113 protein-coding genes, 1 CRISPR repeat array and 1 riboswitch are annotated in these 113,520 nt (G+C 68.1%); of the genes, 41 read left to right on the forward strand and 72 right to left on the reverse strand.

What is annotated here, in order from left to right:
• The 6 genes from BHE97_RS02615 to BHE97_RS02640 all read right to left on the reverse strand — a co-directional run.
• A partial coding sequence (locus BHE97_RS02615) for a choice-of-anchor G family protein (protein WP_236757497.1) occupies positions 1–1,937 on the reverse strand: 1,937 nt, incomplete at its 3' end.
• Positions 1,938–2,377: 440 nt separating this feature from the next.
• Positions 2,378–3,751, reverse strand: coding sequence for a TRAP transporter large permease subunit (locus tag BHE97_RS02620; protein WP_087622470.1), 1,374 nt, complete (start codon positions 3,749–3,751; stop codon positions 2,378–2,380).
• Positions 3,741–4,316 carry a TRAP transporter small permease gene (locus BHE97_RS02625; protein ID WP_087622471.1) on the reverse strand — a complete coding sequence of 192 codons (576 nt, stop codon included), beginning with the start codon at positions 4,314–4,316 and terminating at the stop codon, positions 3,741–3,743. Before BHE97_RS02625 ends, BHE97_RS02620 begins: the two co-directional genes overlap by 11 nt.
• Entirely contained in the window at positions 4,316–5,398 is a 1,083-nt protein-coding gene (locus tag BHE97_RS02630) for a C4-dicarboxylate TRAP transporter substrate-binding protein (RefSeq protein WP_087622472.1), read from the reverse strand. The genes BHE97_RS02625 and BHE97_RS02630 overlap by 1 nt, the downstream gene beginning before the upstream one ends.
• A 4-nt stretch (positions 5,399–5,402) precedes the next feature.
• On the reverse strand, positions 5,403–6,203 hold the full coding sequence (locus tag BHE97_RS02635; protein ID WP_087622473.1) for a carbon-nitrogen hydrolase family protein: 801 nt from the start codon (positions 6,201–6,203) through the stop codon (positions 5,403–5,405).
• Entirely contained in the window at positions 6,200–6,961 is a 762-nt protein-coding gene (locus BHE97_RS02640) for an aldolase/citrate lyase family protein (protein WP_087622474.1), read from the reverse strand. The genes BHE97_RS02635 and BHE97_RS02640 overlap by 4 nt, the downstream gene beginning before the upstream one ends.
• Positions 6,962–7,103: 142 nt before the next feature.
• Between BHE97_RS02640 and BHE97_RS02645 the strand changes: the two genes are divergently transcribed.
• Positions 7,104–7,778 (forward strand): GntR family transcriptional regulator, encoded by a 675-nt coding sequence (locus BHE97_RS02645; RefSeq protein ID WP_087622475.1) that lies wholly within the window; start codon positions 7,104–7,106, stop codon positions 7,776–7,778.
• Between the two features lie 33 nt (positions 7,779–7,811).
• Here BHE97_RS02645 and BHE97_RS02650 read toward each other — a convergent pair whose 3' ends face one another.
• Positions 7,812–9,707 carry an LPXTG cell wall anchor domain-containing protein gene (locus BHE97_RS02650; protein WP_087622476.1) on the reverse strand — a complete coding sequence of 632 codons (1,896 nt, stop codon included), beginning with the start codon at positions 9,705–9,707 and terminating at the stop codon, positions 7,812–7,814.
• Positions 9,708–9,824: 117 nt separating this feature from the next.
• Complete coding sequence (locus BHE97_RS02655; protein WP_236757506.1) at positions 9,825–11,459, reverse strand: alpha/beta-hydrolase family protein; 1,635 nt, start codon at positions 11,457–11,459, stop codon at positions 9,825–9,827.
• 149 nt (positions 11,460–11,608) lie between these two features.
• Between BHE97_RS02655 and gdhA the strand changes: the two genes are divergently transcribed.
• Together gdhA and BHE97_RS02665 are read left to right on the forward strand one after the other, a co-directional pair.
• Positions 11,609–12,961, forward strand: a complete 1,353-nt coding sequence (gene gdhA, locus BHE97_RS02660; protein WP_087622478.1) for an NADP-specific glutamate dehydrogenase — start codon at positions 11,609–11,611, stop codon at positions 12,959–12,961.
• Between the two features lie 273 nt (positions 12,962–13,234).
• Entirely contained in the window at positions 13,235–14,167 is a 933-nt protein-coding gene (locus BHE97_RS02665) for an IPT/TIG domain-containing protein (RefSeq protein WP_170931219.1), read from the forward strand.
• On the opposite strand, the gene rfbA is transcribed toward BHE97_RS02665, so the two are convergent.
• Positions 14,124–14,984: a glucose-1-phosphate thymidylyltransferase RfbA gene (gene rfbA, locus BHE97_RS02670; protein WP_087622479.1), complete on the reverse strand. Its 861-nt coding sequence runs from the start codon at positions 14,982–14,984 to the stop codon at positions 14,124–14,126. The genes BHE97_RS02665 and rfbA overlap by 44 nt on opposite strands.
• A gap of 58 nt (positions 14,985–15,042) precedes the next feature.
• Between rfbA and rfbB the strand changes: the two genes are divergently transcribed.
• The gene (gene rfbB / locus BHE97_RS02675) at positions 15,043–16,041 is read left to right on the forward strand and encodes a dTDP-glucose 4,6-dehydratase (protein WP_087622480.1); all 999 of its coding nucleotides are present in this window, start codon (positions 15,043–15,045) and stop codon (positions 16,039–16,041) included.
• Positions 16,041–17,342, forward strand: a complete 1,302-nt coding sequence (locus BHE97_RS02680) for a bifunctional dTDP-4-dehydrorhamnose 3,5-epimerase family protein/NAD(P)-dependent oxidoreductase (protein ID WP_087622481.1) — start codon at positions 16,041–16,043, stop codon at positions 17,340–17,342. The genes rfbB and BHE97_RS02680 overlap by 1 nt, the downstream gene beginning before the upstream one ends.
• 428 nt (positions 17,343–17,770) lie before the next feature.
• On the opposite strand, the gene glpK is transcribed toward BHE97_RS02680, so the two are convergent.
• Both glpK and BHE97_RS02690 read right to left on the reverse strand, forming a co-directional pair.
• A complete protein-coding gene (gene glpK / locus BHE97_RS02685; RefSeq protein WP_087622482.1) occupies positions 17,771–19,285 on the reverse strand; it encodes a glycerol kinase GlpK in 1,515 nt (504 codons plus the stop codon).
• A 22-nt stretch (positions 19,286–19,307) separates the two neighbouring features.
• Complete coding sequence (locus tag BHE97_RS02690; RefSeq protein WP_201791293.1) at positions 19,308–20,069, reverse strand: MIP/aquaporin family protein; 762 nt, start codon at positions 20,067–20,069, stop codon at positions 19,308–19,310.
• Positions 20,070–20,179: 110 nt separating this feature from the next.
• Between BHE97_RS02690 and BHE97_RS02695 the strand changes: the two genes are divergently transcribed.
• Complete coding sequence (locus BHE97_RS02695) at positions 20,180–20,623, forward strand: MarR family transcriptional regulator (protein WP_087622484.1); 444 nt, start codon at positions 20,180–20,182, stop codon at positions 20,621–20,623.
• Between the two features lie 52 nt (positions 20,624–20,675).
• A CRISPR array of direct repeats spans positions 20,676–21,988; the repeat unit is 28 nt; unit sequence GGATCATCCCCGCTCGTGCGGGGAGCAC.
• A gap of 195 nt (positions 21,989–22,183) precedes the next feature.
• Positions 22,184–23,503 carry an HNH endonuclease signature motif containing protein gene (locus BHE97_RS02700; RefSeq protein ID WP_087622485.1) on the forward strand — a complete coding sequence of 440 codons (1,320 nt, stop codon included), beginning with the start codon at positions 22,184–22,186 and terminating at the stop codon, positions 23,501–23,503.
• On the opposite strand, the gene BHE97_RS02705 is transcribed toward BHE97_RS02700, so the two are convergent.
• From BHE97_RS02705 to BHE97_RS02725, 5 genes are all read right to left on the reverse strand, one after another.
• The gene (locus BHE97_RS02705; RefSeq protein WP_087622486.1) at positions 23,490–23,825 is read right to left on the reverse strand and encodes a hypothetical protein; all 336 of its coding nucleotides are present in this window, start codon (positions 23,823–23,825) and stop codon (positions 23,490–23,492) included. The genes BHE97_RS02700 and BHE97_RS02705 overlap by 14 nt on opposite strands.
• A gap of 24 nt (positions 23,826–23,849) precedes the next feature.
• A complete protein-coding gene (locus BHE97_RS02710; protein ID WP_170931220.1) occupies positions 23,850–24,272 on the reverse strand; it encodes a VanZ family protein in 423 nt (140 codons plus the stop codon).
• 66 nt (positions 24,273–24,338) lie between these two features.
• On the reverse strand, positions 24,339–24,692 hold the full coding sequence (locus BHE97_RS02715; protein WP_087622488.1) for a hypothetical protein: 354 nt from the start codon (positions 24,690–24,692) through the stop codon (positions 24,339–24,341).
• A gap of 504 nt (positions 24,693–25,196) precedes the next feature.
• Positions 25,197–26,339 carry an acyl-CoA dehydrogenase family protein gene (locus BHE97_RS02720; protein WP_087622489.1) on the reverse strand — a complete coding sequence of 381 codons (1,143 nt, stop codon included), beginning with the start codon at positions 26,337–26,339 and terminating at the stop codon, positions 25,197–25,199.
• A 10-nt stretch (positions 26,340–26,349) separates the two neighbouring features.
• Positions 26,350–27,513 (reverse strand): CaiB/BaiF CoA-transferase family protein, encoded by a 1,164-nt coding sequence (locus BHE97_RS02725; RefSeq protein ID WP_236757498.1) that lies wholly within the window; start codon positions 27,511–27,513, stop codon positions 26,350–26,352.
• Positions 27,514–27,708: 195 nt separating this feature from the next.
• Here BHE97_RS02725 and BHE97_RS02730 point away from each other — a divergent pair, with 195 nt between their 5' ends.
• From BHE97_RS02730 to BHE97_RS02745, 4 genes are all read left to right on the forward strand, one after another.
• Entirely contained in the window at positions 27,709–28,536 is an 828-nt protein-coding gene (locus tag BHE97_RS02730; RefSeq protein WP_087622491.1) for an alpha/beta hydrolase, read from the forward strand.
• Positions 28,537–28,793: 257 nt separating this feature from the next.
• Positions 28,794–29,843: an NAD(P)-binding domain-containing protein gene (locus tag BHE97_RS02735; protein WP_087622492.1), complete on the forward strand. Its 1,050-nt coding sequence runs from the start codon at positions 28,794–28,796 to the stop codon at positions 29,841–29,843.
• Positions 29,840–30,598, forward strand: a complete 759-nt coding sequence (locus BHE97_RS02740) for an inositol monophosphatase (RefSeq protein WP_087622493.1) — start codon at positions 29,840–29,842, stop codon at positions 30,596–30,598. The genes BHE97_RS02735 and BHE97_RS02740 overlap by 4 nt, the downstream gene beginning before the upstream one ends.
• A 145-nt stretch (positions 30,599–30,743) precedes the next feature.
• On the forward strand, positions 30,744–31,280 hold the full coding sequence (locus tag BHE97_RS02745) for a PadR family transcriptional regulator (RefSeq protein ID WP_087622494.1): 537 nt from the start codon (positions 30,744–30,746) through the stop codon (positions 31,278–31,280).
• On the opposite strand, the gene BHE97_RS02750 is transcribed toward BHE97_RS02745, so the two are convergent.
• Complete coding sequence (locus BHE97_RS02750) at positions 31,256–31,483, reverse strand: hypothetical protein (protein ID WP_201791278.1); 228 nt, start codon at positions 31,481–31,483, stop codon at positions 31,256–31,258. The two genes, BHE97_RS02745 and BHE97_RS02750, sit on opposite strands and share 25 nt — an antisense overlap.
• Before the next feature lie 59 nt (positions 31,484–31,542).
• Here BHE97_RS02750 and BHE97_RS02755 point away from each other — a divergent pair, with 59 nt between their 5' ends.
• Together BHE97_RS02755 and BHE97_RS02760 are read left to right on the forward strand one after the other, a co-directional pair.
• Positions 31,543–31,953: a nuclear transport factor 2 family protein gene (locus tag BHE97_RS02755; RefSeq protein ID WP_087622496.1), complete on the forward strand. Its 411-nt coding sequence runs from the start codon at positions 31,543–31,545 to the stop codon at positions 31,951–31,953.
• Entirely contained in the window at positions 31,950–33,968 is a 2,019-nt protein-coding gene (locus BHE97_RS02760) for an NADPH-dependent 2,4-dienoyl-CoA reductase (protein ID WP_087622497.1), read from the forward strand. Before BHE97_RS02755 ends, BHE97_RS02760 begins: the two co-directional genes overlap by 4 nt.
• A gap of 9 nt (positions 33,969–33,977) precedes the next feature.
• On the opposite strand, the gene BHE97_RS02765 is transcribed toward BHE97_RS02760, so the two are convergent.
• Together BHE97_RS02765 and BHE97_RS19990 are read right to left on the reverse strand one after the other, a co-directional pair.
• Entirely contained in the window at positions 33,978–35,498 is a 1,521-nt protein-coding gene (locus BHE97_RS02765) for a sigma-70 family RNA polymerase sigma factor (RefSeq protein WP_170931221.1), read from the reverse strand.
• Positions 35,499–35,864: 366 nt separating this feature from the next.
• On the reverse strand, positions 35,865–36,020 hold the full coding sequence (locus BHE97_RS19990; protein WP_087622499.1) for a DUF6131 family protein: 156 nt from the start codon (positions 36,018–36,020) through the stop codon (positions 35,865–35,867).
• Between the two features lie 120 nt (positions 36,021–36,140).
• Between BHE97_RS19990 and BHE97_RS02775 the strand changes: the two genes are divergently transcribed.
• Both BHE97_RS02775 and BHE97_RS02780 read left to right on the forward strand, forming a co-directional pair.
• Complete coding sequence (locus tag BHE97_RS02775; RefSeq protein WP_087622500.1) at positions 36,141–36,671, forward strand: DUF1697 domain-containing protein; 531 nt, start codon at positions 36,141–36,143, stop codon at positions 36,669–36,671.
• Entirely contained in the window at positions 36,668–37,459 is a 792-nt protein-coding gene (locus BHE97_RS02780; protein ID WP_087622501.1) for an NAD-dependent protein deacetylase, read from the forward strand. Before BHE97_RS02775 ends, BHE97_RS02780 begins: the two co-directional genes overlap by 4 nt.
• A 132-nt stretch (positions 37,460–37,591) precedes the next feature.
• Here the strand turns inward: BHE97_RS02780 and serA are convergent, their stop codons facing one another.
• Both serA and BHE97_RS02790 read right to left on the reverse strand, forming a co-directional pair.
• Positions 37,592–38,836 carry a phosphoglycerate dehydrogenase gene (serA, locus tag BHE97_RS02785; RefSeq protein ID WP_170931222.1) on the reverse strand — a complete coding sequence of 415 codons (1,245 nt, stop codon included), beginning with the start codon at positions 38,834–38,836 and terminating at the stop codon, positions 37,592–37,594.
• Between the two features lie 50 nt (positions 38,837–38,886).
• Positions 38,887–38,975: riboswitch (ZMP/ZTP riboswitch) on the reverse strand.
• 128 nt (positions 38,976–39,103) lie between these two features.
• On the reverse strand, positions 39,104–39,529 hold the full coding sequence (locus BHE97_RS02790; protein WP_087622502.1) for a PaaI family thioesterase: 426 nt from the start codon (positions 39,527–39,529) through the stop codon (positions 39,104–39,106).
• Between the two features lie 77 nt (positions 39,530–39,606).
• On the opposite strand from BHE97_RS02790, the gene BHE97_RS02795 reads away from it, so the two are divergent.
• Complete coding sequence (locus BHE97_RS02795; protein ID WP_087622503.1) at positions 39,607–39,924, forward strand: YbaY family lipoprotein; 318 nt, start codon at positions 39,607–39,609, stop codon at positions 39,922–39,924.
• A gap of 21 nt (positions 39,925–39,945) precedes the next feature.
• Complete coding sequence (locus tag BHE97_RS02800; protein WP_087622504.1) at positions 39,946–41,886, forward strand: ABC transporter ATP-binding protein; 1,941 nt, start codon at positions 39,946–39,948, stop codon at positions 41,884–41,886.
• Here BHE97_RS02800 and BHE97_RS02805 read toward each other — a convergent pair.
• Both BHE97_RS02805 and BHE97_RS02810 read right to left on the reverse strand, forming a co-directional pair.
• Positions 41,881–42,378: a GNAT family N-acetyltransferase gene (locus tag BHE97_RS02805; RefSeq protein WP_087622505.1), complete on the reverse strand. Its 498-nt coding sequence runs from the start codon at positions 42,376–42,378 to the stop codon at positions 41,881–41,883. The genes BHE97_RS02800 and BHE97_RS02805 overlap by 6 nt on opposite strands.
• Complete coding sequence (locus tag BHE97_RS02810; protein WP_087622506.1) at positions 42,375–42,863, reverse strand: hypothetical protein; 489 nt, start codon at positions 42,861–42,863, stop codon at positions 42,375–42,377. The genes BHE97_RS02805 and BHE97_RS02810 overlap by 4 nt, the downstream gene beginning before the upstream one ends.
• Positions 42,864–42,970: 107 nt before the next feature.
• On the opposite strand from BHE97_RS02810, the gene BHE97_RS02815 reads away from it, so the two are divergent.
• A complete protein-coding gene (locus BHE97_RS02815) occupies positions 42,971–44,254 on the forward strand; it encodes a hemolysin family protein (protein ID WP_087622507.1) in 1,284 nt (427 codons plus the stop codon).
• A 95-nt stretch (positions 44,255–44,349) separates the two neighbouring features.
• Here BHE97_RS02815 and BHE97_RS02820 read toward each other — a convergent pair whose 3' ends face one another.
• From BHE97_RS02820 to BHE97_RS02830, 3 genes are all read right to left on the reverse strand, one after another.
• Positions 44,350–45,798, reverse strand: coding sequence for an NAD-dependent succinate-semialdehyde dehydrogenase (locus tag BHE97_RS02820; RefSeq protein WP_087622508.1), 1,449 nt, complete (start codon positions 45,796–45,798; stop codon positions 44,350–44,352).
• An 82-nt stretch (positions 45,799–45,880) separates the two neighbouring features.
• Entirely contained in the window at positions 45,881–46,561 is a 681-nt protein-coding gene (locus BHE97_RS02825; RefSeq protein ID WP_236757499.1) for a DedA family protein, read from the reverse strand.
• A gap of 41 nt (positions 46,562–46,602) precedes the next feature.
• The gene (locus BHE97_RS02830) at positions 46,603–47,085 is read right to left on the reverse strand and encodes a tetratricopeptide repeat protein (RefSeq protein ID WP_170931224.1); all 483 of its coding nucleotides are present in this window, start codon (positions 47,083–47,085) and stop codon (positions 46,603–46,605) included.
• A 128-nt stretch (positions 47,086–47,213) separates the two neighbouring features.
• On the opposite strand from BHE97_RS02830, the gene BHE97_RS02835 reads away from it, so the two are divergent.
• Positions 47,214–48,716: a multicopper oxidase domain-containing protein gene (locus tag BHE97_RS02835; RefSeq protein ID WP_170931225.1), complete on the forward strand. Its 1,503-nt coding sequence runs from the start codon at positions 47,214–47,216 to the stop codon at positions 48,714–48,716.
• A 3-nt stretch (positions 48,717–48,719) separates the two neighbouring features.
• On the opposite strand, the gene BHE97_RS19995 is transcribed toward BHE97_RS02835, so the two are convergent.
• From BHE97_RS19995 to BHE97_RS02850, 4 genes are all read right to left on the reverse strand, one after another.
• Entirely contained in the window at positions 48,720–48,893 is a 174-nt protein-coding gene (locus BHE97_RS19995) for a hypothetical protein (RefSeq protein WP_170931226.1), read from the reverse strand.
• A gap of 209 nt (positions 48,894–49,102) precedes the next feature.
• Entirely contained in the window at positions 49,103–49,762 is a 660-nt protein-coding gene (locus BHE97_RS02840) for a VOC family protein (RefSeq protein ID WP_087622509.1), read from the reverse strand.
• 42 nt (positions 49,763–49,804) lie between these two features.
• Positions 49,805–50,347, reverse strand: coding sequence for a GNAT family protein (locus BHE97_RS02845; protein WP_087622510.1), 543 nt, complete (start codon positions 50,345–50,347; stop codon positions 49,805–49,807).
• A gap of 36 nt (positions 50,348–50,383) precedes the next feature.
• A complete protein-coding gene (locus BHE97_RS02850) occupies positions 50,384–51,121 on the reverse strand; it encodes a GTP pyrophosphokinase family protein (RefSeq protein WP_236757500.1) in 738 nt (245 codons plus the stop codon).
• 185 nt (positions 51,122–51,306) lie between these two features.
• On the opposite strand from BHE97_RS02850, the gene BHE97_RS02855 reads away from it, so the two are divergent.
• The gene (locus tag BHE97_RS02855) at positions 51,307–52,122 is read left to right on the forward strand and encodes a hypothetical protein (RefSeq protein ID WP_201791279.1); all 816 of its coding nucleotides are present in this window, start codon (positions 51,307–51,309) and stop codon (positions 52,120–52,122) included.
• On the opposite strand, the gene BHE97_RS02860 is transcribed toward BHE97_RS02855, so the two are convergent.
• From BHE97_RS02860 to BHE97_RS02920, 13 genes are all read right to left on the reverse strand, one after another.
• Positions 52,095–53,303 (reverse strand): Dyp-type peroxidase, encoded by a 1,209-nt coding sequence (locus tag BHE97_RS02860; RefSeq protein ID WP_236757501.1) that lies wholly within the window; start codon positions 53,301–53,303, stop codon positions 52,095–52,097. The genes BHE97_RS02855 and BHE97_RS02860 overlap by 28 nt on opposite strands.
• Positions 53,300–53,818 carry a copper chaperone PCu(A)C gene (locus BHE97_RS02865; RefSeq protein ID WP_087622512.1) on the reverse strand — a complete coding sequence of 173 codons (519 nt, stop codon included), beginning with the start codon at positions 53,816–53,818 and terminating at the stop codon, positions 53,300–53,302. The genes BHE97_RS02860 and BHE97_RS02865 overlap by 4 nt, the downstream gene beginning before the upstream one ends.
• A 17-nt stretch (positions 53,819–53,835) precedes the next feature.
• Positions 53,836–54,897 (reverse strand): copper resistance CopC family protein, encoded by a 1,062-nt coding sequence (locus tag BHE97_RS02870; RefSeq protein ID WP_087622513.1) that lies wholly within the window; start codon positions 54,895–54,897, stop codon positions 53,836–53,838.
• A 2-nt stretch (positions 54,898–54,899) separates the two neighbouring features.
• Positions 54,900–55,487: a DUF1775 domain-containing protein gene (locus BHE97_RS02875; protein ID WP_087622514.1), complete on the reverse strand. Its 588-nt coding sequence runs from the start codon at positions 55,485–55,487 to the stop codon at positions 54,900–54,902.
• Positions 55,484–57,091 carry a copper resistance protein CopC gene (locus tag BHE97_RS02880; RefSeq protein ID WP_087622515.1) on the reverse strand — a complete coding sequence of 536 codons (1,608 nt, stop codon included), beginning with the start codon at positions 57,089–57,091 and terminating at the stop codon, positions 55,484–55,486. The genes BHE97_RS02875 and BHE97_RS02880 overlap by 4 nt, the downstream gene beginning before the upstream one ends.
• Complete coding sequence (locus BHE97_RS02885) at positions 57,088–57,777, reverse strand: YcnI family protein (protein ID WP_087622516.1); 690 nt, start codon at positions 57,775–57,777, stop codon at positions 57,088–57,090. Before BHE97_RS02885 ends, BHE97_RS02880 begins: the two co-directional genes overlap by 4 nt.
• Positions 57,778–57,852: 75 nt before the next feature.
• Entirely contained in the window at positions 57,853–58,362 is a 510-nt protein-coding gene (locus BHE97_RS02890; RefSeq protein WP_140399938.1) for a hypothetical protein, read from the reverse strand.
• A gap of 126 nt (positions 58,363–58,488) precedes the next feature.
• Complete coding sequence (locus tag BHE97_RS02895) at positions 58,489–60,177, reverse strand: FAD-binding dehydrogenase (protein ID WP_087622518.1); 1,689 nt, start codon at positions 60,175–60,177, stop codon at positions 58,489–58,491.
• A 1-nt stretch (position 60,178) separates the two neighbouring features.
• Complete coding sequence (locus BHE97_RS02900; RefSeq protein WP_087622519.1) at positions 60,179–60,763, reverse strand: TetR/AcrR family transcriptional regulator; 585 nt, start codon at positions 60,761–60,763, stop codon at positions 60,179–60,181.
• 24 nt (positions 60,764–60,787) lie between these two features.
• Entirely contained in the window at positions 60,788–60,979 is a 192-nt protein-coding gene (locus BHE97_RS02905) for a hypothetical protein (RefSeq protein WP_087622520.1), read from the reverse strand.
• Between the two features lies 1 nt (position 60,980).
• Positions 60,981–61,328: a tautomerase family protein gene (locus tag BHE97_RS02910; RefSeq protein ID WP_087622521.1), complete on the reverse strand. Its 348-nt coding sequence runs from the start codon at positions 61,326–61,328 to the stop codon at positions 60,981–60,983.
• 279 nt (positions 61,329–61,607) lie between these two features.
• Positions 61,608–62,252, reverse strand: a complete 645-nt coding sequence (locus tag BHE97_RS02915) for a response regulator transcription factor (RefSeq protein ID WP_087622522.1) — start codon at positions 62,250–62,252, stop codon at positions 61,608–61,610.
• Positions 62,249–63,346, reverse strand: coding sequence for a histidine kinase (locus BHE97_RS02920; protein WP_201791280.1), 1,098 nt, complete (start codon positions 63,344–63,346; stop codon positions 62,249–62,251). Before BHE97_RS02920 ends, BHE97_RS02915 begins: the two co-directional genes overlap by 4 nt.
• A gap of 110 nt (positions 63,347–63,456) precedes the next feature.
• Here BHE97_RS02920 and BHE97_RS02925 point away from each other — a divergent pair, with 110 nt between their 5' ends.
• From BHE97_RS02925 to BHE97_RS02945, 5 genes are all read left to right on the forward strand, one after another.
• Positions 63,457–64,200, forward strand: coding sequence for an ABC transporter ATP-binding protein (locus tag BHE97_RS02925; RefSeq protein WP_087622524.1), 744 nt, complete (start codon positions 63,457–63,459; stop codon positions 64,198–64,200).
• Entirely contained in the window at positions 64,197–64,955 is a 759-nt protein-coding gene (locus BHE97_RS02930) for an ABC transporter permease (protein WP_087622525.1), read from the forward strand. The genes BHE97_RS02925 and BHE97_RS02930 overlap by 4 nt, the downstream gene beginning before the upstream one ends.
• On the forward strand, positions 64,952–65,539 hold the full coding sequence (locus tag BHE97_RS02935) for a DUF998 domain-containing protein (protein WP_087622526.1): 588 nt from the start codon (positions 64,952–64,954) through the stop codon (positions 65,537–65,539). The genes BHE97_RS02930 and BHE97_RS02935 overlap by 4 nt, the downstream gene beginning before the upstream one ends.
• A 304-nt stretch (positions 65,540–65,843) precedes the next feature.
• Positions 65,844–66,068, forward strand: a complete 225-nt coding sequence (locus BHE97_RS19660; RefSeq protein WP_140399939.1) for a hypothetical protein — start codon at positions 65,844–65,846, stop codon at positions 66,066–66,068.
• A 99-nt stretch (positions 66,069–66,167) separates the two neighbouring features.
• Positions 66,168–66,596: a methyltransferase domain-containing protein gene (locus BHE97_RS02945; protein ID WP_087622528.1), complete on the forward strand. Its 429-nt coding sequence runs from the start codon at positions 66,168–66,170 to the stop codon at positions 66,594–66,596.
• A 113-nt stretch (positions 66,597–66,709) separates the two neighbouring features.
• Here BHE97_RS02945 and BHE97_RS02950 read toward each other — a convergent pair whose 3' ends face one another.
• The 4 genes from BHE97_RS02950 to BHE97_RS02965 form a co-directional block, all read right to left on the reverse strand.
• A complete protein-coding gene (locus tag BHE97_RS02950; RefSeq protein WP_087622529.1) occupies positions 66,710–67,153 on the reverse strand; it encodes an RbsD/FucU domain-containing protein in 444 nt (147 codons plus the stop codon).
• A 2-nt stretch (positions 67,154–67,155) separates the two neighbouring features.
• Positions 67,156–69,870: a hypothetical protein gene (locus BHE97_RS02955; protein WP_087622530.1), complete on the reverse strand. Its 2,715-nt coding sequence runs from the start codon at positions 69,868–69,870 to the stop codon at positions 67,156–67,158.
• Positions 69,863–71,374: a cytosine permease gene (locus BHE97_RS02960; protein WP_087622531.1), complete on the reverse strand. Its 1,512-nt coding sequence runs from the start codon at positions 71,372–71,374 to the stop codon at positions 69,863–69,865. Before BHE97_RS02960 ends, BHE97_RS02955 begins: the two co-directional genes overlap by 8 nt.
• A 63-nt stretch (positions 71,375–71,437) precedes the next feature.
• A complete protein-coding gene (locus tag BHE97_RS02965) occupies positions 71,438–72,349 on the reverse strand; it encodes a ribokinase (protein WP_087622532.1) in 912 nt (303 codons plus the stop codon).
• Positions 72,350–72,492: 143 nt separating this feature from the next.
• Between BHE97_RS02965 and BHE97_RS02970 the strand changes: the two genes are divergently transcribed.
• Entirely contained in the window at positions 72,493–73,497 is a 1,005-nt protein-coding gene (locus BHE97_RS02970; RefSeq protein ID WP_087622533.1) for a LacI family DNA-binding transcriptional regulator, read from the forward strand.
• Between the two features lie 83 nt (positions 73,498–73,580).
• On the opposite strand, the gene BHE97_RS02975 is transcribed toward BHE97_RS02970, so the two are convergent.
• The gene (locus tag BHE97_RS02975) at positions 73,581–74,966 is read right to left on the reverse strand and encodes a hypothetical protein (protein WP_087622534.1); all 1,386 of its coding nucleotides are present in this window, start codon (positions 74,964–74,966) and stop codon (positions 73,581–73,583) included.
• Positions 74,963–75,592, reverse strand: coding sequence for an ATP-binding cassette domain-containing protein (locus tag BHE97_RS02980; RefSeq protein WP_087622535.1), 630 nt, complete (start codon positions 75,590–75,592; stop codon positions 74,963–74,965). Before BHE97_RS02980 ends, BHE97_RS02975 begins: the two co-directional genes overlap by 4 nt.
• A gap of 111 nt (positions 75,593–75,703) precedes the next feature.
• Between BHE97_RS02980 and BHE97_RS02985 the strand changes: the two genes are divergently transcribed.
• Positions 75,704–76,258 (forward strand): Uma2 family endonuclease, encoded by a 555-nt coding sequence (locus BHE97_RS02985; protein ID WP_087622602.1) that lies wholly within the window; start codon positions 75,704–75,706, stop codon positions 76,256–76,258.
• 7 nt (positions 76,259–76,265) lie between these two features.
• Here BHE97_RS02985 and BHE97_RS02990 read toward each other — a convergent pair whose 3' ends face one another.
• Complete coding sequence (locus BHE97_RS02990) at positions 76,266–78,356, reverse strand: DEAD/DEAH box helicase (RefSeq protein WP_087622536.1); 2,091 nt, start codon at positions 78,354–78,356, stop codon at positions 76,266–76,268.
• A 98-nt stretch (positions 78,357–78,454) separates the two neighbouring features.
• Here BHE97_RS02990 and BHE97_RS02995 point away from each other — a divergent pair, with 98 nt between their 5' ends.
• The gene (locus BHE97_RS02995) at positions 78,455–80,137 is read left to right on the forward strand and encodes a GAF domain-containing SpoIIE family protein phosphatase (protein ID WP_170931227.1); all 1,683 of its coding nucleotides are present in this window, start codon (positions 78,455–78,457) and stop codon (positions 80,135–80,137) included.
• Between the two features lie 91 nt (positions 80,138–80,228).
• Here BHE97_RS02995 and BHE97_RS03000 read toward each other — a convergent pair whose 3' ends face one another.
• Positions 80,229–82,448 carry an MMPL family transporter gene (locus tag BHE97_RS03000; RefSeq protein WP_201791281.1) on the reverse strand — a complete coding sequence of 740 codons (2,220 nt, stop codon included), beginning with the start codon at positions 82,446–82,448 and terminating at the stop codon, positions 80,229–80,231.
• Between the two features lie 210 nt (positions 82,449–82,658).
• Here BHE97_RS03000 and BHE97_RS03005 point away from each other — a divergent pair, with 210 nt between their 5' ends.
• Positions 82,659–83,270, forward strand: a complete 612-nt coding sequence (locus BHE97_RS03005; RefSeq protein ID WP_087622538.1) for a TetR/AcrR family transcriptional regulator — start codon at positions 82,659–82,661, stop codon at positions 83,268–83,270.
• An 84-nt stretch (positions 83,271–83,354) separates the two neighbouring features.
• On the opposite strand, the gene BHE97_RS03010 is transcribed toward BHE97_RS03005, so the two are convergent.
• The gene (locus tag BHE97_RS03010; RefSeq protein ID WP_087622539.1) at positions 83,355–84,311 is read right to left on the reverse strand and encodes a helix-turn-helix domain-containing protein; all 957 of its coding nucleotides are present in this window, start codon (positions 84,309–84,311) and stop codon (positions 83,355–83,357) included.
• Positions 84,312–84,699: 388 nt separating this feature from the next.
• Positions 84,700–85,446: a 23S ribosomal RNA methyltransferase Erm gene (erm, locus tag BHE97_RS03020; protein WP_087622541.1), complete on the reverse strand. Its 747-nt coding sequence runs from the start codon at positions 85,444–85,446 to the stop codon at positions 84,700–84,702.
• Positions 85,447–85,617: 171 nt separating this feature from the next.
• On the opposite strand from erm, the gene BHE97_RS03025 reads away from it, so the two are divergent.
• Positions 85,618–86,064, forward strand: a complete 447-nt coding sequence (locus tag BHE97_RS03025; protein ID WP_201791282.1) for an acetyltransferase — start codon at positions 85,618–85,620, stop codon at positions 86,062–86,064.
• Between the two features lie 134 nt (positions 86,065–86,198).
• Here BHE97_RS03025 and BHE97_RS03030 read toward each other — a convergent pair whose 3' ends face one another.
• Entirely contained in the window at positions 86,199–86,531 is a 333-nt protein-coding gene (locus BHE97_RS03030) for a hypothetical protein (protein WP_087622543.1), read from the reverse strand.
• 140 nt (positions 86,532–86,671) lie between these two features.
• On the opposite strand from BHE97_RS03030, the gene BHE97_RS03035 reads away from it, so the two are divergent.
• Positions 86,672–87,694, forward strand: a complete 1,023-nt coding sequence (locus tag BHE97_RS03035) for a TerC family protein (protein WP_087622603.1) — start codon at positions 86,672–86,674, stop codon at positions 87,692–87,694.
• A gap of 165 nt (positions 87,695–87,859) precedes the next feature.
• On the opposite strand, the gene BHE97_RS03040 is transcribed toward BHE97_RS03035, so the two are convergent.
• From BHE97_RS03040 to nhaA, 3 genes are read right to left on the reverse strand one after another with little or no spacing between them, the layout of a single operon-like run.
• Positions 87,860–88,132, reverse strand: coding sequence for a type II toxin-antitoxin system RelE/ParE family toxin (locus BHE97_RS03040; protein WP_087622544.1), 273 nt, complete (start codon positions 88,130–88,132; stop codon positions 87,860–87,862).
• Positions 88,129–88,395 (reverse strand): type II toxin-antitoxin system Phd/YefM family antitoxin, encoded by a 267-nt coding sequence (locus BHE97_RS03045; protein ID WP_087622545.1) that lies wholly within the window; start codon positions 88,393–88,395, stop codon positions 88,129–88,131. Before BHE97_RS03045 ends, BHE97_RS03040 begins: the two co-directional genes overlap by 4 nt.
• A 43-nt stretch (positions 88,396–88,438) precedes the next feature.
• On the reverse strand, positions 88,439–90,277 hold the full coding sequence (gene nhaA, locus BHE97_RS03050) for a Na+/H+ antiporter NhaA (protein ID WP_087622546.1): 1,839 nt from the start codon (positions 90,275–90,277) through the stop codon (positions 88,439–88,441).
• A gap of 139 nt (positions 90,278–90,416) precedes the next feature.
• On the opposite strand from nhaA, the gene BHE97_RS03055 reads away from it, so the two are divergent.
• The 3 genes from BHE97_RS03055 to BHE97_RS03065 are packed head-to-tail and all read left to right on the forward strand — an operon-like array spanning position 90,417 to position 93,318.
• Positions 90,417–91,235, forward strand: a complete 819-nt coding sequence (locus BHE97_RS03055) for an alpha/beta hydrolase (RefSeq protein ID WP_087622547.1) — start codon at positions 90,417–90,419, stop codon at positions 91,233–91,235.
• Between the two features lie 9 nt (positions 91,236–91,244).
• Positions 91,245–91,922: an MOSC N-terminal beta barrel domain-containing protein gene (locus tag BHE97_RS03060; protein WP_087622548.1), complete on the forward strand. Its 678-nt coding sequence runs from the start codon at positions 91,245–91,247 to the stop codon at positions 91,920–91,922.
• 22 nt (positions 91,923–91,944) lie between these two features.
• Entirely contained in the window at positions 91,945–93,318 is a 1,374-nt protein-coding gene (locus BHE97_RS03065; RefSeq protein ID WP_087622549.1) for an FAD-linked oxidase C-terminal domain-containing protein, read from the forward strand.
• A 62-nt stretch (positions 93,319–93,380) separates the two neighbouring features.
• Here the strand turns inward: BHE97_RS03065 and BHE97_RS03070 are convergent, their stop codons facing one another.
• Positions 93,381–93,959 (reverse strand): TetR family transcriptional regulator C-terminal domain-containing protein, encoded by a 579-nt coding sequence (locus BHE97_RS03070; RefSeq protein ID WP_087622550.1) that lies wholly within the window; start codon positions 93,957–93,959, stop codon positions 93,381–93,383.
• Between the two features lies 1 nt (position 93,960).
• The gene (locus BHE97_RS03075; protein WP_087622551.1) at positions 93,961–95,616 is read right to left on the reverse strand and encodes an ATP-binding cassette domain-containing protein; all 1,656 of its coding nucleotides are present in this window, start codon (positions 95,614–95,616) and stop codon (positions 93,961–93,963) included.
• Between the two features lie 156 nt (positions 95,617–95,772).
• On the opposite strand from BHE97_RS03075, the gene BHE97_RS20950 reads away from it, so the two are divergent.
• The 3 genes from BHE97_RS20950 to BHE97_RS03085 are packed head-to-tail and all read left to right on the forward strand — an operon-like array spanning position 95,773 to position 97,464.
• Positions 95,773–96,441, forward strand: a complete 669-nt coding sequence (locus BHE97_RS20950; protein ID WP_201791285.1) for a solute carrier family 23 protein — start codon at positions 95,773–95,775, stop codon at positions 96,439–96,441.
• Complete coding sequence (locus tag BHE97_RS20955; RefSeq protein ID WP_201791286.1) at positions 96,347–97,141, forward strand: solute carrier family 23 protein; 795 nt, start codon at positions 96,347–96,349, stop codon at positions 97,139–97,141. The genes BHE97_RS20950 and BHE97_RS20955 overlap by 95 nt, the downstream gene beginning before the upstream one ends.
• Positions 97,142–97,146: 5 nt before the next feature.
• Positions 97,147–97,464, forward strand: a complete 318-nt coding sequence (locus tag BHE97_RS03085) for a hypothetical protein (protein WP_087622552.1) — start codon at positions 97,147–97,149, stop codon at positions 97,462–97,464.
• A gap of 6 nt (positions 97,465–97,470) precedes the next feature.
• On the opposite strand, the gene BHE97_RS03090 is transcribed toward BHE97_RS03085, so the two are convergent.
• From BHE97_RS03090 to dnaB, 3 genes are all read right to left on the reverse strand, one after another.
• A complete protein-coding gene (locus tag BHE97_RS03090; protein WP_140399940.1) occupies positions 97,471–98,046 on the reverse strand; it encodes a hypothetical protein in 576 nt (191 codons plus the stop codon).
• 71 nt (positions 98,047–98,117) lie between these two features.
• The gene (locus BHE97_RS19665; protein WP_140399941.1) at positions 98,118–98,297 is read right to left on the reverse strand and encodes a hypothetical protein; all 180 of its coding nucleotides are present in this window, start codon (positions 98,295–98,297) and stop codon (positions 98,118–98,120) included.
• 241 nt (positions 98,298–98,538) lie between these two features.
• Positions 98,539–99,876 carry a replicative DNA helicase gene (gene dnaB / locus BHE97_RS03095; protein ID WP_087622604.1) on the reverse strand — a complete coding sequence of 446 codons (1,338 nt, stop codon included), beginning with the start codon at positions 99,874–99,876 and terminating at the stop codon, positions 98,539–98,541.
• 448 nt (positions 99,877–100,324) lie between these two features.
• On the opposite strand from dnaB, the gene BHE97_RS03100 reads away from it, so the two are divergent.
• Positions 100,325–101,626, forward strand: a complete 1,302-nt coding sequence (locus BHE97_RS03100) for an MATE family efflux transporter (RefSeq protein ID WP_236757502.1) — start codon at positions 100,325–100,327, stop codon at positions 101,624–101,626.
• A 32-nt stretch (positions 101,627–101,658) separates the two neighbouring features.
• Here BHE97_RS03100 and BHE97_RS03105 read toward each other — a convergent pair whose 3' ends face one another.
• On the reverse strand, positions 101,659–103,209 hold the full coding sequence (locus BHE97_RS03105; RefSeq protein WP_087622555.1) for an MFS transporter: 1,551 nt from the start codon (positions 103,207–103,209) through the stop codon (positions 101,659–101,661).
• On the reverse strand, positions 103,206–103,829 hold the full coding sequence (locus BHE97_RS03110; protein ID WP_201791287.1) for an NAD(P)H-dependent oxidoreductase: 624 nt from the start codon (positions 103,827–103,829) through the stop codon (positions 103,206–103,208). The genes BHE97_RS03105 and BHE97_RS03110 overlap by 4 nt, the downstream gene beginning before the upstream one ends.
• Before the next feature lie 114 nt (positions 103,830–103,943).
• Between BHE97_RS03110 and BHE97_RS03115 the strand changes: the two genes are divergently transcribed.
• Positions 103,944–104,624: a TetR/AcrR family transcriptional regulator gene (locus BHE97_RS03115; RefSeq protein ID WP_087622556.1), complete on the forward strand. Its 681-nt coding sequence runs from the start codon at positions 103,944–103,946 to the stop codon at positions 104,622–104,624.
• A 41-nt stretch (positions 104,625–104,665) separates the two neighbouring features.
• Here BHE97_RS03115 and BHE97_RS20570 read toward each other — a convergent pair whose 3' ends face one another.
• The 5 genes from BHE97_RS20570 to BHE97_RS03135 are packed head-to-tail and all read right to left on the reverse strand — an operon-like array spanning position 104,666 to position 109,350.
• Positions 104,666–104,758, reverse strand: coding sequence for a siderophore-interacting protein (locus BHE97_RS20570; RefSeq protein WP_140399942.1), 93 nt, complete (start codon positions 104,756–104,758; stop codon positions 104,666–104,668).
• Positions 104,759–104,814: 56 nt separating this feature from the next.
• Complete coding sequence (locus BHE97_RS03120) at positions 104,815–106,434, reverse strand: thiamine pyrophosphate-binding protein (RefSeq protein WP_087622557.1); 1,620 nt, start codon at positions 106,432–106,434, stop codon at positions 104,815–104,817.
• A 30-nt stretch (positions 106,435–106,464) separates the two neighbouring features.
• Positions 106,465–107,757: a TRAP transporter large permease gene (locus BHE97_RS03125; protein WP_087622558.1), complete on the reverse strand. Its 1,293-nt coding sequence runs from the start codon at positions 107,755–107,757 to the stop codon at positions 106,465–106,467.
• A gap of 37 nt (positions 107,758–107,794) precedes the next feature.
• Positions 107,795–108,313: a TRAP transporter small permease gene (locus BHE97_RS03130; RefSeq protein WP_087622559.1), complete on the reverse strand. Its 519-nt coding sequence runs from the start codon at positions 108,311–108,313 to the stop codon at positions 107,795–107,797.
• Entirely contained in the window at positions 108,310–109,350 is a 1,041-nt protein-coding gene (locus BHE97_RS03135) for a TRAP transporter substrate-binding protein (RefSeq protein ID WP_087622560.1), read from the reverse strand. The genes BHE97_RS03130 and BHE97_RS03135 overlap by 4 nt, the downstream gene beginning before the upstream one ends.
• A 153-nt stretch (positions 109,351–109,503) precedes the next feature.
• Here BHE97_RS03135 and BHE97_RS03140 point away from each other — a divergent pair, with 153 nt between their 5' ends.
• Complete coding sequence (locus tag BHE97_RS03140) at positions 109,504–109,899, forward strand: carboxymuconolactone decarboxylase family protein (RefSeq protein ID WP_087622561.1); 396 nt, start codon at positions 109,504–109,506, stop codon at positions 109,897–109,899.
• Here the strand turns inward: BHE97_RS03140 and BHE97_RS03145 are convergent.
• Positions 109,889–111,040, reverse strand: coding sequence for an FAD-dependent oxidoreductase (locus BHE97_RS03145; protein WP_087622562.1), 1,152 nt, complete (start codon positions 111,038–111,040; stop codon positions 109,889–109,891). The genes BHE97_RS03140 and BHE97_RS03145 overlap by 11 nt on opposite strands.
• A gap of 232 nt (positions 111,041–111,272) precedes the next feature.
• Between BHE97_RS03145 and BHE97_RS03150 the strand changes: the two genes are divergently transcribed.
• Positions 111,273–112,325 carry a LuxR C-terminal-related transcriptional regulator gene (locus tag BHE97_RS03150; RefSeq protein ID WP_170931228.1) on the forward strand — a complete coding sequence of 351 codons (1,053 nt, stop codon included), beginning with the start codon at positions 111,273–111,275 and terminating at the stop codon, positions 112,323–112,325.
• Between the two features lie 5 nt (positions 112,326–112,330).
• On the opposite strand, the gene BHE97_RS20000 is transcribed toward BHE97_RS03150, so the two are convergent.
• Together BHE97_RS20000 and BHE97_RS19675 are read right to left on the reverse strand one after the other, a co-directional pair.
• Positions 112,331–112,678, reverse strand: coding sequence for a hypothetical protein (locus BHE97_RS20000; protein ID WP_170931229.1), 348 nt, complete (start codon positions 112,676–112,678; stop codon positions 112,331–112,333).
• 20 nt (positions 112,679–112,698) lie between these two features.
• Entirely contained in the window at positions 112,699–113,517 is an 819-nt protein-coding gene (locus BHE97_RS19675; protein WP_140399943.1) for an MFS transporter, read from the reverse strand.
• Positions 113,518–113,520 lie beyond the last annotated feature (3 nt).

Raw genomic sequence — 113,520 nt, forward strand, 5'->3', positions numbered from 1 at the left:
CCCGCATCCGGATCAGTACCCGCATCCGGATCAGTACCGGCGTCAGGATCAGTACCCGCATCCGGATCCGTACCCGCATCCGGGTCAGTTCCGGCGTCAGGATCCGTACCCGCGTCGGGATCCGTACCCGCATCGCCATCGACGACGGAGATGTCCACCGAATCAGAGCCTGTGGACTCCTCGTCCACGAACTGCTCGGCCACGATCGTGTGATCGCCGATCTCCAGACCCGGAACGTCGAGCGTCCAGGTGCCGTCTTCCTCGACCGTGGTCGATCCGGTGAAGTCACCGACGGTGACCTCGATGGTCGCTCCCGGTTCGCCGGTACCCGAGACGGGCACGGTGGCCGTGTCGTCCGAACCCACCGGAATCTCATCCCCGTCGGAAGGATCGGTGATGACGACCGGCTCGATCGCCTCCTCCTGCGCCCGCACGGACGAGGAGGCGAGGTCCAGGTTCACCACCGAAGCACCCGGGAAGAGCCCAAGGCTCAGGGCGCTGACTGTGAACCCCTCGCCATTCTCGAGATGGCTCGGCTGTGCCGGTTCCTTCAGCGTCGGCTGATCATTGATCGTGATCGAGGCGACTTGATCAATGATCGTCTTCAGCAGAGCATCATCGCCGAGCAGACCGGTGACGATCGGCTGGGTGATGCTGTTCAGCGTGCTCGACAGGTTGCTGATCAGGGTGTCGATCACCGGCTGCAGCAGGGGACCGAGCTGGCCGACCACCGGGTTGAGGATCGGCGTGATCAGCCCGAGCACAGCACCGAGGCCATCCGTATCGAGGATCTCCAGGCTGGCAGGCGGGAATCCCTCAACGCCGATGATGCCGCCCAGCGTTGCCGGGTTGCCGGCATCGTCCTGCAGGACGATGCGCGTATCCGCGATCGTCGCACCCGCCAAGGTCGCACCCAGCTGGATGTCGATGTCGACGCCCAGGCCATAGACGGCGTCCGTCACCAGATTGGTGACCTTCGCCGTCAGCGCGTTCGGGTAGTCGGACGCATCGCCGGTCAGTGCATTGGTGACGCCGCTGACGATGGTGTTGACCACGTCATCGGACAGCACGTCCGTGTTGGCCGGCAGGGTGCTGAGAGTACGCCCCTCATACGGACCGTCGGGGCCGACGAGCAGCTGCTCGAGGTTGACGTTGACCGCACCGGTCGACAGGTCGATGTTGATCGACGCATCGTCGTTGACCGTACCGTCCTCATTGCCAGTCGCGTTGTTGATCGGCGTCTGCAGGAGCTCGGTGCGGACGCTGTTGACGAGACCGGTGGTATCGATGCTGAGATCGTTCAACGACGCGTTCACACCGGTGCCCAGGACGTTGATCGCGTCGAGCGCGGAGACAACGCCTGCGACGAGGGTGTTGATCGCACCCTCCGGACCGAGCAAACCGTTGATGGCCGTGCCCGCCTCGCCGACCACGCCGTCGACCGCGCCGACGACACCGCCGATCGCCGGGGCGCGGAAGTTCAGGCCGAGATCGGCGAGAACGTACTCAGAGTCGACATCGGCACCGGTCGCCTCGGCCCGCGAGGCCATGGCGCCGAGCTCGAGCTCGAACTGGTCGATCAGCTGATCGGTGACGCCGTCCAGGTCGAGCTGGCGGAGCAGGTCGATCAGGTTGACCGTGGCCGGACCGTACGCACCCGGGTTCTCCTGATCGATCGCGATAGTGCCGTCCGCGCCGACCGCACCGGCGCTGGCCACCGAGCTATCAGCCGACGGCGAGGAGGCGAAGGAGTGCAGCACGCCGACCTCGCCGAGGTCGAGCAGACCGCTCCCCTCGGGCGTGCTGATCAGAGGAACAGAAATACCGCCGCCGAGGGGAAGGGAGATTCCGAGCGCGCCGATATTGAGCGGATTTGGTTCCGGGTTCGGCGCACTCAGGTTACCGCTCTCCACGAAGGCGGTTTCGAGTAGCTGCATATCGAGCACATCCGAGTAGATGACCTGGCCGAGGGCTTCAGAGTCATCCGTTGGTGCGGCGGTCGCCGCGCCTGCTCCCAACATCCCGCCGACGAGCGCCCCCGCCGCTCCCGCGGCTACCCATCGACGGACTGTACTTCTCGAGTTGGACCGCGATGGCCCGTTTCTTAGACGATTCCAATGTGAATCCATGAGTCCCCATCCGAACTATGGATCGGCCGAGGGCCGATATCCGAGCAGAACAACGGGATCACACCTCTGGCACCCCGTTGCGGGGGACGCTAGCGTCCGTTAAAGCGGAGAGCCACCTTTTATACAAGGTACAGAAGCCGACGAGGCACGCGGAATGCCCGCTTTTCACGGGCTAGTGGAGAAAAACAATCGAAGATTCTGCTGAGAAGATATGACGAATCGTCCACCCTGTGAGCGCTGCGGAGCTCTCATGCGGCAGAGGACAGCTCCGGCAGGAAGGTCACGATCCCGGGCACCGCGATGAGCAGCGCGACCACCACGAGATCGGCCAGGATGAACGGTCCGATGCCGCGGAACACCTTGCCCAATCCCGCCTCGGGCACGGCGCCGGAGTAGACGAAGGCGTTCATGCCCACCGGCGGCGTGATGAGCGCCATCTCGGCGACCTTCACGATGATGATGCCGAGCCAGATCCCGTCGAAGTCGTACCCCGTGAGGATCGGGTGCAGCAGCGGCGCCGCGATGAGGATCATCGAGATGCCGTCCAGGAACATCCCCAGCGGCAACAACAGCAGCAGGCACAGCACTAGCACGATGTACGGCTGAAGGTCGGCGCCGACCACCGCTTCCACCAGTGCGGCACTCGCTCCCGAAAGCGCGAGGAAGTAGGTGAAGACCCCCGCGCCGGTCATCAGCAGGAAGGTCATCGCCGTCAGGCCGATCGCCTCGGTCACCGAGTCCTTGAGGCGCGCGGCCCACTGGGGAGGACGCACCCGCAACAGCATGATGATCAGTGCGGCCAGCGCACCGAAGGAGGCGGCCTCGGTCGGCGTCGCGACACCGAGATAGATGGTGCCGATGGAAGTCCCGAAGATGACGCCGAGGAACACCACGCCCATGACATCGACCTTGGCCGCCGGGTCCGTGCGGGTGGCTGTGACCGTCCTCCCGACACCGCTCCCGCCGTCGGCCGTATCCGTTTCGACCGCCGTCGCGCGATGCCGACGTCGGCGGACCGAGACGATGATCATCGCCGTCGCGGCATACGCGAGGATCGTGAGGAGACCCGGCCCGATGCCCCCGAGCAGGAGCTGTCCGATGCTCTCGCTGGCGACCACGCCGTAGAGCACGAGGACGATCGACGGGGGGATGAGCACTCCCAAGGTGCCGCCGGCGCAGACCACGCCGGCGGCCAGTCGCAGACCGAGACCCGCCTTGACGATGGCATCGGTCGAGACCCGTGCCATCGTGGCCACGGTCGCGACACTCGAGCCGGTCACGGCGGCGAAGAGGCCCGAGCCCGCCAGCGACGCCAGTGCGCTACCCCCGGGGAGCCGGCCGAGCACGCGCGAGGCGAAGTCGAAACCCGCCTGAGCGAGTCCGGCGTTCACCGCGAGGACACCCATGACGATGAACAGCGGGATGATCGTCAGTGAATAGTCCGCAGCGGTGGAGTACGGCTGGTTGGCCGCGGTGCCCACCGCGGCGCCGGTGCCGCGCAACACCACCACGCCCGCCAGACCAGCGAGCATGAGGGACAGCCCTACGTGCAGGCGGACGGCCAGCAGGCCGAGGAAGAGGACGATGACGAGCGCCAGCGTCACGATGGAATCAACGGTCACGAGAATCTCCCAGGGCCACGGGCTCGGTCTGTTCGATGAGCACCTCGATGTCACTGGTGGGAACATCCTCGCCCGCCCGCAGGGCGCGGAACGTCAGGATCTCCTTCCAGATCGCGAGGATGAAGAACAGCAAGAAGGACAGCGCGACGGCCAGCTTGGCCGGCCAGGTCGGCAGCCGGAGAACATCATTGGTGGTCTCACCGCGTTCCAGGGCACTGTCGAAGGTGCCGAACATGCCGTACACGAGCAGGACCCCGAGCAGCGTCACCAGCACCGCGCGCAGCAGACTCATCGCCATCCGGCCCCGACGGCCGAGGCGCTCCTCGACGAGACTCACCGAAACGTGACGACCGTCGATCTCCGCTGCCGCCAGCCCGAAGAAGGCGACGGCCACGAGAAGCAGGGTCGAGATCTCGATGGCACCGAGGATCGACTGGCCCTGCAGATTGCGGCTCAACACATCGGCGACGGTCAGGATCCCGAGGCCGAGCAAGACAGTGCCCGCCACGATGACCAGCACCGACGAGAACCGACGGACGGGACGGGGAAAGCTCACCGGGCTCATCAGGGCACCTCCTGCAGGCAGATGTCGAGGGCATCGGCATAGGACGACGACGCGTTCTCCTCGGCGAGGATGTCGCGATAGTCGTCGAGGACCGATTGCGCGTCGTAGTCACGCTCCTCGTACCGCTCGACCCAGGCTTCCGCCGCGCCGGTCTCGTCGCGGATCCCGGCGACGTCCTCGTCGTCGAGGGCAGAGAACGTGGCACCGGACTCCTGCAGCTGATCGCAGGCCTGCAGACCGAGTTCGTCGAGCTCCTCGATCCCATAGGCACGCGCCTGCACCGACGCGTCGAGCAGAGCCTGCTGGTACCGCTCGGGCATCTCCTGGAAGAGGTCCTCGTTGATGACCACGATCGAGGATCCGTAGGCGCCGATCCCCGGGTCGACGATGTACGGGGTCGACCGGGAAAGGCCGAAGGTAGGCAGATTCGACATGCCCAGCGAGGTGTAACCGCCGACCACGCCGCGCTCCATCGACTCGTACACATCGGTCGCGGTCATCGCGACCGGGTTGACACCCGTCGCCGCCATGACCTCCGACAGCAGACCGCCGGCACGGATGCTCCGGCCGCGCAGGTCGTCCACAGACTCGACCGGCTGGGTGGTGCCCAGCACCGCGTTGCCGATCGGCAGCGGGAACAGCAGACGCACGCCCTGACGTTCGAAATCCTCGCGGAAGGTCTCGTTCTCCTCGTACAGCCGCTGGATCGCCGCCATATGGGCCTCGGGATTCGAGGACTCGAAGGGCAGCTCCACCGCGGTGTACATCGAGAGGTCCGAGGCCGCGTACAGCGAGCCCACCTGCGCGAGGTCGACCCGACCGTCGAGGGTCGCCTGCACCGACTCGTCGGCATCGACCAGGCTCTCGGAGTAGTGGAACTTGACCGTGACACCGCCATCGGTCAGCTCCTCGACGTCCTCAGCCCACCGCTGGACGGTCTTGGACTGATCGGACGTCGGATTGGAATAGGTCGAGTAGTGGAGCACGTACTCGTCGCCTGCCCCGCTGCCACAGGCGACGAGACCCGTCGCGGCCACGAGCGCGGCCGTGCCCGCCGCGATCCGGGCGGTCTTGATCCTCATCTCGTCACTCCTCTCGCGGCACGACGCGGTACCGGCGCAGTGTCAGTGCTGGGTTGACGGTCCGGACCGCATCGATACGCGACCGCTCCACCTCGGCCACGGCGACGCCGACGGCCTCGCCGACCCCTGCGAGCGTGTTGCCCATCGGGTCGAGCACGACGCTGTTGCCGGCACCCGTCGGCGCGCACTGGTCGGCGGCGACCACGTACACGGTGTTCTCGATCGCTCGCGCCCGCAGGAGCGTCGACCAGTGGAACTCCTTGAGCGGGCCGGGGACCCATTCTGCCGGGAGGGCGATGACATCGGCCCCCGCGTCGACGAGCGTGCGCGAGACCTCCGGGAAGCGCAGGTCGTAGCAGGTCTGCATGCCGATCATGTAACCGTCGACCTCCAGCAGCTCGGGCACGCCCGGATCGCTGGCGATCACGCGATCGGACTCGCGGTAGCCAAAGGCATCGTAGAGATGGACCTTGCGGTAGACCGCGCGCACCTGACCGTCCTGCAGGCCGACCAGCGTGTTGTGGATGCGCCCGTCGCCCGCCGTCTCGTTCACCCCGGCGACGATCGCCGCACCCGTCTCGGCGGAGAGCTGGCCGAGCCGTGTCACCGAGGGACCGTCCAGCGATTCGGCACTCTCGACGAAGCGATCGTCCATCGCGGGCGCGGTGAAGACGGCGTACTCGGGCAACACGACGATGCGGGCGCCTCGCTCGACCGCCGAGCGCACGAGACTCTCGATCTCGGACATGTTGGCGGCCTTGTCCTCGGTGGGTGCGAACTGCGCCGCGGCGACGTACAGGCTCATCGGGGACCTCTGTGCTCGTTCTCGATGGCGCGCATGGTGTCCATGGCGGAGGTGAAGCCGTTAAACATCGCGCCGTACTGCATGACCCCCACCATCGTGTCGGCACCCTCCTCGACGGCGAGCCGCTTCTCGGCGTCACTCCAAGCGGGGAGGATCCAGGGCTTCCCGGCGGCCCGGGCGGCGCGGGCGATGGCCCGCAGGTCGTCGAGGTCGGCCGGGGTCACACCGTAGGCGCCGCGGCCGCGCAGGAGCGACAGGTCCGAGGGGCCGATGAACACGCCGTCGACCGTGGGCAGCTCCAAGATGCCCTGGATATCGGTGAAGGCCGAGGCGTCCTCGATCATCGGATAGCAGCGCGTGGTGGTGTCCTGCTCGGTCACCCAGTCGTCGGTGAAGCCGCGGTAACCCGACGTGCGACCGCCTGCGAAGGAGCGCAGGCCCAGCGGCGGGAACTTGGCATAGGCGGTGACCTCGGCCGCATGCGCGACGGACTCCACGTGGGGAATCGCGACAGCGCTGGCACCGAGGTCGAGGGCCTGTTGAATCGGCCCGCGCTCAGGCCCGAGCACCTTGACGATGGAGGTCAGCCGTTGGGCGCGGATCAGTGGGAGCATCCAGTCGAGCGCGGCCAGGTCGAAGGTGCCGTGCTCGACATCGAGCACGACCGTGTCGTAACCGGCCAGTGCCGCCATCTCGACCGCCGCGCTCGACGGCTCGGACAGCCAGACGGCGTGCCGCGGGGTCGTGGATTCGTTCATCGTTCTCCTCGATGTCGGAGTCGAACCGGCGTGCGCACGCTCGGTGGACGTTACGTCTACAGTGTGTATACAACAAGAGGCTACACCTTCACCGTGACCTGGGACACGGGGAGGGTCCGACTCAACAGATAGGCTGAACAGCATGCCGACGCCGCCGATGCCCCTCCTGTCCGAAGGAGGCGCGCGCGCTTCGGCCGGCGAGACCGCCTACCGGCACATCAGCGAGGCGATCCTGCGCGGCGAATACGCCGAGGGCGGTTTCCTCGACGAATCCACCCTCGCCCGCGCCGTCGGCACATCACGGACACCCGTTCGCGAGGCCCTTAACCGGCTCCACGCGGAACGCTATGTCGACCTCGTCCCCCGTCGCGGGGCGCAGGTCCGCGTCATCACGGCCACCGAGATGCAGGAGATCTACGACGCCAGACTCATCATCGAGTCCGCCGCGCTCGCCAAGATCTGCCGTCACGAGCGCGGAGCGCCCGCCGCGGCCCCCGGGATCCTCGACGAGATGGAGACAGCAGGGGCCGAACAGGACTGGTCGAGCTTCGCACGGCTGGACCAGCGGTTCCACCAATCCATCGTCGAGCAGGGCGGCAACGCGGTCCTGACCGATCTCTACCTCGCGCTGCGCCCACGACACATCCGGCTGGCGATCCGCACCATCACCGAGGCCCCGCACCGGCGCGCGACCATCGAGCGCGAGCACCGCGAGCTGGTCGACGCGATGAACGCCCACGATGCCGAACGGGCTACTCGGGTGCTCAGTGAGCACCTGCGTTTCGTCCCCGAATTGATCAACGCCCTCCCGGGCTGACCGCACACGGCGACCGACCCGGAAGGGCGTCTCTCAGACTCGACGCCGCTGACGGCTCAGCACGGCCGCGCCCGCGAGCACCAGAAGCGCCGCCGAGGCGAGAAGCCCGCCCGAGACCTCCGCGCCCGTGGCCGGCAGTCTTCCATGGACGGCCGCGGGCTTCACCGCCGCCGCGGTCCCGTCGCCCACACCCGGAACCACGGGGTCGACACCCGGAACCGCTGGAGCATCGACCACGGTCACCGTCGTGCTGACATATCCCGCCTCACTGACCAGGAAGATCTCGGCCTCGCCGGCCGGGATCAAGCCCGGCAGGCCGAGCTCGACACCGGTGTCGGCGCCGGCGAGCTGCCCACCGGCGATGAGATCGTTGACCACGATCGTCACCGGCTCACCGGGCTGGAATCCCATCCCCGCCACGAGCACACCGTCGGACAACTGCTGCTGGGTGACGCTCTTCGGCGCGTCGATCGACAGATCGGTCAGCACGAAGTCATCGGACAGGAACTGGACGGTCGGCGCGGCCAGGGGCGTCACCGACATCAGCATCGGCACCTCGGCGAAGAACAGCGCCTCGAACGTGTAGTCGCCGGCCTCGAGCTCCTCGAAGAACTCCCGCGGCAACTCCAGGCCCATGGCACCGTCCTCATCCGCCTCGGCATCGGTGATGACCAAGGGGACCCCCTCCGCGTCGAGCAGAGCCACGAAACCGAGGGATCCAGGCTCGATGCCCTCGATACGAAGGTCGAAGCCGTGCTCCGCGTGCGTGGCACGGTCCAGCCAGCGCCCGGCGATATTGCTGGTCAGATCGGTCTCGAACCCCGCATCGACGATCTCCAAGGTCGACTCCTGGAGCGTGCCCACGTGGTCGTAGATTCGCACCTTGTGCTCGCCGACATCGAGGTAGTCGGGCACCCAGAACTCGACTCGTCCGCCCGCGACCCGCACCGTATCGACGTCCTCACCGTCGATCTCGAGCGTGACGGGGAAGTCCTCCGGGAGGTTCTCACCGCGGATGACGACGCCTCCGAAGAACAGATCCACGAGATTGATGCGCTGGGGCACGTCGAAGCTCGGATCGCGACGCTCCACGACTTGCTCGACCTTGCGCGTAGGGCTTTCCAGGGTCAGGATCGGGGCCTCGCCGAGGCTGGCGGCCTCGGACTGTGCGTTGACGTAGAAGCGCAGCTTGCCGGCCGAGTCGGCCTCGCCATTCGTGTAGGTGAATCCGTGCAGGGCCGTCACCGAGACCGGTTCGCCGGGCGCGAAACCCTCCGCCTGGATCTGGTACCCGCGGTGCTGGACGATGCGGTCATTGGTGAAGCCCGGAAGCGTCACCGCCGGGTCGGCCACGATAGTCAGCGTGACCGAGTCGGAGAGCACGCTGCTCGGTGCCTCGACGGTCACCTCATAGGTGCCGGGCGTCTGCGGCAGCGTGCGCCACGTCAGTCGGCCGCTCTCAACCACCGCCCCGAGGGCCTGCTCCTTCCCGTCGAGGAAGATGCGGTACTCACCCGGCTCGGGATGCGGACCGATGTCGACGCTCAGACCCTCGCCGGCATTCAGCGAAGCGGCCTTCGACGCGGACAGCTCGGACTGGGCGAGCGTGACCTGCGGCGGATCCGCCGCGAAGGGGACGAGACGCTCGGCCGCCGGCTCCTCGGACGCTGCCGCCCCCTCGACGGCCGGTTCCAGGTCCTCGACCGCTCCCGGTGAGAGCGGGGCGTCCTCACTCGCGATCTCCTCGGCCTCGGGGACGATCTCCTGCTCCGCCGACTCCCCGGCGGCCGGTGCCTCCGCCTCCGCGATTACCGGTTCCGGCTCGACCCCGACCTCGCCGATCGCCGGAGCCGCACCTACGGCGATCAGCGTCGCGGACACCAGGCCCGCGATCGTTCGCCACGCGCCACGGCGCACGCTCGTCCTCATCGCCAGTTCTCCTCCCAGACCTCCCGCCCGATGCGCGAGGTCCCCTGGCCGGAGCGTAGCGGTCACTGACGCCGTTCGGAGGCAAAACCGGCAGACCGCGGTGACCGAAGCCCGCGGCTACTCGACCGGGCCGTGGAAGCTGTCGGCGATCTCGTCGAGGTGCGTGCGCAGCACGGCGAGCCGAGCGGCATCCCATCCTTCCGGGTCCAAGGTCTCGAACCAGGTGATCAGGGGCATCGTGCCGTAGCGATGCCCCCACCCCTCGCCGAACTCCGTGCCGACGATCTGATCGGCCGTCAGTTGCAGGAACGTGGTCACCGGGCGCCATGAGATGCCCGGCATCACCCGGGGGTCCAGCGGCTCCGAGAGCCAGTCCGGACGCCGCCACAACAACCCCGCGTCCCACCAGACGATCGGATCATCGGCGAACTGCAGGAAGGCATGTGTGGCCGTCGTCTCCTCGAATTCCGACTCGCGGCCGCCGACGACGAGCTCTGGCAAGCGCTCGATTCGCGGACGGATCTGCAACGAACCGGGGTCCCGGCGTCGCTCGGCCTCCCGGCGCAGATTCGACATGGGCGGCGTACCGACCCACAGCGAACCATCGACGCGCCGTACGAGCTCGTCGATGTTGTCGAAGGCGCCGGTGCCGCCGAAGGCGCCGAGGCTCTCCCCCGCCACCAGCAGCAGCGGACGCTCATCCTCGGGCATCCGATCCAGGCGCGCAGTGACAGCATCGAGCAGCACCCTGGCACTGTCCACCGCCGCATGCTGTTCCGATATGAAGGCGACCGGACTCGGCAGGTGTGAGTACTGTACGGCGACCGTTGCGGTGTCACCAGCGTGGAAGTACTCCACGGGCTGCACGATCTGTTCGTTGACCCAGCCAGTTCCGGTGGGGGTGACGATCAGCAGAACGGATCGTTCGAAGGCGCCCGAACGCTCCAACTCCTGGACGGCGAGGGCCGCGCGGCCATCGAAGTCCGGATCCGAGGCCCGGCCCACGAACACCCTGATCGGCTCCATCGACTCGCGCCCTGAGAAGCGCTCGAGATCGTCCACGCTCGGCACCCGCGTGATGAACCGCCGGCCCTCCCGTCCGAGCGACGCCCAGGCGACGACATCCGAGGCTCGCGGATCGGCTGGTTCGTCCCCGTCGATCTCGGTATCGGCACCCGCGCGCGTCTCGTTGATGGCGTCCATGAATCTGGAGTACGCGAACTCGTTCACCGCGAGCACGGTCACGAGCGTCACGGCCAGCGCGCTCACGACGGCGGCGATCGACAGCGGCACGATCTTCGATACGCCGCGGAAGACCCGACGATAGAGCCACCTCAGGCCGCCGATCGCGAGGCCGCAGACGACCAGCACCGCGACCACCACGAGGATGACGCCCAGATACAGGAAGTGATCGGTCACGTCGTAGCCGAGGGCGCGCCACTCGGCCTGGCGGCCGGGGATGCTCAGCAGCAGTAACACCGGCAGTGCAATCACACCCGCCCAACCGATGACCACGCGCCATCGCTGGACCCGCTCGGGCGGCGGACCCTGGAGCATGGTCGCGGCCAACCGGGAGAGCCCGGTCCCGAGCAGATAGAGGACGACGACGCTCAGGCCGCTGATGACTCCCTGCGCCAGCCAGCTGCGCGGCAGCAATGAGGGCGTGAGCGACTCCTGATAGGCCACGATCGCGAACAGGATCCCCAGTCCGCTTCGTCGCTCGAAGAACGCATGGAGCCTACTGAGGGCCATCTTCACGGGCTGAGTGTATCGCTGCCCGTTGGTCCCGCCGCATGAGCTTTTCGAGCCATCGACTCGCCCCATCGCGTGATGTGTGCGTAACGCGCCGTAATCTGTTCGTCATCGTCGTCATTCCGACGACCATGCAGAGAAAGGCCCGCATGAGCAACAACCAGGTCGACGCCATCCTCGAGCAGGTGCTCGCGCGCAACCCCGGTGAGGACGAATTCCACCAGGCCGTCCGCGAAGTCTTCGACTCGCTGCCACGCGTCCTCGCCAAGCGCCCCGAGTACACGCAGGCCTCGATCCTTCAGCGATTGTGCGAGCCCGAGCGACAGATCATCTTCCGCGTGCCGTGGGTCGACGACAACGGCCGCGTCCAGATCAACCGCGGCTTCCGCGTGCAGTTCAACTCCGCCCTCGGCCCCTACAAGGGCGGCCTGCGCTTCCATCCGACGGTGATGCTCGGAACGGTCAAGTTCCTCGGCTTCGAGCAGATCTTCAAGAACGCGCTCACCGGCATGCCCATCGGCGGCGGCAAGGGAGGCAGCGATTTCGACCCGAAGGGCAAGAGCGATGGCGAGATCATGCGCTTCTGCCAGTCCTTCATGACCGAGCTCAGCCAGCATCTCGGCGAGTACACCGATGTCCCGGCCGGCGATATCGGCGTGGGCGGCCGGGAGATCGGCTACCTCTTCGGCCAGTACAAGCGGATGACGAATGCCTACGAGTCCGGTGTCCTGACCGGCAAGGGGCTCACCTGGGGTGGATCGCTCGTGCGCACCGAGGCTACCGGCTACGGCACGGTCTTCTTCGCCCGGCGGATGCTGGAACTGGCCGGACATACCCTCGACGGCGCGAAGGTGCTCGTCTCCGGTTCCGGCAATGTCGCCATCTACGCCGCCGAGAAGGTCAGGGAGTTCGGCGGTCTCGTCGTCGGCGCCTCCGACTCCGCCGGCTCCATCTACGACCCGGCGGGCATCGACCTGGATCTCCTGCGGGACATCAAGGAGCGTCGCCGCGACCGTATCTCGGTCTACGCCGACGAGCGACTCGGCGCGCAGTACCGCGACGGGCGACGCGTCTGGTCGATCGCCGACGAGACCCCGATCGATGTCGCCCTGCCCTGTGCGACCCAGAACGAGATCTCCGAGTCCGACGCCAAGTCGCTGCTGAACGGTGGCGTCACCGCGGTCGCCGAGGGGGCGAACATGCCCACCACGCCGGAGGCCGTCCGCCTGTTCCGCGATGCCGGCGTGCTCTTCGCTCCCGGCAAGGCCGCCAATGCAGGCGGCGTCGCCACCTCGGCGCTGGAGATGCAGCAGAACGCGTCGCGCGACTCCTGGAGCTTCGAGTACACCGAGCAGCGGCTGTCGGACATCATGGACGGCATCCACGAGCGGTGCGCCGAGACGGCCGAGGAATACGGCACCCCGGGCGACTATGTGCTCGGCGCCAATATCGCGGGGTTCACGCGCGTGGCCGATGCCATGCTCGCTCTCGGCGTCATCTAGGAGATCGTGGAGAGGTCCGACACCGGCTCATCGGGGGGATCGGGAGACTGACGTTGAACGTCGGCCCGCCGGTGCCGGACCTCGCGACGATCCTAGTCCACAATTACATCTTTGTCTGGCATTTTGGAAAAGGTCATCGACCGGTGTCGCGACCGGAGCCCGCGAAAGATATGCGGGCGTTTTGACAGCATCGACCAGCGGTCGATAGCGTTCGCGGTGTCGGGGTACGCCGAATCAGGAGACCCCAAACGCATGTTGCGTCGCCTCGTTACCGTGCTCTCTGCGGTCGCCATCCCGCTCCTCTTCCTCGCACCCGCCTCGGCACGGACCGTCGTCGACCGTCCAGTAACCCCGTTGACGATGATGTTCGGCTCTGTCGTAGAGGCGGGGCACGTCTTCACCCCTCCGGCGAACCAGGATGTCCTGAGCGAGATCACCATCACCGCCGGCTCCTATGAGGGTGAGCGGACCAGCGTGTCTGTGCATGAATGGGATGCGACCACTGGTCAGGCCATCGGCGAGCCGCTGTTCGAGTCCGCTCCGCTCACCTTCACGAGTACCGGAACCATGGAGACGCATACGATCGCAGTGCCTGCTCTCGTGGTCAACCCCACCGGCCAGTACGTTCTCTCTTTCCGCGCGGAGCGCATCCCTTACGTCCTCGACGGCGGCTTCGTCTGGCGGTTCCCCACGGCCGACGCATGGACGGCGATCGACACTGTGGGATTGGCCTACGGCATGGTCTTCCACGAGACGCCGGCAGTCTCCGGTCTCTCGCCTTCGTCCGGATTACCCGGCACGGCGGTCAGCGTCACCGGGACAGGATTCGAGGACACCACCGAGGTGCTGTTCGGGGATACGGTGGCCGAGTTCACGGTGGAGTCCGATACGGAGATCCTCGTGACCGTACCCCAGCTCCCTGCCGGGACAGTGCCGGTCCGCGTCGCGTCCGACGGTTTGATCTCCGCCGACGTGCCCGCCGCACAGTTCACCGTGACGATGCCGCCCGAACCGACTCCTCCGCCGTCACCAGGCGGTGAGGCTCCCGCCGAGGGTGATGACACCACCTCAACCGGACTGACACTTCCCTCCGTCGGCGCCATGACTCCCCTCGGCCTGCTCGCGGCAGCCGTGGCAGCCGTGGGCGCCGGCCTCACACTCTTCAGGGCAGGAGTTCGAGCAGATACTGGCCGTAGCCGCTCTTGACCAGCGGCTCGGCGCGGGCACGCAGCTCGTCGGCGCTCAGCCATCCCTGACGCCAGGCGATCTCCTCGGGACAGGCGATCTTGAGCCCCTGCCGTTTCTCGATCGTGCGTACGAAGGATCCGGCATCGGCGAGATCGTCGAAGGTGCCCGTGTCCAGCCAGGCCGTTCCACGTGGCAGCACCTCGACCTGGAGCTTGCCCTCGTCCAGATAGAGACGATTGAGATCGGTGATCTCCAGCTCGCCACGCGGCGAGGGACGCAGGCCCTTGGCCCGCTCGACGACCGAGTTGTCATAGAAGTACAGACCCGGCACGGCGTAGTTGCTCTTCGGCTGGGACGGCTTCTCCTCCAACGAGATCGCGCGACCGGAGTCGTCGAACTCCACGACACCGTAGGCGGTCGGATCGGCGACCCAGTAGCCGAAGACCGCCGCACCCTCGGTGTCGTCGAAGCGGTGCAGGCTCGTACCCACGCCGGCGCCGTAGAAGATGTTGTCGCCCAGCACCAGGGCGGCTCCCTCGGAGCCGATGTGCTCCTCGCCGATGACGAAGGCCTGAGCCAGGCCGTCGGGGCTCGGCTGCTGCGCGAAGGTGATGTTCACACCCAGATGCGAACCGTCCCCCAGCAGCCGCTCGAACTGGGCGGCGTCATGGGGTGTGGTGATGACGAGGATGTCGCGGATACCCGCCGTCATCAGCGTCGACAACGGGTAGTAGATCATCGGCTTGTCGTAGACCGGGACCAGTTGCTTGCTCACGCCCAGGGTGATCGGGTGGAGCCGCGATCCGGTGCCCCCGGCCAGGATGATTCCGCGCATGGTGCCGAGCCTACCGGGAGCCCAGGACCCGCACGGGATCGATTGGTAGCGTCAGGGCATGGAGAAGATCGTGGTCACCGGCGGCGCCGGTTTCATCGGATCGAATTTCGTGCATCACCTGGTACGCGAAACGGACCTGCGGGTCACCGTCCTCGACAAGCTGACCTATGCCGGCAGCCGGGAGAGCATCGCGGGGCTCCCCGAGGACAGAGTCGACCTCGTGGTCGGCGATATCGCCGATGCCGAGCTCGTCGACCGGCTCGCCGGAACGCACGATGCGATCGTGCACTACGCGGCCGAATCCCACAACGACAACTCCCTCGAGGGGCCGCGACCGTTCCTCGACACCAACATCATCGGCACCTACACACTGCTCGAGGCCGCCCGCAAGCACGACATCCGGTTCCACCACATCTCCACCGACGAGGTCTACGGCGACCTCGAGTTCGACGACCCGAACCGCTTCACCGAGTCCACGCCCTACAACCCGTCGAGCCCGTACTCCTCCACGAAGGCGGGTTCGGATCTGCTCGTCCGCGCGTGGGTGCGTTCCTTCGGGGTACGAGCGACCATCTCCAACTGCTCGAACAACTACGGCCCGTGGCAGCACATCGAGAAGTTCATCCCCCGGCAGATCACCGGGCTCATCGACGGCATCCGCCCCCGCGTCTACGGCGACGGCGCCAATGTCCGTGACTGGATCCACGCAGAGGACCACTCCAGCGCCGTGCTGACCATCCTGCAGCGGGGTCGCATCGGCGAGACCTATCTCATCGGCGCGGACGGCGAGAAGACCAACAAGCAGGTCGTCGAGATGCTCCTCCAGCTGTTCGGGCGCGAGGCCGACGACTTCGACCACGTCACCGACCGCGCGGGCCACGACCTGCGCTATGCGATCGACTCGACCAAGCTGCGCACCGAGCTGGGGTGGACTCCGCGTTTCACCGACTTCGCCGAGGGCCTCGAACAGACCGTGCAGTGGTACCGCGACCACGAGAGCTGGTGGCGGCCCAAGAAGGCCGCGGTCGAGGCCGGCTACGCGGCGAAGGGCCAGTGATGGTCAGCGTCGACACCACGCAGATCCCCGGTCTCCTCGTCGTCCACCTCGACGTCCACGGTGACAACCGCGGCTGGTTCAAGGAGAACTGGCAGCGCGAGAAGATGACGGCTCTCGGGCTGCCGGACTTCGGACCGGTACAGAACAATGTCTCCTTCAATGCCGATGCGGGCACCATCCGCGGTATCCACGCCGAGCCCTGGGACAAGTTCGTGTCCGTCGCTGCGGGCCGCGCCTTCGGTGCCTGGGTCGACCTGCGCGAGGGCGAGTCCTTCGGGCGCACCTTCTGGATCGAGCTGAACCCCGAGACCGCGGTATTCGTGCCCCGCGGAGTGGCCAACTCCTTCCAGGTTCTCGAGGACCGCACGGCCTACTCCTATCTCGTCAACGCGCACTGGCGCGCCGACGCCACCTACACCAATGTCAACCTGCTCGACCCGGCCCTCGCGATCCCCTGGCCGGCGGAGATCGCCGAGATGTCCGAGAAAGACAAGGGACATCCCCTGCTCGCCGAGGTGAGCCCCGTGCCGGCGAAGCAGACGATCGTGCTCGGCGCGAACGGTCAGCTGGGACGAGCCCTCCGCAAGGCCAGACCCGATCTGACCTTCTACGACCGGAGCAGCGTCGACCTCGCCGATCCGTCGACCCTCGACACCGTGCGGTGGGATGACGTGCAGACGATCATCAACGCCGCCGCCTACACGGATGTCGACGGTGCGGAGACCCCGGGGGGACGCCGTGACGCCTGGGCGGTCAATGTGACGGGTGTAGCCGTCCTCGCGCGCATCGCCATCGAGCACGGACTGACCCTCGTCAACGTGTCGAGCGACTACGTCTTCGACGGCACCGTGGAGGAGCACCCGGTCGACGAGCCTTTGTCGCCGCTCGGGGTCTACGGGCAGACCAAAGCGGCGGGCGAGGCCGTCACCTCGACCGTGCCGCGGCACTACATCGTGCGCACCAGCTGGGTGATCGGCGAGGGCAAGAACTTCGTCGACACGATGCGCCGACTCGCGCGCGACGGCATCAGCCCCTCGGTGGTCGACGACCAGATCGGGCGGTTGACCCACGCGGACGATCTCGCCGCGGGCATCCTCGCCCTGCTGGACAGCGAAGCCCCCTTCGGCGTGCACCACGTCACCGGGACCGGCGAGCCGCGATCCTGGGCCGACATCGCCCGCGCGGTCTTCGCGGAGGAGGGACGCGACCCCGCCGATGTGACCGGTGTCAGCACCGAGGAGTACGCGGCCGGCAAGCCGACGGCTCCGCGTCCTCGCCACTCCGCGCTGCGACTCACCTGAGACCCGGCTCATCTCCCGCCGCCGGCGCGCGAATGCTCACCGACGAGGGTAGATCACGCACCGGCGATGGTTGATAGCTCACCGCGACCGTGTGGCGACGTCCCGCCATGGAAGCGAAGCTCCATCGCTCGGGCACGGAGCGCCCCCACTGCCGAGCCATCCGCCCGCCCCAGCATCCGATGCGGACGGTTCAGGGAAGAGGCGGCCCACCGCGCTCTCGCCGCGGCCAGCTCGAGAACGAATGACCGCGCCAGCGACCAAGCCGGGGCGCGGTGGGCGCTGAGGCCACGCTAGCGAGCCACGAGACGCGCGCCAAATCGAGACATGTTCTGAGCAGGAAAATCCCACGATGCGAACACATATGCGCATAACTTGTCATGCACGTGACAACTTTTCGCGGGGTCTGACAGGCGGCGGGTCGACGCGGCTCAGTCGACGTCCTCGTCCACCCAGTCGAAGGTCTTGGTGACGGCCTTCTTCCAGTTGCGGTACAGCCGGTCGCGATCGGCCTCGTCCATCGTGGGCTCCCAGCGCTTGTCCTCCTGCCAGTTGCGCTCCAGCTCCTCGGTGCTCTCCCAGAAGCCGACCGCCAAGCCCGCCGCATAGGCCGCTCCGAGCGCGGTCGTCTCCACGACCACCGGGCGCACCACGGGGACCCGCAGGATGTCGGCCTGGAACTGCATCAACGTGTCATTGGCGGTCATCCCGCCGTCGACCCTCAGCTCCGTCAACGGCACCTCCGCATCGGAGTTGACGGCGTCGAGCACCTCCGCGGTCTGATAGGCCGTCGCCTCCAACACCGCACGCGCGATGTGCCCCTTGTTGATGTAGCGGGTGAGCCCCACGAGAGCGCCGCGCGCATCGGGGCGCCAATAGGGCGCGAACAGGCCCGAGAAGGCCGGGACGAAGTATGCGCCGCCGTTGTCGTCGACGGACTCCGCCAGCTGCTCGACCTCAGGGGCCGAGGAGATGATCCCGAGATTGTCGCGCAGCCACTGCACCAGGGATCCGGTGACGGCGATCGACCCCTCCAGTGCGTAGTAGGGCTCCTCATCGCCGAGCTGATAAGCCAGCGTGGTGATGAGCCCGTTATCGGACTTGACGATCTCGTGGCCGGTGTTGACGATCAGGAAGTTTCCCGTGCCATAGGTGTTCTTGGCGCCGCCGCGGTCGAAGGCCGCCTGGCCGAAGGTGGCCGCCTGTTGATCGCCGAGGATGCCCGCGATCGGCGTCTCACGCAGCAGCGACTCCGAGTGCGCATGCCCGTACACCTCGCTCGAGGACTTGATCTCCGGCAGCATCGACGCGGGGACGCCGAAGACCTCCAGGATGTCCTCGTCCCAGGTCCGGCTCGCCAGATCCATGAAGAGCGTACGCGACGCATTGGTGACATCGGTGACGTGCACGCCGCCCTCCGTGCCACCGGTCAGATTCCAGAGCACCCACGTGTCGGTGGTCCCGAACAGCAGGTCACCGGCCTCGGCCCGCTCCCGGGCACCCTCGACATTATCGAGGATCCACTTGACCTTGGTGCCCGCGAAGTAGGTGGCGAGCGGCAGGCCGGTGGTCTCCTTGAAGCGCTCGGTGCCGCCGTCCTGGGCGAGCTCGTTCACGATCTTCTGGGTGCGGGTGTCCTGCCAGACGATCGCGTTGTAGACGGCCTCACCGGTGTTCTTGTCCCACACGACGGTCGTCTCGCGCTGATTGGTGATGCCGATGGCCTCGACATTGTGGCGGGTGACGTTGGCACGGCTCAGCGCCTGACCGATGACCTCGCGGGTGTTGTCCCAGATCTCCTTGGGGTCGTGCTCGACCCAGCCCGCATGGGGGAAGATCTGCTCGTGCTCCATCTGGCCGGTGCTGACGACGGTGCCGTCGTGATCGAAGAGGATGGCGCGGCTGGACGTGGTGCCTTGATCGATGGCCATCACGTACTGGGTCATGGGTCTCTCCTTGGGGTCGTGGTCAGGACAGCAGAGGCAGCAGAGGGTAGGAGGCGAGGCCTGCGAGGAGGCCGCCGAGCAAGGGGCCGAGGATCGGCACCCAGGCATAGGCCCAGTCGCTCGTTCCCTTGTCCTTGATGGGCAGCAGGGCGTGCGCGATGCGCGGGCCGAGGTCGCGGGCGGGGTTGATGGCGTAACCGGTCGGACCACCGAGCGAGGCGCCGATGCCGACGACGAGGAGCGCCACGGGCATGGCGCCGAGGGCGGCGAGGCCGGCGGGGGCATCCGTGCCCGCATCGCCCACCCGGCTGAACGCGATGACCACGAAGACGAGGACGAAGGTCGCGATCACCTCGGTCACCACATTCCATGGATACGAGCGGATCTCCGGAGCCGTGGAGAACACCGAGAACTTCCTGGTCGCATCCTCCTCGGCATCGAAGTGCTGCTTGTAGGCCAGGAATACGAGACAGGCGCCGAGGAAGGCGCCGAGGAGCTGAGCGGCGATGTAGACCGCGAACTGGGCGATGTCGATCTCGCCCGTGACGAGCAGTCCGACCGAGACGGCCGGGTTCAGATGCGCGCCGGACGCATAGGCGACGCTGACGCCGGCGAACACACCGAGACCCCAGCCGAAGTTGATCATCAGCCAGCCGCCGTCGAGGCCCTTGGACTTCGCCAGCAGAGCGGTCGCCACGACGCCGCCGCCGAGAAGGACGAGAATCCCCGTACCGACAGTCTCGGCCAGGAAGATCGTCCCCATCGAGGGGGAGTCCATCGAGATCCGCCTCCTTCGGGGCAGTGGTCGGATTCATCTCCCCGATCTCGATCGTAGGAGTTGTGCCGTTCGTCGGCTCGCCGAGCGATGCCGAGGCCGCCGACTAGACTGCCCGCGTGCCCGCCGATCGCGATCCCCTCGCCCTCGACGAACAGGTGTGCTTCGCGCTGGCCGTGGCTGCCCGCTCGGTGATCGCCGCCTACAAGCCCGCTCTCGAACCCCTCGGGCTGACCCATCCGCAGTATCTGGTGATGCTCGCGCTCTGGCAGGACGATGGGCTCGGCCTGAGTGAGCTCAGTGCGACGCTGTCCCTCGATCCAGGCACCGCCTCGCCACTGGTCAAGAGACTCGAGCAGATGGGATTCGTCGAGCGGGTCCGCTCGCCCCACGATCAGCGCTCGCTGCAGATCACTCTGACCGAGGATGGCCGGGCGCTCCGCTCCAGGGCTCTCGACGTGCCGACGGCCATGCTCGAACGGCTCGGCATGACCGAGGACGACCTCGATGAGGCCAACGCCCTGCTCCATCGCATCATCGCCGCCGCGCACGCGGCCGGATGACATCGGACAGTCGCGGCGCGTGGCGCGCAGCCGGAACAGAGCGGAGCCCCATGGATCATCCCCGCTCGTACGGGGAGCACAGGGAGAGCCGATCCGCGATGTCGTCGGCCATGGGATCATCCCCGCTCGTGCGGGGAGCACAAGCAAGCACGCACCGCGGCCGAGTCGCTGTCGGGATCATCCCCGCTCGTGCGGGGAGCACCAGGGCGACACCCACGAGGGTGAGCGCGGTCGGGGATCATCCCCGCTCGTGCGGGGAGCACTCGACAGGTGGCGAGCTGGCCGCGACGGGGCCTGGGATCATCCCCGCTCGTGCGGGGAGCACGCGACGGCATCGGCTGCTACGACCTCGACCACAGGATCATCCCCGCTCGTGCGGGGAGCACGAGCTTGTTGCCGATGATCGCCACGCCTTCAAAGGATCATCCCCGCTCGTGCGGGGAGCACTGCGTTCCAGTGGCCGGTTTGCTCGAGGTGGTGGGATCATCCCCGCTCGTGCGGGAGCACTAAGTCGAATCCACACGAGCACCGGAACGGGCCGGATCATCCCCGCTCGTGCGGGGAGCACTGGACATGGACGAATACCCGAACGCCGTTGAGGGGATCATCCCCGCTCGTGCGGGGAGCACGGTGACGGGGGCGATGCTGGTGGGCGCGACACGGGATCATCCCCGCTCGTGCGGGGAGCACAATAGCGTTGGTCAAGTGAAGACGATCCTCACGGGATCATCCCCGCTCGTGCGGGGAGCACTCCCAAGAGGACTCGATCGGCAGCGGGGAGTCGGGATCATCCCCGCTCGTGCGGGGAGCACCCCCGGATGCGGATCGGCACCTACGGGGGTCGGGGATCATCCCCGCTCGTGCGGGGAGCACAAGCTTTGATCGCGTGGAGTCCGACTCGGAATACTGGATCATCCCCGCTCGTGCGGGGAGCACTCCGGCAAGACCATCGCCAGCATCCTGCGCTGGGGATCATCCCCGCTCGTGCGGGGAGCACTCGTCGCCCATGACAGCCATGAGCTGGGGCCGGGGATCATCCCCGCTCGTGCGGGGAGCACCAGGCCGTGAGGCCGAGCTGCTGACGCTGACGCGGATCATCCCCGCTCGTGCGGGGAGCACTCGATCTTGCGACCGTCGTTCGGCTTGGTGAGCGGATCATCCCCGCTCGTGCGGGGAGCACCCCACCTAGGTCGCTGCCGAAGAGCTCCTTCAAGGATCATCCCCGCTCGTGCGGGGAGCACCACGGAAGCCGAGATCCTCAATATGTCGATGCGCCGGATCATCCCCGCTCGTGCGGGGAGCACCGCGGCAAGGCGTTCCGCGAGTACGACTGGCAGGGATCATCCCCGCTCGTGCGGGGAGCACACTTGTTGACCTGGGCAAACATCCGGCGTTCACCGGTTTCAGCATCACTTTTCTACCACGCCCCGATCACTCACGGGACCCGTTTGGGGTGGGTGTGGATGGACGCAGAAAGTGTCAGCAGGTTGCCCTAAAGTGGGAACCAGATCGAACACCAGTTCGACACCAAGGCGTTTCACTGTCAGGGGGTGAACAGAGATGGTCGCGCAGCACATCGAGGCCACCGCACCGGTAGCAGCCGAGCTTGCCGCGTTGCAGGGGGTGATCGATCGTCTCGACCCCCTCGTCCGCGCGGGACTCACTCCTACCGACGCGCAACAGTTGAGTGCCGCGGTCGGTCGGGTGAAGAACCGTCTCGACGCGTTGGCTGTCCGTGCGGCGCGGGTGATCCACGATAGCCGCCTCGCCCGCCGCCACGGCGCCGCCTCGACCGGGGACCTGCTCGGCAGGGATCTGGGCAATGACCGCACCGCCGGAAACCGGCTCCTCGGAGTAGCGAGAGATGTTCCCGAGGAGTCGTTGACTGACCAGGCGCTCTCGGCCGGGGACCTGACACTGGGACAGGCCCGGATCATCACCGACGGACTCAACAACCTCCCCACCAACACCACACCCGAACAGCGGGTCCTGGCCGAACAGACACTGATCGCCGACGCCCGCCGGTACACGCCCAGGGACCTGCGGTCGCGGGCGGACCGGATCGCCGACCAGTGGGCCGACAAGACCACCGTCGACCGCCACGAATCCGAACTCCTGGTCGAGCGGGAACAGCACGCCTGGGAACAGACGAGACTGTCCATGTGGGCGAACGGTGACGGAACCACCAGTGGCCGGTTCACCATCCCCGACGCGCAGGCAGCCATGTTGAAGACCGTGCTCGACGCGTACGCCTCGCCGCGGCGCGCGTCGATGATCGGTCGTGACCGTGGCGAGGAGTACGCCACCCGGGTCGGTCAGGGATTCTGTGAGCTGATCGAACGCGTCCCCACCGATCGGCTGCCGAACCACGGCGGCAACAACGTCCTGGTGACAGTGAACATGGACCTCGCGGACTTGGAGGGCCGGATCGAGGACGCGGCACCGGGCACCATCACCACCGACGGCACCAGGATGAGCCCCGGACAGACCCGCCGGCTGGCATGCGATGCGAAGCTACTCCCTCAAGTCTTCGGTGGCGAATCGGTTCCCCTCGACCTCGGACGCGAAGAACGCTTATTCACGAGATATCAGCGGATCGCGATCGCCAACCGCGACGCCGGATGCGCCGCACCCGACTGCGATCGCCCACCAGGATGGTGTGAGGCACACCACGGAGACGAGACCTGGGCAGACGGAGGAACCACCAACCTCAAAGACGCCATCCCCGTCTGCGCCGAACATCACCGACAAATCCACACCGGACACCTCCAATGCCGCACCAACCCCGTTGACGGCGTACCCGAATTCCGCACACCCGGCACCACCCGATGGAAACGCAACCACCGACGGCGACCCGAGCGTGATCTCAGTGGAGGGTGAAGGGTGCCCACCACACGAGGTACACACCAGCGAGCATCGGCAACAGACCGAAGGCCAGCCACGGCACCGACAAGGGGGAACGCCCGAGGATGACACGGGAGATCGCCACGGTCAGCATGCCCGCCAGAGCCGTCATCACCAGCATCAACACGGCCTCGGGCATCCGATCGTCCTCAGCCAGATACTGGCCGACGAGCGGCAGCGCCACCACGCCGTGCAGGGCGATCGCCAGGAAGCCGATCACCGTCACCCGCCGACGCACGCGATCGAGAGACTCGAGCTCCTCGGCAACAACAGGCTGGCTCGGCGCATCCCCACGCATGACGGACCTCTCGACGACTAATACTTAGCGTACCAAGCGTCTCCGAAGGACCCACCGCGCCACCAGTGCACCGAGTGCCGCTCCCGCAGTGTTCGCGAGCACATCACCGACCGACGCAGTGCGATCCAGCGGAGCTACCGCTTGCACCGCCTCGATCACTGTCGACACCAGAGCACCGATGATCGCCACACGCCACCACGCCCATCCGCCCCACCAGGCGACGAGAACGCCGAAGGGCACGAACAGCGCCACATTCGCGCTCACCTCGATGACCGCATAGGCCGAACCGGCGGAGATCCCCAGAACCGTCGCCAGCCCCCGGGTCACCCGCCAATCGACCACCCCCAAACCCGCGTCGACATGTGTCGGCCACCAGGCCACGAGCGCCAACACCGCGAGATAGACCGCACCCGCCAGGAGAGGCAACAGTCGGAAGGCGCGGGCCATGCCACGAGAGTAGACAGCGCACCGCCGAGCAGGAGCAGCAGCGCCCATCCCGCGACGCCACCACCATCACCCCCGCCATCGGCCTGCATGATGGTGATGGGGGCCCACCCGACTACCAGGCTCAGCTCCGGAGACGACCAGTTCGATCGTGGAGCCCTCGACGGCCGTGTCGGGACCCGTCACCCCGCCGCGATTGTCATCGGTGAGCTCATCCTCCGACGGCGGCTCCGCCGGAATCGTCGGATTCGTATCGGGATCGGCCACCACAGTGAAGATCGCCTCCGCGCTCGCATCACCCACGGCCACCGTGACCGTATGCTGCCCGACACTGGCATGAGGCGACGTCAGCTGGGCATCGGCGCGTCCCTGGGCATCGGCCGTCACTCGAACCACTTCCTCGCCACCGACGCTGACGACCACCCCATCGCCCTCGAACCAACCGGCCGAAGCGACCGTGACACCTGTGTCCCGCGCCTCCCGCGCAGCCGGGGCTATACTGCGCCCTGGCCTTCGTCTTGATCCAGGTAGGCCGACTCGGGGACGCCGATGTGGCCGCGGATCTGGCTGTCGAGACCGCTCAACTTTACCGTGTGCCCGACATCGTCGCGATGGCGCGCACCGCGCACGCCCTCTCTGCCTTCTGGCAGCAGGAGACCGAGCTGATACCCCGGCGACGCGACGCCTTGAAGGAGACCCCCTTGCCGGCCGTCCGCTGGTGGCGGCGCACGGTGCGGTCGACTCTCGCGCGCACCAGCGCGATGCTGGGCGAGCCGGTGCCCGGACGCCCTCGTGATCAGCCGGCGGACCGCCGAGGAGCACGTGGGCAAGGTACTGCGCAAACTCGACGTGTCATCACGGCACGGCGTACCGGCCGCGCTACGGGGACGCTAGCCGGATCCGGGCGATGGACGAGATCAGACCGGGTCAGAGGCCGAGGCCGCGACCCACGATCTCCTTCATGATCTCGGTGGTCCCGCCGTAGATCGTCTGGATCCGCGAGTCCAGGAAAGCCTTGGAGATCGGGTACTCGGTCATGTAGCCGTAACCCCCGTGCAGCTGCAGGCAGCGGTCGGCGGTCTTGGTCTGCAGCTCGGTCGTCCACCACTTGCCCATCGCGGCATCCTGCACCGTCAGCTTCTTCTCGTTGAGCAGCTCGATGGACTTGTCCACGAAGACCTGGGCGATCTGCTGCTCGGTCTCCAGCTCGGCGAGCGAGAACCGGGTGTTCTGGAACTTGCCGATCGGACGGCCGAAGGCATCCCGGTTCTTGACGTAGTCCAGGGTCATGTCGATCATCTGCCGGCAGGCGGCAGCCGCCACGACCGAGATCGTGAGGCGCTCCTGCGGCAGCTTCTCCATCAGGTAGATGAAGCCCTGACCCTCCTGGCCGAGCAGGTTCTCCTTCGGCACGCGCACATTGTCGAAGAAGAGCTCGGCGGTGTCCTGGGCCTTGAGCCCGATCTTGTCGAGATTGCGTCCCCGCTCGAAGCCCTCCATGCCGCGTTCGACCGCGATGAGCGAGACGCCCATGGCGCCCGCGTCGGGGTCGGTCTTGCAGGCCACGATCACCAGGTCGGCGAGGATGCCATTGGAGATGAAGGTCTTGGAGCCGTTGAGCACGTAATGGTCGCCGTCGAGTTTGGCGGTGGTCTTGATGCCCTGCAGATCCGATCCGGCGACCGGCTCGGACATCGCGATCCCCGTGATGAGCTCTCCGGAGCAGAAGGCGGGCAGCCAGCGCTGCTTCTGCTCCTCGGTGGCGTAGCTCAGCAGATAGGCGGAGACGAGATCGGTGTGCAGGGCGAAGCCGACACCACTCGCGCCGACCCGTGTGAGCTCCTCCTGCACGATCGCGTTGTAGCGGAAGTCGTCGACGCCACCGCCGCCGTACTCCTCGGGCATCATGAAGCCGAGGATCCCCAGCTCGCCGGCCTTGAGCCACAGCTCCCGCGGCACGATCGAGTCGGCCTCCCACTGCTCGTGGTGTGGGACGATCTCCTTCTCGCAGAAAGCGCGCACCATGGCGCGGAAGTCGTCGTGCTCGGCCTCGAAGATGGTGCGTTCCATGGATCTTCCCTCAGTTCTGGACGGCGACGCCGTCGGCGATCAGCGCATCGACATCGTCGATGCCCCACGCGGCGAGCGCCTCGCGGGTGTTCTCCCCCGGCCGGACCGGGGGTGTGGTCAGAGCGGCCGGCGTGGCCGAGAAGCGGGGAGCGGGGGCGGGTTGCACGAGCCCCTCGCGCTCGACATAGGTGCCGCGCGCCCGGTTGTGCGGATGATCCGGCGCCTCGGCGAGCGGGATCACCGGCGCGACGCACGCGTCGGTGGGAGCGAAGATGTCGGTCCACTCCTCCTGCGTCTTGGTGCCGAAGGCCTCGGCCAACCGCTCACGTAACGCGGGCCAGACCGCCGGGTCGTTGCGATCGGGCAGGTCGGTGATGCCGTGCCGCGCGAGGGTCTCCTCCATCGCCGCCCAGAACTGGGGCTCGAGGCCGCCCACGCTCATCCATCGGCCGTCGGAGGTCTCGTAGACGTCGTAGAAGGGGGCGCCCGTGTCGAGCAGGTTGGTGCCGCGGGCCTGACCCCAGCCGCCGGACTGCTGCATTGAGACGATCATCGAGAGCAGGTGCGCCACGCCATCGGTGATCGCGGCGTCCACGACCTGTCCTTCGCCCGTGGCGCGGGCGTGGGTGAGCGCAGCGAGGACTCCGGCGACTAGGTAGACGGCGCCACCCCCGAAGTCGCCCAGAAGGTTCAAAGGGACCTGTGGGGGTCCCCCCGCGCGGCCGATCGGATCGAGTCCTCCGGCGATGGAGATGTAGTTGATGTCATGTCCGGCACGCTGGGACAGTGGGCCGTCCTGTCCCCAGCCGGTCATCCGCCCGTAGACGAGGCGGGGGTTGCGGGCGTGGCAGTCGTCGGGTCCGAGGCCGAGACGCTCGGTGACCCCGGGCCGAAAGCCCTCGAGCAGGATGTCTGCCCGCTCCACGAGCCGGAGCACCGTCTCGCGTCCCCGGTCGGCCTTGAGGTCGATGGCCGCGCTGGGTCGCCCTCGGGCCAGGATGTCCTGCTCGGCTGGGGCCACGCTCAGCGCACCACCACCGGGACGATCGACGCGGATCACTTCCGCGCCGAGGTCCGCGAGCATCATGGCGGCGAAGGGCCCCGGGCCGATGCCGACGAGCTCGACGACGCGAACGCCCGCGAGGGGCCCGGAGGTGGTGGAAGTCACGGTCACGATAGTGACACTAACACTGTCACTGTTGAAAGGAGATAGGCTGCCGCGTCGGTCGTCAGGGTCGCCCAACCGCGCGGGGTCGCCGGTGACGACGTGGCGACCGTCATCGAGGCCGCCGAGCCGGCCGAGGTGGTGACATCGGCTACTTTCCATGTCACACTCTCGATGTCACATTGATTGTCCGAGGGAGTACCGATGCTGTCCGAGCTCTCCTACTCACGCACCGGCGGGGGCGAGCCGCTCGTCCTCATCCACGGGATCGGGCATCGCTGGCAGGCCTGGGAGCCGGTCATCGAGCACCTCTCCGAGCATTACGATGTCATCGCGATCGATCTCCCAGGCTTCGGCCAGTCACCACCGCTGTCGGAGGCCGGTGTGCCCGCCCACATGGAGAATGTCATCGCCGCGATCGCCGAGAACTTCGAGGCGTGGGGCATCGAGCGTCCTCACGTCGTCGGAAACTCCCTCGGCGGCGCGATCGCGCTGTACCTCGGCGATCAGGGCCTGGCTCGCAGCGTCGTGGCGTTGAGCCCCGCGGGCTTCTTCCGGTTCACCGGCAAGGTCCAGGCGATGGCTGCTCTGCTGGTGCTGAAGCTGGCGACCTACAGCCCCGACGCGGTCCTCCGTCTCATGTCGCGGACCCGCGCCGGGCGGTGGCTGACCGGTTACCTGCTGTACGCCCACCCCGAGCGCTACGACATCGAGCGCACCTTCGGCGACGCATCGGCCCTCAAGAACGGCAAGGCCTTCTGGCCGACCTTCTTCCAGGCGGCACGCTTCCGCTATCGCGGCGGCGTGCGCGTGCCCACCACGATCGCCTGGGGCACCAAGGACCGGCTGCTCAACCCGCGCCAGGCTGTACGTGCGCGTCGCGAACTGCCGATGGCGACCCATGTGCCGCTGCCCGGTGCCGGGCACGTTCCGATGGGCGACTGCCCCGAGGAGATCGCCCGCCTCATCGAGGAGACCACCGCCCGCGGCGACGAAGCCGCCGGCAGCGTGCCCTTCTCGCACTCGGCCTGAACCGCCACCCCAGACCGGTCGGTCGTCGCCCGTCGTGGAGGGAGCGGTGGGCGGCGGCCGGCCTTCGCACGTCCGCTGACGATGCAGGATGTGCATCCGTGGCTGCCCTGGCAACCGCAGAACCACATCCCCCGTGGGCCGACGTATCGAGAATGTGATTCCGGGGTCGCTATAGCCGCCACCGAGTCACATCCTCCGTCTACGTCGACCGAAACCGGCGCGGGAAGTCCTCGCGCGCGTGGGGCGTTGATCTCTCTGTGGAGACGTACGAGTCGATCGTGATCGGTGCCGGCCAGGCGGGGCTCTCGACGTCATACCACCTGCGACGTCGAGGCGTGGAGCACCTCGTCCTCGACGCCAATGCCGAGCCGGGCGGAGCCTGGCAGCACCGCTGGCCCGCGCTCACCATGAGTGATGTGCACGGGATCGCCGACCTCCCCGGCATGCGGCGCCTCCCCGATGACGGTGACGATCAGGCACGCGATGCCGTGCCGCGCTATTTCGCCGAGTACGAGCGTCGTTTCGACCTCCCCGTCCTGCGTCCGGTCGATGTGGACGCCGTGACCGATGAGGACGGACTGCTCGTGGTCCACGCCGGTGACCGTCAGTGGCGCACCCGGACCATCGCCAATGCCACCGGAACCTGGACCCACCCCTTCGTGCCCTACTACCCGGGCATCGAGACCTTCGAGGGACGTCAACTGCACACGGTCGACTTCAGTCGCCCCGAGGATTTCGCGGGGCAACGCGTGCTCGTCGTCGGCGGCGGCCAGTCGGCCGTGCAGTTCCTCGGTCTGCTGCGGCCGGTCACCGAGACCCTGTGGGTCACCCGGCGCGAGCCGCAGTGGCGGACCGAACCGTTCACCGTCGAGGCCGGGCGCGCGGCGGTGGCTCTGGTCGAGGATCGTGTGCGCGCGGGACTGCCACCGGACAGCGTCGCCGGGGTCACCGGGTTGATGCTGCGGCCGCAAGAAGAGGAGGCGCAGCGACTCGGTGCCTACGAACGGCGTCCGATGTTCAGCCGGATCGAGCCCGACGGCGTGCGCTGGGCGGACGGCTCCTTCGAGCCGGTCGACGTGATCCTCTGGGCCACCGGATTCCGGCACGCGCTCGACCACCTGGCGCCGCTGCGCCTGAAGGGCCCCGAGGGTGGCATCCGCATCGACGGATCCTCCACGACTCCCACGAATGTAGCCGATGATCCCCGCATCCAGCTGGTCGGCTACGGGCCGAGCGCCAGCACCATCGGCGCGAACCGGGCCGGGCGGGTGGCGGCGCGTGGCGTGCTGCGTAGTCTCGGCAGATGATCCTCGATCGCGATGCCGTCCTCGCTACCGCCCTGGAGCTCGTCCGTGGCGGTGGCGAGTTGGCCCGCCGCTTCGCCGCGGAGGGTATCGAGGTCGAGGCGAAGGACGGCACCGACCAGGTGACCCGCACCGCCCGCGATATCGAGCGACGGATGGTGCACCACCTGCTCGCGCGCTATCCCGATCACGCGATCCTGGGGGAGGAGTCCGGTCGCCACGGCCCCGACGAGGCGCGCGTCCAGTGGCTGCTCGATCCGCTCGACGGCACGCACAACTATGCGATGGGACTCGATGTCTACGGCGTGTGCCTGACGATCCTGCTGGACGGCCGGGCCGAGGTGGCGGTGGTGCACGACTCGCCGTCCGGTCGCTCGACCAGCGCCGTCCGCGGCGGTGGCGCGTGGCAGGAAGGCCGCCGCCTCGCGGTGCGGGATGCTGTCCCGCTCGCCCACGCGACGGTCTCGTGGATCCAGGGCTACGGGATCGACCCCGACGATCCGGCCCGGCGCGCGGCCTTCGACCCGCTGGAACGGTCAGCCGAGCGGGTCCTGCGCACGTGGGCGCCCTCGCGGGACTGGGCTCTGCTCGCCGAGGGCGGCACCGATGCGGTGATCGCCTTCCGCAATGAAGTATGGGACCTGGAGGGCGGCGCGCTCATCGCGCGTGAGGCCGGAGCGGAGGAGGTGCGCACCGAGGAACTCGTCATCGTCGGCGTACCCGCGGTCGTCGACGAGCTGACAAGCATGCTGATGTGAGTCCCTGGCCGACGTACGGAGGATGTGACTCCAGGGTCGCTATCACAGCCACCGAATCACATCGTCCGTCAATGACGACCGAACCCGACGCGGGAGAGAGCGAGTGCCCTTGCCATGCAATTAGTTGCATGGTTAGGGTGCTCGCATGGCCCTCGAGCACGCGATCCTGGTCTCGCTCACGGAGCAGTCGGCGACCGGCTACGACCTCGCCCGACGCTTCGATGCCTCGATCGGCTACTTCTGGCGCGCGAGCCATCAGCAGATCTACCGGACGTTGACGCGCATGGCCGCCGACGGCTGGGTCGAGGGCACCACCGAGCACCGCGACGGCGCCACCGACCGCACGACCTATGCCATCACCTCCGCCGGCCGGGCCGAGCTCGGACGGTTCTCAGCCACGCCCTCATCGCGCGAGCCGTTGCGCAGCGACTTCGCCGTGAAGCTGCGGGGACTTCTCGACACGGAGGCCGCCATCGCCGACGCGAAGGCCCGGCGCGCCGACCACCAGGCCCGGCTCGACACCTACGAGGCCAGCGAGAAGCGGCACTATCCCGATCCCGCGGCACTCACCGAGGACGAACGCGGTCCCTATCTCGCGCTACGCGGCGGCATCCTGCTCGAACGGGCCGGGATCGCCTGGTGCGATGAGATCCTGGGTCACCTCGACCGGAGCGAGCGATGAGCGCGAAACCCGATCACCAGGACGATCACGCCGAACGTCATCGCCGTCGCGATCAGCACCGCGTGCACCCAGAAGAAGCCGGTCGGCGCGCTGCTCCACGCCTCGCCCGCCCACGCGCGATCGTCGGCGACGATCGCTTTCGCGAAGCGCGGCCAGATCACGATATTGAACACGCCGGCGAGGATCAGCAGCCAGGCACTCACTCTTCCGATCACCATCCCAGTGTGACAACGCACCACCACCGTCTCGAAAGGACCGCGCCATGAAGGCATTCCGTGAGCTCGTCGAAGGTCAGATCGCGACCGGCGAGATGCATGGCGTCGAGGAACTGCTCGCCGAGGACGTCGTTTTCCGCAGCCCCGTCGCCTTCAAGCCCTACCTGGGCAAGGCGATCACGGCGGCGATCCTCAACGGTGTGAGCCGCGTCTTCTCCGACTTCCGCTATGTCAACGAGATCGAGGACGGCCGTCACAGTGCCCTCATCTTCGAGACGAAGGTCGGCGACACCTCGGTCCACGGTTGCGACTTCATCACCACCGACGAGAACGGGCTCATCACCGAGTTCACCGTGATGGTGCGCCCCCTCTCCGCGGCCAACGCACTCGCGGAGGCCATGGCAGCGCAGTTCGAGCGCATCCAGGCCGAGGCCGTCGCGATGGAGACAGCCCGGTGACCGCCTACCCGCACCTGCTCGAACCCCTGGACCTCGGGCACACGACGCTGCGCAACCGCGTCGTGATGGGCTCGATGCACACCGGCCTGGAGGACCGAGCCAAGCACCTTCCCGAGCTGGCCGCCTTCTTCGCGGCACGTGCCGAGGGGGGCGTCGCGCTCTCGATCACCGGCGGCTTCGCCCCCAACCGGCGCGGCTGGCTGCTGCCCTTCGGGTCGGAGATGGTCAGTCGCCGGCACGCCGACCGGCACCGCGTGGTCACCGAAGCCGTACACGACCACGACGGCAAGATCGCGCTGCAGATCCTCCACGCCGGGCGCTACGGCTACTCCCCGATCAAGAAGGGCGTCTCCTCGATCAAGAGCCCGATCACCCCGTTCAAGGTCTCACCGCTGAGCACCCGCGAGGTCGATCGCACCGCGACGGACTTCGCCAGGTCGGCCCAGCTGGCGAAACGCGCCGGGTACGACGGCGTCGAGATCATGGGCTCCGAGGGCTATCTCATCAACCAGTTCCTCGCCGCGCGCACCAATGACCGCACCGACATGTGGGGTGGCAGCGCGACCAAGCGCATGCGCTTCCCGATCGAGGTGGTCCGCCGCACCCGCGAGATGGTCGGCGCCGACTTCATCGTGCAGTACCGGATCAGCCTGCTCGACCTCGTCGACGACGCCCAGTCCTGGGAGGAGACGCTCGAGCTCGCGCTGGCCCTCCAGGACGCCGGGGTCAGTCTCCTCAACACCGGCATCGGCTGGCACGAAGCCCGCATCCCGACGATCGTCACGTCCGTGCCACGCGCGGCCTTCGCATGGGTGACCGGCAAGCTCACCGCCGCGGTCGAGGTGCCGGTGATCGCCTCGAACCGCATCAACGACCCGTCCGTCGCGGAGGAGATCATCGCCTCCGGGCAGGCCGACCTCGTCTCGATGGCCCGGCCCCTGCTCGCTGACCCCGACTTCGTCGTGAAGGCCGCGGCGGACCGCGCCGACGAGATCAACACCTGCATCGCGTGCAACCAGGCCTGCCTCGATCACACCTTCTCCAACAAGCGGGCGAGCTGCCTGGTCAACCCGCGCGCCTGCCACGAGACCACCCTCGTCCTCGCTCCCACTCACACCGTCAAGCGCGTCGCGGTCGTCGGCGCGGGACCGGCGGGCCTCACGGCGGCGACCGAACTGGCCGATCGGGGCCACGAGGTCGAGCTCTTCGAAGCCGAGGACGCGGTCGGCGGCCAGTTCCGCATCGCGATGGCGATCCCCGGCAAGGAGGAGTTCGCCGAGACCCTTCGCTACTACACGGTGCGACTCGAGAAGACCGGCGTGAAGGTCCACCTCAACCACCGGGCCACGGTCGACGACCTCACCGGCTTCGACGAGGTCGTCATCGCGACCGGCGTCGAGCCGCGCATCCCCGAGCTCCCCGGGATCGACCACACCAAGGTCCTGACCTATCAACAGGTCGTGCGCGAGGGCGCTCCCGTCGGCGAGCGGGTCGCCGTGATGGGCGCCGGTGGCATCGGCTTCGATGTCTGCGAGTTCCTGCTACACGACCCCGGCGAGAGCCTCGATCACTGGAACGAGCGCTGGGGAGTCGTCGACCCCGAGGTCGAGCGAGGCGGTCTCGGCACCAAGACCCTCGCGCCACCGCGCCGCCAGGTCACGCTGCTGCAGCGCAAGACCACATCGCTCGGCAAAGGGCTCGGCAAGACGACCGGCTGGGTGCACCGCACGACACTGCGCGACTCGGGCGTGGAGATGGTGCGCGGAGTCACCTACGACCGCATCGACGACGCCGGCCTGCACATCACCGTCGGCATCGACGACACCCGAGAGCATCGGGTGCTCGACGTCGACACCATCGTGCTGTGCACGGGACAGGAGTCCGTGCGCGAGCTCGTGGAGCCTCTGGAGGCGGCTGGCGCGACGGTACACGTCATCGGCGGCGCGGATGTCGCGGCCGAGCTCGATGCCAAGCGGGCGATCAGGCAGGCGACGGAGCTGGCGGCGCGGATCTGAGCCGGGCGGTCAGGTGGCCGCCGCCGGCGGGGGCGGAGGCTCGGGAGGACATTCGACGGGCGGGTTGCCCAGGACGGTACTGATCAACGACGTGCGCCCGGTCTCTCGCGACTCGTGCACCGGCGTGCGCGAACCGTCTGCCTCGACGCGGTGGCCCACCCGGTGGCGGACGGTGATCGTCTCCTCCACCACGGCGCGCATCGTGCGTTCGCGCAACGAACCGTCGCACATCTCCTCCCAGCGCTCCGCTTCATCGTCGATCACCAGGTCCATGATGTAACGCTCGGTGGTGATCTCGTCGTACTCCCGCTCCCACACGATCGTGCCCACCGCCGGCGTGTCGTCCGGCGGCGGCAACTCTCGGTCGTTGCCGCGAGTCGTCTCCGTCTCGCGCTGGACATCACGCGCCCGATAGACGTCCGGGGTGCCTCCGGCGATGCGATCGCCGACCTGAGGCGCGTCGCCGCTCCACTCGGGCAGCTCGGCCGGACCCGAGGGCTCAGGAGGATCGGCCCGCGGGGTCTCAGGCGATGTCGACGTCATCGGCGGGCCACCCATCACATCGGCCATGGTGCCGGCAGCGGGATCGGCAACCTCCGCCACTTGGGGCAAGGTCTCGCCGAGCTGTTCGTTCAGGGCCGGCGTCCCGGCCCGGGCCCCTGACAGGGCCGCAGGTCCCGCGCCGAGCACTCCACCGGCGATCACGCCCGCTGTCACCACACCGACCAGCGGCAGCGTGACGATTCCAGCGACACTCGCGGCCACACCGCCGGAGGCCGCAAGTCCAAGCCCGCCGAGACCCGCCCCGGCAGCGGGCAACAGCCAGGAGTCGAGCTGCTGGTCGAGGCGGACGAGCTCGGCACGAACCTCACGACAGGCAGCACAGCCCAGCAGATGGCGCCTCACCCGTTCACTCTGATGACGACTGCTCATACGACGCACGTCATCGGGCAAGAGCTCCCGAACCGTACGACAATCGGACGGCGCCGCCTCCAGGGAGCCCAGACACTCGGACAGATAGGCCCTTCGCAGTCCCCGTCGGGCGCGGTAGGCGACAGCCGAGACACGGGCGGCGGACACTCCCTCGGACCTCGCGACCTCGCCGACGGCACGGCCCTCGACGTCGATCTGCCAGAGCACATCCCGCCACCGCGATGGAAGCGAACGATACGCGCGGGTCACCGTGGTCGACTCGAACCACGGCTCGGCGTGATCGGGAACCGGCGCGAGACGCTCGGCCAGCCCTTGTTCACCGCAGGTACGCGCAGCCTGTCGATGACGGTCGATCGCCTTGTTCACGACCACCCGGCGCACATAGGCGCGCACATCGGTCGTCGGTCCACCTCCCCCACGCAACTGCAGGTAGATCGCGAAGAAGGCCTCGGCGACGACGTCATCCTCGTCCCCGGGAGCATGCTCGCGAGCAACCTTCTCGGCGAATCCCCGGTAGCGCTCGAAGAGCGCGCGGAACGCCTCGGCATCGCCGGCGCGCACCGCCTCGGCGAGCGCGTCATCGTCCCACGACATCATCGCCGCGTCCCCTCCCACTCCTCTAGGCCGTGTCTGGTCATCCAAGGCCGTTGCGAGCGCCGCGTCCACGGGATGCCTCGCAATCCCCCGAGCACTCCGCAGAGCGGAGGGGGCACCTCCCACGTAGCGAGGGGCCCGTGGGGTGGCGCGCAGCAGGTCAGGGATTGCCAGACACGGCCTAGCCTGCCATGCCCGAGGTGCCGCGTCACTGGCCCCCACTGACGATCGACCGTCCATCAGGAACGACCACGGTCGCCACCCGGGATCGCGTCATCCTCTCGGCCCGGAAGCGATGCACCTGCCGATGTCGGAGACGACGAGAGGCGGCGACCGGTCTCCCGGCCCCGCCCCTCGTCGACGCTGTCGTCAGAACCAGTGTTTGCGTCCCCCGACAGCCCGCCCGGTGGCACCGAGGATCCAGAGGATGACCCCGACGACCAGGAGGATGCCGCCGACCGTGTACAGGATCGGGACGTCCAGGACAGCGCCCAGGATGGCCAGAATGGCTCCGAGGATAATCATGTGGCGTACTCCTTCATCGGGTCACGACGGCTCCCGTCGCTCGGACCACGCTAGTGATTTCTGAGCGATCCGCATGTCGAGCGGCGCGGGCGCCTGTATGAGCAGGTCCATACTGGTGTCGTGGCCGAGATCGTGGTGCTCCTCCGTGCCGTCAACGTCGGTGGGGCGAAGCTCCCGATGGTCAGGCTGCGAGAGCTCGCCGCCGAGCTCGGTGCCTCGGACGTTTCCACCTACATCGCGTCGGGCAATCTGCTGTGCACCCCCGGTGACGACACCGCCGGGTTCGCGCGGGAGCTGGAGCGGCGGATCGCCGACGAGTTCGGGTTCTCGCGCGAGGCGATCATCCGCACCCCCGCTGAGCTGAGCGTGGCGCTCGAGGCGTATCCCTTCGAGATCGACGCCGAGCGTGAGCACCACGCGCACATCCACTTCCTGTCGTCCGACCCCAGCGGACCCGGGGAGTTCACCGAGGCCCGGCTCGGCGGCGATCGAGTGCGGCTCATCGGCCGGGACCTCCACCTGCTCTTCGATGCCGGAGCCGGCCAGACGAAGCTCACGACGTCCGTCCTGCAGCGTGCCCTCGGAACGCCGGGCACGGCACGCAATCTGCGGACCGTGCGCGCCCTCGTCGAGAAGGCCCGTGGATCATGACCCTCGACTGGCGCAGCCGCCGGTGGCTCGTCCTCACGGGTGCCGGTGTGTCGACCGATTCCGGCATCCCCGACTATCGCGGCCCCGATGCTCCGCCGCGGACGCCCATGACCTATCAGGAGTTCATCGGATCGGCGCCCGCGCGTCGGCGGTACTGGGCGCGTGCCCATGTCGGCTGGTCGCATATGCGGGCTGCCGAGCCGAATGCGGCCCACCGGGACCTCGCCCGCCGCCAACGTGACGGCCAGCTCCTGGGTCTGATCACCCAGAACGTCGATGGACTGCACCAACGGGCAGGATCGACGGGGACGATCGACCTGCACGGGCGTCTCGACCGCGTGGTGTGTCTCGACTGCGGCGAGACGAGCGGGCGCGACCAGCTGCACCGGCGGCTGCGCGACCTCAACCCCGGATGGACCGAGCGAGCGGTCGAGATGGCCCCGGACGGCGATGTGGTCATCGACGACACGGCCTCCTTCGTGGTAGCACCCTGTCTCCGATGCGACGGCCGGCTCAAACCCGATGTGGTGTTCTTCGGCGAGACCGTGCCCAAAGCGCGCGTGCAGCGATGCTTCGACCTCATCGAGCGCGCCTCGAGCGAGGATGCCGTGCTGCTGGTGCTCGGGTCCTCATTGCAGGTCATGAGCGGGCTGCGCTTCGTCAAACGGGCCGCGAAGGACGGGGTCGGCGTCGTCATCGTCAACCGCGGGACGACCCGCGGCGATGACCTCGCCGATCTGAAGCTCGACGCGGGAGTCGCCGAGACGCTCACCGCGCTCCCCATCTGACCACGGCCGGGGGCGATACGCCATCAACGCTCTGGCCGCGGTATCTGGTCAACCTCATAGGCACCGGGTGAGGTTGACCAGATACCGCCGGTGAGAGCGAAAGGTTGACGGCCTACCGCCCCGCCGGGGGTCTCAGGAGAGCTGGCGCAGGCGGATGGTCTCGGGCAGCTCCGCGAGGGCCGTCAGCACGTCCGGCTTGACCTCCGGGGAGACATCGGTGACGACATAGCCGAGCTCGCCGCGGGTGGCCAGCTGCTGCCCCTCGATGTTCACGCCGTGGTCGCCGAGGATGGCGTTGATCGACGCGAGCACCCCCGGCGCGTTGCTGTGCACGTGCGCGAGACGGTGCTTGTCGGGGTCCGTCGGCGGGTTGAGCTCGGGGAAGGTGACGCTCAGCGAGGTGGAGCCGAAGGCCGCGTAGGAGCGCAGCTTAGACGCCACGAAGCGGCCGATGTCCTGCTGCGCCTCCTCGGTGGAGCCCCCGACATGCGGCGTGAGGATCACATTCGGCAGACCGCGCAGGTCGCTCTCGAAGGGATCACCCTGGCGCTTGGGCTCGACGGGGAAGACATCGATCGCGGCACCGGCGATGTGCCCGGACTCGATGTGCCGACGCAGCGCCGCGGTGTCGACCGCGATGCCCCGCGACAGGTTGAGGAAGAGCGAGCGCGGCTTCATCCGGCGCATCTCGGCATCGCCGAAGAGCCCGGCGTTGCCGGGACGGCCGTCGACATGCAGGGTGACGACATCGGCGGTCTCGAGCAGCTCCTCCAGCGTCGAGCAGCGCTTGGCGTTGCCGAGGGCGAGCTTGTCATCGATGTCATAGAAGATCACCGAGAGCCCGAGCGCCTCCGCGATCACCGAGAGCTGGCTGCCGATATTGCCGTAGCCGACGATGCCGAGCGTGCGGCCGCGGATCTCGTGACTGCCGGCGGCGGACTTGTTCCAGACACCCGCGTGCATGGCGGTGGACTTCTCGTGCAGGCGGCGCGCGAGCGAGATGATCTCGGCGATCGCCAACTCCACGACGCTCCGCGTGTTCGAGTACGGGGCATTGAAGACGGCCACGCCGTGCCGGCTCGCGGACGCGAGGTCGATCTGGTTGGTGCCGATGCAGAACGCGCCGATCGCCATCAGATCGGGAGCATTCTTCAGCACTCGGTCGGTGATGTACGTGGTCGAGCGGATGCCCAGCAGGTGGACACCCTTGATCGCCTCGATGAGCTCGTCCTCGCCGAGGGCACGGTCGAGGGTCTCGACCTGGTAGCCCTTGCCGCGCAAGAAGTCGGCTCCGTCGGTGTGGATGTTCTCCAGGAGCAGGACGCGCACATCGGCATCGTCGAGGGTTCGGAGCGGTTCGGTGGCCGCAGCGTTCATCGTCATCATCGTCATTTCAGTCATGCCTCCGGTCAGCAGTCAGTGGGCTGACGCGGGGCCCAGGCGAACGGTCCCGGTGTCGAACAGTCTCATCGCTCCCTGGTGGTCACCCACCTCAACGCCAGTCGCGACGAGACTGTTCCCATCGTACTGGTGTCGCCGACCGCGCCACATCCACGCTCATCTCCCGGACACTCCCTCGCGGGTGGGCGATACCTCATCAACCCCACCCCGCCGCTGGCGGTGGCTCAGTTACCGCCGCGGCGGTCAGGAACCGGGCGAGGTGAAGGCGGCGAGCGCCTCGGACGGGATCTCCTGATCGAGATTGGCCAGGCGCACCTGACCCTGCGCGATCAACCGGCCATCGGCGTCGGTCGAGTCCAGATGCCACAGCTGCTGTGAACGGCCGCGGTGGATGGGCGTCGCCGTCGTGGTGATCGTGTCGCCGACCTTCGCCTGGCGCAGGAAGTCCGTCGAGTTGTTCGTGCCGACGACGACGCCCTTGGTGCCGAGCCACACCTGGCCGGCGATGCTGGCGGTCGACTCGTGGACGGCACAGTAGATGCCCCCGTGCGGGATGCCGAAGGGCTGGAGGTGTCGTTCGGTGATGGTGAACCTCACGACGACCTTGTCGGGTCCGACCTCCAGGTGCTCGACGCCGAGCACCCCGTCCAATCCGGGGATCTCACTCATGAGGGCGACTCTAACCGGCCGGCCCCGTCGACCACGCGGGACGGCGGCTGTCACACCCGGCGACTAATCTCGACACCATGGATGACGTGCTGGAGATCACCGGATCGGTCACGCTCGACGAGGCGGAGGCCTTTCGCCCGGGGGCGATCCTCAGCGTCAAGCTCGTGGACCCCGACGGGGAGGTGCTGGCCGCGACCGCCGCGGCCGTCGACGAGCTCCCCGCCGCCTTCACCCTGCACGTCGATCCCGCCCAGGTGGCACGACCCGATCGGCTGTTCCTGTGGGCGCTGCTCCGTGACGGCGACGCAGGGTGGGGCACGCTCGAGCTCGCTCGCGTCACCGACGACCACCCGACGATCGCGCTGGCCCCGGTTCCCTCCGGCGGCGCGCAGTGACCGCATGATCCGGGTGCTCACATGAGGCCGGGGCCGGGCACCCAGGCCACCCACCTCGATCCGTCGGAGGTCCGTGACGTCGAGGCAGGCCCCGTCCTCGGCCGCATCGCGCGGGTCCTGCGCCCCTACCGCACCCAGATCGGTGCCGTCGCCGCCCTCGTGGTCGTCGCGGCGATCCTCACCTCGATCGTCCCCTTCCTCACCCGCGCGGTCTTCGACGACGCGCTGTTCCCTGCCGACGGATCAGGGCCGCACCTGTCACTGCTCGGCTGGCTGGTCGCCGCCATGTGCGCACTGCCGCTGCTCACCGCACTCCTCGGCATCGCCCAGAACTGGTTGACCTCCACCATCGGCAATTCCGCGATGGCCGACCTGCGCGGAGACCTCTTCGCCCACCTGCAGAAGATGGAACTGGCCTTCTTCACCGCCACCAAGACGGGGGCCATCCAGTCTCGCCTCGCCAACGACGTCGCCGGCGTCCGCACGGTCTTGACCGACACGGCCACATCGATCCTGCAGAACTCGGTCACCGTCACCGCAGCATTCATCTCGATGGTGATCCTGTCGTGGGAGCTGACCGTGCTGACGCTCGTCCTCATGCCGCTCTTCGTCTGGCTGCAGCTCAAGGTCGGACGTCGGCGCCAGCAGCTCGCCCGCAAGACACAGGAGTCGCTCTCGGAGATGACGGCCATCACCGAGGAGGCCCTCAGCGTCTCGGGCATCCTGCTGTCCAAGGTCTTCGACCGCGGAGACGCCGAGGTGGAGCGGTACCGGGAGGCCAACCGTCAGCAGACCCGGCTGCAGGTGCGGCAGGCGATGACGGGCCGGGCCTTCTTCGCCACCGTGCAGACCTTCTTCGCCATCACTCCGGCACTGCTCTACCTCGCGGCGGGTTTCATGATCGCCGGCGGGACAGGGGGTCTCACCGCCGGGACCCTCGTTGCCTTCACCACCGTGCAGGCACGGCTCCAGATGCCGCTGTTATCGCTCATGCGCGTCACCCTCGACGTGCAGACCTCGCTCGCGCTCTTCCGGAGGATCTTCGAGTACCTTGATCTGCGCCCGGCGATCACCGACCGAGACGATGCCCGGACGCTGGAGCGCGTCGAGGGACGTGTCGAGTTCCGCGATGTCTGGTTCCGCTACCCCGAAGCGCGTCGACTGTCCGGCGACCGCGCCGGGGACCGCTTCGGCGACACCGGGGTGCGCATCGAGCACGAGGACGATACCGAGGACCGCTGGGCCCTCGCCGGCGTCTCCTTCACCGTGGAGCCGGGCCAGCTCGCGGCCATCGTCGGCCCATCGGGTTCAGGCAAGACCACGATGACCTATCTGGTGCCCCGCTTCTACGACGTGACCGAGGGCGCCGTCCTCATCGACGGCCAAGACGTCCGCGAGGTCACCCAGGCCTCACTGGGCGGCACGGTCGGCATGGTGACCCAGGAGCCCTACCTGTTCCACGGCACGATCCGCGACAACATCGCCTACGCCCGTCCCGGCGCCAGCGCGGATCAGATCGAGCGGGCGGCCCGCGATGCCAATATCCACGAGCGGATCATGTCCTTCCCGGAGGGCTACGAGACCATCACGGGTGAACGCGGCTATCGCCTCTCCGGTGGCGAGAAGCAACGCCTGGCGATCGCCCGGGTGCTGCTGATGGACCCCAAGATCCTCATCCTCGACGAGGCCACGTCCGCCCTGGACACCGAAACCGAGCGGCTCGTGCAGGAGGCCCTCGACCGTGCCACCCGCCAGCGCACCACCATCGCGATCGCACACCGGCTCTCCACGATCCAGAACGCCGATGTCATCTACGGGTTGCAGGACGGCCGGCTCGTCGAGCGGGGAACCCATGCAGAGCTGCTGGAATCCGAGGGTCTGTACGCTCGGCTGTATCGCGAGCAGTTCACCCATGTGCGACGCAGGGATCCCGACACCCGGCGGGCGGATGTGCCGCTATGAGCGGATCCAGAAACGCTGCTCGCCCTCGTGGTTGAGTCCCTCCTCGGGCGCACCGCCATTGGCGATGATCACCCGGCGGGACCACTCATTGGCCGGGTCAACCGTGAGCAGCGCATCGTCCACCCCGGCCGAACGGGCGATGACGAGCCCCTGAGCGAGCATGCGTGTCGCGTGTCCCCGATGCTGCCAGGGCTGCACGACGTGGTAACCGATATGCCCGCCGCCCTGGTCTTCGGTCAGCCGGTGGCGCACGACGAGGGTGCCGAGATAGTGCTCCCCGGACACGAACCAGAACAGCGTCGACGGGACTCCCCATCGCTGCCGCACGCCGACCCGGTCCGCCACGAAGCCGTCGAAGTCTGTGCTCGCCGCGGTCAGCCACGAGGTATCGGACCCGCGCGCCCGCATGTCGGCCTGCTCCCCGGTCAGGTACGAGATCCGGACGGCCGTGGTGGGCTCGACCAGTCGCGGTGTCTCGGATAGGGCGATCACGTCACGCGCCCGTTCTCGGCGGCGGCGAAGTGCGCAGCGAGCCGGCGGTGCCGATGCTTGAAGAGGGAGGTCACGATCATGCGCGGCACACGGGCCGGCACCGGAAGTCGGGGCTCGATCGTCAGCTCATCGGTGACGTGGGTCTTCGTCTCACCGATCCGGGCGAGGCGGCGACGGTGCTCCCATGTCCGCGCGGCCAGCATCGTCGAGCGCTCATGGAATCCGTGCGGCGGATCGAGTTCGACGATCATCAGGTCGTCGTAGTCGACCGGCACGATCCCTCCGAGGCGGAGCCAGGCCTTGCCCAGCGGCACCCCGACCGGCACGGTCGCCACCGTCGCGTCGCGGTAATCGCGAGGCATGCCCATCGACAGGATCGGAGCGAGCTCGTCGTTGATGCCCGCCGGCGACGTCACCCGCTCCCATACCCGCTCGATGGGGGCGTCCACCGTGACCGCGAGCCGCACGACGACATGTTGATCCATGAGCCGACGCTACCGCGCACGTGGCACTTGCGGGAGAACGACAAGTCGCGTTCGATTAAGACATGAAGCCTCGAAGTCCCCAGCCATCCCTCAGGAGTCGATGAGGGATGGACCTCGGTACCCTCGCCAATGTCGGCCTCGTCGCTCTCTTCATTCTCATCGGTGGTGTCTTCGCCGGCACCGAGATCGCCTTCGTCTCTCTGCGCGAGAGCCAGATCGACCAGCTCGACCGCCGCGGCGGACGGGGTGCCCGCGTAGCCGCCGTGGCGCGCGACCCCAACCGCTTCCTCGCGGCGGTGCAGATCGGCGTCACGGTCGCGGGATTCTTCTCCGCCGCCTACGGCGCCTCGACGATCGCACCGGATGTCGCCCCCTATCTGGAGGATCTCGGGCTCTCCACCGGGGTATCCGGCAGCGTCGCGCTCGTCGCCCTCACACTGCTCATCGCCTATCTCTCGCTGGTCTTCGGCGAGCTGGTCCCCAAACGGTTCGCCCTGCAGAAGTCGACAGGTCTCGCGCTGATCACCGGACCGCCGCTGGATCGCTTCGCGCGGCTCATGCGGCCGGTCATCTGGCTGCTCTCGATCTCCACGAATGCCGTCGTGCGACTGCTCGGCGGCGACCCGCGCGCCACGAACGAGGAGATGACCGAGGAGGAGTTGCGCGAACTGGTCATCACGCACGAAGGACTCCCCGATGACGAGCGCCGCATCCTGCACGATGTCTTCAGCGCCGCCGATCGCTCGGTCGCTGAGGTGATGCAGCCGCGTCCCGATGTCGTCTTCCTGTCGCGCGACTCCACCCTCGAGGAGACAGTTGCCACGATCGCCGAGCGACCGTACTCGCGCTACCCGGTCACCGGCGACAGCTTCGACGATGTCATCGGCTTCGTCCACGTCCGCGACCTCTTCGCCGCCCAGCAGCGCTCGGAGGCCGAGGAGGTGCTGATCGGCGATCTCGTGCGCGAGATCGTGGTCGTCCCTGCCACCAATCCGCTGCTTCCCACCCTGTCGATGATGCGCCAACAGCGCGTGCACATCGCGGTCGTCATCGACGAGTACGGCGGCACCGACGGGATCGTCACGCTGGAGGACCTCGTCGAGGAGCTGGTCGGCGAGATCGAGGACGAGCACGATGACGAGGATGCGGATGGGGATGCGGATGCGGAGGGCGATCGCACCGTGGACGGTGCCCTCAATATCGAGGACTTCGCGGACGAGACCGGGGTGAAGCTGCCCGACAGCGGTGACTATGAGACCGTCGCCGGGTATGTGCTCGTGCAGCTGGGACGTGTCGCCGAGGTGGGTGACACGGTCACGGCCGGCGAACATGTCATCGAGGTCGTCGAGGTCGACGGCCACCGCATCGCCCGCGTCCGTGTCACCCGCTGAGGGCCCAAGCGCTTCCGCTCAGCTTTTGCCGGGTTCTGGCCCCTGGCGGCATGCCAGAAGGGCCACAACCCGGCAAAAGTCGGACCCGGAGGGTCTCAGAGGGCGAGGCCGACGTACTTGGTCTCGAGGTACTCCTCGATGCCCTCGTCGCCGCCCTCACGGCCGAAGCCCGAGGCCTTCATCCCACCGAAGGGCGCGGCGGGATTCGACACGACGCCCTGGTTCACCCCGACCATGCCGGTCTCCAGCCGCTCGGCGACGAGCATCGCGCGCGACAGGTTCTCGGTGAACAGATAGGACACGAGGCCGTACTCGGTGTCATTGGCCATCGCGACGGCCTCGTCGTCGTCGGTGAACGTGAAGATCGGCGCCACCGGTCCGAAGATCTCCTCGGACCAGATCTTGGACTCGCGGGTCAGCTCCGCGAGCACGGTGGGCGGATAGAACCAGCCAGCACCGCCGGGAACCTCGCCACCGGTCAGTACCTGGGCGCCCTTGGCCTTGGCATCCTCGACCAGCTCGGAGACCTTGTCGCGCTGCTTCTCCTCCACGAGTGGCCCGACATCGATCGACTCGCCGGTGCCGTCGCCGACCGATAGCGAGGACATCCGCTCCGCGAGTCGGCGGCCGAACTCGTCGGCCACGGTCTCGTGGACCAGGAAGCGGTTGGCTGCCGTGCAGGCCTCGCCGATATTGCGCATCTTGGCGAGCATCGCGCCGTCGACCGCCTTGTCGAGATCGGCATCCTCGAAGACGAGGAAGGGGGCATTGCCGCCGAGTTCCATCGAGACCCGCAGGACGCCCTCCGCGCTCTGCTCGATGAGCGACCTGCCCACCTCGGTGGACCCGGTGAAGGTCAGCTTGCGCAGCCGCGGGTCGCGGATGATCGGCTCCATGACATCGCCGGTGTGCGAGGTCGTGACGACATTGAGCACGCCACCGGGGAGTCCGGCCTCCTCCAGCACCGAGGCCAACCAGAGCATCGTCAGGGGAGTGAGGCTCGCGGGCTTGACCACCATCGTGCACCCGGCCGCGATCGCCGGGCCGATTTTGCGGGTACCCATCGCGAGCGGGAAGTTCCAGGGCGTGATCATCAGACACGGCCCGACGGGCTGCTTCATCGTGAGTAATCGAGTGGCACCGTTCGGGGCGACCGAATAGCGGCCGGCGATGCGCACGGACTCCTCGGCGAACCACCGGAAGAACTCGGCGCCGTAGGCGATCTCGGCCTTGGACTCCTTCAACGGCTTGCCCATCTCCAGCGTCATCAACAGGGCGAGCTCATCAGTGCGCTCGGTGATGATCTCGAAGGCCTTGCGCAGGATCTCGCCGCGGTCGCGCGGTGGGGTGGCTGCCCAGTCGGCCTGAGCGGCCACGGCGGCGTCCATCGCAGCGCGGCCGTCGGCGACGGAGGCATCGGCGACGTGGGTGAGCACGTCCCCCGTGGCAGGGTTCTCGACCGCGAGCGTCGCGCCCTCCTCGGCATCTCGCCAGGAGCCGCCGATATAGAGCTGGGTGGGAGTCGTGGGCAGCGAAGCAGTCATATTCGCCACTGTAGGACCTCCTCGGGGGATTGCAGCGTGCCCCAGATGTATCAGTTCTACCTCGGCGAGTCCTGACCTCGATTCAGGCGGGGCGGTCGCGGCGGTTGCGGTAGATCTCTCGGACGCGGACGGTCACGAACCAGCACACCACCACGAGCACCGCGAGGATCACGAGGCGCTGGAACCAATCGGCATAGGGTTCGATGCGATGCCACTGCTCGCCGAGCGAGTACCCGGCGATCACGAAGATCGAGTTCCAGATCAGGCTGCCGACGGTCGTCAGGACGAGGAACAGCCAGAAGCGCATCCGCTCCACCCCGGCCGGCAAGGAGATGAGGCTGCGGAAGATCGGCACCATGCGACCGAAGAACACCGCCTTGGTGCCGTGCTTGGCGAACCAGCGCTCGGTCATCTCCAAGTCGCTGAGCTTGAGCAAAGGAGTGTGCACGAAGACCCACGCCGTGCGCTCCCGCCCGAACATCCGCCCCAGCCAGTAGAGCAGACACGCGCCGATCACCGATCCCGCCGTCGTCGCGAACAGCGCTCCCCCCAGGGAGAACGTGCCCATACTGGCGGCGAAGCCCGCCATCGGGAGTACGATCTCGCTCGGGATCGGCGGGAAGAGGTTGTCCAGACCGACCGCGATCGCGGCCCCGAGGAGACCGAGACGATCCATCAGATCGACCATGAAACCGGCGAGACCGTCCACATCCTCCACACCTGGAGTAGTCGAGGAGGCTGCCAGCACAGTGCTCAGATTCACTCGCCGAGCATAGACAGCACGACTGAGAAAGCCGTGAGACATCAGTCCTCGGCGAGCGCGTCGGCGTAGCGCGCGACTGCCGGCCCGTATTCGGGCAAGGTCGGCGCGAGAGCATGCAGAGCCACCTGCAGAGCCTCGCCTTCGTGCCCTTGATCGTGCAGCGCCAGCGCGAGGAACGCCTCTCGCGCCCGGCCGACCACCGGCGACGGCGCGAGATCGGTCAGCACCCCGACCGCCTCGTCAGCCCGACCGAGCACGCGAAGCGAGCTGGCCAGCTGAATCCACGCACGCTGCTCCCGCTCGGCATCGAGGCCGCCCGTGAGCGCCTGACGGTACAGGGGCACGGCATCGAAGGGACGGTCGAGGAAGTCGTGGACGGAGGCGAGCTCGTAGAGGGCGACCGGGTCGCCCTCGGGCCGGCGGGCCACCAGCATCTCCATCATGGTGAGCATGGCCCCCGGGTCGTCCCTCTCGGCCATCGCCCAGAACTCCGTGACCTCGCGCTCCCATCTGTCCGGACCCATGAACACATCGTGGCGCAGCACCCGGTGTCCCGCCACTGAAGGAGACCCTCCGGGTGGGCCCTGAACCACCCCTGAGATGTCCCGTAATCCTCTGTGATCGCGTCCTCATCCCGTCGAAGGTGGGAGTCATGCGTGCCTCCATGAAATTCCTCCTCACCGTCCTCGGCACGGGCATGATCGTGGTCACGGTCTTCACGGCCTGGCTCATCATCGCCTTCGTCCGAGCTCCACTCGACACGGTGGGCGAGGTCGACTTCGACCGTCCCCTGGCCATCCCGCCGCTGGCCGAATCCAGTGTCGAAGGGGGTGTCCGCACCTTCGATCTGCGCCTGCAGAGCGGCACGAGCGATCTCGGGTCCGAGGAGCCGACGAGCACGTGGGGCGTCAACGGCGATCTGCTCGGCCCCACCCTGCGCGCCGAACGAGGCGAGACCGTCGCCATGCGGGTCCGCAACGACCTCCCCGAGATCTCCACACTCCACTGGCACGGCATGCACCTGCCCGCGGAGATGGACGGCGGGCCTCATCAGGTCATCGAGCCCGGAGATCTGTGGTCACCGACATGGACGATCGACCAGCCGGCAGCGACGCTCTGGTATCACCCTCACCTGCACGGGGCGACAGCCGATCACGTCTACCGAGGACTCGCCGGCATGTTCATCGTCGATGATCCGGTGGAGGCCGAGCTCGATCTCCCGCGCGACTACGGCGTCGACGATCTTCCGCTCATCGTGCAGGACAAGAACCTCGACGAGGACGGCCGCCTCGACATGGGCGAGTCCTTCTTCGGGTCCGCCGGCATCATCGGTGAGACGGTATTCGTCAACGGCACGCGCGGGGCTTACGCCGATGTGACCACGGAGGCGGTACGTCTGCGGCTGCTCAATGGCTCGAATGCCCGGCCGTTCTCGTTCACCTTCGCCGATGGACGGGACTTCGACCTCATCGGCACGGATGGCGGACTGCTGGAGGCACCGGCCGCGATGGACGCGCTCCAGCTCTCACCGGGGGAACGTGCCGAGATCATCGTGCGTTTCGAGCCGGGCGAGCGCATCGTGCTGCGCAGCGAGCCCAGCGACACCGGCAATACCTTCGCCGGAGGCCAGGACCGCCTCGACATCATGGAGTTCCGTGCCGCCGACCGGCTCGACCCCTCGCCGGCTGTCCCCGACCAGCTCGTGGAGGTACCGCGTCTCGACCCGGAGGACGCCTCCGAGGAACGGTCCTTCCGCCTCGCCGGCTCCACCATCAACGGTCGCGAGATGGACATGCAGCGGGTGGACGAGGTCGTGGAGGCAGGGGCGGCCGAGATCTGGACCGTGACCAATGACGACGGCGGATCGCACAATTTCCATGTACACGATGTGCAGTTCCAGGTGCTCGATATCGACGGCCGCGAGCCCCCGCCCCACCTGCGCGGGTGGAAGGACACGGTGTGGCTGCGCCCGAGCGAGCCGGTCCGGCTGATCATGCGCTTCGGTCACCACACGAGCACCGAGTGGCCTTACATGTTCCACTGTCACACCCTGCGTCACGAGGACGACGGCATGATGGGACAGTTCATGGTGGTCGAGCCCGGTCAGTCACCGACCGGCATCCCCCATGCCGGGGAGCACGCGCACGACCATTGAGACTCAGACGAGGGTGGCGATCTCCTCCAGATCGGCAAAATCGCACCAGCGGCACTCGACACCCAGGTGGTCGGCACTGAGGGTGTCGAACAGGGCGCCGCCCCGCTCGCACCAGGGACAGCGCGCGGCCTCGCCCGCCGTCTCGAGAACCTCGATCGTCAGCATCGCGTTCGTCATGATGACCTCCTGCTCTCAGGGTAGGAGCGTCCACTGACAGAACCACGAGCATCGGCCACGTGTCGAGTTTCCGATGAGAACGCCGCGCCGATACCGCGGCTCGAGCGGTGACGTACGCACGTCTCAACGCCCTGGAAAGGTGCGCAGCCCACCGCCCTGGCGGGTGAGGGGTGCGTACGTCACCGCCAGGGGCGCGGGTCGTCACGTCTTCAGTCGGCGGCGGGAGGATCCAGCTCGGTGCAGATGCAGGCCTCATTGCCGTCGGCATCCGCAAGCACCCACCAGCTCGGGGCGAAACGGTCGGTTGCCAGCGTGCCACCGGCCTCGACCACCTCGGCGACGCGCTGCTCGGCGACATCGACGGGCACCAGCACGTCCAGGTGGATCCGGTTGCGCTGCGTCCGCGCCTCATCGGTCGACTGGAACCACACCGCCGGAGCGATGCCATCGGGATCGACGAGATCACCGTCGGAATCCTCATAGGCCAGCGCCGCTCTCCAGAACGGCCGGATCGCCTCGGCGTCGAGCGTGTCGATGGCGATGGTCAGCCGCCGTGGTGACGTCGGCTCCCCCTCGATCCCTAGGTCGTCGGCGATAGCGGAGATCTCCGCCGCCAGCGCGATGTCTCGCTCGGTGAGCGCACCCACGTCATGGGACATGAGCGCGACGTGCACCCGCGCGTAGCGCAGGTCGACATCGGGATGATGCTGTGCGCGCTCGGCCGCCGCCGCGACCTGGGTGATGAAGCCCAGCCCGGTCATGAAGTCACCGGTGGTGAAACCGGCCCGCAGCACACCCTCCACGACACGCCAGTGCCGCGAGTCGACACGGTCCATCACCTCGGCCAGGGACAACGAGGAAGCACTCATGGATCGAGGGTCACACGGATTGCCGTGTGCTGCCCGGTACCGTCAGAGAGGGAGGATCCGCTGATAGAGGACGTGATCCTGCCATCGTCCCGCGATCCGCAGGTATTCCGGCGCCAGCCCGAAGCGCACGAACCCATTGCGCTCCAGCACCCGCTGTGAGCGGATGTTCTCCCGGAGCGTGCCCGCCTGCAACCGGTGGAGACCGAGGGAATCGCGGGCGAAGCGGACGACCTGACGCACCGCCGCGGTCATCAACCCGCGACTCTGGAAGCGCGCATCCATCCAGTAGCCGATGTGCCCGTTCTGGAACGCCCCCCGCACGATGTCGTTGACGCTGACCGTCCCCACGACGTGGTCATCCTGGGAGAGCACCAGCGGCACCTGCGTGCCCTGCGCCATGCCCGCAAGCATGCGCTCGATCCGATCGAGCTGTCCATCGGAGGTGTAGTACTCCGGTGAGCGCTGCGGCTCCCACGGCGCCAGATGATCGCGATTGCGCAGCAGCGCCGCGGCGAGCGACGAGACGTCGTCCGGCTCGAGGACGCGCAAGACGACACCGTCCTGGAGAGCGACCGGGAACGTCATGGGCCGAGTGTAGATCCGCCCGAGACCGACGACACCCTAGTCGTGACGCTGATGTCGCACGACACCATCGCGGCCGCCGAGACGCGAGACCTCGTCGTGCAGACGCGCCATCGTACGGTCCAGGTGGTCCGCCACGACCGCGGCCTGATGCAGTTCATCGCGCAGTCGCTCAGGTATCTCGCCCTGGTACTTGTAGTAGATCTTGTGCTCCAGGCTCGCCCAGAAGTCCATCGCGATCGTGCGGATCTGCACCTCCACGTAGACCTGCTCGGTGCGATCGGAGAGGTAGACCGGGGTCTGCACGATCAGATGCAGGCTCTGGTAACCGTTGTCCTTCGGCTCGACGATGTAATCCTTGACCTCGACCACGGTCACATCGGGCTGACTCGTCAACATGTCGGCGATCCAGTAGGCATCGGCCACGAAGGCGCAGGTGATCCGCACCCCGGCGATATCGCGGATGTGCTCCCCCACCTGCTCCAGATCGCGCGGGCTGCCCGTGCGCTCGATCTTGTCGAGCAGGCTGTCCATCGACTTCAGCCGCGTGCGCACGTGCTCGATCGGGCTGTACTCGTGAGTGTGCTCGAACTCCTCGCGCAAGATGTTGATCTTGGTCTCGAGCTGGTCGATCGCGAACTGGTACTTGAGCTGGAAGGCCACCAGCCGGTTCTGCAGCTCCTTGAGGGCCAGTCGCGAGTCACCGGCGACGCGATCGGGAATCGCGCGAAGATCCGGCAACGTCTCGGAGAGACGCTCGAACTCTGATTCGCTCACGGTGTCCTTCTGGAGTCGTCCGACGACGCGACGGTGTCATCCCGAGCCTAACGAGCACGGGCAACGTCCGCTCGTACTGCTGAACGCGTCCAGAATGCCTATCGTCGTCATATGAGCGAGCGAACGATCGGCGCCCACGAATGCCGCCATCGGCGTACCCTTCTTTTCCTTCAGGCGGTGGCGGCATGAGCGAGCACTCCCCGAGCCCTTCTTCCGTCGCCGATCCCGGCATGTCCCGTCCGCTGCTCGCCGTGGTGCTGGTGGCCTCGATCCTGCAGGCGGCGGCTCCCGTCATCCCCTACACGGGTGGCGGAGCGCAGCCGAACGAGTCGACGACCGACCTGCTGATCACCCCGGCGGGATACACCTTCTCACTGTGGGGGCTGATCTACGCGCTGTCGATCGTGACCGCCGCCGCCATGCTGTGGAAGGGGTCGACGGGCACGCGACAGCCGATGCGGTTGAGCATCGATCTATCGGTGGCCTTCGTGGGCGCGGCCGTGTGGATCGGGGTCTCGGCGGCCGAGTGGCCATGGGTCACGTCGGTCGTGTTGACGATCATGGCGGTGGCGCTGCTCGACGCGGCGCGGATCGCGGCGGCCGGGTCCGGCGCACCCCGCTGGCTCGTCGTGCTCGTCCGCTCGACGGTCGGCATATACGCCGCGTGGGCCACCGCAGCGGTATTCCAGAACTGGGCCTCGGATATCGGTGCGAGCTTCGGCGATCCGGCCGAGCCGTGGTGGCAGCTGGCGGTGCTCATCGCCTCCGTACTGATCGGGACGGCCGTGACCGCGCTCTACGGCGCGCAGTTGCCCCTCTATCCGGTCACGCTGGTGTGGGCCTTCGTGGGCATCATCGTCCACGCCTGGGGTGAGACCGCCGCCGTCGTCGGCACCTGCATCGCCGGGATCGTCGTCGTCCTGATCGCCCTCGGCTGGTCTTTCGCGCATCATCGCCACCATGCGGGCCCGGGTCACTCCAAGAGCGTCTCGCCGATATAGCCGTCCGGTCCGCACCCGGGAGGTATCGCGAAGACACTCGAGCCGATGGGCACCGTCCACTTGTTCAGCAGATCGAGTTCATCGAGACGTCGCTGCACTGGTACGAACTGGCGATCGACATCGGCTTGGAAGGAGCCGAAGATCAGTCCCGAATCCGAGACCTCCTCCCCCGAAGGCGCGAGATCGTAGTTGTACGCACGTCGCAGGATCTGTTCATCGGGATCCTCCGAATGCGCCCGCCGGATATGCGAGAACTCGGCGATCACCGGGAACCCCAGCGAGTTCGTCGCCTCGAAGTCCGGCTCGTCATGCTCCTGCGTCCCCGTCAGCGGAGCACCATTCGAGAGCCGCCGACCCACCGACTGCTCGCGCCCATCGCGATCAAGACGGTCCCACTCATCCAGGTCCATATGGATGCGACGCATCACGAAACTCGTTCCGCCGGCGAGCCACCCCTCCTGAATCCACACCAGGCGGTCGAACTCCTCCGCGGCGAGATTCGCCGTACCATCGACCTGGCCGAAGAGATTGCGCATCGTCGTGCCGGGGCGCTCCGACCCGCGCGCCCGGCGGAAGCCGGTTTGCGACCACCGCACCGTCGCAAAGCTGCGACTGTCCTTCAGCACCATGCGCACCGCGTGCGCCACGGTGAGCGGGTCCTCGGCAGCCACCTGGATCAGCAGATCGCCATCGCTCCACCGTTCCTCCAGCCGATCGATGCCGAAGGCGGGCAGGGGGCGCAGCCAGGACGGGCGCGCGGCCGTCCCGGCAGCACGCTCCACGAATCGTGGACCGAAGCCGAAAGTGACCGAGAGCCGCGCCGGCACGGTCGCCAGCTCCGGTTCGGAATCCGCGAGAGCGGCCCGGCCATCGGTCAGGCGCCGGGCGTCATCGGTCAGGATCTGCATCAACCGTCGCAAGGCCTCACCATCGACCCCATCGCGAAGATCGAGACCGAGGAAGGTCGCGTGCGCGGGCGGCGCCGTCGTCACCCCCGCCTGATGCGTGCCGTGGAAAGACACGGTCTCATCTCCGTGCAACGGCGGGGCGGGGCTGGAACTCGAGCGCCAGACCGCGTCCACGCCGACCGCCGCCACTGCGCCGACACCGGCGGCCGCTCCTCCCATGAGGAGACGACGCCGGCTCAGCTGCGGGCGACGCTCATCGTCGCCGGTGGTCACGACATGTCACCCATGTCGTGATCCGTCTCTCCCTCCTCATAGTTCTCATTCGCTCCGGCGTAGTCCTTCGCCGGGGCCTCGACGTCGAGCGTGGAACCATCGGAGAGCTCGAGGGTGAAGGTGACCTCGTCCCCCGCGGCTATCGGGCCGGTCAGATCCATCAACATGATGTGGTTGCCCCCGGGCTCGAGGGTCATGCTCTCGCCAGCAGGAATGACGAAGCCACCCTCGATCTCCCGCATCGTCATCTCGCCGCTGCCATCGTCGACCGTCTCGTGGAGTTCGATCATGGGCGAAGCGGGGCTGGTGACGGCGACGACCGTCACATCATCGTCGCCGTCATTGGCCAGTTCACCGAAGGCCGCGGTCATGCCGTCATCGGCGGACTTGACCCAGGGGTCGGACATCGACAGGGAGGAGCTGGCCTCGCTGTCGGCAGCCTCCTCACCGCCGCAACCGGCAAGGAGGAGCGTGGTCGCGGCCGCGATGGCCGCGATGGTGGTGGTCGTACGCATGATGGTGCCTTTCAGATCTATGGTCGGCGGCGACCACTGATCGCGAACCAGACCGCCAGTGCCACAGCGGCACCAGCGATCGCGATCACGATGGCGCGGCCGGGAAGGCCGCCCGGGTCGCCGGAGTCAGCATCGTCTGCTGACGCCGCCGCCGTTCCTTCTGCCTCGGGCACCGGATCGCCGGGCGCTCCGATCGCGAACGGGATGCGTCCACTGATCGGGTGCCCGTCGGCCGAGACCACACGCCAGCGGATCTCATAGGACCCGTCCGGCAGGTCCGGGGCGAGATCCGCGCGCACGAATCGACCGTCCAGGGCGACCTCGCCGGCCACACGATTCTCCCCGTCGCTGTCGATCACGAGCATCGTGGACCCGATCTCGATAAGTTCCTCATTGAACTCGAGTTCGACCTGCGCAGGAGCGGTGTCGAGCACCTCGTCCTCGGCAGGGGTCGAGCCGATGAGTTGGGCGTGAGCCACGGCGGGGCCAACCGTCCAGGTGAGCATCAGCGTCATGGCGAGGGCCACGACGCCGGTGATGCGGATGGTGCGGGGCATGGGTGTCCTTTCGAAGGAAGGGCGGGGTGTCAGCGGGCCCGAGAAGGGTGGACCGCGTACCGAGAGCGTGGACCGGTGGGGCCCCTGGGATACGTCATCCTCCGGACTCGCCGGGCTGAGCCGGGACATAGGTGCGACCGCGAGAGCCTCCCCCGGCCGGGGATACCACCAGGACCACAGCAGCGCCGCGATCCGACGCGCCGCACCCTCGCCATGAGCGATGATGATCGTCGTGCATGCCCAAGCTGTCGTATGCGACAGGACCATGGCGATCGTGAACTCGTGATGGTGCGCGCCTGCCGCGAAGAGGCCATGGAAACCGAGTTGACTCAGTGCGACGGCACACCCGAGTCGGGTGACGGAGGTGCCGGCGAGCGCGAGGGCCGCGGCCATGCTGAGCCCACCAGCGACGAGTACATCTGCTGTTGGCGGGACCGCACCACCACCGAGGAGGTGCGCCATCAGCGCGGTCACCGTCGCGAGCCCGGCCGCGGCCCCCGATCGCAGGCACTGTCTCAACATGGTCAGGCTCGCCGCAGCCGGTCGGATCCGATGCGCAGGGCCGTCGCCCCGATGACCGCGGAAAGCAGGACGGCCACCGCGACCGCGGTGGATCCGGCTCCCGATGGTCCGGTATCGGCGCCGACGATCTCGTCGAGGGTCGCCGCCGTACCGACCACCCGCGGGGCCGGCTCCTCGGCATCATCGGCGGGATCGTCCCAGGTATAGGTGCCGCCGCCCTCACAGAACTGGTCGGTCGGGAAGAGCAGTGTCTCACCCACTCGCCCGGTCAGCCGCATCACGGCCGTGAAGGTCCCTGGATCGCCATCGGCGATCGCCGGACCCGTCCAGCGGATGGACGACTCGGTCACCTCGCCGATCCATCCGTCCGGCTGCGTGAGATCGCCGACCACGTCGGTGCCCTCGGGAGTGCTGACGACGATCTCATCGGTTGGCGCACCGTCACAGCCGTGATCGAAGGAGAAGGTGACGCGCACTGCACCGTCCTCGACCGGTTCGACGGCGTCGATGAGCACGTGGGCCGATGCCGGCGCGCCGAGCAGGACGAGGAGCGCCATCACCGCGAATGCCGTGACCCAGCGCAGCTTCATGGGATCTCCACCTCCCCGCTCACGACGGGGGCCTCGAACTCGCTGATGCGGACGGAGAGCCGCAGTGTCCAGGTTCCCGGCAGAGCGAAATCGGCCGTTGCCTCATAGTGCCCGTCCTCGCCGGCCGCGAGTGGTCGGGTGAACGGCCCGAGACCGGCTTCGTCGAGGGCGATGGTCAATTCGGGGTCCTCGACCGGGGCGACGGGGCGACCATCCGCATCGGTCAGATCCACCTCGATGGAGTTCACGCCACGATCACCGGGTGTCACCCGCACATCGGCCGTGATGTCCCCCAGATCGAGGGTGAGCTGAGTGGGTGCGGCCGGTGGGGTCGTCTCCTGTTCGCGCGGTGTGGTGGAGACGAGCACCCCGGTGACCATGACGACCAGTGCGAGGATCGATGCCTCGATCGCCACGGTCCGGCGCAGGGTCGTCCGGGCATCGGCAGAACGCTCCACGAGCGGCACGAGACGCCTCCGGTTCCAGGCCGCCACCGCAAGGACCAAGAGGGTCAGCGCCGACTTGATGGTGACGAGCTGGCCGTAGGTCGTCGTCCACAAGCCCTCGAGGGATCCCGAGGTGCGCCAGTACAGGGCGACGGCCGCGACGAGCAGCAGCGCCACCGACCAGGCCGCCAGGACCGAGAAGCGAGAGATGACGACCGCCGCATCGCGGGATCGAGGACGCTGCGCCAGCAGGACCAGCAGTCCGACCAGACCACCGAGCCAGACGGCCGCCGCGGCCACGTGCACCAGGTCCGCGCCCAGAACCATCCAGGAAGGTCCGAAACTGCGGGTGTGGCCGACGACGACGAGTGAGCCGAGTGCCAGCCCCGCGCCCACGCCGGAGAGCGCCGGGTCGGGGCGCCTGGCTCCCACTAGACCGACGATCACGGCGAAGGCCAAGATTCCCGTCGCCGCGGCTGCGGGGCTGGTCAATGTGAACGCTCGGGGCAATGCGCCAAGACTTTCGCCGGACTCCCACAATGTGGTCAGTGGGATGAGCAATAGAGCTCCGAATACGCCCATCGCGGCCGCGATATCGGTGGCTCGCAGTAGACGGTCACGAGCCTGACCGTCGCGCCGGGTGACCGGGGTGGCGGCGATCGTCAGGAAGACGATGAGCCCAGCGAACGTGAGCACGCCCGCGTATCGGATCGCCTCGGCGACGATCTTGGCGACCTCGACCTCGCGCTCGGCCTGCACGGTCGGCACACTCACGACGGTCTCGCTCGGCTCGCCGACCGAGAAGGTGATGCCACCGGTGACCGGATGTGTGTCCGTGGAGATCACTCGCCAGCTGAGCACATAGGTGCCGTCGGCGAGTTCACCGGTCGGTGTCACCGTCACCTCGGCATCGCGAACGCTGAACTCCGCAGCGACCTGCCGTCCCTCCGCATCGAGCAGCTGGTTGCCGGCCGAGGCCAGCGACACCGGCTCGTTGAAGGTGACCGTGACCGTCTCGGGGGAAGTCGGCACCACCTGCCCGTCAGCAGGGTCGGTGCCGATCAGATTGGCGTGGGCTTGCGCCGGACTGGGGATCGATACGAAGAGCACCACGACCAGCCCGGCGAGCAGAACTCGCCGGGCCAGCGCGAGGGTCACGAGGATCGCCGGGTGCGAGCGAGAGCTGTGCCGCCAGCGGCGAGTCCGAGTGCTCCGAGCGCGATGCCGATCCAGCCGACGGCGTTCGATCCTCCAGCATCGGCGTCATCGGCTGAAGCCGAAGCCTCTCCGTCGCTATGACCGTGGCCGTCGCCCTCCGACGCGGTCAGTGTCACGTACGGAGCGGGAGTATCAGGCTCAGGCTCGCCCTCCTCGTACGTCTGGATCCAGGCCGTCTCGCCGTCCTCACAGGTCTGGATCGTTGGGAAGACGAGCTTGTCGTCCTCGTCGCCGGTGAGCTGCAGCGAGAGCTCGAAGGTCTCGCGCAGACCATCTGCGAGCGGGGCGTCGGCGGTGTAGACGATCTGGTCGACCCGCTCGGTGTACTCACCGCCATGGCCGTCGTCGACAGGCTCATCGAGGGTCTCCATGACCTTCTCGACCTGCCAGGTCGGGTTGATCGTCGGCGTGACATTGATGCTCTCGTCGGGGATGTCGATGGCTATCTGAGTAGTCGGCGACTCTCCGCACCCGTGCCCGAAGGCGAAGGTGAGCACGGAATACGCACCTGCAGCGGTCGTCGACGGGGAGACGGTGACGTGCGCGGAGGCACTGCTGGCCCCGAAGGCGACGAGAGCCGCGGTGGTGCCGCCCACGAGGGCAGCGCGATAGAGATGACGATGCATGTTCAAGATGTCCTTGCGTGACTGAGGCCCGCCCAGGGGCGGGAGGGATCGGCCGAAGCCGCTGATGTGGGTGACTCAGTCGACGTAGGGGGGACCGCGCGGCGCCACGACTGCGAGGCGCGGGCCGAGCGGAAGCACGAGTCCGGTGGTGTCGAAGCGGGTGACCCGGATCTCCGGGCGAGGCGCGACGGCCGTGAGCGCCGCGATGCTGCGCGTGGCCCACTGCCACAAACGCCACCACAACCGGTCGGCGTAGGCGAGGAATGCCGCGCTCCCTAGCGTGGCGATCAGGTGGGCGAGGACCATCGTGAGAGAGAGGTGCGCGTGCCCTGTGAGGTAGGAGCTCAGTCCGTGCACACCGACCTGCGCCACCCCCACTCCGAGGGTCAGTATCCCGAAGGACCAGCGCCGTCCCGACATCGCGAAGGCGACGGCTCCCACGAGCCCCGCAGCCGGAGCCAGAGCCACCACCGAGGGGACGACTCCGTGACCGATCATGTGGGCGACCATCGCCACAGCGGTGACCGCCGCGCCAACCCCCATAGCACGCGCCAGCCGCGCAACGAAGGAGGTCGGGTCGATCACGTCCTCATCGTACGTTTCGCCTCTCGCGAGCCGGTCCACCGGGTGATCGGACCTCACTATGGTCGATGCTGGTCGTCTCCTCGCGGGGGCACGAGGCCGACCGTGTACCGCGCCGATTGGTAGCGGTCAGGCGCGCGCGACCGCTCGTCCCGCCGCCCGGCCCGAGAAGATGCAGCCACCGAGGAAGGTTCCCTCCAGGGCGTTGTAGCCGTGCACGCCGCCACCGCCGAAGCCGGCGATCTCGCCGGCCGCGTAGAGGCCGGGTATCGGTTCGCCGTCGGGACCGATGACCTGGGAGCTCAGGTCCGTCTGGAGCCCGCCGAGGGTCTTGCGGGTGAGGATGTTGAGGCGCACCGCGATGAGAGGACCGTGTTCGGGGTCGGCGAAGCGGTGGGGCTTGGCCACGCGCACGAGCTTGTCCGTCCGCGAACGGCGGGCATTGGCGATCGCCATGAGCTGCAGATCCTTGCCGAAGTCGTTGGCGAGCTCGGCATCGCGGGCGAGTACCTGGCGCTCGACGAGGTCGGGATCGAGCATCGGGCCGCGCGGCTCGTCGTCGGCGGCGACGATGCCGTTCATCTTCTGGACCAGCTCGCGGACGGTGTCGGCGACGACGAAGTCGATGCCGTGCTGTTTGAAGGCCTCGACGGGTCCCGGCGCGCCCTTGGCGAGACGGCTCTTGAGGAGGAACCGCAGATCCTTGCCGGTGATATCGGGGTTCTGCTCGGAGCCCGACAGGGCGAACTCCTTCTCGATCACCGACTGCGTGAGCACGAACCAGGAGTAGTCGTACCCGCTGGAGAGGATCTCGCGCAGTGTCCCGAGGCTGTCGAAGCCCGGGAAGTTCGGCGCAGGGAGACGGCGACCGGTCGCATCGAGCCACAGCGAGCTGGGGCCGGGGATGATCCGGATGGCGTGATCGGCCCACACGGGATTCCAGTTGTGGACGCCCTCGGTGTAGTGCCACATGCGGTCGCGGTTGACGATGCGTCCTCCGGCTTCCGCGGTGATCGAGAGCATGCGGCCGTCGACGTGGGCGGGGACACCGGAGATCATGTGCCGGGGCGCGGGCCCGAGGCGGTCCGTGGGCCAGTTGTCGCGGATGAGGTCGTGGTTGTGGCCGATGCCGCCGGAGGTGACGATCACCGCCGGAGCACGCAGCTCGAAGTCGTCCACCTCGTCCCGGTTGGAGGCCACACCACGCTCGGCGTCATCGGGCGCGAGCACCGCGCCCCGGACTCCGACGACCGCACCGTCCTCGACGATCAGCTCGTCGACCCGATGCCGGAAGCCGAACTCCACCATGCCGGTGCCCTCGGCGGCCTGGACCGGCTCGGCGAAGACCCGTACCACTTCCGGTCCGGTCCCCCACGTCAGATGGAAGCGCGGGACGGAGTTGCCGTGGCCGAGGGCATCGCCGCGGCCACGCTCGGCCCAGCCGACGATGGGCAGGACCTTCAAGCCCAGCTCACGCAGGTAGTCGCGCTTCTCATAGGTCGCGAAGCGGACATAGGCCTCGGCCCATCGCCGTGCCCAGACATCCTCGTCGTCGAGCCGGTCGAATCCGGCCGAGCCCTGCCAGTCCTGCCAGGCGAGGTCGAAGGAGTCCTTGATGCCCATCCGGCGCTGTTCGGGCGAATCGACGAAGAACAGGCCGCCGAGGGACCACCAGGCCTGGCCGCCGAGGTTGGCGCGGTTCTCCTGGTCGAGCACGAGTACGCGTTTACCGGCGCGGGCCAGCTCGTAGGTGGCGACGAGACCGGCGAGTCCGGCGCCGACGACGATGGCGTGCGGCTGACGTGGGGGTTGCTGCATGTCACTCCTGGAGGACGGACCACATGAGGGTGGCGAGTTGATCGACGGCGGCCTCGATATCGGCCGGGCTGTGCGAGACGGGGACCGCGAGCGCGAGTCCGTCGACGACGCTGATGACGACCCGGAGCAGGGCACGCGGGTCGGACACGGGAGACGAGGCGAACAGGACCGCGGCACCGGACATGAGGATCCGGTGATACTCCTCGGTGGCGGGCTCCATCACGCTGCGCAGATCGGCATCGGTACGGGCGGCGAGCATGAGCTCGTGCCAGGTGCGGTTCTCGGGCGAGGATCCGAGGCGGACGAGCTCGTCGAGCACCCGGCACAAGGTCTCCCGCGAGTCGACCGGCCCGATGTCCGCGGCGGCGAACGCGGCCCCCTGGCGCCGTGCGACCTCGGTCGCTGCGGCGGCGAGCAGGGCACGACGATTCGGGAAGTGCCGGAAGAGGGCGCCCTGGCTGAGACCCGCGCGCTCGCAGATCGCCTGGGTGGTGGTGGCGGCATAGCCGCGCTCGTTCAACAGGGCGATGGTCGCGTCGAGCAGCTGCGCGATGGTGCGCTCTCGTCGTTCGGTCTGGGTCGCCACGGGGTGAGCATGTCACGATCGCGCTCAAAAAGAAAGCGGTTGCTCTCTATTTTTCTGGCGTCTCGACCAGAGCGTGCCGAGGATCATGACCGCGAGGAAGACGGCGATCCCGAGTCCGTACGGCACGAAGGCGGGCCAGATGAGCACGAGGATCGTGGTGGCCACCATCGCGAGACCGAGGACGGTCAGGATGTCGGGCTTCCCCCTGGCAGCCATGTCAGACCTCTACCTCGAAGCCGAGTTCGAGATCGCGGACCACGATCGTGACGTGGTCGGCCGGGATGCCGTGCACCTCCAGCCGTCGGACGATCTCGGCATAGAGCCGTCGCTTGGCGTCGGCGGACCGGCCGGCGAAGCAGTCGATGGTCACCATCGTGGCCCGGTCGGCGTGGGAGAGGTCGGGCGGCGTCGCGAACCGGTGCGGCTCGTGGACGATCAGCCGGATGTGCTTGTCCTTCTCGGGGATGCGGAAGGCGACGACCAGGGCCTCATGGACGGCGTCGATGATCGCGATCTCCTCGGCGGTCTCATAGGACCGCCGCACTTCGATGACAGTGCTGGGCACGGGACCTCCTGGGCAGCGTCCCATCGACCCTAGTCCGATTCGTCCCCGGCCGTACGCAGGATGTGCATCCGCGATTGCCATGACGACCACAGATGCACATCCTCCGTGAGCGGAGACCCGGCTGACGCACCGACGCCGGCCGTGGCGGTGACGTACGCACGTATCGCGCGTGCCGAGAGGTGCGTACCCCACCGCCCATCGGGACGAGGGGTGCCTATCTCACCGCCCGAGACCGGACCCGCCCCGATGCATCGAAAGACTCGCGCTTCCCTGATCGCCCTAGCGCAGGATGCCCTCGTGCAGGGCGCGGAGCACGGCCCGGGTGCGGTCACGGGCGCCGAGCTTGAGCAGGATCGTGGAGACGTGGTTCTTCACCGTCCCCTCGGCGAGGAACACCACCTCCGCGATCTCACGGTTGCTGTATCCCGCCGCGACGAGCCGCAGCACCTCGACCTCGCGCTCCGTCAACTCCTGGACCGCCGGAGCATCGGCACCGACGGGCGGCGGACCGGACCGGATCGCGCGCACGAGACGGTCGGTGATCGTGGGCGCGATGAGCGTGCCGCCCTCCGCGAGCGTCGCGACGGCGCGCGCGAGCTGCTCGACCGTGACGTCCTTGAGCAGATAGCCCCGCGCACCCGCGCGCAGCGCCTCGAGAACGAGTTCATCGTCGTCGAAGGTCGTCAGCACCAGCACCGGAACATCACTGTCGCGCTCACGCAACCGGTTCAGCGTCCAGATACCGTCGTACTGCGGCATCCTCAGATCGAGCAGGACGACATCGGGAGCGCTCCCCTCGATCGCCACCAGTGCCGACTCGCCGTCATCCGCCTCGCCCACCACCTCGATGCCCGCGAGGTCCAGCAGGGTGCGGATGCCCTGCCGCACGAGGGTCTGGTCGTCGACGACCACCACGCGGGTCATCGAACCGGCACCCGAGCCTCGACGCGGAATCCCTGTTCGCCGTCGAATTCGACGGCGCCGCCGAGTGCCGCGAATCGTTCCGTGAGCCCGTTCAACCCGTTGCCGAGCCGGACCCCCGAGGCACCGACGCCGTCGTCCGCCGCACGGAGCATCACCATCAGCCCGTCCCGGCGGACATCGACCATCAGGTTCTCCGCGCGCGCGTGCCGCAGGGTGTTGGTGACGATCTCCTGCATCGCTCGCACGATCGCCTCGGTCTGCTGCTCGTCCAGCACGATGTCACCCTCAACCTCGACATCGACGTCGAGACCCGGCGCATCCTTGCCCACCTGCTTGAGCGCCCGCGCGAGATCGGTCGGACGGTCGCGCAACTCACCGACCGTCGACCGCACATCCGCGAGCAGGTCCCGCGCGACCCGATCGGCACGCTCGACATGCTCCCTGGACTCGGTTCCTTCCCGATGCCGGGCCGCCTCCAGCTCCAGCGTGAGAACGGTCAGCTGATGACCGATGAGATCATGCAGGTCGCGCGAGATCCGCAGTCGCTCGGCAGACCTCGACGTCTCCTCCAGCAGCACACTCTGCGCCTGCAACTCCACATGCGCCTCCGACAGCTCGCCGCGGAGCCGCTGCTCCCGGGAGATCGCGGCGACACTGAAGTAAGTGGCGATCTGGATCAACAGATAGAAACCCGTGGTGATGGCGGTGTTCTGCCAACCCTGATCAGTCCGCCAGGTCGCGGCGCCGATGACCACCGTATTGGCGGCGATGATCACGGCGGTCGTGCGGCCGGTGACGAGGTCGGGACCGAAGGCCGCGAGCATGACGAGGAGGATCGGCAGCAACCCCGGGAAGTCGACCGTGAGGAGCAACACCCAGCCCGCGAAGATCGCGAGTCCGTAGGCCCAGCGCCCCAGTCCGGAGCTCGCGAGCGCCGCGACGACGAACGCGAGGAAGGCGATGGCGAAGAGGGCGAGCCACAGCGGGTAGGGGATCGTGGTCACGCTCCATCCCAGGATAACTGGCAGTGAGACGCCGGCGCACACCACGAGCATGACGAGGCCAGACCATTCCTCGGGGGCCAGACGTCGCATGACACCAGCGTAGAGCGCCGCATGCCCGCCAAGGGGTGCCGGAAGTCATGTCCGCATCGCTGACGATCGGCACGGGCGTGAGACCCGGTGATCGACCTAGGGTCGCCACCATGACTGAACCCGCCGTTCTCGTGGAGAACATCCGCAAGCGCTACCGCGACACGATCGCGGTCGACGACGTGAGCTTCCGGATCGGCCACGGGGAGGTGCTCGGCGTCCTCGGCACGAACGGCGCTGGCAAGAGCACGACCGTGGAGATCATCGCAGGCCTGCGCGCGCCCGACTCCGGAACGGTGCGCGTGTTAGGCCTCGACCCGCGCCGCGACCGCAAGGCCGTGCGCCATCTGCTCGGCGTGCAGTTGCAGGAGGCCCGGTTGCACGATGCGCTCACGGTGAGCGAGCTCGTGGAGATGTACCGCAGCTTCTACCCCGATCCGCGACCCGCCGACGAGGTCATCGAGATGGTCGAGCTAGGCGGCAAGCGCGACACCCGCTTCGAATCGCTCTCCGGCGGTCAACAGCAGCGCCTTTCCATCGCCCTCGCCCTCATCGGCCGACCGAAGGTGGTCATCCTCGACGAACTCACCACCGGGCTCGATCCCCGCGCGCGGCGGCGCATCTGGGGAGCCATCGAGTCATTGACCGAGGAGACCGTCATCCTGGTCAGCCACGCCATGGACGAGGTGGAGCGGCTGTGTGACCGAGTGGTCCTGCTCGACGCCGGGCGGGTCGTCGCCGAGGGCACACCCGCCGAGGTGACCGCCCGGGCCGGGACCAGCACGCTCGAGGAGGCCTTCGTCGCGATCACCGGCCACGATCTCGACAGCGTCGAGGATGAGGAGGACGCGGCATGAGCACCAATACCCCCGCCTTGAGACCACTGGCGATGCTGGTGCGCGGGGAGGCCAAGATGGTCATCCGCGATACGGCCGGACTCGTCATCCCCGTCGCGCTGCCGCTGCTCATCATGGTGATGAACGCATCGTCGGCGAGCGACGAGGAGATCGTGGGCGGGAGGACCGCACTGGACATCTTCGTCCTGCCGATCGTCTTCGCCATCGTCATCGCCACCATCGGCATCATCAACATGCCGAGCTTCCTGACGATCTACCGCAAGACCGGGATCCTGCGCCGGCTGGCGGTCACGCCCATCTCGCCGATGACCGTCCTCGGAGCTCAGGTGATCGTCAGTCTGGTCCAGGCGCTGCTGGGCCTGGCGATCGCCTTCACGGTCGCGGCGGTGGCCTTCGACGCCCGCCTGCCGATCGATCTCGTCCCCGCGCTGGGCATCGTGGCCCTGTCGATCGCAGCGATGTACGCGCTCGGCATGGTCGTCGCCGCCCTCGCTCCCACACCCAATGCCGCGATCGCCATCGGCCTGATCACCTTCTTCACGATCGGCGCCCTCGGTGGGATGTTCGGCGGCCCGGATACCCTCCCCGAGGTCATCGACCGCATCGGCGCTGTCCTGCCCTTCGGCGCGGCGGTGGACGGCCTGTCCGCGGCCTGGGCCGGTGAGCCGGTTCCCTGGCGCTGCTGGGTCAGCCTCGGCGCCACGTCGGTCCTCGGGGCGGGGATCGCGGCGGCGACCTTCCGCTGGGACCGATGATCCTGATCGCTGCCATCGCGGCCGTGGCCTTCCCGGTCGTGTTCACCCTCGACGGGTGGACGCGGCCGGACTACGGCCCGAGGCGACAGCCGGTGAGCGCGTTGGCCCTCGGTCCGCGGGGCTGGGTGCAGACAGCGAACTTCCTCCTCGTCGGGGCGGGGATCGTCGTCGGTGCGGCCGGGCTGGCGGGATCGCAGCCCTGGTCCGCGATCGCGATCGGCGTCCTCGGATGTGCCCTGATCGCCTCGGGAGCTTGGCGGATGGATCCGATGCGCGGCTACCCGCCCGGCACCCCCGATACGACACCCGACTCGTTCTCGATCGCCCATCGACGCCACGACCAGGCCGGCGCGATCGTCTTCGGCGGTTTTCCGGCCGCGGCGGCCGTGGTGGCACTGACGGGGGACGATCCCCTTCTCCGCTGGTCATCCCTCGCGGTCGCACTCGTCTCGGGATTCCTCGCCACGCGCTTCGCCACCGCGTGGGAGAACGACGCGCCCGATGCGGGCCGGTGGCAACGGCTCTTTCTGTGGGTCGCCTTCATCTGGCTCGCGGCGGTCTTCGTGACGGGCCGGCCGGAGTAGAATCTGAGTGACCGGACCGGCGAGGCGGTGAGACCCGTGACCGAGAAGATCCTCTACAAGGACATCGTCCCCTATGAGGTGCCCTCCTCCCTCGACGCCCTGCGGGGCCCGGACTCAGGCGAGATCGAGCTGCCGATTACGGTCCACTGGGGACCCCGGCGGGTTTTCGATCTCGATCGTGAAGGTCTCCGTCTCGCCGCCTACCAGGCCATCGTGCGCGAGGGCACGCCCGAAGACCAGGAAGCTCTGCTCAATGCCGATCTCTTGCGGCGAGTGTGGCCTGATCTCATGCTTCCCGAACGATGTGGACTTCGCCGTCAACTGGCGGGCGGATGTTCCCGTCCACCTCGGCATCGGGCCAGTTCTCACCGAACGAGATGCGGTGGCGGGCAAACTCAGTGCTGCCTATTCACGCGGTGAAATCCGCGACTATCTCGATCTTGACGCCATCCGTCGCTCCGCCCGGTACACGGATGATGAGTTGCTTTCGTTGGGGCATGAGCATGACGTCGGCTTTGACCCCGGATGATCTCTCCGCGATTCAGGAACGTCTGCTGGCCTGGGGCGGTTCGGCTCCGAGACGAAGCGAAGGGGTGACGAGAGCGCCCAACGCGCTCATACTGTCGCCATGGGAGCCCGACTCTCGGAGCGACTGGCGGCGATCGTGGACGCGCTGCCACTCGAGTCCGGCCTGCGCGTCCTCGAGATCGGTGGCGCCCCGGGGGCTGCCGCCGTCGAGGTGGCTCGTCGGGTCGGTGAGACCGGGCACGTCCTCGTGATCGACCGCTCGCCGGCGGGTACTGCGCAGATCCAGCGACGAGCGAACGATCTCATCGACTCGGGCCTCCTCTCGGTGCGCTGCGTCGCGATCGAGGACTTCGTCCTGGGGCCCGATGAAGAGCCTTATGACCTCGCCTTCGCGGTGCGGGTCGGCTGTCTGGACGGACGCCACCCCCGTCTCCGGCAGGCCGCCCACCGTCGCATCCGCGACGCACTGCGCCCCCACGGCCGACTCCTCATCGACGGCGGCGATCCACTCCAAGAGATCGCGGTCTGACAGCGCGACCCCTGGGCGGCGGTGGCCCAGCAACCTCAAACGCGACGCGATGAGGTTGACCGTCGACCGCCACGACGGCGAAAGGTTGATGACCTACCGCCAACGGGGTGGGATCAGTCTCCGGGCTGGAGATCGGGCCAGACGCCCTTGGTGAGCAGGAAGCAGCCATAGGGGCGGGTCTCGCCGGTCGCCACCACGAGCCGCACCGAGCGCGCGGCCTCGTAGAAATCGAGTCGGTGGATGGGCGCGGCCCCGACCTGACGCCCTTCGGCGGCGGCGACGGTCTCGATCGCCGCCTGCGCCACCTCGCGCTGCTCCTCGCCGGGTGCGCCGATCATGTACCGCAGCGGCGAGGTGAGGAACTGATCCAGCGGCATCACCGTCGTGATCGCGCGGATCGCCTCGGTGGAGTCCACCCCGTCCAACCGGACGACCTCCACTCCGGCCGCATAGGCGGGATAATTGGTGTCCACCACGGCCACCTCGTCGCCATGTCCCATGCGCGCGAGCGCGTAGAGCAGCTCCGGTCCCAACAGCGGGTCGACGCCCTTCAGCACGGTCAGTCCTTCCGATGGGTCGCAGACGGGGTCACGGCGGGCACGAGCACGGGCACCGCGCCCAGGCCGCTGGGCGCGAGGCCATCGCCTTGCTGCCCGGTGCCCCGGTAGTAGGCATTGGCGGCGGACGAAGCCACCTGGATCTCGATCAGGTTCTCCCCGCGGCGCAGCGTGGTCTCAGGGATCAGGACCCGGCCGGGGGCCCACGGCAACTCCCGCAGCTTGCGGCCGTTCACGCTCACCGCGGCCGACCCATGGACGACGGGAAGCACCAGCTCCCAAGAGCGATCCGTCTCATCGAGGGTCACGCTCGTGCGATAGGTGCCGATACCCGAGAAGGTCTCGAAGCCCTGGCACTCCCAGCCTCGGGCCGGATCGACGACCACCTCGGCGCCCTCGATCTCGACGGTCCACCCGTCGACGAGGAAGCGCCGTTCCGGAGCAGTCTCGCCGGTCGGCTCGATCTCCGCCAAGAGCACCTCACCGGGCCCGAGCGTGATGCTGAAGGACTCATCCGCCCCGTGCCAGTCCTCCACGATCCCGGTGCTCGGATCCCAGCGGCGGACGCGACTGTGCAGCGTGCCGGGACGCACGACGACGGGCCGTGCATGCTCGGCGTCGTTGAAGGCCATCGCCCGGAGACCGCCGGGACCGTGGCCCCGTCGCGTCCAGAGCTGCCCCTCGACGCCGCTCTCGTCATCGATCCGCGGTCCGGACGGAATCGCCGCGAAGACCCGCGGGCGCACCGCCGAGGCCCAGTCCGGCTGCTCCTCCCAGGCGATCCACGAGGGACTCTCGCGCAGCTGTGCGACGCGCTCGGCGATGACCTCTTCGTGTCCAGCGGCCTGCGTCGCCCGCGGAGTGACGCCCGTCGAGAACACGCAGCCTCCGGAGGCGACGAACGCCTCGAGCACCTCCAGTGTTCGGTCATCGCGGAGGACCTCGACTCCGGGCAGCACGAGCACCCGGTACGCCCGCCCGTGCGGCAGTCGCAGACCGCCATCGGCGATGACGGCTGCACGCAGGTCACGTTCGTCGACGAGGTGATAGCCGACACCGTCGCGCGCGAGGTGCTCGGTCCAGAAGGCCGTGTGCTCGCCGAACTCGTGCTCTGGACCGCCGAACCAAGCGGTGCGCAGAGGGTAGAGCACCGCCACCTCGTTCAGCGGCTCCATGCCGTCGAGGAAGACCGAGACACGAGCCGTCTCCTCCGCGTACGCTCGGTGATAGCCGAACCACGGCTCGAAGTTCACCCCGGGGGCGAAGTCGAAGCGCGGGTTCGTGAACATCTCCTCGCCCTCGTGGCCGTCGGTGAGCCAGTACGCGTGCATGAGGATCTGGCGCGCGCCGAAGGCGAAGTGCCGCAGGGTCTGCGAGCGCAGCTGCGCCAGGGTCAGTTCCCACCAACCGGCGGCGAAGTGCGAGCCCGGGACGACCCGGCCGAAATACTGTTCGACGATGCACCCCGAGCGCCCGTGGGCACGGGCGACCGAGTCGCCGAACGTGGCGGGCAGCTGCGGATACTCGTTGCGGGCATCGACGGCGGTGATCTGGCGCCAGGCGTCGACACCGAAGTAGTCGAGGCCGAAGTTGGTACGCGGGTCATCGGCGATGATCGTGCCGGTCGGGTCCCAGGAGGAGACGTGCGCGAGCACCTCGTGCCCCGTCAGCAGCACCCCATGGTCGTCGCACCAGCGCCGGAGCGTGCCGAAGAAGGAGTCGATGGCCCGTCCCGCGTAGCGCTCGAAGAACTCCGCGCGCAGAGCCGCGGTCGCGTCGCCGATATCTCCCGCGAGGGAGGCGAGCATCGCCGGCCACCGCCGGCCGACCTCGCTCTCCAGCTCGGCATAGAAGTCCGCGTCGTACATCAGCGTCGCGGCGATGACACCGGGATTCTGCTCCCAGGTGAAGAAGCAGGCATGGGGCTGGTCGAAGAAGGCGTACTGGACCGTGGTGCCCAGATGCTCGCCGAAGGCTTGCGCGTAAGGGGCGTAACCGACCTCCGTGAAGCGCTCGGCGGCCGCCGGGTCGAGGTAGTTGATCATCCGGCTGCTCGCGCACCGCGCGCTGACGAAGAAGACGAACTCCGCGTCGTCGCCGAGCGTCTCACCGGTCAGATCGGCAGCGAGCGCGCACCCGGCCTCGGTCGCCTCGGTGATCGTCGCGGCGGCCGAGACCTCATGTACGTCGGCGCCGTCGCGGACGACCGCGGCGACGAGTGTCCAGTCGTCCCAGCGTGGGCTGCCACCCTCGAAGACCCAGTTCATCCCGGCATCGAGCAGATAGGCCACGTCCTGCGGACGGATCCCGTCGATGCGCGCTGTGACGCGTCCGGCGGTCCCGGGCACCGCGACGTGGAACAGGTGACGCTCGCGCAGGTGGTCATGTCCCTCGACCACCCGTCCGCCCGCGTGCCCGCTGAGCCAGTTGTACTCGTCATAGATGCCCACGACCATGCCGTGGCCGGCGGCCTCGTCCGCTGCCAGCCGGCAGAGTTTCAGGTACTCGTCGGACAGATACTCCTCCAGTGGGAAGGACATCCGGGTCTGGATCTGGAAGGACTGATAACCCGCGTCCCGCATATCGCGGACCTGCGCGACGATCTCCTCAGGAGTCGGCAGCCGATGCCAGAACCAGTACGCGGCCGGGGCGTTGTACGGCCCCGGGGCCGCGAACTCCTCGGCACTCCCGGTGGAGACGACCTGGATCTCAGGCACGCGCGGCCTGCTCCTTCTCCACGGCCGAGTAGTCCGGCTTCGGGTCCTGCTTGAACACGAAGGTCACGATCGCATACAGCGCCGAGCCGACCACCATCGCGATCACCACCCCGATATTGCTCGCGCCGAGCACGCCGTCTCGCTGCTCCTGGGTGAGCAGGAAGCCTACGACGCGGGCGATGTACGGATCACCGGAGGTCACGAGGCCGAGACCGAGGACGGTCGCGACGACAAGGGACATCAGCGCCGTCCAGCGTCCGGAGCGACCGCCCTGCCCCGCGGGCAGCGCCATGTCCACATTCCAGCCCATCCGGCGCTGCCGGATGAAGTCGACGAGCTGGATGCCGCCGAGCGTGCCCATCGCCACGGCGATCAGGGCGAGGAAGGCCTGGAAGGTCGCAAGGAAGGACGTGGAGACGAACAGCAGGTAGAACGCCCCGGCCGCGATGATGACGCCGTTGATGATCGTGATGACGACGCGGCTGCCGGGCACCCCCACCGCCATCAGAGCGAGGCCCGAGGAGTAGATGCCGGTCATCGCCGCGGAGATCAGCGAGATGACGATGACGATGCTGAACGGCACGAAGAACCAGGTCGGCAGCAGGACGGTCAGGGCGGCGATCGGGTCGATCGCCGCCTGCCCCCCGAGGTCGGGATTGGAGCCCGCGAGCAGGATGCCGAGGATCAGCAGCACGGTCACCGGCAACGCGATACCGAGCGTGGTCCAGCCGATGACGCCGCGAGCCGGGGTGTCGCGCGGCAGATAGCGGGCGAAGTCACCGCCGTAGTTGAGCATGCCGAGCCCGACCATCGTCATGGCCATGACGATGCCGCCGATGAAGGCGAGGGCCGAGCCGGAGGGGTTGTCGCCGAGACGGTCCCAGTGGATGTGCGGGACGATCATCGCGATGAAGACCAGTGTCATGACCCCGGTGAGCGCCGCGATCCACTGCTCGGCCTTCATGATGACGGCGTGGCCGGCGACCGCGAACCACATCGTCAGCACCAGGACGATGACGAACCACACGAGGATCAGCCAGGAGACGGGTCGCCCCGCTTCCGTGGCGAACTGTTCCGGCCACAGCCGGGCGAAGATATTGGCACCGGTCGTGGAGGCCAGCGTGATGATGGTGACCTTCCAGCCGATATTGGACAGATAGGCGAAGAAGGCCGGGATCTTGTTGCCCTCGTAGCCGAAGGCGAAACGGGTCTGCGTGAGCGTCGGCAGCCCGGTACGCGGTCCGCCGACCGACAGGATGCCCACGAGGAAGGCCGAACCGGCATAGCCGATGGTGCCGGCGATGATGGCCTGCACCGGGCTGAGGCCGAGACCGAACACGTAGATGCCGTAGCCGATGCCCATGATGGAGACATTCCAGGCGAACCACACGGCGAAGAGTCCCGCCGACTTCCCTCGGCGTTCCTCGAGCGGCACCGGGTTGACGCCGTTGAGCTCAGGACCCTTCTGGGCGGCGACCGGCCGCTCGTGAGCTTCATTCGACATGCTGTGTTCCTCCGTTGTTCCGGCGCGACGCCCTCGGCGCGCCCTGACTGTGAGCGGCGTCGGTCAGACCGGGATCGGTCCGAGCCGGACGAGGTCCTCGTCGACGCGGAAGGCGCCCTGCGCACCGCGGTAGCCGACCGCGATGCTGGCGGCACGGACGGCCCACGCCACCGAGTCGGCGAAGGACGCGCCGTTGCCGAGCGCGACACCCAGGGCCCCGCAGAAAGTATCTCCCGAGCCCACGGTGTCGACAGCGGTCACCGTCGGGGCGGCGATGTGCACGATCTCGCCCTCCGACCTGGCCAACGCGCCGTCGGCGCCGAGGGTCACACAGGCCTCGATATGTTCGGGCAGCCGGGCGAGCAGCACACGGCAGTCGTCGACCGATCCCGGCTCTGGCGCATCGAGCAGTGCCGCGAGCTCATGCTGGTTCGGCGCGAGGACATCGACGGTGTCGAGCAGCTCGCGAGCGATCGGACGCGAGGGGGCGGGGTTGAGCACCACCGTTCCACCCTCGTCCTTCGCGCGCCGGGCGGCCTCGGTCACCACATCCACCGGGATCTCCTGCTGGAGCAGCAGCACACCCCCGGGTCCATCGAGCAGGGCGGCCGGCAGATGGCCGGGGGTGAGGCGGGCGTTGGCACCGGGGCTGACGACGATCATGTTCTCGGCGGCATCGTCGATGAGGATGAGCGCGGCGCCCGTGGGGACGCCGTCGAGGGTGACGAGACCGGCGACGTCCACCTCCGCCTCGACGAGCTCGGAGCGGACATCGGTGCCATCGGCGCCGATGGCACCGACGAAGCGGGTCACGGCACCGAGCCGGGCGGCGGCGACCGCCTGGTTGGCTCCCTTGCCGCCCAGGGTCTGCGCGAGGTCCCCGCCGAGCAAGGTCTCACCGGGCCGCGGGAACTGCGAGACGGCGACGGTCGCGTCTCTGTTCACCGAGCCCACGACGGTGACCTGCGGGCGCATCAGTGGCTCCCATCTGGGAGATCGTTCTCCCGGTAATCGATTTCCCAATGGTGACCCACGTCGCTTTCGCCGTCAACCCCGGGTGTCGAGGCGGGAGCCTTGCGATAGCCTCAGGACCCATCCATCGATGAGAGGAAGACCCCGTGAACAGGCATCGCGTCCGCCTCATCGACGTGGCCGAGGCCGCGGGCGTGTCCCGGGCGACCGCCTCACGGGTGCTCTCGGGATCTCCCCGCCATGTCGATCCGGTCCTCGCCGAACGGGTCTGGACGGTCGCCCGCAGGATCGGCTACCGTCCGCACCTCTCGGCGCGTGCCCTCCGGACCGGTCAGACCGGCACCATCGGCATCGTCGTCCCGACGCTCGCCAATCCGTACTTCGTCGCGCTGGCCGAGGCCTTCGCGAGCGAGGCACGCGACCTCGGCGCCGACCTCCTCATCGCCGACTCCCGCAACGACATCGAATCCGAGATGACGCATCTGCGCCGTCTCGCCGACGGCCGGGTCGATGCCATCGCCATCGTCCCGGTCTCCTATGAGGACTCCGGTGCCGCCCTCGCCGAGGCACTCGATGCCGTGCCGATCGTGCAGGTGGACCGCCGCACCCGAGACGGCAGCACCGCGGCGATCGTCCTCGACAATGTCGCGGGGATCAGGCTGCTCATCGACCACCTACACTCAGTGGGCCGCGAGCGCATCGCCTATGTGGGCGCGGAGACCGCGTCCTCCTCCGGGGCCGAGCGGCTCGCGGCCTTCGGCGATCTCGCCGGCACCGGGTCCCCCACCACCGTCGTCTCGGAGTTCTCGACCTCTGCAGGACGGGAGGCCGCACGGCACCTGCTCGACTCGGCCGCGGATATCGACGCGATCATCTGCGGGGCGGACGTGCTCGCCGTCGGACTGCACTCGACACTCCAGCGCAGCGGCGTCTCGCTGCCCGGCGATATCGCCCTGGTCAGCTTCGACGACTCCGAGCTGCTCGAACTGACCGATCCGCCGATCACCTCGCTGTCACCCCCCGTGGGGGAGATCGCGCGGCGCACGACGGAGCTGCTGATGGGCGAGGGCGACGACTGGCGCGAACCCTCCGTCGAGCGACTCGAGCCCGGGATCGTCACCCGTGAGTCCACCCGCCAGATCGATCCGTGACCTCAGGAACCGCGTTGCGCTCCGTCGAGCAGGGGCCTGGTGGACTGCTATCTGAATATCGCCCGCATGACCGTCGGGCTGCCTCACTGACGCCAGCGCGACCGGGCCCAGACCGCGACGAGTCCGGCGGCGACCACCAGGATCGCCGCCGCATCCCATCCCTCGGCCTGGGAGACCGTGGTGCCGCCGACGAGCAGGGCGACGAGCACCGCGTCCGCGAGCCAGAGCAGGCGACCGGCCGACGAGATCTCACCCACCGGGGTCATCACCGGGGTGAGCAGTTCGAGGGGCATGTGCCCCTTGAACACCGACAGCGCCCGACAGGCGACGACCAGCAAGGCGAGCGCGACGGCCACATGCGGCGAGCCGCCGAGGATCGCCGCGCACCCCATGACGACGGTCAGCAGCACCGTCGGCACCACGAGGTGCTGGAGAGCGGCAGCCGCGGGTCCGACTCCAAAAGCGGAGGGGCGCTCCCGGTCGAAGGCATGGAACCGAAGACCGTCGCTGAGGAAGCACGCGCCGATATAGGCGACCGTCACCGAGATCAGGGCGATCAGCGGCGTGACGGCCTCCTGGGCGACTGGCACCAGGAGCCCCGACCCGGCCGCGGCGAGGAGACCGGTGACCGTCCGCCCGGGCGCCCGTCCGAGACCGATCAGGTCGCGGCGCACGAACGGCGGTGCTGCGAAAGCGGGCCGCCAGTGACGGCCGAGGTGCGTGGGTGCCCGCAGCACGGCGGCGGCCGAGGCCAGATCGGCCGTCGTCGCGAAGACCTCGACCCGGCTCCATCGGACGGCTTGTGCGCGCAGTCGGCTCGGACGGATGGCCGACAACGCACGCTGCACGGCCGCCATGGTCGAGAGGGCGATCGGCAGCACCAGCAGCGGCCACCACGCCTGGTCTCCGTCGAGTGAACGCCACGCATCCGTCCACGCGAGACCGGCACCGGCCGAGAGCAGAACGAGCAGGGCCGTGGTCTTCCATCGACGCGCCTGGCCGCTGAGCCAGGTGACCGCGAGCAGCACACCGATACCGAGCGCGACGGCCAGCACCGTCGCAAGTCCGACCGGATCGGGCCAGGTCGAACGCGAGACGACGGCCACCACGACCACGAACAGCACGGCGAGGACGGTGACCAGCAGGCTCCGCCACCAGGAGGGACGCAACCGGCTTGCCAAGGGGTCGGGGCCGGCGACGACCCATTCGGCGTACGGCGCCGAGACGGCGACGGGACCGCGCGTCCGGCCTGCCACTGCCACCCCGATCGCAGCGAACACGGCGACGATCGCGGCCGTCCACCACGGCGGCGACCACTGGGCCGCCGGAGCGATCTGCTGGGTACTCCACCGCGCCAGAGGGAGGACGAAGACGAGCACGAAGAGGACCATCGTGTAGATGTCCGTCGCTCGGTCGGCGGAACGCGGTCGCGCACGGAGCTCCTTGAGCAGCAGATCCGGTGCGCTCACAGGCTGACCCGACGATGCGCGAGACGCGCGACGAGATCGTGGTCATGGCAGGCCATCACCACGGAGCGGCCCTCGGCGAGCACCCCCTCGATCGCCGCCGCCAGCAGATCCTTGCGGTCGGCATCCAGCCGCTGCTCCGGCTCGTCGAGCAGGATCACCCGAGATGGCCGGGCGAACACGAGGGCGAGGCTGAACAGCTGCTGTTGCCCCGAGGACAGCTCGTGGACGAAGCGATCGCGCAGGCCTTCGATGCCGAATCGCGCGAGGTCGGTATCGACCTCGCCGCTCAGACTCCAGGTGGCATGCACCAGCTGGAGGTGATCGCCCACCGTGAGATCGGGGTACAGCGCCGGCACGCCGATGAGGGCTCCAAGGGCGGAGCGGACCACGTCGGAACGCTCGTCGACCGGCTCGTCGTCGAGCAGCACACTGCCCGCGCTCGGGGCGAGTCGGCCGGTGAGGAGGCGCAGCAGAGTGGTCTTGCCCGATCCATTGGGACCCGTCAGCGCCACGCACTCCCCCGCGGAGACGGTGATGTCCGTCGGCGCGACGAGGGGCTGATCGTCGATGCTCGCCGTGATTCCCTCAGCGGCGAGCACAGGTCGGGTGTCAACGGTGTCGGCCATCGTCGTTCACCCTATCGAGTTGTCCACAGGCCGCGGCCGAGTGGCTGGACGAGAACCGGAGGCCGCTGTTCGATGATGGCTATGACGAAGGAGCGATCTATGCTGAGTGCCATGGCGACCATCGAGGCGCATGGGCTGCCGCACGGCAGGTCCCTGACCCGCGACGATCTGGACGCGATGCCCGATGATGGGCATCGCTACGAGCTCGTCGACGGGGTGCTCGTCGTGAGCCCCGCACCACGGCGCAATCACCAGCGCGCGGCAGCACAGCTGTTCCGCGCTTTGGATCGCGTGGTGCCCGAGCAGTGGGAGCTGTTCTTCGCGCCATTCGACGTGGTCCTCGCGGGAGACACCGTGCTCCAGCCCGATCTTCTGGTCGCCGACCGCGACGCTTTCACCGAACGCGATCTTCCAGGCCCACCGTTACTGACCGTCGAGGTGCTCTCGCCGTCGACGCGCAGTTTCGATCTGCTGCTGAAGAAGGATCGTCTCGAGCGGGCGGGGTGCGCCCACTACTGGGTGGTCGATCCCGACGAGCCGTCGATCCTGGCCTGGTCCCTCACTGATGGCGTCTATCGCGAGGTGGCACGTGCGGCCGGGACCGATTCCTTCGTGGTCACGGCTCCCCTCGCCGTCACGATCGTCCCCGCCGACCTCGTCCGCTGACGAGCCATCAGCCCACCGAGGCCAGCGCGAAGGGCAACACGGACGGGGCGCCGACGGCGCGCAGTGCCCGGGCGGCGACGGTAAAGGTCCAGCGGCTGTCGACGAGATCGTCCACCAGCAGGATCGGACCGGGCGCACCGGACACCGCTCCAGCCAGCTCGGTGCCCACCGAGAACCGCCCCCAGACCGAGGCCAGCCGGAACGCGCTGTTGCCGCCAGGACCGACCACCGGCACCGCCGGGTCGACCTCGAGCGCACCGAGCAATGGGAGCCGACCCCGCTCGGCGATGAGCTGGGCCGTGGACGCGACCAGCTGCGGCCGGGTGACCGAGGGCATCGCGACGACGCCGACCGGGCGCTGCTGCCACGGCCAGTCGCGCAGGGTGGCGATGACCCCCTCGGCCAGTCGTTCGTCCATCGGGGCATCGGAGGCCCCGGCGGCGAACACCTCGCGCAACACGCCACCCCAGCCGAGATCCGTGAGGCGGGCGATGGCCCGGCCAGGCTCGTGCCGTTCCTCGACCGCGATCCGCCCACGGACGTCGATCCCCCGGCGATCGGCGCCGGTGGGCCACTGGCCCCGGGGATCGATGGGCACGCCCACCCGCCGCAGCTGGCAGGCCGCCTGCTCGGCCGCGCCGCCAGGCACCTCCGTGGGATACCAGGCACCCGCACACACATCGCAGCGACCGCACGGTTTCGCGGTGGGGTCGTCGAGGTCCTGCTGCAGGATCTCCATCCGGCACCGCTCACCCCGCTCGTAGGCCAGCATGGACTGCTGCTCGACCACCCGCGCCTGCTCGATCCGTGCGTAACGCTCGGAGTCGTACTCCCACGTGGCGCCGGTGGCGACCCACCCTCCGCGGACCCGCCGCACCGCACCATCGACGTCGAGCACCTTCAGCAGAAGCTCGAGCTGAGTACGCCGGATATCGACGAGTGCCTCGAGGGCGGGGGTCGACAACGGCTCGGGCCCGAGTTCGCCCAGCACCGCGCCGACCCGCTCAGGATTGGGCATCGAGACAGTGGCGAAGTACCGCCAGATGTCCGGATCCTCCGGGCCCGGGAGCAGCAGGACATCGGCGTGCTCGGTCGCGCGGCCCGCGCGGCCGACCTGCTGGTAGTAGGCGACGGGTGACGACGGCGCACCCACATGCACGACGAAACCGAGATCGGGCTTGTCGAAGCCCATGCCCAGGGCGCTGGTGGCCACGAGCGCCTTGACCTCATTGGCCTTGAGCGCGCCCTCGAGGCGCTCACGTTCGTCGGGATCGGTGCGCCCCGTGTACGCCGCGACCTCATGACCGGCCTCAGCCAGCAGCCGAGCGGTGTCCTCCGCCGCGGAGACGGTGAGGGCGTAGACGATGCCGCTGCCCGGCAGCTCGCCCAGATGCGCGACGAGCCAGGCGAGCCGATCCCGGGCGCTCGGCAGCTGCAGGCAGCCCAAGCGCAGCGAGTCGCGGGCGAGCGATCCGCGCAGCGTCAGGACCCTTTCGCCGAGCTGGTCCGCGACATCGGCGACCACACGCGCATTGGCCGTGGCCGTGGTGGCGAGCACCGGCACATCACGTTGCAGATCGGCGAGGAGCGTGGCGATGCGTCGATAGTCCGGCCGGAAGTCGTGACCCCAGTCGGAGATGCAGTGCGCCTCGTCGATCACCAGAAGCCCCATCCGCGCGAGGAGATCGGGCAGCTGCTGCTCGCGGAACTCCGGATTGTTGAGCCGCTCGGGGGATACGAGCAGGACGTCGACGTCATCGGCGGCCAGACGGGCGTTGATGGACTCCCACTCATCGACCGTCGCCGAGTTGATCGCGGCCGCGCGCACCCCGGCACGTTCGGCCGCAGCGACCTGATCGCGCATCAGGGCCAGCAAGGGCGATACGAGCAGGGTGGGGCCCGCACCGCGTTCACGCAGCAGCGCTGTGGCCACGAAGTACACCGCGGACTTGCCCCATCCGGTGCGCTGGACCACGAGAGCGCGACGGCGGTCGTCGACCAGCGCACTGACCGCCTCGAACTGACCCTCGTGGAAGACCGCATCGTCTCGCCCGGTCAGCCGGCGCAACAGCTCGAGGGATCGCTCGTGGGTGCTCATGCCCCGATCGTGTCAGGTCGCGCCGACAGGGTGGCCGGATGTCCACAGGCTCCCTTCCCCGAGGGCATTCTCCGGTGCGTCGTCCTACCCTGAGAGACATGGAGGCGGCCCAGCACACGGAGACGAGCGCCGATGCCGTGTACGACCGCTACTCGCGACTGGTCCAGGATCTCCTCGGCGTCCCGGTTGCCCTGGTGACCAAGGTGGCCGACGACCATCAGCGGTTCATCGGCGCCGTCGGCCTCCCCGAGCCCTGGCAGACCGACCGCACCACCCCGCTCTCGCATTCCTTCTGCCAGTACGTGCGCTCCGAGGACGCGCCGCTCGTCGTCAGCGACGCCAGGGAGGTGGAGACACTCCGCGACAATCTCGCGATCGGGGATCTGGGCGTCGTCGCTTACGCCGGCGTGCCGCTGCGCGACGCCGGGGGCAGCACGATCGGGGCGCTCTGCGCCATCGACACCGAGCCCCGCGCCTGGGAGGATCGCGAGCTCGCGGTCCTCCACGACATCTCCCTCGCCTGCACAGCGCACCTGCGATCGTCAGCCGCCGCGACCGAGGCCACCGCCGCCCGCCAACGGGCCGAGCGTGAGCGCCGCCGTACCGCCGCACTGCTGCAGATGGCCGAGGCCTTCGTGGCGACGACCACGATCCGCGAGGTGCTCGAGGCCGCCGGCCGGCTCGGCGAGCTGGTGGGTGCGGGAGCGGTCAGCATCGGCGTGCCCGACTCAGCAGGCGCCCTGGTCTGGCACGCGAAGGACGGCGGACAGACCACGACCAGTGCCGAGCACTGGAACGGTCTCCGGCGCGCGATGCCCGCGACCCCGATCTTCACGACCTCCCCCGAGGCACTCGGACCCGAGCTCTTCGAGCTGCTGCCCGCCGAGGTGACTGCGAACGCCACGGGGGCCGCGACGGTGCTGCCACTGCGCGTCGAGAGTCGCACCATCGGGCTGGCGGCGATCGTCTGGTCGGACACCGTCGCCGTCCCCGCGGCCGATCAGCTCACCCTGACCGCGCTCGCCCGCTACACCTCCGTCGCACTCGACCGTGCCCAACTGCTGGAGGCGCGCCAGGACGCCGCCCATCACCTCCAACGGTCCATGCTCACCGAGGTCCCCGAGATCCCGGGGCTGCCGATCCGCGCGGTCTATCGGACCGCTCACGTCGCCGACGAGGTGGGCGGCGACTGGTACGACGTGCTGGAACTCGTGGACGGACGGGTGGCCGTCGCGGTGGGCGATGTCGCCGGACACGACATCGAGGCCGCGTCGGCGATGGGGCAGCTGCGCTTCGCCCTCCGCACGCTGCTGTGGAGTCGCCGGGACGAGCCGGCCGCCCTCCTGTCGGCGCTGGACGATCTCAACTCGAGCATCGGACCGGATGCGCTCACGACCGTGGTGCTGGCCATCCTCGGCGAACCGGAGTCAGACGGCAGCCGCACGCTGACCTGGAGCAATGCCGGCCATCTTCCGCCGATCCTCCAGCGCTCAGGACAGCCGGCCGTCCTGATGGAGGCATCCCCCGATCTGATGCTGGGCGTCTCACCCGGCGGGTCGCGCTCCGATCATCTGACCCGCCTCGAGCCGGGGGACATCTTCGTGCTCTATACCGATGGGCTGGTCGAACAACGCGATGCCGATGTGGCCGAGCGACTCTCCGATCTCACCCGTGCCCTCGATGAGCACGACCCGCTCCGGCCCGATGAGATCGCTCGTGCCCTGACCGACGGCCGCGACCGTGGCGACGATGTCGTCCTCCTCACCCTCCGTGTCAACTGACGCACCCGTAGAGGTCGGAACCCGTTGAGTGTGACGTTTGGACGGTGATTTCCCCGATTCTGCCGTCCAAACGTCCCACTCAACGTGACCTCTAGGCCTTCGCGGCGGGCTTCTCTCCCAGGGACTCGAGCAGCTTCTCCCCCTCGACATCGAGATCGGGGAGCAGGCGGTCGAGCCAGCGCGGCAGGCGCCAGGCGCGATCGCCGAACATCGCCATCAGCGCCGGGACGAGCGTCATGCGCACGAGGAAGGCGTCGATCGCGATCGCCACAGCGAGCGCGAATCCAATCTGCTTGATCATCGGATCGCCGTTGAAGATGAAACCGGCGAACACCGACACCATGATGATTGCCGCGGCCACCACGACCCGGCTGGAGTGGGAGAAGCCGTCGATGACGGAATCACGTCCGCGGTGACCGTGAACCCACGATTCGCGCATCGAGGAGACCAGGAAGACCTGGTAGTCCATCGCGAGGCCGTAGGCGATGCCGGTCACGAGGATCGGCAGCATCGCCATGACCGGGCCGGTCGAGTCCAGGCCGAAAAGCTGGTTCACCCAGCCCCACTGGAAGACCGCCGTCGTCAAGCCGAGGGTCGCCAGGATCGAAAGCAGGAAACCCGCGGTCGCCTTCAACGGCACCAGCAACGAGCGGAACACCAGGGTGAGCACGATGAGCGACAGCACGAGGACGATCGCCAGATAGACCGGCATGACATCGCCCATCTTCTCGGCGATGTCGATGCCCATAGCCGTCTGTCCGGTGATGCCGAGCGTGACGCCGAAGTCCTGCTCGTAGCCGGCCGAGGCATCGCGCAGGTCGTGGACAAGCGTGTCGGTCTCCGGATCGGTCGGCCCACTCGTGGGGACCACCGACATGATGACGGTGCGGCCGTCCTCGCTCATACCCGCGACCTCGGCGGAGGCGACGTCGTCGTTGCCGGAGATGTCCTCGACGACTGCCCCGACCGCGGTCGGATCGACGGGGTTCTGATCCGCCGATGCCACCACGACGAGCAGCGGACCGTTGGACCCCTCGCCGAAGGCGCGGCTGGTGGCCTCGTAGCTCTCGCGCTGGACCGACCCCTCGTTGTAGTTCTCGCCCGACGGCAGACCCATGCGCATGTCGAGGGCGGGGATGGCGGCGACGGCCGCGATCGCCACGACGCCGATCGCGACGACGAAGCGGTTCTTGGTCACGAAGTCGGCCCAGCCCCGGGCGATGCCGTGGTCGTCGCCGTCGACGACCTTGCGCGCGTAGCTCTCACGGGCCTTCTGGCTGACGATCCGCTCCCCGACGAGACCGAGCAGAGCGGGCAGCAGGGTCAGCGCGACGAGCACCGCGATCGCGACGGTGGCCGCGGCGATGATCGCCATGCTGCTCAACAGGCTGATGCCGATCACGAGGAGCGCGAGCAGGGCGATGACCACGGTGGTCCCAGCGAAGAACACCGCGCTGCCGGCCGTTCCCACAGCGCGTCCGGCCGCTTCGTGTGCGGAGAGGTCTTGGCGCATGACCAGCCGACGCTGCCGGTTGACGATGAAGAGCGCGTAGTCGATGCCGACGGCGAGGCCCAGCATGAGGCCGAGGACGAGGGACATCGAGTTGAGCTGATAGAAGTGCGCGAGGGCGTAAGCACCGCCCACGCCGGTGCCCACGCCGACGAGGGCCGTCAGGAGCGGGAGGCCGGCGGCGACGAGCGATCCGAGGGTGAGGATCAGCACCACGGCCGCGACCACGAGGCCGACGACCTCGCCGACGCCCACGACCTCGGGCAGTTCCTGCAGCGATCCACCCGGCAGGACGTTGATGCCAGCATCCTCGGTGGGCTGCTCGGCGGCGTGCAGGACGTCCTCGATGGTGCCCTGCGGCAGGTCGAAGGTCTGCTGGGTGAACTGGAACTGCAGCATCGCGACGCTGCCATCGGCGGAGACGACCATGCCCGGCACCGGTTGCGCCTGCGCGCCTTCACCCACGACGAGCGGCAACGGCTGCTCGAGCTCGATGCCTGAGGCACGCGCCGCGAGCGCCTCCTGGACGGCCGCGACCTGTTCGGCGGCCTGGGCCTGCGCGGCCTCCGGGTCGGCGCTGGCGGCCAGCTCGGCGGGATTGACGACCTCGTCGTTCTCGTACACATCGGCCGCGGCCTGGCCCAGTGCGGCGGCAGCCTGCGGGTCGTCGTAGAACGTCGTGTCGTCGGGAGCCTCGAAGACGATGGCCCCTTGTCCACCGGCAGCCTCGGGAAGGTCGGCGGAGAGCTGATCGATGACATCCTGAGCCGGGACGTCGTTGATCGTGAACTCCGAGCTCATGCGCGGCGTGTTCAGCGCGAGGGAACCACACGATGACGGCAAGCAGGATCACCCACGCGCCGATGAATCGGAACGGATGGGCGAAGGCCGACTTACCGAGCCGGTACAGCAGCGTGGACACGCGTGCGCTCTCCTCAGAACGAAGTGATAGGCAACTCTCATATCGTAGAATGGGGTCCCAACCAGGACACGTGTCAGCGCAGGAGAGTCATGTCACAGCGCCGCGACAGCCGTCGCAATGCCGAGCGCATCGTGCAGGCACTGCGCGATCTGTGGACCGACGAGGGCTCGCCCTCGATGCAACAGGTGGCTCAGCGCGCCGGCGTGGGCATCGCGACGCTCTATCGCCATTTCCCGAATCGGGGCTCGCTGGAGAAGGCAGCCTTTCAGTCGCTCTTCGCCGAGGAGATCGCGCCGATCGTCGATCGTGCGGCCGCAGCGGACGAGCTGGACCTGCTCACGGTGGCCGAGGAGTTCGTGACGGCGATCGGCCGCTATGCACCCCTGCTCAGCGTGATCGAGGTCTCCGTGGTGACCGACGAGGCGCTGGACACCTTGGCCGAGTCCTTCCTCGGGCTCCTGCACGATGGACAGGACTCGGGGGTGTTGCGCGCCGATCTCGAACCGGTCAACCTCTTCTGGGTCCTGCGGATGCTGGTGCTCGGACTGACCTCGGAGCTGTCGTCACCCTCGGTGCGCCGGCGCTATCTGGCGCTGGTGATGCCGTCCGTGATGCCCGGGGGTCCGCCGATACCGGCCCTCGCGGCCGAGGACTACGACCGCATGGGGGTGGCACCCGAACACCGCGGCCCTCGCAGGTGACCTGCTTCCTCGCGGCCGGGTTGGCCGCTCCTCGCCCGTTCCGGCGCGGCGGAGGTACCCATGCAACTCCATCCGGCGCTTGGGTCAGGCCGTGTCGAGGCAGGTGAACTGACGGCGATAGGCAGCCGGGCTCGTGCCGCGCAGCGCACCGAAGTGATACCGCAGGGTGGCCGCAGCGCCGAACCCGCACCGGCTGGCGATCTCCTCGATGGACAGCCGGGTCTGCTCCAGCAGTTGCTCGGCGCGAGCCACCCGCTCGGCGGTCAGCCACTGCAGCGGTGTCGTACCGGTCTCGTCTCGGAAGCGCCGAGCGAAGGTCCGCTCCGACATGGTGGCGACCCGCGCCAGGTCGCCGACTGTGAGCGGTTCGTGGAGTCGATCGCGGGCCCACTGCAGCACATCGCCGAGCGACTCGCAGTCCTCGGCGCGCACCGGCGTCGGCACGAACTGCGCCTGCCCTCCCCCGCGATGGGGAGGCATGACGATCCGGCGGGCAGCGGTAGCGGCGGTCGCGGCGCCGAAGGCCTTGCGCATCAGATGCAGATTGGCATCGATCCCGGCCGCCGAGCCGGCCCCGGTGAGAATCGGGCCGTCCTCCACGTAGAGCACGGAGACATCGACCTCGGTGTCCGGGAAGCGCGCCGCCATCTCCTCGCCGTAGCGCCAGTGGGTCGTAGCACGGCGATGGTCGAGGAGTCCGGCATAGCCGAGCATGAAGGCCGCCGTGCAGGACGCGACGATGGTGGCACCGTGGTCATGCGCTGCCCGCAGGGCCTCACTGATCGCGGGTTGCTCGACACGGAAATCCCGGCTCGCGGCGACGGCGACGAGATCGGCGGTCGCGACTCGCTCGAGATCGTGCTCGACATACAGATCGAAGCCGGCCGAGCCGCTCACCCGCCCCGGCCGCGGCGTGCACATCGCGACGTCGAAGACCGGATTGTCGTCCTCGGGGTGGAAAGGCTCGGCCCAGATCTCGGTGATGACGCCGAGGCCGAAGGGCTCCACGCCCTCCGGCACGACCACGGCGACCGAGCGCATCGCACCTCCTGGCGGGATCTTGACGAATGATGTCCTTCCAGCCACTCGTGGCTGGAATTGAATGGTAGCACGATATCAGCCATGGCGCTGCTCATCATCGTTTTCGCTCTCCTCGCCGGGCTGTCCTTGGTCGCCCTGGCACGCGATCTCCGCCGCGACGGCTACGGTGTCCGACCCCCACCGTCCTCACGTGACACGTCTCGCGGAGACGCCGCGGCCGCGCCGACCGAGGTGGGACGACGTGCTCGCAGGCCGTGGTCACCGAGGTGACCGACGGCGCCCCGAGACTGTCTCGCTCGATCGTCGGGCTCAAGCATCGAGCGGTGGGACACGCACCTCTCGCGGCACGGGAGAGGTGCGTAACTCACCACCCCCCCCCGGGCGGGCGTCAGGTGCGGCGCGCAAAGAGACCGGCCCACTGCTCCGGGCTCAGGTCGCGAGGCAGGTCGCGTGGCCCGACCCCCAGTTCACGGAGTAGTCGGTCGGGACACGGTGCCCCGGCCGACCGGAGCATCGCGGCGAGTCCGCGCCCACGCGCCGTGAAGACGGTCTTGACGAAGCGCTCGTAGTCGCGGCGACGGTCGGCCGGCAGCAGTGGGTCGGCTCGACGGCGGATCGTGAGAATGCCGCCGTCGACGCTCGGCCGCGGCCGGAAGGCCTCCGCGGGCACACGCCGGTCGAGCCGCACCGTGAACCACGGGTCGGTCTGCGCGGTCAGCATCGTCCGGCCGCCGACCCCGGCCCGCTTGCGCGCTACTTCCCACTGCAGCAGCAGCACCGCATCGGTCCATCCGGATGAGGACAGCAGCCGCCGGAGGATCGGCGTGGTCAGGTGGAAGGGGAGATTGCCCACGACGACCGGGCGGTCGAGACGGACCCGCAGCGCATCCAGGTGCATCACCTGGGCGCCCGGCGCGGAACGCTTCGTCGCCTGGACGCAACGCGGGTCGATGTCGATGGCGAGCAGCGGCCGCCCAAGCTCCGCGAGCGGCCGGGTCAGCGCGCCACGGCCGCAGCCGATCTCCAGGACGGGTCCGGAGGTCTGGTCGACGAGGTGGAGGATGCGGCCGATGGTGCCGCGGTCATGCAGGAAGTTCTGGCCGAGCTCATGTCGGCCACCAGAAGGGGATCGCACGAAGTGCTCCAGTGTGAAGAGGGAATGACGAGTACTGGAGGTACGGCGCGACGAGGTTCAGCGAGGACGCGCCGTCAGGCGCTGCGCTCGCGAACGAGGCTCAGCCGCCCGTAGGCGGCCTTGGTTATCGATCCCATGCGGGCCAGTCTAGTACAGAGAGATGATGGAGCGGTGTACCCCGTCCTCAGACCTTTACGCAGTGCCGACGAGCCGTCGGTGGTCGAGATCTGGCGGCGTGCCGTGGAGGCGACCCACGAGTTCCTCTCTCCCGAGGACATCGACTTCTACGAGGGGCATATCCGCGACACCTATCTCCCGGCCCTCGACGTGACCGTCGCGGAGCTGAGCGGGCGCATCGTGGGCTTTCTCGGATTGCAGGAGCATCGGGTCGAGATGCTCTTCGTGGACCCCGAGGCGCACAATCTGGGCATCGGTACTCGCCTGCTCGCCCACGCCGCCGCCCGGCACGCCAGGCTCGATCTGGACGTCAACGAGCAGAACCCGTCGGCCCTGGACTTCTACCGATCCCGAGGCTTCGTCGAGACCGGACGGTCACCGACCGACGGCGAGGGACGTCCTTTTCCACTGATCCATCTCAGCGGGCCCTATCCGCGCTGAGTCACCCGCTTTGGTGGGTCAGCGTCCTTTCGCAAGGGCAGAATGGACGCCTCAGCACCGCCCGCCCGCGAGAGACGGACGCTCACTCACCGGCCCCGGCATGCGGGTCGTGAGTTGGACACGACCGCGCTGAGTCACTCGCCCAGCAGCGACAACGCGGTCCACGCGTGTCCGAGGCGATCGGCGAGACCGAGACGGTCGGCGAGCTCGACCGGATCTCGCGGATCCTCGTAGAGACTCGCGAAGAGATCGAGAGCCTCCCCGACGCGGAGCTTCGGCTGCAGCCCGGCCTGTTGAAGCTGCACCCCGATATCGCATGGCGCGGCGGCGCGGTCGCAGGGCGGGTCGACCCCCAGGACCTCGACGGTCCCCGCGTCGGCTGGCGCCAGTCCGGCGATCCGCCAGAGCCGTATCAACCGATCGGTCAACCCACCGGAGTGGGCGATCCGTGGTCCGGCATGGTTCACTAGTGCTCCAGGAGGGGAGTATCCCCACTCACGTCCGACTCGTCATCACGTGCGACACCGATGTCGTCCCGGGTCGGCGGCCGGTTTCCCACCCGGCGGGAGAGACCTCCGGTGATTCGACACGCACCGAAGGATTCTCTGTGGACGTCTCTCTGCTGACCTGGATCGTCACGATCGCCGCGATCGCCGGCTTCTTCGTCTTCGACTTCTTTGCGCACGTGCGCACCCCACATGCCCCAACCCTCAAGGAATCCGGCTTCTGGTCGGCCTTCTATGTCGGCATCGCGGTGATCTTCGGCTTCCTGGTCATGTGGGTCTGGGGCGGCACCTACGGTGGTGAGTACTTCGCCGGCTATGTCACGGAGAAAGCGCTCAGCGTCGACAATCTCTTCGTCTTCGTCATCATCATGGCGAGCTTCTCGGTGCCCCGGGAGTATCAGCAGAAGGTGCTGCTGATCGGCATCGCGATGGCGCTGGTGATGCGCGGCGCCTTCATCGCCCTGGGCGCCGCGGCGATCAATGCCTACGCCTGGGTCTTCTATCTGTTCGGCGCGTTCCTGATCTACACGGCCATCAAGCTCATCATCGATCACGTCAGGGATGATGACGATGAGGCCGGCGAGAGCCGGATCACGCGACTCGTCAAGCGCATCCTGCCGACCACCGACGAGTACCACGGCGACCGCCTCACCGTCCGCATCAATGGCAAGCGAATGGTCACGCCGATGCTGCTGACGCTGGTAGCGATCGGCTTCGCCGACCTGGTCTTCGCGGTCGACTCCATCCCAGCGATCTACGGCCTGACCCAGGAAGCGTATCTGGTGTTCACCGCCAACGCCTTCGCCCTGCTCGGCCTGCGTCAGCTGTTCTTCCTCATCGGCGGACTGCTCGACCGGCTCGTCTACCTCTCCTACGGATTGTCGCTCATCCTCGCCTTCATCGGCGTGAAGCTCGTGCTGCACGCTCTGCACGAGAACACGCTGGGCTTCATCAACGACGGCGAGCATGTCGAGGTGCCCGAGGTCTCCACGGGGACGTCGCTCATCGTCATCATCGGCATCCTCGTCATCACGACGGTCGCCAGCCTCCTCAAGACCGGCGGCAAGGCCCAGCCGTTGCCCACGGTCGAGGAGGCCCAGAAAGATCCCACTCACGAGGACTGAGCGCCGCGTGCCGCTCACGGCGGTGGTTGACGGTGCACCGCGATCTGGCGGCACGCGATGGCGGTGTGCCATCGACCATCCCGAGCGCCTCGATCGTTGACCAGTCACCGAATACCGGCGGCGCCCCATCGCGGTGAGCGATCACCCACGGGGGCTCCCCGCACGTCAGCGACGTTGATAGATGTCGCGACGATGGCCGACCGCGACGACCAGGACCCGCAGCACGCCATCGTCGATCTCGTAGACGACACGGAAATCACCGGTGCGGACGCGCCACTCACCCGAGCCGCCCGCGAGCTTCTTGGCGCCCGGCGGACGCGGTTCGGACACCAGCAGTTCCACGGCCGCCTGCACCCTACGCCGGGCCGGCGGATCGAGCTTGCGGAGCTGGCGCGCCGCAGCCGGACTCACCTCGATGCGATAGCCCGCGGAGGTCATGTGAGACCGAGATCGGCCTTGACCTGTTCCCATGGAACCGGTGCCTCACCGGTCTCCGCCATCTCGGCCCGGGCGGCAGCCGCCGCCCGGATATCGGCCAGGTCCTCTGCCGCTTCGACCAGCCGCTCGAGCTCCTCGGCATCCATGACCGCGGCGACCCGACGCCCGCGGCGAGTCAGGAAGACCGGTTCGCGCCCGATGCGGGCCTCCTCGACGACATCGGCCAGACGCGCCCGGGCCTCGCTGATGGTCATCTCACTCATAGCGCCATCATAGCCGAAGAAGCTGAAATGTACATTTCAGCGCTCATAGCCGGCCGCGCAGGGAACGGTCGGCAGCGCGCTGTTGTTCGAGGACGGCGATGAGGGTGCGCGCATCGTGCGAACCCCGGTGCCGCACGCCGTTGAGAAAGAAGGTCGGCGTGCCCGTCGCCCCGCTGGCATATGCGCTGACCTCATCGGTCCGGACCCGGTCGCGGACCTGCGCATCGACGCAGTCCCGCGCGAACTGGTCGAGGTCGAGACCGAGCTGGTCGGCGTATCGCAGCAGGTCGTCACCCTCCAGATGGGCCTGGGAGCTGAACAGCAGGGAGTACATCTCCCAGAACTTGCCCTGGCGCCCGGCCGCCTCGGCGGCGATGGCCGCGTCGAGGGCGCGCGGGTGGACATCCTCGAGGGGCAGGTGGCGCACGGCGAAGCAGAGATCATCGCCGAAGTGCGCCCGCAGGTCGTCACCCATGCCGGTGCTGCGCGCGCAGAAGGGGCATTCGAAGTCGAAGTACTCGACCACGACGACCGGCGCATGGGGATCGCCGTGGATGTGGTCGCGCCCGGGATCCAGGGGCGGCTCGAGCAACACCGGCAGGTCGGCGCTCTCCTCGCCCAGGTGGTTCCGCGCGACCCAGAATACGACCCAGCCGACCGCCCAGGAGAGTCCCATCGCGATCAGCACGCCGATCACGGCGAACCTCGCGGTCTCACCCTCGAAAGCCAGCGACACGATCAGCAGCGACATCGTGAAGCCGATACCCGAGAGGGCCGCCCCTCCCGCGACGCTGCCGGGTCCGACCCCGTCCGGGAGCGTGCCGAGCCGCAGCCGGACGGCGGCCCACGCCCCGAGCGAGATGCCGAGGGTCTTGCCGACCACGAGGCCGGCGACGATGCCCCAGGTCACCGGGGAGCGTAGTGCCTCGCCGAGGACACCGCCGCGCAGGTCCACGCCGGCATTGGCGAGGGCGAAGATCGGCACGATCACGAGGGCGACCGGTGAGGCGATGACGGTGTGCAGCCGCTCGTTGACCGAGATGGAGCGTGCCAGGCCCGCTTGAGCCACCCGCGCCACCCGCGCTTGCGGCGACTGCCAGTAGTCGCGGAAGAGGTACTTGGCGCGGATGACGTCCTCGCGCTCCGGTGCCGCCGCGGGGACGAGCAGACCGGCAGCCATGCCGGCGAGCGAGGGATGGATGCCTGAGAGCAGGGTGGCCGCCCACAGCACGACGATCACGACGACATAGGGGCTGCTGCGCCACTGCCGCGACCTGCCGAGCAGCCACAGCAGACCGAGGCATCCGAAGGCGATGAGGAGCGGCGTGACGGAGAGGTCATCGGTGTAGAAGATGCCGATGACCGACACGGCGAGGAAGTCGTCGACGACCGTGAGCGCGAGGAGGAAGACCCGCAGCTGGCTCGACATCGCGGGCCCGACGAGTGCGAGAGCCCCGAGCAGGAAGGCGGTGTCGGTGCCGACGACCGCACCCCAGCCCTGGGCCGCCTCGCGTCCGGCGATCGCCAGGTAGAGCAATGCCGGCAGCACCACGCCGCACAGCCCCGCGACAAGGGGCACGACGGCACGACGGCGGTCACGCAGCGACCCGACCGCGAACTCCTGGCGCACCTCCAGGCCGATGAGGAAGAAGAAGACCACCATGAGGCCGTCGTTGACCCAGTGATGCAGGTCCATATCGATGATGAAGTCACCGATCTCGACCATGATCGGGATCTCCAGCAGATGCTCGTAGCTGCCGGAGAACGGGGAATTGGCCCACACCAGGGCGAACAGCGCGACGCCGACGAGCAGCAGGGCGCTCCCGGACTCGGTCTTCAGCCGTTCGATGACCCGTTGGACCGCCGCGTCGACCGCGCTCATACCGCTCACCCCTCGGACAACTCCGCCGAGCGTCAACTTACTCCCGCCGGACGTGCGCGACGAGTGTGATGCTTGCGTCCCACGATCCCGCTCGGAGAGGATCGCCACGGCAGCCACGCCGATTCACCGGGAGGGCCGGATGCAGCACACGACCGCACGCGACATGACCTTCGAGGTGGAGCAAGGAGGTGACGGGCCACCGGTCGTACTCCTGCACGGCTTTCCCGAGACGGCGGCCACCTGGCGCGCTGTCGCGGGAATGCTGCAAGAAGCGGGCTACCACACCTACGCGCCGAACCAGCGCGGCTACTCGCCGGGCGCACGCCCCGAAGCGGTCGAGGCCTACGCCATGGACACGCTCGCCGACGATGTCCTCGCGCTCGCCGACGCCTGGGGCCTGGACCGCTTCCACGTCGTCGGTCACGACTGGGGAGCGGCGGTGGCGTGGAAGCTCACCGCCTTGCATCCGGAACGGGTGGAGACCCTGACCGCGGTGTCGGTGCCCCATCTGGCCGCCTACGGCTGGGCCTTGGCGAATGACGCCGATCAGCAACGCCGTGCGTCCTATATCGGGTTGTTCCGCGACGGCCAGCGCGCCGAGGGGCTACTACTGGAGGACGACGCGCGACGGCTCATCGCGATGTTCGAGGGCCGTGTCCCGGACGACCTGGTCGAGGAGCACGTCTCAACGCTCCGCGAGCCGGGAGCACTGACCGCCGCGCTCAACTGGTACCGGGCCATGGGTCCGGAGACCGACCTGCCCGCGGTCCGTGTGCCGACCACCTACGTCTGGAGCACAGCCGACCAGGCTCTGGGTCGGGCCGGCGCGGAACGCTGCGGCGACCACGTCAACGCGGACTACCGCTTCGTCGAACTCGAGGGAGTCTCCCACTGGATACCCGAGGAGGCCCCCGGCGAGCTCGCCGAGATCATCGTCGCGCGGGCCTCGGGACAATGATGTTCCCGGGTGGCGGCGCTGCGCCGCTATCCGGTCAAGGCCATGGGCGGAGAGTCGTTGCGGAAAGTCGACCTCGACGATCGCGGACTGGTCGGCGACCGCTGGTTCGCGGTCACCGACGACGACGGGCGATTCGCGGCGCTGAAGAACACCCGACGCTTCAAGCGACGCGATCGCGTCGTCGACTACCGCGCGAGCACCACCGCGGACACTGTGGTGGTGGCGTGCGCCGAGGATCGCTGGAGGGTCGGTGATCCCGCACTCGACGAACACCTGAGCACGCGACTCGGCACCCGAGTGCGGGTGACGGCGGAGGACACCGCGCCCCATCAGGACGGCGGAGCCGTATCGCTCATCGGATCGGCGACATTGCAGTGGTGTGCCGAGCGCTGGGGGCCCGCCGGGGATGCCCGCCGGCTGCGCGCCAATATCGTCGTCGAGACCAGTGTCCCCTTCGAGGAGGAGGACTGGGTAGGCTCGACCGTGCGCATCGGGACAGCGGCACTGCACATCGTGGAACGGGTACGGCGCTGCCGAGTGATCGATGTAGCCCAGGACGGCGTCGTCCCCCAGGCGTCCTGGCTGAAGGAGCTCGGGCGGGAACGCGACCTGCTCCTGGCCGTCTACGCCGATGTGACCGGGCGGGGAGTCATCGCCCTGGGCGATCCCCCGCGGCCGGGGCGATGATCCGAGCGACGAGGATCGGGGGATGGACATGTCCAGCACTGGCGTGATCGAGGAACTGGCGCGGGAGCTTCCGGCGGGCACCGTCGTGACCGACACCGAGATCCTCACGTCCTATGCACGCGACCGTGAGTTGTGGGCACCGTCGGCCACACCGCTGGCGGTGGTGCGGCCGAGGAGCACCGAACAGATCGGGGCCGTGATGCGGTGGGCGAGCCGCCACACGATCCCCGTCGTCCCGAGGGGCGCCGGCTCCGGTCTGGCCGGGGCGGCGAACGGGATCGACGGCGGGATCGTGTTGTCGCTCGAGGCGATGGACCAGGTGCTCGCTGTCGACCCCGTGGACCGTTACGCGGTCGTCCAGCCGGGTGTGATCACCGCCGACCTCAAACACCTCGCCATGACCCACGGACTGCGGTATCCGCCCGATCCGGGGTCGGCCGAGTTCTGCACGATCGGCGGCAATGTCGCGACGAATGCGGGCGGATTGTGCTGCCTGAAGTACGGCGTCACCCGCGATTCCGTCATCGGGCTGGAAGTGGTCCTCGCCGATGGACGGGTCCTGCGTCTCGGCGGTCGCACCGTGAAGGACGTGGCGGGGCTCGACCTCCTCGGCCTCTTCGTAGGGAGTGAAGGGATGCTGGGGGTCGTCACCGAGGTGACCGTGCGCCTACGTCCCGCCCCACGCGAGATCGCGACGCTGGTCGCGACCTTCGACGAGCTCTCAGGGGCCGGGCGTGCGGTGGCAGGAGTCCTGACCGAAGGTCGTCCGAGCATGTGCGAGCTGATGGACGCGCCCACCGTGCGTGCCGTGGAGGCGTATCGGCCCAGCGGCCTGGACACGGAGGCGGCGGCGCTCCTGCTGGTGCAGACCGATGACGGCGATGCCGAGGCGATCGAGCGCTGCGCGCGGGCCTGCGAGGAGGCCGGCGCCCGATTCGTGATGACGACACGGGACGATGCCGAGACCGAGCTTCTGACGATGGCACGACGGACAGCCCTGGATGCCCTCGAGGCCGGTGGGCAGTGGCTGCTGGACGATGTGTGCGTCCCGCTCTCGTCGGTGCCGGATCTCGTCGCGGGGTGTCAGGAGATCGGGGCGCGTCACGCGGTGACGGTGGCGTGCTTCGGTCATATCGGCGACGGCAACATGCATCCCACCGTGGTCTTCGACCACGGTGACACCGCTGCCGAGTCACGCGCGCGGCATGCGGCAGAGGAGATCGCTCGGCTCGGCCTGCGGCTCGGAGGCACGGTGACCGGGGAGCACGGGGTCGGCCTCGCCAAGCGCGATCTGATGGCCGAGCAGGTCGGTGCGGTCCATCTGGGGGTCCAGCGAGCGATCAAACACGCCCTCGACCCGGCGGGGATCCTCAACCCCGGCAAGTCCCTCGGCTGAGCCAACCCGTCGCGCCGGCGTCGTTCGTCAGCGACGACGTGGCGTTGACCAGCTACCGCTGCCTAGTGGTCAAGGGTCGCGAGGTGGTGGCGAAGGGCGACCCGGACCCCCTCGGCGTCCAACTCACCGTGTGGGGTGATCACATCGAGCGTCAGGCCGCCGACCAGGGCACTGAGCCGCGTCGCCTCAGCCTCATGTCCACCCACGCCCGCCGACGCGAGAGCGGCCGCCAGTGCCTCGTGCAGATCACGTCCCATCCGGGCGGTCGCCGCGGCGAGGATCGGCCGGGTGCGGGAGGCGACGATGAACTCGACCAGCACCACCGCCTCGGCGGCCCGCTCCTCGTCGACCGGCAGCACCTCCTCGACGAACAGCGCCAACCGCTCGGGCCAGTCAGCGCCGATGTCGTCGAGCCGATGTCGCTCCAGCCGCTCCCCCATCCGGCGGCCGATCTCCTCAGCCGTGGCACTCAGCAGATCCTCGCTGCCCTCGAAGTAGTGCCGCACGGAACCGACATTGAGACCCGCCTCGTCGGCCACCCGCCGCAAGGACAAGGCTGCGGCCCCGTCGCGAGCCACGAGGCGCAGGGCAGCGGTGACCACGTCCGCACGTCTGCGGGCCGCATCCAATCGAGCCGGCATCTCAAGCCGCCCAAACGGGCTCGTCGGCCTCGCGGACGACGCCCGCGTCGTCGATCACGAGGTAGCGGTCGAATTCCCGGGCGAACCAGCGGTCGTGCGTGACAGCGAGCACGGTGCCGTCGAAGGCCCGCAGCGCCTGCTGGAGCGCCTCGGCCGACAGCAGGTCGAGATTGTCGGTCGGCTCGTCGAGCAGCAGGAGGGTCGCGCCCCCCAGTTCCAGCAGCAGGATCTGGAAGCGAGCCTTCTGCCCGCCGGACAACGAGGTGAAGTCTTGCTCGGCGGAGCTGGCCAGTTCGTAGCGATCGAGAGCTCGCGAGGCGGTCTCTCGGTCCATGCCGTCGCGGTGCTCGTCCCCCCGATGGAGGATCTCGATCAGTGTTCGGCCGTCCAGGTCGGGGCGGCCCTGGGTCTGCGCGAACCAGCCGGGCCGCACCCGAGCCCCGAGGCGGGCGACGCCCGTGCAGTCGACCGACTCGATCGGCAGGTCGCCGACGGGCCGGTGTTGCACATCGGGCTCGGTGCCGCCGGCCGCAAGCAACCTCAGCAGATGGGACTTGCCCGTGCCATTGGGTCCGAGCACCGCGAGACGGTCGCCGTACCAGACCTCCAGGTCGAAGGGGTCGGTCAAGCCCATCAGCTCCAGATGCTCGCAGACGATCGCGCGCTTCCCGGTGCGGCCGCCCCGCAGTCGCATGTCGATGCGCTGCTCCCGCGGCCGCTCCTGCGGCGGGCCGGCCTGCTCGAAGCGGGCGAGCCGGGTTCGGGCGGCGCGGTAGCGCGAGGTCATGTCGGAGTTGTATGCGGCCTTCTGCTTGTACATCTGGACCAGCGCCTTGAGCTTCGCGTGCTCGTCATCCCAACGGCGCCGCAGTTCGTCGAGACGCTCGAAGCGTCGTTCGCGGGCCTCGTGATAGGTCGCGAATCCGCCCGGATGGGTCCATGTCGTGTTGCCTGCGGCCCCCAGCTCGAGCGTGACGATGCTGTCGGCGGAACGCGCCAGCAGCTCACGGTCGTGGCTCACGAACAGCACGCTCTTGGGCGTGGCGCGCAGCTGCTCTTCCAACCAGTGCTTGCCCGCGACATCCAGGTAGTTGTCGGGCTCGTCGAGCAACAGCACCTCATGGGGACCGCGCAGCAGAGCCTCCAACACGAGGCGCTTCTGCTCACCGCCGGACAGCGTACGCACATCACGCTCCCGGCAGGTCTCGAAGGACTCGCCCAGTGCCGCGACCGTACAGGTGTCCCACAGCACCTCGGCCGCATAGCCCCCGGAATCGCCCCAGGCCGCGAGTGCCGAGGCGTACGACAGCTGAGCCGACTCGGTGGCGAGCTCAGTCATCCGTCGCTCGGCGGTGGAGAGCCGCTCGGCCGCCTCCCGCACAGAACGGGGGGCCACCGAGAGCAATACGTCCGCGATCGTCGCGGCGGACTCATCGATGAACTGCCACATGATCCCGAGGCCGCCGGTCACCTGTACCGCACCGCCCGAAGCGTTGAGCGTTCCGGCGATGATGCGCAGCAACGACGTCTTCCCCACGCCATTGGCTCCGATCAGGGCGACCGTGGAGCCCTCCGCGACACGGAAGGAGACATCGTCGAGCAGGACGCGTCCGTCCGGGAGCGCCAGTGAGCAGGCGGAGACGTCGAGGTGGCCCATGACCCCTGTTTATCACAGTCGGGATAAATGTCGGCGTGTGGCCGCATTGGTGAGGTGTCACAGCCAGGCGCCGCGCGAACTGTGCAGATCTGGGGTAGTGAGACCGATGTCACACAGGAAGGATCGAGGGGATACCCCTCGACCCGGAAGGGCCCCGTGAGTACCAACAACTCCATCCACGCGCGTTACGACATCGATGAGATGCCTCCCTGGGGCGAGGCGACACTCCTCGGCGTCCAGCACGTGCTCGTCATGATGGCCAGCAATGTCACCCTGCCGATCGTGCTCGCGACCGCGATCGGTGCGACCACCGGCGAGACCGCCTTCCTCGTGCAGGTGGCGTTGCTGGTCGCCGGTCTCACCACCTTCCTGCAGACCGTCGGCTTCGGGCCGGTCGGCTCTCGGCTCCCGATCGTGCAGGGCACCAGCTTCGGCTTCCTGGCCGTCTCGATCCCCCTCGCCCAGGACTACGGCATCGCCGCGGTCTTCGGCGGAGCCATCTTCGCCGGTGCCGTGCAGGTCGCCCTCGGCTTCAGCCTCAGGTGGCTGCAGGTGCTCTTCCCGCCGCTCGTCAGCGGCATCGTCGTGCTGGTGATCGGCATCGGCCTGCTGCCGACCGGCATGGCGCTGTTCGCCGGCGGCAACGGTGCCGCGGACTTCGGTTCCTTCGCCAACCTGGGCCTGGCGTCGCTGGTGCTGGTCATCATGCTCGTGCTCTACCGCTTCGGTAATGGGCTCGTCGGAGCCTCGGCCGTGCTCATCAGCCTGGTCATCGGCTATCTGGTCGCCATCCCGGGGCAAGGTCGACTTCGCCGAGATCAATGACGCCCAGTGGTTCGCCATTCCCACGCCGCTCGAATTCGGGCTGGACTTCCCGGTGGCGGCGCTGATCGCCATGGGCGCGATGGCGATCGCGACCTCGGTGGAGACCATCGGCGACCTGTCCGCGGTCACCAAGAGCGGCGCGGGCCGCGAGGTCACCAAGAAGGAGATGTCCGGCGGCGTGATCGCCGATGGCGTCTCCACCGCCTTCGCCTCGCTGTTCAGCGCCCTGCCCAACACGACCTTCGGTCAGAATGTCGGCCTCGTCGCCTTCACCGGTGTGATGAGCCGCCACGTCGTGTCGATCGGCGCTGCCTTCCTGGTCTTCCTCGGGCTCTTCCCGAAGTTGGCGACCCTCATCGCGCTGATGCCGTCCTCGGTGATCGGCGGCGCGGCGGTGGTCATGTTCGGCATGATGCTCGGCGCGGGTATCAAGCTGATCGCCGAGAACCCGCTGGACCGCCACGACATGCTCGTCATCGCCGTGTCGATCGGCGTCGGCCAGGGCTTCGCGGCCGTGCCGGACTCGATGGCGCTGATGCCCGAGAACATCAAGGTGCTTCTCGAGACCGGCATCGTCCCGGCGGCGATCCTGGCGGTGGTCATGAACCTCACCCGGCCGAAGCCGGACGAGGGCATGCCCCTCGACATCGACGTACCCCTCCCGGACTCGGCCCCCGAGGAACGGCGCGACCGGCGCTGACCCGCATGTCAGGGGACTTCGCCCCTCCCCCCGACGTCGGGGATGTCGCCGGTCTCCCGCACACCGAGATCGACGCCCTCTTCCACGGCCCGCCGTGGACTCCTCGCGAGGAGTTCGTCGGCGATGTCGAGCCATCCCTGCACACCTTCTTCACCGACCAGGAGCACATCGTGCGGTGGTCGATCAAGACCCGCAACACCTACCGTGAGGGGGTTCCCGCCCTGGCATCGAGCCATCCACATCTCGTGATCGTCCGGCTGCGCTCGGCTGCGGAGGTTGAGCGATGGCTCGCCGGTCCGTTGTGCGACAGCGTGACGGGGTGAGGCGGCTCAGGCGTCCAGATCGTCGTCGCTCCAGAGGGACGCTGCGCCATGGCCGAGGAGGAGCTTGGGGTAGTACGCCCACGCGAACCACGGGGCGGCCGTGGATCCGCCGAGCACACGGTCCAGCAAGATACCGCCCGCGGTGAGTCCGTAGCCCAATGATCGGCGGTACCGAGGACGCGAGGCGATCACCTGGGTCGCCGCGATGAGGTAGCCGTAGCGGGCCGCGGCCTTCGCCACGCCACGTACCCGGCCCTCGTGGTGTCGGTCGAGCCAGGCGATCAGCGCCGGATGGGCATGGAGCGCGACGAAGCGCAGGCGATCGGCATCCTCGGTGCCGTCACCGTGGTAACGCCGGGCACATGCGCGGGTGTTGTTGACGTACGCTCCGCCCCAGAGATCGGCGGCGAGTCCCGACGCGATGACGGCATCGGGCACGCTGCCGCCACGGCGGCGCGCGATGACGGGGGCGATCGCGGCTCCGACGGCAGCGACTCCCGCGGTAATCCGCTCATTGGTCGGGGTGGCCTCGGGCCCGATGAAATCGGCCCACGTCTGTCGCACTCTTTCCTGCCACGTCATGTCGTCATCGTCGCAGGATCCACGCTTCATCACAGCCCGAACGGCCGAGACCATTGTGATCGTGACACCGACTAAGCCACGGGACCATCGGGGGACGCCGTGCAGATGCCCGATGCCGAGGAGATCGCCACCGAGCCGACCGCCAGCCAGGCGGGCACCAGCCGTTCGGTCGCGCCGAGCAGCACTCCGGCCCACATGCTGTCCTCGATCGCCCCGTTGACTACCCGCACACCGTCAGTATGACCACTCATGTTCGCCCGCTGTTCCGGCCTCCAGGGTCGGACAAGCTGAGCGGAACAGATGTCAGCGCACCAAGAGTTCTGCGTGGAACTGGCAGCCATCTGATCGACGGCCCTCGCCGAGGGCCATCCGAATCCTTGATGATGACATTGGCGGCTCTGAGCTCGTTCAGCAGTTTCTATCATATCGGCGTGCACATACGTCACAGAGACTTTCTCAAACTATCGTCCCCGGCCCACGCACGCTGACTCCTCAGAAGAAGTCGCCGGCGGCGGCACCGCCGGTGGGCGGCTCGGGCTCGCGCGCCATGGGGGTGAACCGCGAGTAGTGGCCCTGGAAGGAGACCGCGACCTTGTTGACCGGTCCGGAGCGGTTCTTGGCGACGATGATGTCGGCCTCGCCGGGCCGCTCGGACTCGCCCGCTCCCGTCGCATCAGGACGATTCAGCAGCATGACGATATCGGCGTCCTGCTCGATCGAGCCGGATTCACGAAGGTCCGACAGCTGCGGGGTCTTGTCGGTGCGCTGCTCCGATCCACGGTTCAGCTGGCTGATCGCCACCACCGGCACCTCGAGCTCCTTGGCGAGCAGCTTGATCTGCCGGCTGAACTCCGAGACCTCCACCTGACGGTTCTCGACCCGCTTGCCCGAGGTCATCAGCTGCAGATAGTCCAACACGATGAAGCCGAGCCCGTGCTGCTTCTTGATGCGCCGCGCCTTCGAGCGGATATCGGGCATCGTCATGTTCGGCGAATCGTCGATGACGATCGGCGCGGACTGAACGGTCAACAGCGCCCGGCCGATCGCATCCCAGTCACGATTGGACATGCCGCCGCCACGCATGTGGTGGATGGCGACCTTGGCCTCCGCCGAGAGCAGACGCATCGCGATCTCGGCACCCGTCATCTCCAAGGAGAACATCGCGCAGGGGATGTTGTCGCGGATCGCGGCCTGCCGGATGAAGTCCAGACCGAGCGTGGACTTGCCGACGCCGGGGCGGGCGGCGACGACGATCATCTGACCGGGACGGAACCCGGTGGTGAGCTTGTCCAGGTCGGGGAAACCGCTCAGCACGCCGCCGAGATCGCCATCACGGTTCTGGATCTGCTCGATCTCATCGATCGTGTCGGTCATCAGCGCCGACAGCAGACTGTAGTCCTCGCCCTTGCTGGCGCCGTCGACATCGAGCACCTCGGCCTGCGCCCGGTCGACGATCTCGCTGACCTCGCCCTGACCGCTCTGGCCGAGCTGGGCGATACGCTGTCCGACCTCCACCAATCGACGCAGGACGGCCTTCTCGTGGACGATCTCGGCGTAGTAGTCGACATTGGCGGCGATCGGCACACCCGCGACGAGATCGTGGAGATAGGTGGCCCCGCCGACGCGAGTGATCTCGCCCCGCCGCTGCAGCTCGGCCGCGACCGTGATGGCATCGGCCGGCTCCCCACGGTTGGCGAGGTCGACGATCGTTTCGAAGATCAGCTCATGGGCGGGCCGGTAGAAGTCGCGCGCCTCGAGGAGATCGGCGGCCGGGTCGATCGCGTTCTTGCTCATCAGCATCGCACCCAGAACGCTCTGCTCGGCGGCCATGTCCTGCGGGGGTACGCTGCCCGCTCCCTCAGGGGGCTGGGGCTCCTCGTACAGGTCCGCGACACTCACCGCTGATTCTCCTCCTCAAGGGGTCTGGACTGCCACCGTACGGGGCCGCGCCGACACTTTCCGACACCGCTCCGACGCGTCACAGTAGACCTCGCGAGCGTCCCACTTCCAGTACGTTATCCACAGGCCCTGTGTATGTCTGGGGAGAACCGGTGGGAAACGCCGAGCAGCTTGTGCACAGACCGTGGAAGACTCTGTGGACAAGACTGATTCCGCGCTCACCCGATGGGCTCTGACCTGCGAAAACACTCGACACACCGTGTGGAGGAAAGAAACTTCGGCGTCCATGTTCCCGCGTGGACAGACCACTGTCGGGGATGCCCCATGGGCGCGTAAACTGCTCCACGATGCCCGTTTTCCCCATGTTCTCCCCAGCCCCGTGAGGGACATCGACCGGCGCATCCTCGCGATCTCGATCCCGGCCTTCGCCGCCCTCATCAGCGAGCCCCTGATGCTGATGGCCGACACCGCGATCATCGGCCATGTCGGCCGCACCGAGTTGGCCGGACTGGCCGCGGCATCCACGGTGCTGATGACGGTGGTCGGCCTGTGCATCTTCCTCGCCTATGGCAGTACCGCCACAGTCGCGCGTCATCAGGGAGCAGGGGACGACCGGCGCGCCCTGCAGAGCGCGCTGGGAGGTGTCTGGCTCGCCCTCGGACTCGGTGTGATCCTCGGTGCCGGCCTGGCTGTGTTCGCCCGGCCCCTGGGACGCTCCCTCGCCAGCTCCCCACAGGTCGCCGATCTCGCCTACGACTACCTCATCGTGGCAGCCGCCTCCGTCCCGGCGCTGCTGCTCGTGCTCGCCGCCACCGGCGCACTGCGCGGACTGCTCGATCTCCGTACTCCCCTCCTGGCCATGATCGCGGCGAACCTGGTCAATGTGATCATCACGCTGCTGCTCGTCCACGGTCTCGGGTGGGGGTTGCGCGGCGCCGCACTCGGCCTGGTGATCGCCCAGTGGTTCGCCGCCGTCTGGCTCTGCCTGGTCGTCATCCGTCGCGCACGCGCCGTCCGGGCGTCGGTCCGTCCCGATCTCGGCGAGGTGCTCACCGCCGCCGCGGACGGGGTGCCGCTGCTCGTACGCACCCTCACCCTGCGGATCTCGCTGATCATCGCGACCCTCGTGGCCGCCGGACTCGGCGACGCGCCGCTGGCCGCCCACCAGATCGCCACCACGGTCGTGTCCTTCCTGGCCTTCGCCCTGGACGCCCTGGCGATCGCCGGCCAGACCCTCACCGGTCGCACCCTCGGTGCCTCTGATGCCACCGGCACCCGCGCCATGACCCGGCGGATGATCGCCTGGGGCGTGGGAGCGGGGGTGGTCTTCGGTCTCGTGATCGCGGCCGCCTCACCCCTCCTGGTGCGGGGCTTCACCTCCGATTCCCTCGTGCAGTCCACGGCCATTCCCGCCCTGCTCGTCGTCGCGGCGATCCAGCCGCTCTCCGGGGTGGTCTTCGTGCTCGACGGCGTGCTCATCGGTGCCGGGGACGGCGTGTACCTGGCCTGGGCGGGCATCCTCGTGCTCGCGCTCTATGCGCCGGCCGCTCTCGCCGTGGGCTGGCTGGACGCCTCATTCATGTGGCTGTGGGTCGCTTACGGGGTCTTCATCACCGCCAGGCTCGCAACGCTCTGGTGGCGTCAGCGCGGAGACGCCTGGATGGTGCTCGGCAGCCGTTGACCCCCGCCCAGTCTGGCGGCACAGGAGATGCCTCATCGGCCGCCCGAGGGAGTGTGTCCTCGCCCGCGCAGGACGAGAACCCCGGTGACCAGCAACGCGGTGAGGCCGACCAGCGAGGCGGCGACGGCAGCGTACGCCTGGAGGGCATCCGTCACGGCCACGTGGACTGCGTCGAGCAGTTCCGGTCCCGCGGGGCCGAGTGCCCTTGCCGCCGCGATTCCGTCATGGACGCTCTCGAGCGCACGGTCGCCGACGGGGTCGGGAACGCCACCGGGCATCATCTCGCCGAGCGACCCTCGATAGACGGCCGTCGCGACCGCACCGCCGGTGGCAGCGCCGAGTGCGGTGCCGAGCTCTCCTCCCACCTCCTGCGCGGCAGCCGCCGAACCCGTCTTCTCGTCCGGAACTCCCGCGATGATCAGGTCGCTGACCAGAGCCGCGGCCGCCCCCTGTCCGAATCCCACTATCGAGAAGGCCGCGACGACGACGGACAGCGACCTTCCCGGGTCGACCACGACCATGAGCACGAGAAGACCGGCGGCAGCGAGTGTGAGTCCTATCGCGACGACCACGACCGGACGAATCCATCTCGTCAGCCGCGCGGCGAGCAACGAGCCGGCGATATTGAGCAGGATGTACGGAACCGTCCAGAGGCCCGCGCGCAAGGGGCTCAGCCCCACGACCCACTGCAGATGCTGGGTGAGCAGGTAGAACACGCCGACCACGCCCACCCCGGAGAGCAGGATCGTGACGAGAGAGACCGAGACGCGCGGGTTGGCCAGCAGCGCGAGGTCGAAGAGCGGATCGCGTAGCCGGCGCTGGCGACGCACGAAGACGGCGAGCACGAGGATGCCGACACCCACGGCCAGCGCATTCATCCACAGCGGCCCGCCACCCTGGTCTCCGGCGGCCAGTTCCTGGAGCCCGTAGACCATCGCGAGCATTCCCGTCACCGACAGGATGGCGCTGGTGAGGTCGAGGCCGCCGGAGCCCCGGCCCGTGCGTTCGGGCAGCAGCCGGCGTCCGCCGACCAGTAACAGGACCATGGGTGGAATATTGATGAGGAACACCACGCCCCACCAGAAATGTTCCAGCAGCGCTCCTCCCAGTAACGGCCCGACGGCACCGCCGGCGGAGAAGGAGCTGAACATGATCGCGATCGCGGACCGCCGCTGCACATCGTCATGGAACATCACGCGTAGCAGCGAGAACAGCGAGGGCATCAATGTCGCTCCTGCCACCCCGAGCATCGCTCGGGCGGCGATCAGCATGGACGCCGTGGTCGAGAAGGCCGCGAGGACCGACAGCAGGGCAAATGCCGCGCTGCCGATCAAGAGCAACCGCCGTGGCCCGATGCGGTCACCCAGACGTCCCATCGTCACGAGGAAGCCGGCGATGAGGAACCCATAGACGTGCACGATCCACAAGGCCTGCGAGGCGGTCGGCTCCAGATCGGCACTGACTGTAGGAAGCGCCAGGAAGAGCACCGTCAGATCGGTCGACAACGCCAACATCGGAAGCACCAGCAGCGCGAGGCCGATCCACTCGCGGGGTCCGGCGCGCCGGACGACATCCTCCGTCATCGACGCGCCTGCCTCGCGAGTCGGGCGGGACGCAGAGCACGCGCCCACCAGATCAGTTCGTCGTAGAAGTTGCCGGCGGCCCTGCTCACGCGTGCCGGGTCCGCGGGAACCCCACTCTCGTCGAAGACCTCCCAGAAATCAGGGAAGCTCAGGACATTGCGGATCGTCATCGTACCCAGCTCGACGAACACCGTGCGCAACTGCTCGACGGCCTCGATCCCGCCCGTGCGACCGCCATAGGAGACGAAACCGACCGGCGTGGCGGACCACTCGGAGTTGAACCAGTCGATCGCGTTCTTCAACGAAGCCGGGTAGCCGCGGTTGTACACCGGGGTGACGATGACGATCGCATCGGCCGCCTCGATCTGGTCACCGAGGGCGGTGACATCGGACGGCGCGGCTCGCCCCTTGTCGCCGAGATCGGCGGGCAGGTCCAGATCGGCCAGATCGGTGATGGCCAGTTCGATGTCGTCTCGTAGACGGGCTCGCTCGGCGAGCCAGGATGCCGGAACGTGTCCGAAGCGGCCGGTGCGGACGCTGCCGATCACCATCAGGACTCGCATCCGCTTGGCGGTGTCCGTCATCACGCGGGTGTCACCGGGTTCAATCTTCGTCGTCATGACGCTCCTCCTTTCAATTACGTTATGAACCGTAACGCAATATGCGGAGAGAGCGCAACGCGCAGAGCCCGGATCCGTGACAGTCCGGCACGAATCCGCTCCTAGACTGGCCGCATGGGACAGCGCAGTGCGGGTGCCGCCAAGGGAGCGAGCGGACGACCGCGCGACCGGCAGATCGATCAGTCGGTCATCGAGACCACCCTCGCGATCCTGGACGCCGAGGGGTATGCCGGCGTCTCCTTCGAGGCCGTCGCCCGCCGTGCCGGGACATCCAGACCCGCTGTGTACCGGCGTTGGTCGACCCGGGCCGCACTCGTGCTGGCCGCCGTCGGCGAACGTCTCGACATTCCCGATCCACCGGACACCGGCTGCACCTTGTGCGATATCGGCGAGAGCTTCGACCTGTTCCTCGCCTCCTACCGCACGATCCGCCCTGAATCCCTCAGCGCGCTCTATGCCGAATGCGCCACGGACCCCGATCTGCGCGCTTCCTATCTGGAGACGATCATCGAACCGACGCGCACCGCCGTCGGCATCGCGGTCGACCGAGCGATCGCGCGCGGCGACCTACGACCGGACTCCAACCGAGAGGTGCTCCTCGACCTCGTCGGGTCGCTCGTGCACTACCGCAGCATGTTCAGCCCCGACCATCTCAGCGACGACGATGCCTGGTCGGCCGTCGAGACGCTCCTCCGCGGGGCGGCGCGAGACTATCCCGCTCTCCTGGCCCACAGCGAGGAGCTGGAGAGGCAGCACCTCGACGCCTCGCACGGCCAGCATCACCATCCCCACTGAAGCCGCGAAGCTGCCCCGCCAGCGCCCGGGCCGTCCGGCGGTCAGCGCCGCCAGTAGCCGGTGACGTCGAAGCAGTCACGGGCGACACCACGGTCGTTCTTCAGATAATCGCGGACCACGGTCGGCTCGTTCACGAGGCTCTGGGTCGCCTACGTGGATGGTGCTCGGTGCCCGCTGACGATTCAGTCGATCAGTGATCTCCCGGGTCGGGGATGCTCGCGGTATCCAGGACCACCTCGACGAGAATGGGTCCCGGACGTTCGAGCGCGCGTGCGAGCGCGTCGAAATCGCTCCATTCGGTCACCCGGAGCTCCCTGCCCCCGAGGGCATCGGCGATGCCCGCAAAGCTCGGCCACGAGAAGGTCGTCAACGTGGGGTCGAAATCCTGATTGACGAAGCGGTAGTACTCGGCGCCGTAGGCATTGTCGTTGAGCAGCACCACGACGAGGTTCGCGTCGTAGCGCACGGCTGTGTTGAACTCCGTCAGCCCGCCGAGCATGAAGCCGCCATCGCCGACCACCACCAAGGTCCGCGCATCCGGTCGTGCGAATGCCGCGCCGATGCCGTACCCGACGCTAAGACCGATGTGCCCCACGTTGAGACAGTGGGCATAACGGCACGGATGGGCGACGTCCAGAATGCGAAGCGCTTCATGGGAGAACCGCCCGCCATCGATGCACAAGGACCGGTCGGGATCGACGAGTTGATTGACCCGATGCAGCACGCCGGTGAGGGTCAATGGTCCGGTGCCCTGCGCTGCGGACCAGTCCTTGCGTCGAAAGTCCTCGACCTTGCGGGCCATGTCCTCGGACCTGAAACCCGATGCGGGGGCGCCGGCCTCGTCGAGGATCTCGATCAGTTCAGTCGCCGCCACGCCGGCGTCAGCGACGATCGCGAGGTCCACCGGGAAGTAACGCCCCAGTGCTCCTGGATCAGAATCGATCTGGACGACGCGCTTACCCTCCAACAACTCCCCTTTGAGCGTCGTCAGCGAGGTCAGCGCACCGCCGAACACCACCAGGCAGTCGCTGCGTGCGATCGTCTCGCTCGCCACCGGGTTGGCCAGGGTTCCGCAGATGCCCACCAGGCACGGGTCGTCGGCGAACAGACCTTTGCCTCTCAACGTCGTGGCGACCGGCGCTCCGAGGCGCTCAGCCAGCTTGGTCAGCGCCGCCTCGGCGTCACGTGCCCCGCGCCCACCGATCAGGAGGGGGCGACTCGAGCCGATGAGGACGCCGGCCGCCTCCTCCAATGCCTCACGCGAGGGCCGGGCCACCCCTTCCTCGATCACTGTCGCCCTCGGGAACTCCATCGAGCACTGCGCCTGATGGAAGTCGCTCGGGATACCCAGGACCACGGGGCGGCGAGCCGACGACGCCGACCGAAATGCAGCGGCGAGATCCAACGCGGCTGTCTGCGGAGAGCGGACTTCGCGGTACTCCGCACCGGTCGGCGCGACGACCTCCCGCTGAGGAATGTTCTGCAGGTGCATCCCCTCGGCCCGCGACGTGTCGCCCGCGATGACGAGCACCGGGTAGCCGCCGCGAACGGCGTCGAAGAGCGCGCTCACGCAGTTCGCGATGGCACCGTGGGTGACCGTGGCCACGCCGACGCGGCCCGTGACCGCGGCATGCCCCGCTGCCATGAGCACCGCTCCCCCTTCGTTCGCGGAGGACACGAAGCACGCGCCCGGCAGCCGGTGAAAGCTGTCGGCGATGTACATATTCGCATCGCCCATGACACCGAACATCCGGTCGACGTCGAGCGATCGGAGCGCCTGTGCGAAGAGTTCGTTGAATGTGCCGCGCACGCTTCGTCCTTCCCTAGGGTGGAACGTCGGTCATGAAACCGCGAACAGGATGGTGTTCGGTACCGCGATGAAGACGCCGAGGGAGGCGAAGTACGGCACGTAGTAGGGATTGACGCCGCGGAAGACCGTCATGACGTCGAGCGACTTATCCAGACCGGCGGTGATGAAGACATTGACCCCGACCGGCGGCGTCACGGACCCGAGGGTCGTGACGAGTGTGACGATGATCGTGAACCACACCAGGTCGTAGCCGAGCGCCGTCACCAGCGGGAAGAAGATCGGGATGCTGATGACGAGGAAGCCGAGAGCATCCATGATGGCGCCGCCGACCAGGTAGATCGCGATGACCACCATGAGGATGAAGAACGGCGCGACCTGGAGATTCGATACCCATTCGGCGAGTTCGAAGGGCATACGGGTCACCGACAGGAACCGTCCGAAGACCACCGCCCCGGCGATCAACAGGACCACCATGGCCGAGGTCCGTAGCGTCCCTACGATGGACTTGCGCAGCACCTCGACCGTCAGGGACCGGTTCACAGCGGCGATGACCAGCGCACCGAGGGCACCGACCGCCGCCGCTTCGCTGGGAGTGAACCAACCGGCGAAGAGGCCGCCGACCGCCAGCAGGAAGAGGATGCCGGTCTCCACCACACCCTTGAGTGAGCTGAACCGCTCCGTCCAGGTCGCCTTGGGGCCCGGCGGACCGTACTCCGGCCTGAGGCGGCAGATCACCATGACGGTGATGACCAACAGGACGCCCACGAAGATCCCCGGCCACAGCGCGGCCTGAAAGAGGCGGCTGATCGACTGCTCGGATTGGACGGCGATGATGATGAGGGCGGTCGACGGCGGAATGAGGACCCCGAGCGTCCCGCCGATCGCCACCGCTCCCCCGGCGACGCGAGGGTTGTAGCCGTACCGCTTCATCTCCGGCAGCGCCACTGACCCCATCGTGGCGGTCGAGGCCGAGTTGGAGCCGGAGACGCAGCTGAACGCGATGCTGGCCAGGATCGTCGTCGCGGCGACACCACCGGGGAAGTGCCCGATCCACGCGTAGGCGGCCTTGAAGAGCTTGCCGCTCATCCCCGTGTGAAAGATGACCATGCCCATGAGGATGAACAGCGGCACGACTGCGAGGCCGTACGACGACATCTGCCGGTACACGTCGGCGGCGACGAGCTGTAAGCCCGCTGCCGGCCCGAGCACGATCGTGGAGCCGGCGAGGCCGACCGCCAGCATCGCGAACGACACCGGCATCCGCAGGAAGAGCAGTGCGAACATCACGAGGATGCCCAACACCGCGAGAGTCGTGGGGTCCATCTGTACTCCTTGGGGTGGGGACCGAGGGCGTCAGCGGTCAGAACACGTTCAGCTCGGGGTCCTCGGTCGACCACGAGAGGGCGCCGCGGGCGAGGTCGGCCACCAGGGCGAGCACGAGGCCGGCGAAACCGACCACGACGACGTACACCGCGGGCCAGAACGGGATGCCGAGCGACTCCGTAGCCGATCCCTGGGCTCGCATGACCTGGCCGTACACGACGAGGCTCGTGATGACCTGGACGAACAGCGCGATCGAGACGATCGTGACGACGGACGCCACGACGATCCGGATGCGGCGAGGCCAGTGGCGGACGAGCAGGTCGATCGACACGTGAGCCCCGTGGTTCTGGGCGTCGCCGAGCGACAGCCCGAAGACCACCGCCGCCAGCATCGCGACGACCTCGAAGGTGCCGTTAAGCGGTGAACCCGCGACACGCATCACGATGTTCGCGATGAGCGCGAGCATGACGAGCACGAGGCAGACCGAGGCGACCCGCACCATGCCGGTGTTCAGCAGCCCGGCGAATCGCACGACCCGCTGCAGGACGGCGGTCACTGCTCGTCCTTCTGATGCTCGTCGGCCAGCTCGCGCATCCGGTCGAGGACGGCCTGGGCGTCGAGGTCCGCCGAGTCGTTGCGGCTCACCCACTCGGCCGAGACCTCGTCGAGGACCTCGTCCCACTGGGGCCTTTCGGAGGCGTCCACCTCGACGGTCTCGACACCCTGCTCCTCGGCGAATTCCAGTGCGGACCCGATGTTCTCGCCGTCGTGGTACTCCGCCGCCCACTGCATCATCTCGGTCTTGAGGTCCTGGATGGCGTCCTTGACGTCGTCGGGCAGCGAGTCGTAGCGCTCCTGGTCCATCACGGCGACGAAACTGTTCGAGGGACCGAATGGGTAGTCGGTGATGTGTGAGACGTGCTCGGCGAGCCCGAAATCCTCGAGCACCTCCCGCGAGGACACGTAGCCGCTGACCATGCCGGTCTGAAGCGCCTCGGCCACGTCCGGCATGGGCATGCCGATCGGCGAAGCGCCCAGTCGCTCGAGAACCGGGATGGTGGCACTCGAGCTCCGCAGCTCGAGCCCGTTCATGTCCGCCGTCGTGGTGATCGGACGGCTCGACTGGATGTAGGACGGCTCGGTCGTGAAGGCGGTGATGATCTCGTAGCCGTCGAACTCTGGCGGCTCCAGCTCGGTCAGCAGCTCGAGGAACACAGCGCTGGCCGTCGTCGCGTCGGTGATGCCGATCGGCACCTGGATGGCCGAGGACACCGGGAAGCGTGATGAGTCGTAGGCGGGGCTGTCGAGTCCGATGTCGACGGTGCCGGCCGAGACGCCATCGTAGATGTCTCCAGAGCCCAGCAACGTGCCGCCGGTGAACAGCTCGACCTCCACAGCGCCGTCGGTGCGCTCCTCCATCTCTTCCTTCCACCGTTCCATCTGCAGGCTCGGGAAGGACTCGGCAGGCGCGAAGAACGCGTACCGCAGGGTGACGGGGCCGTCACCCTCGCCGCCGGTGGACCCTCCCGCGGTACAGCCGACGAGCAAGGCCGCAGCGACAGCAGCGGGGATGATGCGGGACAGAACTGACATGGTTGCCTCCTCGGCAAGACCTGAACTGTCTCAGCACGCTAGCCGTCCGATGGGGCTCCCGGCGTAACCCAAAGGGGTACACCTGGGCGCTGAAAGCGCTGTCATCCCGGAGCCTGAGGCACAGTCGGAACCACAACCGAGCGAGGAGAACCCATGTCCCAGGACGCGCAGGACTACGTTGACGACATCGCGCGGAGACGCGGTTATGTACTGGAGTACCACCAACGGATGGCCGCAGCGGATGTCGACGTACTCCGAGCGGCCGACGGTCTCGTCACCGCCGCCTACCTCGCGCCACGGTCCTTGGACCGCAAGACCAAAGAGCTCTTGTTCGTCCTGAGCCTGACCGTCATGCGGGCAGATCCGGACCACATCGCGAGCCATATCCGGGTCGCCCTCGAGCACGGCGCCACCGCGCAGGAAGTGCTCGAGGCGATCGAGATCGCGTTGCCCGAAGCCGGGGTCGTGGCCTTTCAGCACGGGTTCGCGGTGTGGGCCGAGGTCACCGGCGCCCCACGCATCACGCCCTCGGAGGCTGTCAGGCGCTGAGCGGTGCTCGAGAGAGGATCGCCGAGCGGTGGTGAGTGAGTTCTCGGGCGGCGTTGACGCAGAGCGCCCCGATCTGAGCTCCCTGTCGCGCGTAGCCGACCACCAGACGGTTGGCATCCCGATCGAGGATCTGCACATCGTCGGCCGCATGAGCCCGACCGACGAAGCGAAGGCTGGCGCCGAACTGGTCGGACCAGAAGTACGGGACCGGTGAGAACGGCTCGTCGGATCCGAGAAGCACCGAAGCTGCGTGACGCCCCTGATCGACGGCGTTCTTCCAGTGCTCGACGCGAATCGACTCGTCGAAGAGCGGGTGGTACCAGCGCGTCACGTCGCCGGCGGCGACGATATCGGGGGCACTCGCTCGCAGCGTCCGATCGCAGAGCACACCATCGGCGATCCCCAACCCGCTGCTGCGCAACCAGTCCACCTCGGGACGGGCACCGACAGCAGCTACCACCACGTCGGCCACGACGGCCGTTCCGTCGCCGAGCCACACGCGGTAGCGGCCGGCCACCGGTTCGACCTCGACCGCGAGCCGACCCGTGACGAGTTCGACCCCGTGGGTGCGGTGAAGATCGGCGAGCCACGAACCGACGTCATCGCCGAGGTCGCGGGCCAGGGGCACGGGAGCGACCTCGATGACGGTCGACCGCAGCCCCAGTTCCGTCACGGTCGCTGCGACCTCGAGCCCGATGAAGCCTCCCCCGATGACGGCGACGTGCTCGACGCTACCGAGCCTCTCTCGCAGCACGGCAGCGTCGTCCAACGTGCGCAAGAAGTGCACGTGTTCGTTGCCGGCGCTCAGGCGCCGGGGCGCGGCCCCCGTCGCGATGATCAGACCGTCGTAGGAGAGCGCACGGTCATCCTCGAGGATCACCACCCGCGCTTCGGTGTCGAGCGCGCGGGCGGGGGTGCCGAGCTCCAGCCGCACGCCGGCTTCCGCGTACCAGGCGGGGTCGCGCAGCGGCGAGGGCATGGGTTCGCCACGCAACGCTTCTTTGGACAGCGGAGGGCGATCATACGGAAGATGGCGTTCCGCCCCGACCAGGACGATCTCGCCGGTGAAGGCCTCGCCGCGCAGCGCTTCGATGGCATGGACCGCGGCGAGCGAGCCGCCCACCACGACGATCCGCTCCATGGTGCGTCCTCCTGGTTTCGGCAGTATTTCCCCCAGAGTGACACTGCGCCATCGAGCGGCCTACGCCCAGACCCCGTCCGCAATGTCACCCGCTCGGGTGACACGAAAGGGGCTGTGTTCGGTCGCTCATCTCACTTAGGATGGCCGGCAACCCTCAGGCTCCCGCGTGAGGTCGAACACGTCTCCGCATGCTGCTCGGGCGCCCCGACGTCCGAACTCCAGGAGGATGTCCATGTCCGTCGATCACCATCGCCATCTCTTCACGAACGCCCTGCAGTCGGCGCTGACCCGCACCGAAGTCACCCGCGCCTACCTCGCACACGTGGGCGACGTCGTGCCCGCCGACGGCCTCGGCCTGTACGAACTCCACCCCGAGCAAGGCGTCATCGACGTCCGCGCCACGGTCGGTGGGGAGCTTCTCGACGACTACGAGGACTACGGCCGCCAGGACGACCCGGTCCTGAGGTTCGTCACCGAACAACACCGACCCATCGATTCATCGCGCGTCTGCGCGCCCCATACGTGGAACGCCTGTGGTGCGCGCAACGCCCTCGCCCGCGAGAACTTCGAGCATTCGATGGAGGCGCCGATCATCGTCTCGGGGGTGCTGTTCGGCACGATCAACTTCGCGCGACCCGGCGACTGTCCGCCGTTCAGCGAGACCGACCTCACCTCGGCCCGCTTCGTCAGCGAGCAGCTCAGCCTCGCGACGGAGCGGGCCGTGCGCTATGAGTTGACCGGCTACCGGGCGAGCGCCATCGAGCACGCGCTCGACCGTCTTCCGCAGGCGGTGGTCGTGACCGACCTGGACGCTCAGTTCATCTTCTGCAACCGGTCCGCCCGCGATGAGTGGCAGATCGGTCCCGACGAGGCGGCGATCGGCAACGACTCGATCACCGGGTTCATCGAAGAGGCGATGACCGCTTTCCGCGCCGAGAACCGCCGCGTGGTGGCCCGCACCGTCCGCGACGCCAAGACCGGCCGACAGGCCGTGGTGAAGTCCTACCGCCTGTCAACGAAGGACCGCACCGCCGTGACCATGGTCTTCGGTACCGACGGGGGGAATGAGCGTCTGCTCCCGGACTGGGGCGTCCTCACCCGCCGCGAACAGGAGATCGCTCAGCTGGTCAGTGAAGGGCTGACCACCAAGGAGATCGCCTCACGAGCCTTCATCAGCGAGAACACCGTCAAACAGCACCTCAAGCGCATCTTCGCGAAGACCGACGTCAGCAACAGGGCGGAATTGGTCCAGCTCATCTGGACGTCGCGGCAATCACTGGACTGACGGACTCACCCTCGCCGGACGCGGCCGACGAGGAGTCCCATGAGCGCTTGGATCACCGCGAGTCCGAGGACGACCGCCACCACCACGACGCTGGAGGCGGTCGCCTGCTTCGCCCAGCCGACGAGCAGCAGCCCGATCGTGACGCCGGCGTAGCCGACGTTCTGCACCATCGACGACAGCGGTCCCGAATCCACCCCGACCGCCGATCTCAACGGGATCAGCGACAAGGCCACCACCATCGAGGCGCCGGCGCCGAATCCCGCCAGCCCCACCCAGACAAGCGCAGCGGACGGCCATATCCACAGGCCGAGGATCGCCACGAGCACGATGCCAGGCACGAGAGTGGTCGTCATCCGCTGATCGCCGCCGACGTTTACGAAGGGCGGCACCACCACGTTGGCCGCGATGCCGACGATGAGGAAGGTCCCCAGGTGGACGCCGGCGGCCCGTGCCGAGACCCCCAACCCCTGTTCGATCGTGGGCAGCCATCCGAGCGGCAGGTAGAAGATGCAGGACTGCACGCCGAAATAGGTCGCCAGCTGCCAGGCGAACGGAGATCTCCAGGGAGAGCCGAGCCGCGGCGGCACGGGCGCTGACCTGTGCTGACGGCCCGCTGCGGCGCGGCCAACGCGATGACCACCGGCACGACCCACACCCCGAGTGCCGTCTGCCACCCGCGGTCCATCGCCACCGGAACCGCCACCGCCGCCGCGACTGCGGCGACGGCGCTCTGCAAGGCGATGTAGTGCCCGGTCACGGCGGGGACCCGGGTCGGAAAATCCCGGCGGGTGAGGACCGGCAGCAGGACATTGGCGATCGCGATGCCGCCACCGAGCACGGTGGTGCCCATGACGAGGGCCGCCACCGGCGCGCCCGGCACCGGCAGCGAGCGCAGCGCGATGCCCAGGGCCGCGAGACCAAGCGCGATGATCACGGCGGTCTCCACGCCCAATCGTGCCGCGATTCGATGCCCGAAGGGGGAGACGAGAGCGAACGCCGCGATGGGAGCCGCCGTCACCACGCCCTGGACGGCCTCGGAGAGCGCGAGGTCGTCGGCGATCACCGGCAACACCGGCCCCACGGCGGAGATCGAGGCTCGCAGGTTGGCCGCGAGGACGAGGATCGCGATGAAGGCAACGGCCGAGTACCCCAGGCGCCGCTGCCCCGTCGCTTCATCGTCCGCACCGAGCATCGT

The sequence above is a fragment of the Aeromicrobium sp. PE09-221 genome (assembly GCF_002174305.1).
Lineage (GTDB): Bacteria > Actinomycetota > Actinomycetes > Propionibacteriales > Nocardioidaceae > Aeromicrobium.

Coding starts and splice junctions, on each gene's coding strand:
- BHE97_RS02625 (WP_087622471.1), bottom strand. CDS start 4,316: ATGAGCCCGGTGAGCTTTCCCCGTCCCGTCCGTCGGTTCTCGTCGGTG.
- BHE97_RS02630 (WP_087622472.1), bottom strand. CDS start 5,398: ATGAGGATCAAGACCGCCCGGATCGCGGCGGGCACGGCCGCGCTCGTG.
- BHE97_RS02635 (WP_087622473.1), bottom strand. CDS start 6,203: ATGAGCCTGTACGTCGCCGCGGCGCAGTTCGCACCCACCGAGGACAAG.
- BHE97_RS02640 (WP_087622474.1), bottom strand. CDS start 6,961: ATGAACGAATCCACGACCCCGCGGCACGCCGTCTGGCTGTCCGAGCCG.
- BHE97_RS02645 (WP_087622475.1), top strand. CDS start 7,104: ATGCCGACGCCGCCGATGCCCCTCCTGTCCGAAGGAGGCGCGCGCGCT.
- BHE97_RS02650 (WP_087622476.1), bottom strand. CDS start 9,707: ATGAGGACGAGCGTGCGCCGTGGCGCGTGGCGAACGATCGCGGGCCTG.
- BHE97_RS02655 (WP_236757506.1), bottom strand. CDS start 11,459: ATGGCCCTCAGTAGGCTCCATGCGTTCTTCGAGCGACGAAGCGGACTG.
- gdhA (WP_087622478.1), top strand. CDS start 11,609: ATGAGCAACAACCAGGTCGACGCCATCCTCGAGCAGGTGCTCGCGCGC.
- rfbA (WP_087622479.1), bottom strand. CDS start 14,984: ATGCGCGGAATCATCCTGGCCGGGGGCACCGGATCGCGGCTCCACCCG.
- rfbB (WP_087622480.1), top strand. CDS start 15,043: ATGGAGAAGATCGTGGTCACCGGCGGCGCCGGTTTCATCGGATCGAAT.
- BHE97_RS02680 (WP_087622481.1), top strand. CDS start 16,041: ATGGTCAGCGTCGACACCACGCAGATCCCCGGTCTCCTCGTCGTCCAC.
- glpK (WP_087622482.1), bottom strand. CDS start 19,285: ATGACCCAGTACGTGATGGCCATCGATCAAGGCACCACGTCCAGCCGC.
- BHE97_RS02700 (WP_087622485.1), top strand. CDS start 22,184: ATGGTCGCGCAGCACATCGAGGCCACCGCACCGGTAGCAGCCGAGCTT.
- BHE97_RS02705 (WP_087622486.1), bottom strand. CDS start 23,825: ATGCGTGGGGATGCGCCGAGCCAGCCTGTTGTTGCCGAGGAGCTCGAG.
- BHE97_RS02710 (WP_170931220.1), bottom strand. CDS start 24,272: ATGGCCCGCGCCTTCCGACTGTTGCCTCTCCTGGCGGGTGCGGTCTAT.
- BHE97_RS02720 (WP_087622489.1), bottom strand. CDS start 26,339: ATGGAACGCACCATCTTCGAGGCCGAGCACGACGACTTCCGCGCCATG.
- BHE97_RS02730 (WP_087622491.1), top strand. CDS start 27,709: ATGCTGTCCGAGCTCTCCTACTCACGCACCGGCGGGGGCGAGCCGCTC.
- BHE97_RS02740 (WP_087622493.1), top strand. CDS start 29,840: ATGATCCTCGATCGCGATGCCGTCCTCGCTACCGCCCTGGAGCTCGTC.
- BHE97_RS02745 (WP_087622494.1), top strand. CDS start 30,744: ATGGCCCTCGAGCACGCGATCCTGGTCTCGCTCACGGAGCAGTCGGCG.
- BHE97_RS02755 (WP_087622496.1), top strand. CDS start 31,543: ATGAAGGCATTCCGTGAGCTCGTCGAAGGTCAGATCGCGACCGGCGAG.
- BHE97_RS02765 (WP_170931221.1), bottom strand. CDS start 35,498: ATGATGTCGTGGGACGATGACGCGCTCGCCGAGGCGGTGCGCGCCGGC.
- BHE97_RS19990 (WP_087622499.1), bottom strand. CDS start 36,020: ATGATTATCCTCGGAGCCATTCTGGCCATCCTGGGCGCTGTCCTGGAC.
- BHE97_RS02780 (WP_087622501.1), top strand. CDS start 36,668: ATGACCCTCGACTGGCGCAGCCGCCGGTGGCTCGTCCTCACGGGTGCC.
- serA (WP_170931222.1), bottom strand. CDS start 38,836: ATGAACGCTGCGGCCACCGAACCGCTCCGAACCCTCGACGATGCCGAT.
- BHE97_RS02790 (WP_087622502.1), bottom strand. CDS start 39,529: ATGAGTGAGATCCCCGGATTGGACGGGGTGCTCGGCGTCGAGCACCTG.
- BHE97_RS02795 (WP_087622503.1), top strand. CDS start 39,607: ATGGATGACGTGCTGGAGATCACCGGATCGGTCACGCTCGACGAGGCG.
- BHE97_RS02800 (WP_087622504.1), top strand. CDS start 39,946: ATGAGGCCGGGGCCGGGCACCCAGGCCACCCACCTCGATCCGTCGGAG.
- BHE97_RS02810 (WP_087622506.1), bottom strand. CDS start 42,863: ATGGATCAACATGTCGTCGTGCGGCTCGCGGTCACGGTGGACGCCCCC.
- BHE97_RS02815 (WP_087622507.1), top strand. CDS start 42,971: ATGGACCTCGGTACCCTCGCCAATGTCGGCCTCGTCGCTCTCTTCATT.
- BHE97_RS02820 (WP_087622508.1), bottom strand. CDS start 45,798: ATGACTGCTTCGCTGCCCACGACTCCCACCCAGCTCTATATCGGCGGC.
- BHE97_RS02830 (WP_170931224.1), bottom strand. CDS start 47,085: ATGGGTCCGGACAGATGGGAGCGCGAGGTCACGGAGTTCTGGGCGATG.
- BHE97_RS02835 (WP_170931225.1), top strand. CDS start 47,214: ATGCGTGCCTCCATGAAATTCCTCCTCACCGTCCTCGGCACGGGCATG.
- BHE97_RS19995 (WP_170931226.1), bottom strand. CDS start 48,893: ATGACGAACGCGATGCTGACGATCGAGGTTCTCGAGACGGCGGGCGAG.
- BHE97_RS02840 (WP_087622509.1), bottom strand. CDS start 49,762: ATGAGTGCTTCCTCGTTGTCCCTGGCCGAGGTGATGGACCGTGTCGAC.
- BHE97_RS02845 (WP_087622510.1), bottom strand. CDS start 50,347: ATGACGTTCCCGGTCGCTCTCCAGGACGGTGTCGTCTTGCGCGTCCTC.
- BHE97_RS02855 (WP_201791279.1), top strand. CDS start 51,307: ATGAGCGAGCACTCCCCGAGCCCTTCTTCCGTCGCCGATCCCGGCATG.
- BHE97_RS02865 (WP_087622512.1), bottom strand. CDS start 53,818: ATGCGTACGACCACCACCATCGCGGCCATCGCGGCCGCGACCACGCTC.
- BHE97_RS02870 (WP_087622513.1), bottom strand. CDS start 54,897: ATGTTGAGACAGTGCCTGCGATCGGGGGCCGCGGCCGGGCTCGCGACG.
- BHE97_RS02875 (WP_087622514.1), bottom strand. CDS start 55,487: ATGAAGCTGCGCTGGGTCACGGCATTCGCGGTGATGGCGCTCCTCGTC.
- BHE97_RS02885 (WP_087622516.1), bottom strand. CDS start 57,777: ATGCATCGTCATCTCTATCGCGCTGCCCTCGTGGGCGGCACCACCGCG.
- BHE97_RS02895 (WP_087622518.1), bottom strand. CDS start 60,177: ATGCAGCAACCCCCACGTCAGCCGCACGCCATCGTCGTCGGCGCCGGA.
- BHE97_RS02905 (WP_087622520.1), bottom strand. CDS start 60,979: ATGGCTGCCAGGGGGAAGCCCGACATCCTGACCGTCCTCGGTCTCGCG.
- BHE97_RS02915 (WP_087622522.1), bottom strand. CDS start 62,252: ATGACCCGCGTGGTGGTCGTCGACGACCAGACCCTCGTGCGGCAGGGC.
- BHE97_RS02920 (WP_201791280.1), bottom strand. CDS start 63,346: ATGCGACGTCTGGCCCCCGAGGAATGGTCTGGCCTCGTCATGCTCGTG.
- BHE97_RS02925 (WP_087622524.1), top strand. CDS start 63,457: ATGACTGAACCCGCCGTTCTCGTGGAGAACATCCGCAAGCGCTACCGC.
- BHE97_RS02930 (WP_087622525.1), top strand. CDS start 64,197: ATGAGCACCAATACCCCCGCCTTGAGACCACTGGCGATGCTGGTGCGC.
- BHE97_RS02935 (WP_087622526.1), top strand. CDS start 64,952: ATGATCCTGATCGCTGCCATCGCGGCCGTGGCCTTCCCGGTCGTGTTC.
- BHE97_RS02945 (WP_087622528.1), top strand. CDS start 66,168: ATGGGAGCCCGACTCTCGGAGCGACTGGCGGCGATCGTGGACGCGCTG.
- BHE97_RS02960 (WP_087622531.1), bottom strand. CDS start 71,374: ATGTCGAATGAAGCTCACGAGCGGCCGGTCGCCGCCCAGAAGGGTCCT.
- BHE97_RS02965 (WP_087622532.1), bottom strand. CDS start 72,349: ATGCGCCCGCAGGTCACCGTCGTGGGCTCGGTGAACAGAGACGCGACC.
- BHE97_RS02980 (WP_087622535.1), bottom strand. CDS start 75,592: ATGGCCGACACCGTTGACACCCGACCTGTGCTCGCCGCTGAGGGAATC.
- BHE97_RS02985 (WP_087622602.1), top strand. CDS start 75,704: ATGGCGACCATCGAGGCGCATGGGCTGCCGCACGGCAGGTCCCTGACC.
- BHE97_RS02990 (WP_087622536.1), bottom strand. CDS start 78,356: ATGAGCACCCACGAGCGATCCCTCGAGCTGTTGCGCCGGCTGACCGGG.
- BHE97_RS02995 (WP_170931227.1), top strand. CDS start 78,455: ATGGAGGCGGCCCAGCACACGGAGACGAGCGCCGATGCCGTGTACGAC.
- BHE97_RS03000 (WP_201791281.1), bottom strand. CDS start 82,448: ATGAGCTCGGAGTTCACGATCAACGACGTCCCGGCTCAGGATGTCATC.
- BHE97_RS03005 (WP_087622538.1), top strand. CDS start 82,659: ATGTCACAGCGCCGCGACAGCCGTCGCAATGCCGAGCGCATCGTGCAG.
- BHE97_RS03010 (WP_087622539.1), bottom strand. CDS start 84,311: ATGCGCTCGGTCGCCGTGGTCGTGCCGGAGGGCGTGGAGCCCTTCGGC.
- BHE97_RS03040 (WP_087622544.1), bottom strand. CDS start 88,132: ATGACCTCCGCGGGCTATCGCATCGAGGTGAGTCCGGCTGCGGCGCGC.
- BHE97_RS03045 (WP_087622545.1), bottom strand. CDS start 88,395: ATGAGTGAGATGACCATCAGCGAGGCCCGGGCGCGTCTGGCCGATGTC.
- nhaA (WP_087622546.1), bottom strand. CDS start 90,277: ATGAGCGCGGTCGACGCGGCGGTCCAACGGGTCATCGAACGGCTGAAG.
- BHE97_RS03055 (WP_087622547.1), top strand. CDS start 90,417: ATGCAGCACACGACCGCACGCGACATGACCTTCGAGGTGGAGCAAGGA.
- BHE97_RS03065 (WP_087622549.1), top strand. CDS start 91,945: ATGGACATGTCCAGCACTGGCGTGATCGAGGAACTGGCGCGGGAGCTT.
- BHE97_RS03070 (WP_087622550.1), bottom strand. CDS start 93,959: ATGCCGGCTCGATTGGATGCGGCCCGCAGACGTGCGGACGTGGTCACC.
- BHE97_RS03075 (WP_087622551.1), bottom strand. CDS start 95,616: ATGGGCCACCTCGACGTCTCCGCCTGCTCACTGGCGCTCCCGGACGGA.
- BHE97_RS20955 (WP_201791286.1), top strand. CDS start 96,347: ATGGGCTCGTCGGAGCCTCGGCCGTGCTCATCAGCCTGGTCATCGGCT.
- BHE97_RS03085 (WP_087622552.1), top strand. CDS start 97,147: ATGTCAGGGGACTTCGCCCCTCCCCCCGACGTCGGGGATGTCGCCGGT.
- BHE97_RS03090 (WP_140399940.1), bottom strand. CDS start 98,046: ATGACGTGGCAGGAAAGAGTGCGACAGACGTGGGCCGATTTCATCGGG.
- BHE97_RS19665 (WP_140399941.1), bottom strand. CDS start 98,297: ATGAGTGGTCATACTGACGGTGTGCGGGTAGTCAACGGGGCGATCGAG.
- dnaB (WP_087622604.1), bottom strand. CDS start 99,876: ATGGCCGCCGAGCAGAGCGTTCTGGGTGCGATGCTGATGAGCAAGAAC.
- BHE97_RS03105 (WP_087622555.1), bottom strand. CDS start 103,209: ATGACGGAGGATGTCGTCCGGCGCGCCGGACCCCGCGAGTGGATCGGC.
- BHE97_RS03110 (WP_201791287.1), bottom strand. CDS start 103,829: ATGACGACGAAGATTGAACCCGGTGACACCCGCGTGATGACGGACACC.
- BHE97_RS03115 (WP_087622556.1), top strand. CDS start 103,944: ATGGGACAGCGCAGTGCGGGTGCCGCCAAGGGAGCGAGCGGACGACCG.
- BHE97_RS03125 (WP_087622558.1), bottom strand. CDS start 107,757: ATGGACCCCACGACTCTCGCGGTGTTGGGCATCCTCGTGATGTTCGCA.
- BHE97_RS03135 (WP_087622560.1), bottom strand. CDS start 109,350: ATGTCAGTTCTGTCCCGCATCATCCCCGCTGCTGTCGCTGCGGCCTTG.
- BHE97_RS03140 (WP_087622561.1), top strand. CDS start 109,504: ATGTCCCAGGACGCGCAGGACTACGTTGACGACATCGCGCGGAGACGC.
- BHE97_RS03145 (WP_087622562.1), bottom strand. CDS start 111,040: ATGGAGCGGATCGTCGTGGTGGGCGGCTCGCTCGCCGCGGTCCATGCC.
- BHE97_RS03150 (WP_170931228.1), top strand. CDS start 111,273: ATGTCCGTCGATCACCATCGCCATCTCTTCACGAACGCCCTGCAGTCG.
- BHE97_RS20000 (WP_170931229.1), bottom strand. CDS start 112,678: ATGACGACCACTCTCGTGCCTGGCATCGTGCTCGTGGCGATCCTCGGC.
- BHE97_RS19675 (WP_140399943.1), bottom strand. CDS start 113,517: ATGCTCGGTGCGGACGATGAAGCGACGGGGCAGCGGCGCCTGGGGTAC.